The sequence below is a fragment of the Micromonospora sp. NPDC002717 genome (genome assembly GCF_040295705.1).
In the GTDB taxonomy this organism is placed as follows: Bacteria; Actinomycetota; Actinomycetes; order Mycobacteriales; family Micromonosporaceae; genus Micromonospora.
Window position 1 is genome coordinate 1 of record NZ_JBEOVW010000021.1, and the last position, 115,343, is coordinate 115,343.

Sequence of the window (115,343 nt, forward strand, 5' to 3'; positions counted from 1 at the left end):
CTGAACGCCTTCCAGATCGCCTTCGAGGGCCGGCTCACCCCGGCCAACCACTGACCACCTCAACAACCAAGATCAGCCGTTAACTTGACACTCCCTCCGCGAATCGTCTGGGTGTTCACCCGGTGACGTTTCGTCTTTGGGCTGGGTCGGGGAGGGTTCCGGTGTCGTGGTTCGGCCGTGGGCGCCGGTTTTCTGCGATCGGTGTCGAGGTGGTAGGCCGGTGAGCGGGAAGCTGCCGCTGGCCGAAGGTGAGACGTCCCGCACGGCGTGCGCCCCCACCTTTGTGCGTGGGGGTGTGGACGAGAAGACCGGTGAGGTGCTGTCCCAGGTCGCGGTTGCGCAGCGTGTCGGCTGGTGTGCCGATCTGGTGGCGGGAATGGTGGGCGCTCTGATCAGCGAGCACTGGAATGCCGCGGATGTGGGAGTGTTGGCCTGCGGGGTGGACGCGGGTGGCCGGAGGTTGCCGTCGCATGCGTGGATGGCGCTGCGGCGGCTGGGCTGGACGGTCACCGTCCCGGAGGGTGTGATCGTCAACGACCGGGTCGTGCGGATGGCGCAGGAGCAGGCGGGGCGTGTTCTGCGTTCGGTGGGGTGGCGTGCCGGTGTGACCGCGGGGGTGTTGGCGACGTGGCCGGCCGATCCACGTCAGCGCACTCCCGCCGAGTGGGAGCAGGTTCGGGCGTCGATCCCTGGCGGGGAACATCTGCCGTCCAGCATCATCAAGTCCCGCACCCGGCAGGCCGCCACGTTCCTCAGGGCCACCGGTCACTTGCCGGTGGATGTGTTCGAGCTTGAAGGCGTCCCGAAGGTCCAGCGGATGCTGCTGCTGGCCGCGTGTGACCGGCAGCAGGCCACCATCGAACGCGGCGAGACCGACCCGGGCCGGGTGCTGCTGCGGTTGCAGTTACCCACCCGCCCGGATCCGCGCGTATCGGGACTGGACGTGGGTCGCCTGCCCGATCATCCTGCCGCCCACGGTTCCCGCCTCGGCGGTGCTGCACCTGCCCACCCTCCGCGTCACCGGCCGACAGGTGTGCGCCGATATGGCATACACCCATGCCGTGCCGAAGGCCCAGCCCGCTGGTCACACGGTGGCGCTCGGCGTGGACTGGGGCCTCAACACACTCCTCAGCGCGGGAGCCCTACGGCTACAGAAGGATGGGCGGATCACGGCGTTGGGGGCTGGTGGCCAGTTTCGGGCCGCCGGAGTCCTCGCCAAGCAGCACCGCCTCCGACGCCTGTCGGAGCGGCTGCACGCCAAGGACGACCAGTACCTGCGACTGATCGGCGGCCGCCCCGACGAGCACCTGGAAGCGAAACACGAGGCGCTGCGCGCCGAGATCCGGCACGTGTCCGACCGCCGCTCACACCTCAACAGCGCCCTCGCGTGGGCCGCCGCCCGCTGGACCGTCGACCAGGCGATCGCCGCCAAGGCGAGCGTCATCTATGTGGAAGACCTGCGGTCGATGGAAGCCAAGGGCATGGGCCGCACCCGCAACACGCGCCTGTCCCAACAGGTACGCGGAAAGATCACCGACCGCATCCGGCACCTTGCCGCCGAGACCGGTATCGCCGTGGTCACCGTCCCCGCCCGCAACACCTCCAAACACTGCCCGCAATGCCTGACCCCGCTGCAACACCGCAAAGCCCCCGACAAGCCCACCACGGTGGGATGGAAGTGGGCCATCTGCCCCAACACGGGCGGCTGCGGCTGGCAGGGCGACCGCGACAACGGCGCCTGGCGCCGCATCGCCGCCCGCGGCCTCACCCACCAAGCCACGACCGTCACCGACAAGGCCAGCGGGCAGATGGTGATCCGCGCGGTCGTGGACAAACTCGAAACCACAGCCGTCGTCACCCCCACCAAGACCAGCCGCCGGGACCGGTCGAAGACCGGCCCCACCCGGCACAAGCCACCACGCCCCGCGCCCAGGCGACGCAGGGCACCCTCCCCCACCCGGCCCCACAGCCAGGCGGGCAAGCGTCCGGAGGGACACGCACCAACGGACCGGAGGCTGCCCCGCGCAGCCCACCGACACCAGGGCGTGAACACGACCAGCACACCCACCACCGGCCACCGGCCACGAGGAGCCGCCCTGGGCGCAGGATTCCACCTCCACGCCCACGCCTCCCCACCACAGTGGGAAACGATCCCGGAAACCCAATCCGACACAGGATCGCTAAGCTGACCAGAGACGCTGCACATCGAGAAGCGCGAGCACTCCGCCCGCGGGATGATCGAACACCTCGCCGCCGGTAGACCCCGGATGACGCCCGGAGACCTCAGTCCCCGGTAGAACCGGCAGCCTCGACGATCGAGACGGGAGTGCCAAGTTCGACGGTACGGGAGACGGTGCAGAGCCGGTCGTGCGACTGCTGCAGCGACCGAGGCAGCGCCTCGCGCGCCCTGTCGCCGTCCGCGCCCACCGGGAACGTCACGGTGAACGCGACCGTGAGGTTCTCCATCCGGTTTCCCCCGGTCTCGTCCCGGATCTTGTCGCCAGTGACTTCGACGCAGAACTGAGTCGGTTCGGCGCGGCGGCTGGTGATGTGGTCCACATCTATCGCGGTGCAGCCGCCGATAGCCGCCAAGAGCAGTTCCACCGGCGTGAAGCTGCCGTCCTCGCCCGTGCCCATCGACATCGATCCGCCGCGGACATTCCGCACGACGTACTGCCCCACGCTGGTGCGCTCGATCTCCACCGAGCGGACGGTGTCCTCACCCATGGCAGGCACTCTATCCAGGCATCCTGGTCCCCGAGCCGCCGGGCCTGACCGGCGATGGTTCGCCGCGCGGGAAGGCGACTGGCCAGGTGCCGTCCGGCATCATCTCGGGGTGCACGTCCAAGGCGACCGCGCCCGCACCGCCAGGGAGACGGTCCGCGATTTCACCCCCGAGTGGTCCACCGCCCCCCGCTCCAAGCCCATCACGTAGTGCTCTGGCCCCGGGTGGTCAGTCGTGCTCGGGGATGCCGGCCACCCGGTGCGACGCGGCGTGCATAACCTCGGTTACGAGTCGACGCACATGACCTCCCCGGGCGCGGTACAACGCACGCCGGCCGTTGCGCCGCACCGTGACCAGTCCTGCCAGCCGCAACTTGCCCAGGTGCTGCGACACCGCCGGCCGCGCCACTCCCAGCGCCGTCACCAGCGCGGTCACGTCGTGCTCCCCGTCGACGAGCAGCCACATCAACCGCAGCCGTGTGCCGTCCGCGAGCATCCGCAACATCTCCGTTGCTGCCTCGACGTGGCTATCGGCAGGGAGGCGTTGTTGCAGGTCACTGGCACCTGCATCATTGTCGCGTGCGTACATGAGCACATATTATCGCCGCCGTCAGGGGTACCAACTCCCCTGCCGTAAGGGACGTTGGGAGACGCGGTGAACGACCACGATCACGGCCAGGGCCACGACCATCCGGGCGGTCACGAGCGCGGTCACGGCCAGGGCCACGACCACCCGCACGATCACGGCCATCACCACGGTGGCCGGTTCGCCGCCTGGTGGCACCGGCTGACCCACGCGGTCGTCCCCCACTCGCACGACTCCCGCGCGAAGACCGACCCGGCGTTGGAGTCCTCCCGCGAGGGACTACGCGCCCTGTGGATCTCGCTCGTCGGCCTTGGGATCACCGCCGTCGCTCAAGCGGTCATCGTCGTGCTCTCCGGCTCGGTCGCTCTGCTCGGCGACACCCTGCACAACGTCGCCGACGCCCTCACCGCCGTACCCCTCGCGGTCGCCTTCCTACTCGGCAGGCGCGCCGCCACCCGCGCCTACACCTACGGCTACGGCCGGGCCGAAGACATCGCCGGCATCATCATCGTCGCGGTCATCGCTGCCTCCGCCGTCGCCGCCGCCTGGACCGCCATCACCCGACTGCTGCACCCGGCCGAGGTGACCCACCTGCCCTGGGTGGCCGCCGCCGGCCTCGTCGGCTTCATCGGCAACGAGGTGGTCGCCCGCTACCGCATCCGCGTCGGCCGCCGGATCGGCTCCGCCGCCCTGGTTGCCGACGGCCTGCACGCCCGCACCGACGGCTACACCTCCCTCGCCGTACTCGCCGCCGCCGGCGGGGCCGCCCTCGGCTGGCGCTGGGCCGACCCGGTCGTCGGTCTCGCCATCGCTGTCGCCATCACCTTCGTCCTCAAGGACGCCGCCCGCGAGGTCTACCGACGCCTCATGGACGCCGTCGACCCTGAGCTGGTCGACCAGGCCGAAACCACACTGCGCGGCGTCGACGGCGTCCGTGACGTCACCACCGTCCGGCTCCGCTGGATCGGCCACCGCCTCCACGCCGAAGCCGAACTCGTCGTGGACACCCACCTCAGCCTCGTCGCTGCCCACGAGATCGCCGCCGACGCCGAACACCAACTCACCCACGCCGTACCCCGACTCACCAGCGCCACCGTCCACACCGATCCCCACTGCCACCCCGGCGCCCACCACCACACCGACCTGTCACACAAACGCCGGCAGATGCTCCGCTGACGACCCGAGCGGGTGACGGCGACCGCACCGCCTGCGACGAACGTGAGGTCAAGCGGCCGTGACCGCGGTCAGTACCTCGAACAGAACCGACCCCGCATCCTCCTGCGCGTGACGCCGCGGCTTGGCCACCTGGAACGCGACCCGCTGCCGCTGGCAGCGGCGGCGTGTCGTGGGTGCAGGTTGGCGGCGTCCGGCTCGAATGGCTCCCCCCGTGACCGCTCGAGCCGGGCCCGGCCCTTGCCCTGCCAGGTCCCGGCCATCGCTGTAGATCAGAGGCGCCGCTTCTATGGTGCGTCGACAACCTCGCGGCCAAGGGGCCAGAACGCGGCCGGGACGAGCTTGAAGTTGGCGACACCGAACGGGATGCCGATGATCGTGAGGCAGAGCGCAATGCCAGCGATGATGTGGGACAGGGCCAGCCACCATCCGGCGAGCACCACCCACAAGACGTTGGCCAGCCCGGAAGCAATCCCGGCGCCGGGCTTGGGCACCACGGTGCGGCCGAAGGGCCACAGGGAATAGACGGCCAGACGCAGAGAAGCGACGCCGAACGGGATCGTGATGACCAGCACGAAGCAGATCAGCGCGGCGATACCGTAGCCGACGGCGAGCACGAGGCCACCGCCGAAGACAAGCCACAGCACGTTGAGCACGAACCGGATCATGTCTCTCAGCATGACCACCGCCCGCCACTCCGGGTGGCACCTGGCGGCAGCGGCCGTCGCACCGCGATCCGAGCCGCAGTCTTTCGGTGAGTCGTGCGGGCTCGGGAGGATGCTCAGTCACGCCACCTCCCGCGCCTCGGCGCTCCCGCCGCCTCCGGTGCCGACGGGCTGGTTGGGGCGGGGACATGTCCACGGACCCCGGCGGCGCGTCCGGGACGTCGGCGTCGGGCGGGCTGTGGGCACGAGGTGACCTGGTCGAGCGGGACCCGCTGGCGGTACGGGAAGAACTGCCCGCGCAGCGGGTGTCCGTCGGCGTTGGCCCGCCGCCACCATCGTCGTACGCGTTGTGGCAATCTGTCCCGACGGCGGAGCTCCTGGTTTCGGGGCGTTTCGGAGTGACAACCCTCTCTACCGGGCCTCCGCTGCCTCACGCTCCTCGACACGCCTTGACAAGCCACCAACCGACTCAACTGAACGGCGTTGGTGCTAGGGCGTTTATCGGATGTGCTGGTCGCCGGCGCGACACCGCCGACGGACGGCTCAAAGTCGCAGGCGATCTTCGCCCAGTCATGCTGAGATCAATTGTATGGATGATCATTTCCTCAATGAAGTCGACTTGCTGGACAGGATGGAACGGAACCTGGCAGAACATGCCTGTCACCTGCACCGGAGCATGACTGGTGCGACCGTCACAGAGGCTGATGACCTCCTGGTCGCCGACAGCGGCCTGGACGACGACACTTTCAATATCGTTGCCTTGGCCCGCTTCACCGTCACCGACGCTGCTGCACGTATCACCGAGACCGCTCGGACGCTGGCCCGCACCGGCCGCCGCTTCTCCTGGTGGGTGGGGCCTGCCTCGACACCACCGGACCTCACCACCCGCCTGACAGCGGCCGGCCTGCCGGCGTCCGAACGCGAGACGGCGATGTGGGCCGAGCTGGACAACACCCTGCCACCTCCCGCCGTCCAAGGACTGGACATCCAGAGGGTGGCCACGCCCGAACAGCTTGCCGATTACGCCACGGTTCTCGCCGCGAACTGGGACCCGCCTGCTGACACCGTCCGCCGCTTCTTCGACCAGGCTGCCCCGCAGGCACTGGCCACGCACTGCCCGGCCCGGTATCTGGTCGGCTACGTGGAGAGCCGTCCGGTCTGCTCCGCTGAAGTGTTTCATCACGCGGGAGTCGCCGGTGTCTACAACATCTCCACCCTGGCCGCCCACCGCCGACGGGGCTACGGCGGTGCCATCACGCTCGCGGCACTCCGCGCGGTCCGCGACCGAGATCACCGCATCGCGGTCTTGCAGGCGTCAGCCGACGGCGAGCCCGTCTACCGCCGCCTGGGGTTCCGCTCCTGTGGCCAGTTCACCGAACACACCATCAACCCTGAACCACCTCAACTCCACTGGCCCTCCGCCCGCCTTTCCTGACGGTGCTGGTCACCGCCACTCGTTGATGGCCGCTACGAGGACACTGGCCTCGTAGCGGACCGCGAGCTTGTCGTATCGCGTGGCGACAGCGCGGTGCCTCTTGAGGCGGTTGATCCCGCACTCGACCGTGTGGCGCTCGCGGTAGTCGGCCGGGTCGAAGTGCGGCGGCCGGCCGCCGCGGGAGCCGAGCTTCTGGCGGTTGCGTGCCTGGTCGGCCTTGTCGGGGATAGTGCAGCGGATCCCGCGGCGGCGCAGGTAGGCGCGGTTCTTGCGGGAGGCGTATGCCTTGTCGGCCCGCACCCGATCGGGGCGGACGCGTGGCCGGCCCCGCCCGATGCGGGGGGACACGGACCTTCTCCAGCACGGGTTCGAACTGCGGCGAGTCTTCACGCTGCCCGGCCGTCACCACGATCGACATGGGCTTCTGCCCCTGCTCGACGGCCAGGTGCAGCTTGGTGGTGAAGCCGCCGCGCGACCTACCCAGCCCATGATCATGGGGCTCGGCGACGATGCCGCCCGGTGGGTCCTTCTGCAGGTCGCCCTGCTTGCGGGCCCCGGCAGCATGTTGGTGCGCGCGGCAGACCGTGGAGTCGACGCTCAGGTCCCACGTGTTCGCACCCTTCGCATCGGCCAGGGAATGGAGTCGGGTGAGGATCAGGTGCCAGGTGCCGTTCCGCTGCCATCGGCGGAGCAGGTCGTAGGCCCGCCACGGCCCGTACTCGACAGGTACATCCCGCCACCGAACACCGGTACGAACCCGGAACCGTATGCCGTCGATCAACTGCCGCCGAGGCCAGACAGGCGGCCGCCCCGCCCTTGCACCCTTCGGCAACAACGGCTCCAACACCGCCCACTGTTCGCCCGTGAGATCTCCCCGACCCATGAACCGTGATCGTTCACAGTCCAAGATCCACTTTCGATACACGGCCTAGACCTGGCGCTGCGGTTGAACACCTTAAAGCTCATTTAGTCGCACCGATGACTGGCATGTGCTTGTTTCTGATGTGACAGTGGCTTCCTGCGCTTTGTCCCCGGGAGGCTGCGATGGATTCGGCGGTGCACGGCACGGTGGCGGGGGTGGTGCGCGACGTGGTCGCTGTCCACGCGCCGGAGGAGCTGGTGGTGGTGGAGGGTCTGGCGACGCTGGGCGGCCGGGCGGTCGCGCGCCGGTTGCGGGGTTCCGGAGCGCGTCGCGAGGCGCTGGGGTTCGGCCTGGCCGACGTCGCGGTGCTGGTGACCCCGGTGGTCTGGCTGGTGCTGAACGAGGTGGCGCAGCGTGCGGCCGGCGCGGCCGTCAACCGGGCGGAGCGGGGGTTCGGTGCGCTCTGGCGGCGAGTGTTCCAGCGGGGCACCGGCCAGGTCGTGGTGCCTCCGTTGTCCAAGGAGCAGCTGGGTGAGGTTCGGCGGCGGGTGTTGGAGGTTGCCGCCGAGCGGGGCCTGACCGAGGCGAAGGCGGTCGCGGTGGCCGACGCCGTGGTGGCCCGGCTGGCCCTCGATCAGAGCGCTGCGGAGGGGTAGGTCGTGCCTGGTGCCGGACGGCAGCTCGCCGCCACGACGCTGCGTTTCGTGTTGTTGTTGACGCTGCTGCTGGTCGCCAGCGTGTGGATGACTCAGTTCACGCTGGCGAATCTCGGGTTGCTCCGGCCGGCCGCCGTCACCTGCGCCGGCATGGTCCCGACAGATGACCGGCGGGTCACCTGGGACCCGACGGACTGCGTTGAGTTGCAGGCCGTCACACCGCCGTGGTGGGTGATCCCGGCGGCCTCCCTGCTGTTGCTCGGTGCCGCCGCGGTGTTGTTCGCGGTTCTGCCCCGGTGGAAGGCCCGGCGCGGGCGGGTGCTGCCGCTGGCCGCCGTCGACCGGGAAGGGCAGGTCGGCCGGATGGTCGCGGAACTGGTGGTGCAGACCGGGCTGCGGCGGGTGCCGACGGTGCTGGTCGACCCCACCGCGTTGTCGTCCAGCGCGGTGGTGTTCGGCCGGACCGGACGCCCCAGACTCTGTCTGCACGGTGGGCTACTGGCCCGGATGCGCACCGACCCGCATGCCGTCCGCGCGGTGCTACTGCACGAGCTGGGGCACATCGACAACCGGGACGTGACGCTGACCTACGCGACGGTCGCGCTGTGGCGGTCCTTCGTCGTGGTGGCGCTCGTGCCGTTCGTGGCCACGCACCTGCACCTGATCGTCAGGTTTCCCTTCACCCCCGGTGCGGTGCCTACGCATCGCAACCTGCTGGCGGCGGCCCTGCTGGTGGCGCTGGTCTACCTGTCGCGTTCGGACCTGCTCCGGACCCGGGAGTTCCACGCCGATCTGGCGGCGGCGCGGTGGGGCGCGGATCTGCGCGGCTGGCCGGCCCCGTCGCCGGCGCGGGCCGGCCGGGGCCGGCGCCTGCTGGCCGGTTTCGGTGAGCTGTGGCGGATCCATCCCGACTGGGAGTCCCGCCGGCGGGTGCTGGCCGACCCCGGCGTGTTGTCCCGCATCCCGGCACTGGCGATGTTCCTCACCGGTGCCGCCCTGATCCTGGTCGATGCTCAACTGTTCTGGATTGACCCGTCGGCGGTCGCCTCGGCGGCCGGCTCGACGGTCGCTCCGGCGGTCGCCTCGGTGGCCGCGGTGGCGCTGCTGGCCACCGGCGTGATCTCCAGTCTGGTCTGGCAGGCGGTGGTGCCGGCTTGGCGGGCGGGTCGCGGTGGCCCCCGGGGCCTGCGGGCCGGGTTGTGGCTGGGGCTGGGCATGCTGCTGACCGAGTTCGTGTCCGGCCGGGTCGCGATCTGGGAGTGGCTGCCCCAGCAGCCCTTGCTGCTGGTCCTGCTGGTCGTCGCCGGCGTCGCGGTGACCTGGTGGATCACACAGTGCTGTTACCTGTGGGTGTCGGCATGGCCGGGACGTTCCCTCCGCCCGGTGCGGTGGATCGTGTTCGTCACCGGCTTCGTCGCGATCGTGGGCTGGATGACGTGGTGGCGCGGCCCGGGTATCTGGTTGGCGCACGGCGTGCCCATACCGCGGAGCAACATCGCGCTGCTCCTCGCGCCGGGTGGTCTCGAACCCGGGCAGTTGCTGCCGTACGAGGCGGTGCTGCCGGCCTATGTCGTGCTCTTCTGGTTGACGTCCATGATGGTGCTGGAGGCCGTGCCGCTCAGCCAGATCGCGGTCGCTGTTTCATGGGCCATTCCGCTCGCCGCCTGGCTGGTCCGGCCCCGCCCGGCGCCGGGTCCAGGTCTGGCTCCGGTGCCGGGGCCGGGTGCGGAGGTCCTCGTCGCGCCGGCTCCGGCCATGCCGCCGCGGCCGGTGCCGCTGCCCCGATTCCGGCGGCTGGTGCTGCCCGCCCTCGCCGGTACTGTGCTGTGCTGGGCCGCGGTCGCGACGACGATGGCGGTCATGCACCTCGCCCTGCCGGTGATCGGGACCCGGGCCCAGATCTTCGTCACCGTCTATCAGGGCTGGGTCACGTTCGCCCTGCTGGGCGCGGCGGCGCTGAGCGCCTTCGTCGCCAGCATGCTCGCCGGCCGCTACCAACTCGTCGCGGCGGTCATCGCAGGCCAGCTGACCGTGCTCGGTGGTTCGGTGGGCGTGCTCGCGCTCGTCGCCGTCGACGGCTGCGTGGGGCCGTTGACGCTGTTCCACACCTCCTGCGGCTGGCAGCCAGGGCAGGCGTGGACGGCGTGGCGTGGGCTGCTCGACGAGATTCTGGTGTTGGCGCTGATCGCGGCCATCCCGGCCGCCGGGCTCGTCGCCGGCGCGCGGGCCGTCACCGCCCGGTGGCGGCGGGACCGGCCGGCGGCCGTCGGCGTGCCGGGGCGGCCGCGAATGGTGGTGCGGCGTGCGTTCGTCACGGTGGTCGTCTCGATGGCAATGACGCTGATGATCGCGCTCGAGGCGGCCGCACCGGCCGGGGAGGGCACCGCTGCCCGACCCGGACCGAGCAGCAGCACCCCGCCGACCGGCGGTGCCGCGCCCACGGCCGGTCCGACCGGTTCCCCGGGTTCGCCGCGGTTGAAGGCCGTCGAGGTGGCGGCCTGGATCAGCCGGGGTGGCGGCAGTCTGACGACCCGGTTCTTCGACGTGTACGGCAAGTTCGCCGTCGCCATCAGCGACCTGAAAGCGCGGAAGCCGGGCGCGAACGGCAAAGTCGAGGTGGACGAGGCCCGGATCCGGCCGCTGTGCGCGAGCATCGAGACGATCGCCCAGGAGGCCGCTCGCTACGCAGCCGTGCCCGACGCGCAGGCGCAGACGAGCTGGCAGTCCTTCGTCGAGCACGCCGCGCGGGCGGGCCGCGACTGCTCGCGCTCCTTCGAAACCGGGGACAGTCAGCCCTTCGTCACCTCGATCGCCGACCTGCAGCTCGCGTACACGCACCTGGCAGCGGTCGGCCAGCGGTTCACGGACATCCGCAAGGCCGGCGGGGGCTGACGGGCGCTGTGGCCTTCCTCGGTGTCACGTCGTTCGGTGTCGGGGTCGTCACGGCACCCTCCTCACCATGCACAACGCGCGGTGCGTCTGGCCGGAAACACCGTTAGATCCACAGACCGGCGCCGATGACGGCGACCCGTGCGGGATCACGCATGGTCGGTTCCTCGCTCGCGTACGTGATCCTGCAAGAGCGTTCTTGCGGTTTGGAAGGTGTCGGCGCGTGTGGCGCCGACGAGGCCGATGCAGCCGCGTTTGGCCCAGCCCGTGACGTAGAGTCCCGGCTCGCCGAGCACCGCCCCGGCGCGATGCGGAACAGTGCGGGTACCGGGGTCGAAGGGCACACCTGCCAGGGGTGAAACGGCGTAGCCGATGGCGCGGTAGACGGCCTGGACCTTGTGGTCCTCGTAGTCACCGGAACCGGTGATGTGCCCGTAGCCGTCGGGCACGGCGCGTTCGGTGCGCAGCCCTTGCACCCGGTCGACGCCGAGAACGGCTGCGGGGATCCGGTAGAAGTGCAGGTGGACGCGCCGTGACGCGGTCCGTGCGGCAGCGGGGATCCGCGACCAGGCTCGCAGGATGTCGACGACCTTCCGGGTGGGCGCGAATTGCCGGGTCATGCGCTCCATGTGCAGATCGGGGGCCAGGTCGGCAGGGTCAACGATGACATCGACGTCGTCCTGGTCACCGAGCTCGCCCAGCTCCGTAGGGCTGAAGCGGGTGTCGGCCGGGCCGCGGCGCGCGAACAGATGGATGTCGCGGACCGGGCTGGCGGCGAACTCGTTCAACACGTGCAACGGGATGCCGGTGCCGGCGAGGGCGTACGCGGGCTTGCTCAGCATCCGGATCACGTCGAGGGCGACGTTGCCGGCGCCGATCACGGCGACGGACTCCGCGCGCAGCGTCCACGCCGGCGACGCGTCGGGGTGGCCGCTGTACCAGGCGACGAAGTCTGCCGCCCCGAAGGAGCCGGGCAGATTGAGGCCGGGCAACTCGACGGGGACGTCGCGCCGGGCGCCGGTGGCGATGACGACCGCGTCGTAGCGGTTGCGCAGGTCGCGCACCGTGACGTCGGTGCCGATCTCGACACCGCAGAAGAGCCGGGCGCCGCTGCCGGCGAGCACGGCACGAAGCTCGCCGGTGAGCTTCGTGACCCGGGCGGGATGGTCCGGGGCGATGCCGTGCCGGACCAGGCCATACGGGGCGGGCAGCCGCTCGAATATGTCGATCCGCGTCCCGGGTGCGAGTTCGCTCAAGGCACCGGCGGCGTGGACACCGGCCGGGCCGGCGCCGACGATCGCCACGGACAACTCGATCGTCACTCCGTCTCCTGCGGTGGCAGCGCGGCCATCCGATCGCCCTCGTAGATGCAGTCGACGGGGCATTCGTCGACGCACGCCTTGTCCTTCAGATCCACGCAGGGCAACGCGATCACGTAAGTCACGGGTGAACGCTAAAACCTCAACCGCACTTCACCTCAACCGCTTGAACTCAACCAGGGTTCACGTTTTACGGTCTCCGGGTGCCACCAGAGCAGCCTGCGGGCCCGGATGATCTGCTCACCGTCGGCGAGGTCACTGCTCGTACCGGGCTGCCCGCCTCCGCACTACGGTTCTACGAGGACAAAGGGCTGATCGCCGCCGAGCGCAGCCCTGGCAATCAGCGCCTCTACCGGCGCCATATGCTGCGCCGCATCTCTCTTGTCCTCGCCGCCAAGCGGCTCGGCGTCTCGCTCGCCGACGTCGCTGCGATCCTCGCCACGCTGCCGGCCGGCCAACCGCCAAGCCAGCACGACTGGCACCGCGTGTCGCGTATGTGGAAAGGCGAGCTGGAAGCCCGGCGGCGCTACATCGGGAACCTCGAGCGCCAGCTCACGGGCTGCATCGGATGCGGCTGCCTCTCCATGCGGTCGTGTGGGACGCGCAATCCCGGGGATCGGCTTCGCTATCAGGGCCAGGGACCGGTACGCCTCGACGAGAGGTGTGAGCAGGACAGCTCGGGCTTGACCTGAAGTCGGGTTGAATGTCTAGCGTCGTTGTTGTGGATCAACGAATCGGCGTCGCGGAGCTGATGCAGGGTGCCTTCCGCCGCTGTCCGACGGGGGTGACGGTCATCAGCGCGGCCGGACCGGACGGTCCGGCGCCGCGACGCTCGTCACGGCTGCTGTGCTCGAGGTGTTCCTCGGGCCATGACGGTCCGCTCGTCCATCACGCCAGGGATTTCGTCACTACACCGTTGTTGCCGAGAGGAATTCGATGAGGCTGTCATCTCTGCTGCGCCCGCGGACCATCGCGAGCGCCCACTGCGACCTGCCCTGTGGGGTCTACGACCCGGCCCAGGCCCGCATCGAGGCCGAGTCGATCCTCGCGATCAGCAAGAAGTACCAGGACAACACCGACCCGGAGTTCCGCGCCCGTTCGCTGATCATCAAGGAGCAGCGCGCCGAACTGGTCAAGCACCACCTCTGGGTGCTGTGGACCGACTACTTCAAGGCGTCACACTTCGAGAAGTACCCGCAGTTGCACGGCCTGTTCAACGAGGCCACCAAGCTGGCCGGTGCCAGCGGCACGAAGGGCTCCGCCGACCCGGCCGTCGCCGAGCAACTCCTCGCCAAGATCGAGGAGATCGCGAACATCTTCTGGGAGACCAAGCAGAGCTGACACGTGGGTGATCGGGTGGCGCCCTGCCACCCGGTCCCGCGAAACCCGTTGAGGAGGGTGTATGCCGTCTCGCACTGATCTCGTCGAGAATGTGATGAGCCGTTTCCCACAGGTACCGCACGAGGCGGTCATCAAGGAGGACCTGCTGCGCGGCGGGCTCGCCTTCGACGACTCGGCGCTGACGGACAACGAAACCGGCGACGTCAAACCAAAGTCGTACTTCATCTTCTCCTTCGACCACCGGACCCTGCCGGAGCTGGGCACGGCGGCGCTGCGCCGGCCACCGGAGGAAATCGTGCTGACCGGCGGGCCGTACGGGCTGCGGCGGACGATCGTGTCGGTCCGCACCAATCCTGCCTCGCCGTACCGCGTCAGGACCGGCGACGACGGACGGACGCGACTGTTCCTGGACGGCAAGCCGATCGCCGACGTCGGGCTGCCGCCAATGCCGGCGTACTACCAGCAACCGCTGGCCAACGGGAAATCGGTGATGGAGGTGGCCCCGACGATCCAGTGGGGCTACCTCATCTACCTGACCGTCTTCCGGGTCTGCCAGTACTTTGGCGCCAAGGAGGAGTGCCAGTACTGCGACATCAACCACAACTGGCGGCAGCACAAGGCGGCCGGCCGCCCGTACACCGGGGTCAAACCCGTCGACGAGGTCCTCGAGGCCCTGGAGATCATCGACAAGTACGACACCGAGCGTGCGTCCCAGGCGTACACGCTTACCGGCGGCAGTATCACTTCCAAGGTCGACGGGCGCACGGAGGCCGACTTCTACGGCCGGTACGCCCAGGCGATCGAGGAACGGTTCCCGGGGCGCTGGCTCGGCAAGGTGGTCGCGCAGGCCCTGCCCCGCACCGACGTGCAGCGGTTCAAGAACTATGGCATTCAGATCTACCACCCCAACTACGAGGTGTGGGACAAGCGCCTATTCGAGCTCTACTGCCCCGGCAAGGAGCGCTACGTCGGCCGCGAGGAGTGGCACCGCCGCATCCTCGACTCGGCCGAGATCTTCGGGCCGCGCAACGTGATTCCGAACTTCGTGGCCGGCGTCGAGATGGCCGCCCCGCACGGCTTCACGACCGTGGACGAGGCCATCGCGTCCACCGCCGTGGGCCTCCAGTACTTCATGTCGCGCGGCATCACCCCGCGCTTCACCACCTGGTGCCCCGAGCCGACCACGCCGCTCGGCCGCATCAACCCCGAGGGGGCGCCGCTGGAGTACCACGTCCGGCTGCTGGAGGTCTACCGCGCGACCATGGAAGGCAACGGCCTCTCCAGCCCGCCCGGATACGGGCCGGCCGGACCCGGCCACGCCGTGTTCTCCGTCAGCTCCTTCATGGACAGCCTCCCAACTGGGCGTTCGTGATGACAGAATCCCTGTCGCCTTGAACGGCCAGGAGCCGGCACTCTTGCAGGCCTTTGTCGCGCGCCGGAGTCCGCGTTGTCCCGTGTTGAGCCTGCCGCACCCGCCTCCGATGCCGGGCCTCCACCCTGCGCGTCCGGGCCCGGTACTGGCGCCACCGTCGTAACCGCGCTGGCCCGGCTTCGGCGCGCGGCGGGCGACGGCACGGCGGCGGGCCTTGGTGTCGGCCAGGTGCATGCGATGCTCGGCGCGGATCGCCCGCCCCGACACCAACAGCCCCTCCCGCCGGGCCCGGCCACGGCGTACGGGTGGATGATGCCCACGTCCACACCCACCGCAGAGTTCGCCAAATGCACCACCTTCGGATCAAGCCCGGCATCTCGAACGATCCGCAGTGCCTCCCGGAACGTTGGCAGCTGCCGCGCGATGCTCGGGCATCCAGGCACGACTCAGGCAGTGCCGTCCCTGTCCGCGAAGGCGATGCCGGCCAGCTTGCCACGGGGTCGCTCGGCGTCGGGGAGGTCCAGTTCGTCGAAGATCGCCGCCGCGTCGCGCCACGCGGTGCGGGCCGCGGCCAGGTCACCGGCCGCCTGATGGGTGTCGCCGAGCTTGTCCAGCACATCGGCTTCGTCGTACCGGTCGCCGAGTTCCCGGTGCAGGCGCAGCGCGCGGTGGTAACAGTCGAGCGCCCGCAGGTGCTCGCCCCGCCCGTGCTGGGCGAAACCCAGGCTGTCCCAGATCATGGCAGCGCCGCGTCGGTCGTCGGTTCGCTCATTGAGCCGCAGGGCCTCCCGGAGGTGCGGCAGCGCCGCCTCGTGGTCACCCCGCTGGGCGTACGACCAGCCGAGATTGTTCAACGCCTTCGCCTGGCCGGGCAGATGCCCGGCACTGCGGTACAGGTCGAGTGCCTGCCGGGTCGGGTCGAGCGCGGCGTCGTGCCGGCCCTGGCGGGCCAGCACCCAACTGATGCCCAGGTGAGCGTGCGCCTGACCCGCGTCGTCGCCCAGCCGCCGGTACAACGCCAACGTGTCCCGGTAGTGACGGTGGGCGTCGGAGTGCCGCTCCAACCAGGTGTAGGCGATGGCGAGGCCGTGATGTGCCTGGGCCTGCCCGAACAGGTCGGCCGCGCGCCGTGCCGCCGCCAGCGCCGTCTGCTGGACCGCGCTCAGGTCGTCCCAGTGCCCACGCCGGTCGAGATACGTGGTGAGTACCGTCGCCAGGGACCAGACGTGGGTGTCGAAGCCCTCGGCGGCGGCCTGCGCCACGGTGGCCAGCAGCACCTGGTGCTCTCCGGTGAACCAGTCGACCGCCCAGATGTGGTCCGACCCGGTCGACACGGTCACCCCGGCCCGCGCCGGCGGCAGGGTCACCGGGCAGGCCAGGCGGTAGGGATAGAACAGCTCGTCGGCGGCGTGGGTGGTGTGCAGATAGTGGTCGAACAGGCGGTGCCGGGCGGCCTCCCGGTCCGCCGTCGAGTCGACCTCGTCGCACAGTTGTGCGGCGTAGGCGCGCAGCAGGTCGTGCATGGCGTACCGGCCCGGGGAACGCTCGGTGAGCAGGTTCGCCCGGGTCAGCCCTGCCAGCAGCGGACGGACCTGGGACAACGACACCCCCGCCAGGCTCGCCGCCGCAGGCTGCCCGACGTCGGGCCCGGGGTGCAGGCCCAGCCGCCGGAACAGCCGCGCGGACCCGGCGTCCAACGCCTGATACGACCAGGAGAAAACGACCCGTACGTCGGTGGCCGGATCACCGGCGTCGAACGCCGACAGGTCACCCGCGCGGGTCGCGGCGAGTTCGGCGGCGAGCGTGCCCAGCGGAAGGTCGGGGGCGGTGGCGGCCCGGGCCGCCACGATCGCCAACGCCAGCGGCAGTCGGGCGCACCGCCCGACGATCGCCTCGACCGCCGCCGGCTCCGCCTGACAGCGGCCCCGGCCGAGTCGGCGTTCCAGCAGCGCCCGCGCCTCGTCCGGGGCGAGCAGGTCCAGCGACACCGGGTGGGCGCCGTCGGTGACGGTCAGCCCCGTCAACTGGTTACGGCTGGTCACCACCACCAGGCAGCCCGACGTACCGGGTAGCAGGGGTCGTACCTGGTCGGCGTCCCGGGCGTTGTCCAGCAGCACCAGCATCCGTCTGCCGGCTACCGTCGTCCGGAACAGGGCCGCCTGCTGGGTGGGGTCGCTGGGCATGCGCTGCGGGGACACGTGCAGCGCCTCCAGGAAACCCCGGAGCGCCTCGCCTGGCGACACGGCTCGTCCGGCGAGGTCGAAACCACGCAGGTTGACGTACAACTGCCCGTCCGGGAAGCGGTGCGCGACCCGGTGCGCCCAGTGCACGGCCGTCGTGGTCTTCCCGACCCCGGCGGTACCGCTGATGGTGCAGATGATCACCGTCCGGTTCGTACCGGCGTCGGTCGGGGTGTCGGCGTCTTCCGGCAGCAGGGCGTCCAGTTCCCGCAGGGCCCCCGCCCGGCCGGTGAACCCGGCCAGGTCCGCCGGGAGTTGAGCCGGGGCGGGTGTGGACCCGGCGGGCGGGCCGGCCGAGCGGCCCCCGGGCTCAGCCGGCTCCCCAGCCGGCACGCCGCCTCCGCGCGCCGGCTCCGGCCCGGTCACCTCCTGGCGCAGCACCCGCAGGTACGTCTCCGCCAGTTCGGCGGCCGGTTCCACGCCCAGGTCCTCCACCAGCCGACGCCGCGTGTCGGCGTACACCCGCAGTGCATCCGCCTGGCACCCGGATCCGGCGAGCGCGACGAGGTAGTGCGCGACCAGCCGCTCCCGCAACGGATGGGCGTCGACGAGCGGACGCAGGGTGCGTGCGACGGTCTCGTGCCCGCCGAGCGCCAACTCCACCGCGGCCAGCTGCTCCTGGGCGAGCAGCCGCTGCTCGTCCAGGCCCGCGGCGGCGGCCTCGACGAACGCTCCCGCCGCCCCGGCCAACGCCGGCCCGCGCCACAGGGCCAGCCCGGCGCGCAGCAGCCGCGCTGCCTCCGCCAGTTGTCCGGCCGCCTCCGCAGCCCGGGCCTGTCGCAGCAGGACGGTGAACTCGGCCAGATCCAGTGCGCCGTCGTCGACGAGCAACCGGTAGCCGCCGCTGTGTGTGACGAGTGCCCCGGAAAGGTCGGCGGCACGCAACGCGGCCCGGATCCGGGACACGCACACCTGGACCTGGGTCCGCGCGCTCACCGGCGGGTCGGCGGCCCACAGCGCCTCGATCAGCTGCCCTGGCGAGACCAGCCGGCCGGCGTTGAGCATCAGCAGCGCCAGGAGCGCGCGGTGCTGCGGCCGGTCGATGGGCAGGGCCCGCCCCGCGACGGAGACCTCCACCGGGCCGAGGACGCACCACCTCATTGTCATCCCTGCTCCTGTGACCGGACGATCACCATCCTATGTGGTCGATGTGGTGGCAAGCCGTCGGCTAGCCGACGGCAAGCGTGGTCTCCGACGCTCATGTCAGCCGCCGACAAACGTCCGGCGGAGCTGACCGGCGTGCCGTGCACACCGGTCGGCGCTTCGAAACGACAGGAGGTCATCAGATGCGAATCCGCACCAGTACCGGTCCCGTTACCGCAGCCGTCGTGCTGGCCGCGTCGCTGGCGGGTGCCGGCTGGGCGGCCCCGGCCCTCGCCGAGTTCGATCCGATCCCGGCGAAACCCGTCGTGACCGGGGTCGAGAAGGTTGCCGTGACGACGACCTTCGGCAGCTCGGACCGAACCCGTACGGTGCCCTGCCCGGCCGGCAAGGTCGCCCTCGGTGGGGGTGGCTACCTGACCAGCCCCTCGGACGCGGCCGGACGGGTGGCGATGGACAGGTCCGCGCCGTCCACCGACGGTACGAGCTGGACGGTGTCGATGCGTGAGGTCGGCGCGGTCAAGTACACCGGAGACTGGCGCTTCACCTACTTCGCCTTCTGCGCCGACCGGCCGTCCGGCTATCAGGTGGTGTCGGAGGTCAAGGCCGGATGGAACGACCACCACCGGTTGTCCAAGACCGCGGCCTGCCCGGGCACCACGAAGGTCCTCGGCTCGGGCGCAGAGGTGTACAACTCGAACAGCGCCTTCGTCCTCGACCGGGTTTCCCTCGGCGACGCCCTGTGGCCGAACGGGGGAACCAACTACACCTGGGCCGTCGCCCGGACGGTGGACCAGGGCACGGTGGCGCACGGCACGGAAGCCCTCCGGACGTTCGCCATCTGCGCCAACGAGCCCGCCGGCTACGAGGTGGTACGTGCGGCGTCGGAGATCACGAGCGGTTCGCTCAGGAACGTCGCCGGCTCCTGCACCCTCGGCAAGCTGCTCAGCGTGGGCGCCGGCATCGAGGTCTCCAGCATCCACGAGGACGACCGGACGCAGACCCTGCTCACCGGGCTGAACGGCACGGCTGGCACGGCGAACGCCTGGGCCCACGAGGACGCCGACGGATACGCCGAGACGTGGGGGCTCTCGCTGGCCCTGGTCTGCGCGAGCTGACCCGCCGCGGTGGGTGTCGCCGGGATCACCGCGACACCCACCGCGGGTTCCGGTCACCGACCGGAGGCGGGGCTACGGCGAAGACCCTGGACGCTGCCGCGTTGTCGGATCGGTGGACACGCCGAGCCTTGTCAGAGCACACCAGCGGCAGGGGCTTTGGCCGTAGACCGTGGACGGCCCCGGTCGGAGCCTGGAGACAGTCCGACCGGGGGCCACCGATCATGGCAGCGGATCGCCCGAGCGTGAGCCTGCCCGTCCGGTTACGGCTCCGGTCACGGACTCGTCCGTCCATGACCGGCCCGGTGCGGGGCGGAGGACCGCATGCCGTAGCACCCGGCGCATCATCGCGGGCCGCATGAGCGCCTGAGGGGGATCGATCAGACCCGCCACACGCATGAACCCCTTCGTCACTTCCGGGTCCTGGGTGGCGGCGTACTGAAGGCGGGCCATGTAGGCGTTGCCGATCCGCACCTTGAGGGTGCGCTTGCCCTCCACGCCCGGGAAGTCGAGGTCGCCGCCCGCGGCGATGTCCCACGGGGTGTCGATGACCCGGGACAGGTCAGCGAAGAAGCGCTGCGGTGTGGGCGCACGCCCCTCACGCAGATGCTGCCGCAGCGTCATCGCCTCGATCGCGGCGACGCTCATGCCTTGGCCGTAGACGGGGTTGAAGCTGCAGAAGGCGTCGCCGATGACCAGGTACCGGTCAGGGAGGCGCAGCAGTCGCTCGTACCGCCGGCGGACGCTGGCGGGGAAGCGGAAGGAGACGGGGTCATCGAGCGCCTCGGCGTCGCGAACCGCGTGGTAGACGTCGGGCACCGGCAGGGAACGAACGAATTCGAGGAACGCCCCGGGATCGGTGGGCGGGTAGTCCCCGAGCAGTCCGGTCAGCGAGAGAATGCAGACGTCCCGGCCGACCTGGCCGAAGAAGGCCCCTCGCGGGTGGCCCGGGGAAGCGACCGGGTTGATCGACTGCACGCCGTCGAACATCTCAGGACGGGTGCGGTAGTGCCGGGTCGTGTACGCGAGCCCGACCTTGACCCGTTCCTCCTCCGGCCGCTGGTATCCCAGACTCTCGAGCCAGGCAGGCGTACGGGAGCCTCGGCCGGTTGCGTCGACAACCAGATCGGCATCCAGCACCTCGACGTCGGCGTTTCCGGTCCGCCGCTGCACCCGTACCCCGACGATCTGCTCCCGATCGTCGGTGGCGACAAGGCCGAGCACGTCACACTCCTGTATGAAGGTGACGTTCGGCAGGGCCGCGACCCGGTTGCGGACGTGGTTCTCGAGGACTGGGCGGGGGGCGGTCACCGAGATGAGCCCGGTGTGGGCGGGCTGTATCTTCCGGCCGTTGAAGAACCACCGCATCTCCCCCAGATCGCCGGTGGGCACCCCGCTGGCGCGCAGTTCGTCGGTGATCCCGGGGAACAGTTCCTCGAGGATGAGGTGTCCCCGTGCGTGCAGGCCGTGCGCGTGGACGGTGTGCGGCGCACCCTTGCGAGGCGTGCTGACGCCCAGCACCTTGTCACGCTCCACGACGACGACGTCCGCGTAGGATTCGGCCAGGACCCTGGCCGCGAGGATGCCGCCCATGCTTCCGCCGAGCACGACGGCGCGGGCTCCGATATGACTCATCGACGTTTACCTTCCTGATGGAAACCGGTCGGCCTGCCGCGGTGCGACGTCAGCATGGAGGCGCCTTTCGATGGCGGTCGGTCGGCCGAGGACCGGCCGGGGTTCTCGAAGGGTCGAACCGGCCTGAGCGTCGTTTACGGGGCTACCGCCAGGGTTGTCACCGGCGGCTCCCGTGGCATCTCCCCGCGTGCGATGCCGGCGACGTGCACCAACACGGGTCCGCACCGGTGCGGCAGGCCCGGCCAACGGAGAGTGCGACGCGGTGGGAAGTCTTTGCCGTCAACCGCGAGCGGTCCGGGAACGTGGACGGCCTGGGCGGGCCGTCACGACGGCCGTCACCGGTCCGGACTTGAGCGGAGCCATACCCAGTGCGCGACGACGACCGCCATGTGCAGGGGTGAGCGCCGTGCGGTGGAACCGCCCGTCGAGTGGTGCACGGGAGCCGGGAGCGGTCTTGTCCACGGCTGCCACGAGTCCTCCCACCGCGGCACCGAAAGGTGTCGAGGCGCGCCAAGGCAACCGTGACGAGCGGTAACTCGCAGGACGGGTGCGACGGCTCGTCAGCCCAGATCGTTCAGGCGGACGCTGAGACCCTTTCCTTCGAATTCCTCGCACACGAACGCTGGCTGGCGAGGCTTGCTCAGCGCGGGGTCGTACCGGTAGCCGATCTCGGCGAAATCGAGGAGGTCATCCGGATTCTCGACGCGGGCTGTCAGCAGCCATCGAGCGAAGGCGCCGCGCGCGATCTTGGCGTGCACCACCACGAAACGCGGCTCTCCCGTCTTCGGGTGCACCGTCATGAAGCGGGGACTGATGAACCGGTCCCGGTCGAGGAACGCCGTGACGGTCTTGTTGTACTCCACTGCGGCGAGATTGACGATGACGCCCGCGGACGGCAGACACCGGGCGATGGAGTCGCCCCAGAATTCGTACAGGTTGGAGTAGGGCGGATCGGGCAGCCGGTAGCCCATCTCGAGTCGGTACGGCTGAACCGCGTCGTGAGGACGCAGGATCCCGTACAGACCCGAAAGGATCCGCAGTCGGTCGTCTGCATACGTGCGGTCGGCCGCCGAGAAGTCACACGCGCGCAGCCCGCTGTAGATGTCGCCCGCGAAGCTGTCGATTGCCGGAGACTGCCGCTCGCGCTCGACGCCCCAGCTCGCGAGGAGCGCATGGGTCTTCTCGGCCAGCGCCGGCGAGATCTCCATGACGGTCGCCAACTGCTCCACCGACAGGGTCTGAAGGTAGGCCGCCAACTCCTCGGCCCTGCCGCGCAGTGCCGGCTCGGTCAGTGTCGCGTCGCCGCGGGGCGCCGACCGCATGACCTTGGAGGTGTGGATGAGGACGATCATCACTTGTCGATCGACTTGATGAGTTCCTTGATGACGCGCTTCAGCTCGGTCTTCTTGGCTCGCGCGTCCTTCATGTCCTGGAAGTAGGCCATCCGGCGACCGTCCGTGTAGTTGCCCTCCAGCAGCTTGCTGTCGATGTCCACTACCAGCGGGTTGTGGAACACCAGGTGGACGTGCTCCTTGGCCCACAGGTTGAACGTCGCCAGGTACTCCCCCTTGTAGGAGAACGACGGCGCCTTCCACTTGATCTGCTCGGTGATCTTCGGATTGATGGCCTTGATGCTCTCGCGGAGCATCTCGACCTCCGCCTTGAAGGGGTGGTCGAGTTTGTCCATGAACGCGTCAACCTCGTCAGTCTTGTTGACGGTGTTGTCGACCTTGCCCATTTCGCCTCCGCACCGAGATCGATACCCCTGGCGAGCATACCGAAGTCAGGCGTCGGTTCACGGTGGCAAAACGTGGCCGAGACCTCCGAGCGGGTGGTGGTGCGACCGCCGGCGTCGCACCACCACCCCGTGGGCGAACGGCTATCCCGCCGACCGCAGGACGAAACCCTCCAGCGTGGTGACGATCTCGGACCTGTTCTCGCGGTGGCGCAGGCAGTACGTGGTCGGGTACCAGCCGGCCGTCTGCCACGCCTGCGGCTGCTTGATCGGGAAGCAGCCGTCCGACACGGCGCCCGAGGCGAGCTTCCGGTACCAGTCCTGGGTGACCATGGGCTCGTAGAACGTCAGGCGTCCCGCGTAGGAGCCGTAGATGAAGGTGTGCGTGAAGGGCTGGCCGTTCAGCTCAGGCCCGTTCAGGTCGATCAGGTGGTTGCCCATACCCGGCTCGACGGCCCCGAAGTCGCTGTAGTCGGCAGGCATGTACTTCGCGGGGACGGGCTGGCGACCCACCTCCCAGTCGTCGCAGTTGACGAGCATCCCGCACGGCCCCGGGCGGATGGCCAGCCGCTCCTCGTTGGAGTTCATGTAGAAGTGCACGTCGAAGTGCGGGCGGTCGTAGATGTGTTCGGGCAGATGGCCGGCCGGGTTCCAGTTCATCAGGACGTACTGGAACGGTGTGTTCACCCGCGAGCGGAACTCGTCGCTGAGTCGCAGCGGATGCTCGTACCCGCCCGTGCACTCCGTGTGCTGGTCGGTCACGCCGTCGCCGTTGACGTCGTAGCACCACAGGCCCGCTGTCGGCGGGTGGCTCGGCAGACCGTCGAGCGCGTTCACGCCCATGACCAGGCCGATGGTGTGCGGCACCCCGTTGCGGGACTGCGAGAACGCACGGATCGTGCCGTTCCCCATCCTCGACGACTGCCCGTAGGAGGCGCAGACCCCGAGGTACGAGGCGGTGCGGCGGACGAGGACGTCGGCGGCCTTCTTCGGCACCGTGGCGTTGAACTCGACGCCACTCTTCACGGTCGGTGCGACACAGACCGCCACCCGCGGACCGCGGGCCGAGACGGGATTCGGGGTGAGGGCGACGACGAGCGCGAGCGCAGCCAGCGCGGCCGCCGCCGCCACGGCGACGGTGCGGATTCTTCGACGGGGCATGACGCCTTCCTTCTTGGGAGATGAGGGACCAGGGACGCCCGGTTGCGGTCGGGCGCTGGGCGGACCACCGACGGTCCGCACGACGGGATCACTGAACGGTCTGTCCGGCCTCCGGGGGCATGCCGGGATGCCCCGCGCCGGTGGGCGGCACGGCCCGGAGCCGGACGACGAGGAGCGCCGCGACCGCGAGGAAGAGGACGAGGTTGATCAGGCTGGCGCCGTGCAGCGCCTGCGTGAACGCCTCCCGGGCGGAGTCGAGCAGCTCCGCCGCGACAGGTTGCGGCAGGGTGTCCGCGACGGCCGCGGCGCCGACGATGCTCTCCCCCGCGGCCATGGCGGCCTCGGGCGGCACGGCCGACGGCACCTCGACCGCGGAACCGTAGACAGCCCCGGCGACGCTGCCGAGGATCGCGACGCCGAGCGCCACCCCGAGTTCCCCGCCCGTGGAGGACAACGAGCCGGCGGCTCCCGCCTTCTCCGGTGGCGTCGCGCCCATCAGCACGGCGTTGGCCAGCGTGGCGCTCGGGCTGCCACCCACGTACATGATGACCAGGCCGACGATCAGGGTCGCCAGGCCGCCGGAAACGCTGACCTGGGTGATGACCAGGGCACCGACCGCCGCGAGGACCATCCCGGCCGCGAGGACGTAGGCCGGCCGCACGGTACGGGCGACGGCCGGTCCGATGTTGCCGCCGACGATCATCGCGCCGGCCGGAATCAGCATCCAGAGCGCGACCTTGAGTGGAGACATTCCCTCCACCAGCTGCATGTAGAGGGTCGACACGAGGCCGGCCCCCGCGGTGATGAAGCCGAACGCGAGGCCGAGCAGCACGATCGTGCTCACGACCGGGTTGCGGAAAAGCCCGAGGTCCAGCATCGGGTGGGTGAGATGCCGCTGGCGGGCGACGAACATCAGCGCGAAGGCAAGCCCGACGATGACGGCGCCAATGGGCGTCGGCTGCCAACCGGCCCGTGCGATCTCCTTGAGCCCGTAGACGACCGGCAGGAGCGCGGCGAGCGAGAGCACCGCGCTGAGCGGATCGAGTCGCCCGGGGTGCGGGTTGCGGGCGCCCGGCAGCAGCCCTGGTCCGACCACCAGCAGCAGCGCCATGACGGGAACGCCCATCAGGAAGATCGAGCCCCACCAGAACGAGTCGAGCAGGAGGCCACCGACCACCGGGCCGAGGATCACGCCGAGCATGATGGAGGTCCCCCAGATGCCCATCGCGGCGCCCATCTGCATCGGATTCGGAAAGAGCTGACTGATCAGGGCGAGCACGGAGGGCATCACCGTCGCCGCCGCGATCCCGAGCAGGGCGCGGGAGACCAGGAGCATCTCGATCGAGGTCGAATAGGCCGCGAGCAGTGATGCGACCATGAAGCCGGCGGCGCCACCGAGCAGCACGTTGCGGTGGCCGGTCCGGTCGCCGAGGGTCCCCATGAGGACCAGGAATCCGGCGATCATGAATCCGTAGATGTCGGTCACCCACAACTGCTGGGTGCTGTTGGCCCCGAGATCGGTGGCGAGCCGGGGCAGGGCGAGGATCAGGACGCTGATGTCCACCGTGGTGAGCAGGGTGGGCAGGCACAGCACGGCGAGCGCGAGCCATTCGCGGCGGCCCGCCCGGGGTCCCATGTCAACTGTCGTCACCTTGCTGTCCCTCCATCGATCGGTATCGCCTTTCAGACATGGACGTGTACGTGCGGTCGGACGGATGACGTCGCTCCGCGCGGGGCGGCCGGTAGCAGCACACCGCCGGTCAGGCTGCGGTCCGCAGCGACCGGAAGAAGGTCCGGACATCGCCGACCAGCAGCTCCGGCACCTCCATCGCCGGGAAGTGCCCGCCCCGGTCGAACTCGGTCCAGTGCGTGATGGTGGAGAAGTCCCGGTCGGCGAAGCGACGGATCGGGACGATGCAGTCCTCCGGGAAGACGGCCACGCCGAGCGGCACCGTCAGCGGCTGCTCGCGGTAGCCGGCCAGCATGTCCCCGTTCGGGTCCTCGGTCGCCTTGCGCTGCTGCTCGGTGATCTCGCAGTACAGCTGGGCCGACGATCCCGCCGTGTTGGTCAGCCAGTAGATCATCACGTTGGTCAGCAGCAGGTCACGGTCGATCACGTCGTCGGGCAGCTCGGCGTCGGTCCACTCCTTGAACCGCTCGACGATCCAGGCCAGTTGGCCGGCCGGCGAGTCGTTCAGGGCGTAGGAGACCGTCTGCGGACGGGTCGAGAGCAGCTTTCGGTATCCGGAGCCGTCGGCGTCGAAGCGCGCCAGCCGGCCCAACCGGGCCATGTCCTGCTCGCTGAGGCCGTCCAGTTCTGCCGGATCACCGGAGGGGAACACGGTGAGCATGTTGCTGTGCACGCCGACGACGTGCTCGGGGTCGAGTCGACCCACCGCGAGGGAGATCGGTGAACCGAAGTCCCCGCCCTGGGCGCCGTAGCGCTCGTAGCCGAGGCGACGCATGAGCTCAACCCACGCCGCCGCGATGCGGTCGACGGTCCACCCGGCCGCGGGCAGCGGGCCGGAGAAGCCGAAGCCGGGAATCGACGGAATGACCAGGTGGAACGCGTCGGACCGGTCGCCGCCGTACGCGGCGGGATTGGTCAGCGGGCCCACCACGTCGAGGAACTCCGCCACCGAACCGGGCCACCCGTGAGTCATGATCAACGGCAGTGCGTCCGGCTCGGGCGAACGTACGTGCATGAAGTGCACGGTGGTGCCGTCGATGGACGTGGTGAACTGCGGCAGGCGGTTGAGCCGCGACTCGGCCTGGCGCCAGTCGTAACTGGTCAGCCAGTGGGCGACCAGTTCCTTGAGGTACGCCAACGGCACGCCGCGCGCCCAGCCCGTCTCCGGAAGGTCCGGCGACCATCGGGTCTGTGCCAGGCGACGGCGCAGGTCGTCGAGTTCGGTCTGCCGGATGTTGATCTGGAATGGCTGCACTTGTCCCTCTCCTCGTCAGTGGCGCCGATCAGCTCACCCGGAGCACGGCCCGGCGGTCACTCGTCACACGCCCCGGAACGACGCTCCGACAGCAACGAACCCGTCGATGCCGACCATGACCGTGGCACCAGGCCGACGGCCCGCGCATCTCCTGGAATGCGGCGCAGGCCGGTCACCTGGGACTTCAGCGGGGCGCGGGAACGATCGCGGTCCGCCGGCGTCGGACCCCGACACGTCCGGACCGCCGACACGTCACCGCGACAGCCAGCGACGACGAGCGCACGCACAGAGATGCCGGCGTACGGCGGCAGTTGGAATCGTGAGCCGCGGCGTCATCGGCCCAGCCGATGGGCGCCCTCCCCCTGCCGAACACGAGGAGTGTGATTACCGGTGACCACGCCGAACATCCCTGCGCGGACCGCGAGAAGCCCCCTCTCGAGCCGGACGAGCCATTTCGTCCTGCCGAAGCAATGGGCGTCGATGCGCCGGGCCGAGCAACTCGAACGGGAAACCGGGAACCGGGTCATCCACCTGGAAAAGGGCGACTTCCAGGGCGAGGAGTTCCGCCCGGCACCACACATCCTCGAGGCCTGCGCCAAGGCGGTGCACGACGGGCACGTGCGCTACGTGCCCGGTCCGGGCCTACCGGAACTGCGGGACGCGATCGCGGAGGAGGCGACGCGTCGGGGACGCCCGACCGCCCGCGAGGAGGTCCTGGTCACCATGGGTGCCAAGCACGCGCTGACGCAGAGCCTGCTCACGCTGGTCGACAACGGCGACGAGGTCATCTTCCCCAACCCCGGCTATCCGCCGGACGAGTTCTGGATCACCTATGCCGGCGGGCGGGTGGTCTACGCCCCGCTGGTCGAACCGGACTTCCACTTCGACATCGATCAACTGGCCCGCCTGATGAACGGCCGCACCAAGGTTCTGATCATCAACACCCCGCAGCGACCCAACGGGATGACCGTCGACCGGTTGGCGGAGATCAGCGCGCTGTGTCAGCGGCACGACGTCATGGTGATCTCGGACGAGATCTTCAGCCACATGGTCTACCCGCCCGCCGAACATCGCACCATCGCCGCCGTCGACGGCATGGCGGAGCGGACGCTCCTGGTGGACACGTTCAGCAAGAGCTACATCATGACCGGCTTCCGGATCGGCTGGTGCGTGGCGAACCGGGACCTGATCACCGCCATGGACATCTTCCAGCAGAACTCGGTGACCAACGTACCCGCGTTCGTCCAGATCGCCGCCCTCGCGGCACTCACCGGGCCGCAGGACCACGTCATCGCCACCCGCGACCGCCTGCGGGCCAAGCGCGACCGGACGGTCGCGGCGCTCGACGCGATGCCCGGCATCAACTGCACGGCCCCCGACGGCTCCTTCTACGTCTTCCCGGACATCCGTGGCACCGGAATGACCGCCCAACAGTTCACCGACCACCTGATCGACCGGCACTCGGTGGGAGTGGTCGCGGGCACGGCGTTCGGCGACCGGGGCGAGGGGCACGTACGCATCACGTACGCCGTCCCGGACGACGTCCTCGAGGAGGGCCTGAGCCGGATCCGCCAGGCCGTCGAGAATCTCGGGTGACCGCATGGACATCGGTCGGATGTTGGCGTGGGGCGCGGCACGCCACCCCGAACAGCGGGCGGTGGGTGGACGGCGGCCGCTGACGTTCCGCCAGTGGGACGCGTACACCAACCAGCTCGCCCGCACGCTGGCGGACCTCGGCGTCCGGCGCGCCGACCGCGTCGTGCTCCACCTGGCCAACGGCACGGAACTGGCCAGTCTCTACCTGGCGGTGCAGAAGCTGGGGGCGGTGGCGGTGCCCCTGTCGACGCGGTTCGGCCCCGCGGAGATCGGGCACTGCCTGCAGGACTGCGCTCCCGTGCTGATCGTCACCGACGCCACCACCTCCGGTCAGTCCCGGGCCGCCCCGGTCGCCCTGCCCGACGCGCCGAGGCGGGTGTACGTCGGTGACCCGCGGGACGCCCCCGCCGGCGAGACCGCGTTGGCTCCGCTCGTCGGGGCGCAGCCGGACGGCCCGATACCCGTCACCGTCGACTCCGGTGACCTGAGCGTGCTGCTCTACACCTCGGGCACGACGGGACGTCCCAAGGGAGTTCCCCGTACGCACGCCGCCGAGCACGCGGCCACCGTGGCGCACGTGCTGCAGTCGGGGCACCGCAGCGGCGACGTCACGCTCGGAGTGATGCCGCTGTTCCACACGATGGGTGTCCGCACCCTCCTCGCCAGCCTCCTGGTCGGCGGCACCTGGGTACCGCAACGCCGGTTCGACGCCGACGAGTCGTCGGAACTCGTCGTGCGTGAGGGCGTCACCTCGCTGTACCTGGTGCCCACCATCTACTGGTCGCTGCTCAACACCGGTCGGATGCACGAGCTGACGTCACTGCGGCGGCTCGGGTACGCGGGGGCGCCCATGGCCCCTGACCTCGCGCGCCGCCTGGCCGGCACGGTCCGTCCGCACACGTTCGTCAACCACTACGGCAGCACCGAGATCTACACGTTCACGGTCGAGCCCGATGTGGCGGCGCGGCCGGGCAGCGCGGGCCGCGCCGGGATGTTCTCCCGCGTGCGTGTCATCGCCAACCGGGCCGGTGCCGACGCCGAGGACGTGGTGGCTCCGGGCGAGCCGGGGCAGGTCATCGCGTCCATGGACTCCCCGGAAGCCTTCTCGGGCTACTGGGCACGGGGCGACGCCGACGAGGCGGCGATCCGCAACGGGTGGTACCACACCGGCGACCTGGCGATCCGCGACGAGCAGGGAAACCTGTGGTACCAGGGCCGCGTCGACGACATGATCATCTCGGGTGGCGAGAACATCTACCCCGCCGACATCGAGGCCGCGCTGGCCGCCTCCCCTGCCATCGGCGACAACGTCGTGGTGGGGCTGCCCGACGAGCGGTGGGGACAGGCGGTGACGGCATTCGTCGTACCCCGGGATGGGCTCGACCCCGAGAAAGCCGTCCGGGAGGTCCAGCACTTCATCCGGACCTCATCAGGCTTGCCGTCGCTGAAGCGCCCCAAGCGAGTTGTCGCCGTGGACCGGATTCCGCGCTCCCCGGTCGGCAAGATCCTGCGTCGGCAGCTCACCGACGGCGGGTACGACGCCCTCGCCGACACCGCGTCGGGCCCGCACCCATCCAAAGGACCGGAGGTGCCAGCACGATGAGTGTCCTCCCGATGCGCGCGGCGTCCCTCGCCGGCCTCGCCGGCCGCACGGTGATCGTGACCGGCGCGGCCGCCGAGATCGGCAGCGCGTACGTGCGGGCGTTCACCGCGACCGGCGCGAACGTCGTGGCCGTCGACCTGCTGCGGTCCGCCCGGCAGGCGCTCGCCATGACCCGGGCCGCGACGCGAGACGGTCCCGGCCGCGCGGTCTTCGCCCCCGCCGACGTCGCCTCCGAGTCCGACTGGCGGCTCGTGGTGGAACGGACCGTCGCCGAATTCGGCGCCCTGGACGTGCTCGTCAACAACGCGGCCGTCTATCGGAAGATCGGCGAGAAGCGCCCTCTGACCGACCTCGTCGTCGAGGATTGGGACGACGTCTTCGCGGTCAACGTCCGGGGCACCTGGTTGGGAATCCGAGCCGTGGCGCCGACCATGACGGATTTCGGCGGCGGCAGCATCGTCAACGTGTCCTCCGTGGTCGGGCGGATCGGGGCGGTCGGATTCGCCCACTACGTCGCCTCCAAGGCAGCGGTGGAGGGGCTGACCCGTGCCGCGGCCCGGGAACTCGGCGGACAGCACATCAGGGTCAACGCCATCGCCCCCGGCCTGGTCGACAACGACGCCAGCAGGTCACTGAACACCGAGTCGTACCTCACCGCGTCGGCCCGGGCGCGCTCCCTGCCCAGACCCATGCAGGCCAACGACCTCGTCGGCCCGCTGCTCTGGCTGGCCTCGCCGGCCTCGGCGTTCGTGACCGGACAAACCGTCATCGTCGACGGCGGGCAGGTCTTCTCATGAACCCCGACATCCCGTCGCCCGCCGAGCCGGACGCGTACGTGCGACCGGTGGATCCGACGACCCTCGCGCCGCTGACGCCGGTTGCGGTCACGACCCGCGCCGAACTGGACGAGGCGGCGGCGCAGGCACACGGGGCGCTACGCAGTCCGTGGGCGCTCGACGCACGACGCCGGGCCGCCACACTCCATCAGTGGGGCGAGGCGCTCGCCGCGCACGCGACCGAACTGGCCGACGCGCTGGTGACCGAGACAGGCAAGACCAGATCCGAGGCCCATCAGGAGATCCGTGCCTGCGTCGACGCGTTGACCTACAACGCGGGACTCGCCCGACACCTCGGCGGCATCGCCGGCACGCTGCCCGACGGCACGGTCGCGCACGTCGTCCGGGAACCGGTCGGGGTGACCACGTTCATCGTGCCGTGGAACTGGCCGATGCTGCTGCTCATCCGGGACCTGGCACCGGCGCTGGCCGCCGGCGTCACCGCGCTGGTCAAGCCGGCGCCGCAGACCAGCCTCGTCACCGGCCGGGTGCTGGCGCTCGGCCGCGAGGCCGGGCTCCCCGCCGACGTCGCGCACCTCGTCGTCGGCGGTCCCGCCGTCGGTCGGGCCAGCGTCGCACACCCCCTGGTGCGGGCGGTCGCGTTCACCGGCTCGACCCGGGTCGGTACGGAGATCCTGCGCTCCGCAGGCGACGGAATGAAGCGCCACCTGCTCGAACTCGGCGGGAAGGCGGCCACCGTCATCTGCGCCGACGCCGATCTGGAGGCGGCGATCGCCGCAGTCGTCAAAGCGGTCGTGGTGACCTGCGGGCAGATGTGCATGGCCTGCACCCGCGTCCTGGTGGCCCGCCCGATCCACCAGGACGTGCTGCAGGCCGTCACCGCCGGTCTCGACGGCGTCCGCGTCGGTCACCCGGGCGACCCTGCGACGGAGATGGGTCCGCTGGTGTCCCCGGCCGCCGGAGACCGAATGGCGGCGACACTGGCCGACGCCGCCGCACGGCACGGTGTGCACGGCGGCCAGCGCGTCCACCTCGACGCTCTGGCGGGGCACTTCGTCCGGCCGGCCGTCGTCACGGGGGCGACACCGGACTCGCCGGTCGTCCAGCGGGAACTGTTCGCCCCGGTGGTGACCGTCGAGCCGTTCGACGACGAGACGGAGGCGGTGCGGCGGGCCAACGCCACACCGTACGGCCTCGCGATGAGCGTGTGGACCAGGGACCTCGACCGCGCGTGGCGCATCGCCCGTCGCCTCGAGGCCGGCACCGTCTGGGTCAACGGGTACAACCACTCGTACCCGGAGACACCCAGCGGAGGCTTCAAGTCCTCGGGAATCGGCCGCACCCGCGGAACCGTCGGGCTGGAACAGTTCACCGAGCTCAAGCACATCCACTTCACCGTCCACGCTCCTGGTGGCCGACCGTGACCATCCCCGCCCCGTCGACCGGTACGCCACCGGGCTGGCCCGCGGCGCAGAACCTACGGTCATGGCTGACGAAGCTCGATGCGAACGGCCGCCTCGGCCGGGTACGGTCACTGGTGGACCCGGACCAGGAGGTCTCGGCCGTGTTGGAGCGCCTCGACGGGCGGCGGTCGGTGCTCTTCCTCGACGTGGCCGGTGCCTCGTTCCCCCTCGCCGGAAACCTCGTCCGCAGCCGTGCCGACCTCGCCGAGGCGATGGACTGCCTCCCCCACGAGACGACCACCCGCTACCTCGACGCACTGACCGCACCACGGCCCTGCGCGCCGGTGCCCGACACCGCCGCGGCAGTGCTCACCCACCGCTTCGACGGCGACGCGCTGCTGTCCCGGCTTCCCCTCACCGTGCAGCACGAACACGACGGTGGCCGCTACCTGACCTCGGCGATCCTCGTCGTCAGAGATCCGGCGACCGGAAAGACGAACCTGTCGATCAACCGCATGCTGGCCGTCGGCGAACGGACCCTCCGGACACTCGTCCTGCCGGGACGCCTGCGCCGGATCCTGACCGCGACGGAACGCCGCGGGCTCGACCTCGACGTGGCGATCGTGGTGGGCGTCGATCCCCTGCTGGCCCTCGCCAGCCAGGCCCCGGCGGCGGACCGCGCCTTGGACGACCTCGAGGTGGCCAGCGCGCTACGCACGACACCGCTTCCGGTCGTCGCCTGCCCGACCAGCGGTCTGCCGGTGCCGGCCGACGCTGAATTCGTCCTCGCGGGACGCTTCCGTGCCGGCGTGCGCGCGCCGGAGGGGCCGTTCGGCGAGTTCCCCCGCACGTACGGGCCCACCGCTCCGGCGCCCGTGATCGAGCTGACCGCCGGCTGGCACAGCGGCGCGGCCGTTTTCCAGACGATCCTCTCCGGTGGCCGCGAGCACTTCCTCCTCGGCGGGATACCGCGCGAGGCGGCGTTGCTGCGGATGCTGCGCCAGGCGCACCCCGACGTGGTGGCCGTCCGGCTGCCGGAGGCCGGCTCCTGCCGACTGCACGCCGTGGTGTCCGTACGCGGCGGCGCTGCCGCGTCCGCCGTGAACGTCCTGCTCGCCACCCTCGGCGGGGCCAGCGCGGTCAAGTACGCGGTGGTGGTCGACGACGACGTGGACATCCACGACGACGAACAGGTGGGATGGGCCCTGGCGACGCGGGTGCAGGCGGACCGGGACGTCGTCGTCATTCCCCGCGCCGCCGGCAGCAGCCTCGACCCGTCCGCCGTCGGCGGGGTGACCGCGAAACTGGGCATCGACGCCACCGTTCCGGCGGGCGGGCACGACCGCCATGCCCGGATGCGAACCCGGCCAGGTCGGCCGGAGCGGATCGCGCGGTACCTCGCCGAGGCCGCCTCCTCATGATCAACAGCCGGCCCGGCACTCCGCGCCCACGCGACCCGCTGGCGCGGTCCGCCGCCCGCGGCCGGGCGCAGCAGCATACGGCTCGGCCGCCCGGCCCAGAGACGGAAGGTCACCATCTGTGGCATCAGACGATCTCAGCCGAATCCTCGCCGCCCTGGCCGATCCGACCCGGCGGGCGATCCTCGCCCGGCTCGTGTCCGGCGAGGCGAGCGTCACGGAGCTGGCCGCCCCGTTCGCCATGAGCATGCCCGCAGTCAGTCGCCACCTGCGCGTGCTCGAACGGGCGGGTCTGGTCGGGCGGCGGCAGGACGCGCAGCGGCGCCCCTGCCGACTGGACACCAGGCCCCTCGAGGTGGCGGCGGCATGGCTGGGGGGCATCATCGCCGACGCGGACGCGACGCCTGCCGCCGCGCGCGCGAAACGGGACGCCCCGGTTTCCGACCCGCGGCAGCGCACCGCCAAATAGCGCGCAATTCCGTCGGCCCGGCACCCTTCTCCGTGCCGCGTCCACCATTTTCGACCCTGGCCGCTCGCCCCGCAACGAGCAGCAGGTCACCGGGTGTCTAGGGCAGTCAGGAAGATGCTCGCCGAACGCCCTGACTGAAACGATCCCACACAGAGCCGGCCCGGATGGCGATTCGACGCCGCTCGGACGCCGAAACGGTTTCCCGTCGACGTGTCGCAATCGTTCATTACCCAAGGGAGACGAATGTCAATGAGCAAATTCGTCGGAGAACGTGCCGTGGTGCTCGGGGGCAGCATCACGTCGCTCTTCGCCACCAGCGCCCTGTCGGAAAGCTACCGCGAGGTGGTCGTCGTCGACCGGGACGAACTCCTCGGCGTGCGCGAGGCGCGTCGGGGCGCGCCTCAGGCACGGCACATCAACGGCCTGCTGGCCCGCGGCGCCCGCGCCATGGAGGAGCTCTTCCCCGAAATCACCGCGCAGATGATCACCGCCGGGTGCCCGCAGACCGACCTGTCCGGCACGGTGCGGTGGTACTTCAACGGCAAGCCCCTCAAGCAGGTCCGCGCTGGCCTCACCAATGTGGGCGCGCGACGGCCGATCATGGAGGCGCACGTCCGGGAGCGGGTGCAGGCCCTCGGGAACGTGACCTTCATGGAGCGCTACGACATCACCGGCCTCTCCACCAGCCCCGACCGGTCCCGGGTGACCGGGGCCCGGGTCCAGCGGCGTGACGGCGGCGCGGAGGAGACGCTGGAGGCGGATCTGGTCGTCGACGCCACCGGCCGCGGCTCCCGCACGCCGGTGTGGCTGGAAGCCCTGGGCTACCCGCGCGTCGAGGAGGAGGGCACGAAGATCGGTCTGGGCTACGTGACCCGGCACTACCGGCTGCGTACCGACCCGTTCGGCACCGACCACTCGATCATCGCGGTGGCGAACCCGACCCTGCCCCGCGGCGCCATCTTCACCAAGACCGACAGCGGCCTGGTGGAGTTGACCGCCTACGGCCTCCTGGGCGACCACCCACCGACCGACCCGGACGGCTTCAACGCGTTCGTCAAGACGCTGGCGGCGAAGGAGATCCACGAGGCGATCATCGAAGCCGAGCCCCTCGACGACCCGGTGCTGTTCCGATTCCCGACCACGCTGCGGCGCCGCTACGACCGGATGTCCCGGTTCCCGGAGCGACTGATCGTGCTCGGCGACGCGGTGTGCACGCCGAATCCGGTCTTCGCCCAGGCGCAGAGCCTCGCCGCCCTGCAGGCTCTGGCGTTGCGGGACCGGCTGCGCCTCGGGGCCCCACCCAGCTCGCTGGACTTCATGCGCGAGGTCGGCCGGATCATCGACCCCGCCTGGGACATGACCGAAGGGATCAACCTGAGCTTCCCCGGCGTCGAGGGCAACCGGACTCCGATGCTCAAGCTGATGCAGGCGTACATGTACCGCGTCCAGATCGCCGCCACCCGCGACGCCGCCGTCACCGAGCAGTTCATGCGCTCCGCCGGCCTGGTCGATCCGCTCGAGGCGCTGATGCGCCCCAGCATGATCCTCCGTGTGCTGCGCGGCTCCCGGCCGCAACCGCAAGCCGCCGCCTGAGGCACCTCGCCCCCACGCCCGCCCCGCCCGGCACCGGTGCCGGTGGGCGCCGACCAGCCCGGTCGGCGCCCACCGCCGCTCGCATCCTCATCCCCTGTCGCCTCGCCCGATCCTGTCGGCACCGCCGACGGGCAACCCGCACCCGGAGGTGCATCCATGACGATCACACAGCCCGGAGCGGGGCCGGAAACCCCCGCGGGGACCGGCACCCGCTCCCGCCTGCCGTCGCTGACCGGTCTGCGGGCAGTCGCCGGCCTGTCGGTGTTCATCACGCACGGGCTCGCCCTGGGCCTGTTCACCGACCCTGCCGTAATGGTCGAGTACGTCCGCTACGGCGCCAACGCCGGCATGTTCGGCCTGAGCTTCTTCTTCGTCCTCACCGGCTTCGTGGTGACCTGGACGGCGTCATCGAAGGACAGCGCGCGGCAGTTCTGGCGTCGCCGGTTCTTCAAACTCTTCCCCAACCACGTCGTCGTGTACGCCATCATCATCGCGCTGTGGATCCCCACCGGGGTGCCGATCAAGGCGGTGGAGGCCCTGGCCGGGCTGCTGCTCGTCAGCGCCTGGTTCCCGTCCGAGTCCTTCCTGTTCAACAACCTCAACGGTCCGATGTGGTCGGCCAACATCGACGTGCTGGCCTACGCGGCGTTCCCCCTGCTGTACGTCCTGGTCAAGAAGATCCGACCGAACCGCCTGTGGGGCTGGGCCGTGGGCGTGACCGCCCTGTCAGCGCTGGTTCCGGTAGTCGCCAACGCCTTCCTGCCCGACCAGCCGCCATCCCTCGTGGCGCCCGAGGTCTCCTGGTCCCAGCACTGGTTCGGCTTCTACTTCCCGCTGACTCGGGCACTGGAATTCGTGGTCGGTATCATCATGGCCCGCATCGTCCTGACCGGCCGGTGGATCGGTCTGGGGGCGCTGCCGGCCTCGCTGCTGACCATCGGCTTCTACCTGGCAACCCTCGACGTGCCGGTCTTCTACGGCTACACCTTCGTGCCGCTCATCCCGATGGCCCTGCTGATCCCCGCCTTCGCGGTCGCGGACGTGCGGGGCCACCGGACGCTGGCCAACGGCAAGCTGATGGTCTGGCTGGGCGACCGGATGTACGCCTTCTTCGTCATCCACGTCACCGTGATGTTCATGGTCCACGCGGCGTACAGCGGAGAGAACGGCGTGGTCGGCATGTACACCCGCAAGACGTTCGACCTCGGCACCGGAATACTCGTCCTGATCTCCACGTACCTGGTCTGCCTGGTCCTCGCGTCCATCCTCTACGCGCTCGTCGAACAGCCGGTCATGCGCCGGTGGTCCCGGCCACGGCGGCGGGGCCACCGGCAGGAGGGTCTGACGGGACCGCTGCCCGGCGCCGCCGGCGAACGGACCTCCTGACCAGCGCGACACGCGCGCATGCCCACGGGTACGACGACGGGGCCACCCGGCACATGCCGGGTGGCCCCGTCCTCGTAACTACGACTCAGGTCCAGCCGTCGGTCAGCACCGCCAGGACCACCGGCTGCGCACGGGGCCCAGGCACGACGTGCGTGGCCACGCGCAGCGTGCCCGACACAAAGACCAACCAACCCGGCCGCGACGCCGGAGCGAGTGTCAGGGGAACGTACGTCGGCAGGTGCAGCCGCCGCAGACACCGTAGGACGGCACCCGTACGGCACGCGGCCTGGTCGTGGCTCTCCCCCGCCAGCTCCGCCGCCTCTCGCGCCAGCGCGGCATGCTCGGCCAGCGACCGGTCCCACTCCGCCGGGGAGGACGTCCGCACCGCCGCGACGTCACAAACCAACCGGCCGGCGCCAGTCACCTCGAGGGACACGCCGTCTGCCGTCGCCGTGACGGTGGTCGTGGCGCCCCGGTGCAGCGAACCGCCGGTGGACACGAACGCGCTCGCCGCCGCGGGTGCGACCCCGGCCGTGGGGTCCGCGGCTGGTCGCACCGCGACGGCCAACTCGACGCCGAGCAGGTCGCGGAGGGCCGTCTCGACGCACGTTGACAGCGCGGCCATGTTCGTCGGGACATCAGCCGCACCGTCGACCGGCACGGCACGGCGGGACGCGACCGCCCGGAACGGTGACACGGCCGGCAGTCGCGACACAACTGCCGGACGGCTCACCACGGCACGTCGATGCGCGCGTGGTCACCGCTGACGATACGGTGGCCGGCGTGTCGATCACCGCGGCCGATCTCGGCTCCGCGACCGATGATCGAGTCCGTCAGCCGGGTCACCTGCGAGATCTGCGCACCGTCCATGACGACGGACCCGGACAGCTCGCTGCCCCGGATGAGGCAGTCACGGCCGACCGAGGTGTAGGGGCCCACGTGGCTATCCTCGATCACCGAGCCGGGGCCGATGATCGCCGGACCTTCGACATGGCTGCGGATGATCCGCGCACCCGCCGCGACGGACACCCGGGGACCCACGGCGCTGAACGGATCGACGTCGCCACCGCGCTGCGCGTCGACGCCCTCCAGCAGACGTCGGTTGCCCGCCAGGACGTCGTCGCTGTCGGCCACGTCCTGCCAGTAGCCGGTGTACTCGCTGGCCCGTACGGCGACACCCTGGTCCACGAGCCACTGCACCGCGTCCGTGAGCTCGAGCTCGCCGCGGCGGCTGGGCCGGATGGCGTCGACGGCCACGTGGACCGCCGGGGTGAAGAAGCAGGCCCCGATGAGTGCGAGGTTGCTGCGGGGCCGCTGGGGCTTCTCCACGAGACGGACCACCCGGCCGTCCCGATCGAGTTCGACCACTCCGAAGGGCCGTGGGTCGGGGACCTTCTGCACGAGGAGGTGCGCGCCGGCGCCGCCCCGTCGGAACTCCGCGGCACCGCCGCCGAGGCCGTCGGGAAGCAGGTTGTCGCCGAGGTGGAGCAGGAAGTCGTCGTCACCGAGATACCCCCGCGCGACCCGCACGGCGTGTGCGAGTCCCCGCGGCGACTCCTGGGTCAGGTAGGTGATCTCGACGTCGTTCCAGGATCCACCCCCGAGCGCCTGCCTGATCTGCGATCCGTGGTCGCCGACCACCATGCCCACCTCGGTGATCCCGATGTCGCGGATCCCCTGTAGGACGTGCTCGAGCAACGGCCGGTTCGCCAGTGGAACCAGTTGTTTGGGCAGCGAGTGGCTGATCGGCCGCAGCCGGGTACCCGAGCCGCCGGACAACACCAGAGCCTTCACGATTTCTCCCGTCGGTTCGGGCGACGTCGTCCGGCGGGGGCCGTGGTGCACGAGAACCGTGCCCCCGGCGCCACGGAACGACGCACGCCGGGCCGGGTCAGGGCAGGCCGGCGAACCGGCCTGCCCGTACGCCGAGGTCAAGGCAGAAGCAGGATCTTGCCGCGCGTACGACGCGACGCCAGCTCGTCGTGGGCCGCGGCCGCGGCGTCGAGCGGGAAGGTGGCGTGCACCCGTACGCGCAGCCGTCCGGCGACCACGTCGTCGAACACCGCCGAGGCGCGGCGGCGCGTCTGCTCAGGGGTGCGGTCGTAGTGACTGAGCGACACCTTGGTGAGGAACAGCGATCCGTACGAGTTGAGCAGCTGCGGGTCGACCGGATCGACCGCTCCGCTGACCTGGCCGTAGAGCACGAACGTGCCACCCGGCCGAAGGCAGGCGAGCCCGTCGGTGAAGGTGTCCCGTCCGACGGCGTCGTACACCACGTCGACGCCCCGTCCTGCGGTGAGCTCGCGGACCTGGGCGGGAAACGACGTGCGACTGTAGTTGATCACGTGGTGGGCGCCGGCGGCGAGCGCCGCCGGCGCCTTGTCGTCGCGGGAGACCGTGCCGATGACGGTCGCGCCGCGCCGTGCGGCGAACTGGCACAGCATCCCGCCGACGCCGCCGGCGGCCGAGTGCACCAGACAGACGGCGCCCTCGGACGGCGCATACACCTCCGTGGTCAGTAGATGCGCCGTCATGCCGTGGACAAGGGCTGCCACCGCGTCGGTGAGGCTCAACCCGTCGGGCACGGGCACCAGCCGTGCCGCCGGTAGCAGGCAGTGGGTCGCGTACGAACCCGGCTGCCCCATCCACGCGACCCTGTCCCCGACCGCGACACCGGTGGCGCCCGCGCCGACCGCGACCACCGTTCCGCTCCCCTCGAATCCAGGGGTGAAGGGCAGGGACACCGGGTAGACGCCACTGCGCTGGTACAGGTCCACGACGTTGACACCCGCGGCCGCGACGCGGACGAGGACGTCACCCGCCGACACCTGGGGAAGGTCGGTATCGCGGACGGTCAGGACCGCCGGGTCGCCGTACGCCTGCATGACCACCCGGCGCGGGACCGTGCCCGCGCCCGTCCGCGGCGGCCCAGGTGTTTCCGCGGACGACGTCATCAGCCACCCGCCATCGGCGCGATGATGGTCACGACAGCGTCGGGCCCGACCGTGGCGGCGGCCCGCTGGTGCCGGGGGATCATCTCGTCGTCGACGCACATGTTGAGATAGCGCAGCGGCTCGCCGTCCGCGTCGAGCAGCCGCCGACCGAACTCCGGGTGACGCGCGGCGAACTCCCGGACGACGTCGTCCAGCGGGCCGGATGTGCCCTCGAAGTCGGTCCGGCCCTGCGGGGTCCAGACGGCGGGCACCACGATTCTGACCATGTGTCTCCTCGAATCTAGACGTCGGAGGCGCAGCGGAAGCCGTGCGCGAAGCTGGACCATCCATCGGGGTCCCCGTGCATGCGCTCGCTGCACCTGACCTGGTAGCGGAAGTTCATCCACGAGCCGCCACGGATGACGCGGTACCTGCCCATCGCCATCCGCACCGTCGGGTCGCACCGGGTGCTGTCGTCGTAGAGGCGCGACAGCGTCGAGGTCCACTCGTAGACGTTGCCGGCCATGTCCGCACAGCCGAAAGGGCTGTCGCCACGACCACGGAAGGACCCGACCGGGGACGTACGGGGAACCGGCCCGATCCGTTCGCACTCGGCCCGCCACCACTCCTGCCACGCCGACAACGAGTGCAGCGGACCGGCGTGCAACTCCGCGGTGTTGGCGGCTTCGACGTCCCACTCGTCGCCCCAGGGCCAGATTCGGAAGTCGGGTCCCCGGGCGGCGAACTCCCACTCGGCCTCCGTGGGCAGCCGCCGACCGGACCAGCGGGCGAACTCGTTCGCGTCACGCCACGAGACGTGGACGACGGGATGGTCGTCGAAGTCGGGGTCTCCGGTGCCCGGGCCGCCCGGAGCACACCAGGTGACCCCTTCGCGCTCGATCCAGCCCTGCTCCGTGTAGACCAGGCCGAAGCCCCGCCGCTCCGCCTCGGTCCGGTAGCCGGTGTCCCGCACGAACCGGGCGTATTCGCCGACGGTGACCGGGAACCGGTCGATGCGGAACGGCTTGACGACGGTGGTCACCTGCGGTGTCTCGTCGGCGAACCACAGCCGGGGCAGCGGTTGGTCGGCCGCCTCGAGCCAGTCGATCACCCAGTCCGGACTCCCCTGCCGGAACGCACCGCCCGGTATCCGGCACATCTCGCCCATCGCGTCCCCAGCCTTCTACCGCCGGACGGTGCCTGCACCAAATCCGGATCCGCATCGTGGATCAATCATCACGACGGCCTCGGGCTGCCGGCACCTCTCGCTGTGCGGGGCCCGGCGGCACCGCCGGCGGGCCCGGTGGGGTCAGCGACCGCTGCCCATGCCCAGCAGGACGGCCGCCAGGAAGTCGATCTCGGCGCGGGTGTTGTAGAGATGAACCGACACACGGACCGTGCCCGACAGGCCGTACCGCCGACAGACCGGGGCCGCGCAGTGCCGGCCGACGCGCACCTGGATGCCATGCAGGTCCAGGTACCGGCCCACCTCGGCGGGCTCGAAGCCGTCGAGAACGAAGGAGATGACTCCCCCACGGTCCGCCGGATTCCCTGGCCCGAGAATCCGCAGGCCCGTCACCCCGTCGAGAACACCCAAGGCGTACGCGGTGAGGTCCCGCTCGTGACGACGTACGGCTGCCATGCCGACCGCGCCGAGGTAGTCCACCGCCGCGCCGAGCCCGATCGCCTGCACGATGGGCGGCGTGCCCGCCTCGAACCTCGCCGGGACCGGCAGGAAGGTCGACTCCGTCAGCTCGACGGCCGCCACCATGCCGCCGCCGGCGAGCAGCGGTGGTACGGCGTCGAGCAGCTCTCCCCGCCCCCACAACGCGCCGATTCCGGTCGGCCCGCACATCTTGTGCCCGGTGAAGGCGAGGAAGTCCACGTCGAGCGCCCCGACGTCGACGGGGCGGTGCGGGACCGACTGGGACCCGTCCAGCAGCGTCAGCGCGCCGACCGCACGAGCCCGGTCCACGATCTCGCGGGTCGGGTTGACGGTGCCGAGGATGTTCGACACGTGCACCCAGGAGACCAGCCTCGTCCGCGCGTTGACCACCGTCTCGAGACAGGACAGGTCCAGGTGCCCGTCCCCGGTCAGGGGGATCCACCGCAGGGTGGCTCCGGTGCGCCGGCACAGCAGCTGCCACGGCACGAGGTTCGAGTGGTGCTCCATCTCGGTGACGACGACCTCGTCACCGGGTCCCAGCCGGAACCGGGGGTCTCCCGGCTGTCGGGAGTCGCGGGGGACGAAGGCGTGTGCCACGAGGTTGATCGCCTCGGTCGCGTTCCGGGTGAAGACGAGCTCCTCGGTCCGGGCGCCCACGAACGCGGCCACCTTCGCCCGGGCGGCCTCGTAGGCGGCGCCGGCCTGCGCCGCCAGGGTGTGCGAGGCGCGTCCGACGTTGGCGTGGTGCCCGCGGTGGTGCCGATGCAGCGCGTCGAGCACCTGCCTGGGCGCCTGGGAGCTGCTGGCCGAGTCCAGATAGACGAGGTCGCGCCCGTTGACCTGGCGGCCCAGTATCGGGAAATCGGCTCGCACCCGCTCGACGTCGTACGTCGCCGAGGTCACCGCCGGCCCTCCTGGAGCCCACGTCCGGTCCGCCCGGCCGGGCGCACGGTGATTGCCTGCGCGCGGCGCCGGCTGGGGCCGGTCACGCCGGACCGGTCAGCGTCCCGCCAGGCGGCGGAGCCAGCTCTGCGTGACGTGGCGTCCATCGTTCCTCCGAGGTCTCCTCGCGGCGCTTGTGGGACGGCTCGGGCTGGTCCACCGCGCGGCCCGTCGCACCGTCAGCGCGCCTGAGGCGACCCTGCCATCACGACGCGGCGCCGACACCTCCCCCCGTGCCCGGAGGTCTCGGCGCTCGGTCGAGGTCGACGCCGCGGCCGCGGCGCACGTCCGCCCGGCACGGGCTCGGGGGTCCCGCACTGTGGAAGGTGAACCGGCCTAATTGATCCACTTCAATAGAGATAGCCCTGACGGCAGTAGATGACTGGTGTCGGCAGGTGCACGAGGGGGCGGGCGGCAGCCGCCCCCTCTTCGCGTGTCGGGACGGCGGTCCGGGAGCCCGGCGCGGTGGCCCGCGCCGACGTGGAACGCCGCTGCGCTCCACCGCGATGTCGAACGCCGATGCGCAGCGGACAGCCACCACGCGGATCCCGGCCTGGACCGAGAAGCGCGCGGTGGCTGTGGCTGGAGCGCCGTCAGGCGCCTTCGCTGGGGCTGTTCTGATAGGCGGCCAGGAGCCAGGCGCCGTCGCGCTTCACCATCAGCCAGGACGCGCGGACGGCGTGTTCCTTCGCGACGGTCGTCTCGCCGGGCGCGAGCACACCACCCTCGGTGAGCACGATGGCGACCTCGCCGTCGAGGAAGCGGACGTTGATGGGCTGGCCCGTGACTCGCGTGCCCTGGTACGGGCCCGCGAACGCCTCCCGCATGAAGGCGACGATGGCGTCGCGGCCCGTCAGGAACAGGCCCGGCAGGATCATGGTGCCGTCTTCGACGAAGACCGCCCCGAAGGCCTCGGCGTCGTGCTCGGCCCACGCCGCCACGATCCTGCTCGGTAGCGCCGCGATCGCGGCGTGGTCGGCCGGGCTGGCACGGAAACTCTGGCTGGTTGCGGACACGGTGGTCTCCTCCTGCTGTTGTGGACAGTGTTGGTCAGACGTAGAGGGTGTTCGGCCCCAGCCCGCTGAGCAGGCGGCCGTACAGTTCCGCGTTGGTGTCCGGGTGCATGAGCGCGTGCAGGCTCAGCGCCTGGATGTCCCGGCGGATACGCTGCATCGGGTTGTCGAGGTGGATGGAGGAGCCGCCGCTGGCGTTGGCCAGGACCTCGACCGCCTCCTGGGAGCGTCGGACGGCCGCGCCCATGTCGGCCCGCGCCAGCACCCGCTCCGGCATCGTCCACTCCGCCCGCTCGGTCGCCTTCCGGTCCACGGTTCCGGCGAGCCGGTGCGCGTGGAACTCCGCCTCGTCGATCAGCATGGCCGCCTCGGCGAGCTGGAGGTGCGTGATGGGCGCCTCGCGCTGGCTGGCGTAGTCGGTGTAGGTGATCTTGCGGTCGTCGAGCCGCTGGGTGAACACGTCCATGGCGGCCCTGGCGAGGCCGAGCGCGACACCCACCGACGACGCGGAGGCCACCGGAAGCAGCGGCACCTGGTAGATCCCGCTGGCGGCGTTGGCCTGCGACGCGCCCTGTCCCTGCAGCACCGCGCCCAGCGGCAGGAAGCGGTCCTGCGGCACGAAGAGGTCCTGGGCGACCGTGCTGACGCTGCCGGTGCCCTTCAGCCCCGACGTGTGCCAGTCGTCGATGATGTGCAGGTCCGCGGTGGGGACCAGCGCGATGACGGGCATGGGCTCGGCCTCCGGCGCGATCAGCACCGCGATGATCACCTGCCACCGACTGTGCAGGGCGCCGGTGATGAAGCCCCACTTGCCGTTGACGACGATCCCACCCTCCGCCGGAGCGGCCATCGCACTGGGGCTGAGCGTTCCGCAGATGCGCGCGTCGGGGCTGGCGAAAACCTGATCCTGGACGTGGTCCGGGAAGTGAGACGCCATCCAGGTCGGAATCCAGTAGACCGAGGCCGTCCAGGCGGTCGATCCGTCTCCCCGGGCGAGCGTCGCGGCGACGTCGACGAGCGTACGGGTGTCGCACTCGTAGCCGCCGTACCGCGTCGGCGTGCGCAGCCGGAAGATGCCGGCGTCGGTCAGGGCGGCGACGGCCTCGTCGTGCACCCGCCGGTTCTCCTCATTCCACGCCGAGAACTTCCGCAGGGTCGGGACGAGTTCGGATGCTCGACGGAGCACCTCGACACGTCCGGGTTGGTCGTTGGTCAACTCATGCCTCCTTGTGGACTTTCGGCTCGCAGAGCCGGACAGGGGGTGCGCTCCGCAGCGGCTCATCCGCAGCGGCAGAGGAAGTCATCGACAAGTCTCGATCATGGTCACGCCACCATCGCACGGCCGGCCGGAGGGCCTCATCTCCCGTGTTGCGGCGGGCGGCGACGCCCCGGGACCGTCACCGGGCGCGCCACCGACGGCGCGGCCTCCCGCGGGGTGCCCGTGCCGTCAGGCCGCACGACCGAGGGCCGCCCCCCATCCCGATCGGCGGACCGGTGCGATGGTGCGGGGGTCGGGAAGTGCGAGCAGCATCGGTGGGTCGCAGAGGCGGGCGGGACCGAGCCGTACGACGACATCCAGGCTCTTCTGCTCCGGTCCGATCCGGAAGGGGCCGTGGCTGCCGAACTGGGAGACGTCGTCATCGTCGCCGCCAGTGCCCCGCCCCGGCCCCACACCGTGGCAGAGCAGGTACCACGTGCCCTCGGGAACCCTGTCGAGCACGAACCGCCCCGGCCCCGACAGCATGGCGCAACTCGTCGGCTGCCCCTCGGGTATCCGACTCTTGAAGAGGCCCAGAAAGATCGCGTCGAGCGCCACCGGCGAGCAGGCCGAGATCACTCCGGACACCACGCCGTCGGCGGAATCGGCGCCGAGTTCGGGCTTTGTCGCCCTGAGGCGAGGCACTGCTCCTCCGCAACGGCGGTACTCGATCGGCGAGACGCCGACGCTGCGGGTGAAGCGGGAACTGAACGTGCCCACGCTGTTGTATCCGACGTGCACGCTGATGTCGGCCACGTTCATGGACGTCGACAGCAGCAACGTCTTCGCACGCTGGAGCCGCAGGGCCGACAGGAATCGCCCCGGAGAAACGCCGGTGATCCTCTGAAAGACCCGAGTGTAGTGGAATTTGCTGAACATGGCGGCACGCGCCATGTCGTCCACCGTCAACTGCTCACCGAGGTTCTCGTGCATCAGGACTATGGAACGCTCGACAGCATCAACGAAATGATTGTTCATCACGTCTCCCAGGCCGACGACGCCACGATGTCGCCATCATGAAAAGGGCGCGAAACACGCCCGGACGCATTCCGATAAATGGCCCGGGATGCACTGATCCCGGTTTCCGAGGGCTACGTGCCGCACCTCGTCGGCGGTCAACCACAGGTGCACCGGGAACGGGACCTCCGGCCCGCCCGGCCAAGCCCGCGGATGACTACCCTTCGGACAGTCTCACCTGCCGACCCGACCGCCCAGAACGAGGCGGAGCAGGCCGGGAGACGGTGTCGAATGTCGACATGTGACCACCATCTGGCACGTTCACTCCCTCTTCGAACTCCGCACGTCCTCGACCTGCGATTGCGGTAATCCTCTCGGGACGGGAAGAGCGCGGCATCTTGAAAAGTGCTGTCAATCCCGCACGCTTGAAGAAAGGCTCCGTGCGCAGAATCACGCCTGTTGCGCATTCCTTGAGTAATTGCATCCCGACTGCGGGGCCGCGCATGCGCCATGGGCGGGGCCAACACGACCGAGAATCGTCACCGACAGTGGCCGCGCCTCGTGGACGCTCCGTAAAGTCGAATCGACGGCGAAGCATGCGGCAGCCTGTTAACTGGTGACGGATAGTGTTAACGCGACGTGTACGGGCCACTGACTCGCCACTCAGCGCAACTGACGTTCAGCCACAGCTCGGTGACAGATCGTTATGAGGGCCGAACGTCCTATTAGACAGCACGCCGGCGGCAAATGCCATAGCCCGCCTTGCCGTAGCGAGGAGGCCGGCACGCCACGGCCACGCCCGATCGCCCGCGCCGAGGCGACCGGGCGTGGCCACCAGGCGGCCCGCAGGCCGACTGGCAGCTCGCAGGCCGACAACCCACGAGCGGCCGGCGTCAGGTGCCGGCCGCTCGCGAGCCGCCAAGGCGATGGGGCCGGTCGGGCCCCGCCGCCGGCCGTCACGTCACGCCCTCTCAGGTGCACCCACCGGTACGCTCCCGGCCGCACTCGCCCGACTGCCCGCGGAACGACGCAGCCAGATGATCCACCACATCACGCCCCGGACGAGACAGACGATGGTGACAGCGAAGAACAGCGTGTAGACGACGTTGAAGGCGATCAGGATCCCGTAGACCGCGGCGACGCCGGAACCGAAGGCGAACTGGTTCCAGCCCTTGGTCGGCGTGGTGCCGGGATCGGTGATCATGTAGTTGGTGAACAGGACGAAGGCCACCCCGGTCATCGGCACCAGCGCGCCCCACAGCGCCACGTCGAGCGTCCAGTGCCGGACCAGCGCTTGGATGACGAACCCGCCCACCCACCCGAGGATGAGCGGCACCTTCTTGGTCAGCAGGGCGTTGAGGACCGTGCCGGAGGTGATGATGACGAGCGGGATGACGATGCTGATCGCATCGGGGACGTGCTCCGTGAAGTGGTACGGCGGGGCGACGTTCACCCACGGGAACACCAGCAGTGCCGCCGAGATGCCGAGGTTGGACGGATTCATGAAGTGCCGCATCCGCCCGTTGATGGGCGCACGGAGCAGCGCCTTCTGACCGATCGCGACGAGGACCGCGAATGCGATGGGCCAGAAGCGGTCGTTGGCGTACAAGAGCATGTTGGCGGCGAGGGCGGTGATGTGTGTCGGCAGCAGGAACGTGTACATCCCCCGCAGCCCGCCACCGGCGAACTCCGGTCGACGCCGGTGCGCGGCAGCGGTGACCCACTCGATCAGGATCTCCGCCGAGTAGCCGACCAGGAGCGCGAAGATGGGCCAGGTCCACGGCTGTTCGAAACCGAGGACGGTGTAGCCGAGGATGTTGAAGACGGTCATCGAGATCGCGAAGTTGCGTAGTGCGATGTAGCGCGGATCCCGGGCCATCGCCGCGGTCGGAGGGTTCGGCGGCGGCGGGTCACCGCCGGTGCGTCGCGGGCCCGCCGAGCCGACGGGCCTGTCGATGGACTGCGTGCTCATCGCCCACTCACCTCCCGCACCTGATCCGTGAGCATCAGGCTGTGCCAGCCGCGGGTCATCTCCTGCGTCTGGGCGTGGACGACGCCGTCGAGGTCTCGCCACGTCACCTCGACCGAGACCGGCTGGTCGCCGATCTCGCCGAGTCCGACCACGATCTCGAAGCTACGTTTCCCGGAGTGCCCGCCACCCCCGTCGAGCTGGGCCACGCGGATCCGGCCGTCCGCGGTCCGGACGCGGACCTGGGCGCCGTAGGCGGGAGTGCCGAGCGCGTCGTCGGCGGCGGCGGGCCGGTACAGCCGCAGGCCGATGAAGTCGCCGAGATCGCCGGTGGTGTTGCGGTAGAAGGTGGGAGGTCCCCACTGCCGTGCGACGGCGAAGTCCTGGCTGCCGTTGCCGTCGACATCCGCGACGGCGACGCCGCGGCTCGGGGTGTCGTCCGTCATGCCGAGCTCGCTGCCGACGTTGACGTACCGGCCGTTGCCCTCGGGCACCCAGAACGCGACGGGCTGGGAGCCGGCGATGTCGTCGCCCGGTCCGGCCTTGGGCCACATCGCGGGATCCCGCAGCATCAGGTCGTTGGCCATCGCCAACTCCTGCAGCCAGGCCCAGCGGTTCAGGCTGCCCTTGACGAAGCCGTTGGTCTGCACGACCTCGACGGCGCCGTTGTTGTCGAAGTCCGCCATCTTCGCGTCCCAGCCCCAGCCCGACCACGCGAGGTTGCGTTCGGCTGCCACGTTCTCGTACGGGGCTTTGCCGTCGCGCATCATCGACCCGGCCGCCTGCGGACTGGCGGCCGTGTTGCGCCAGACGAACGTGCTCTCCTCAAGCCCCCAGGACGTCGTGATGTTGCTGACGAACGCATCGAAGCGCCCACTGCCGTCCAGGTCACCGAACTCGATGGACATGCCCTTGAACGAGTCGTGGCCGAGGACCAGCGACTTCGGCGTGAAGGGATCACGCTCACCCTCGACGAGCTCGAACCGGATCCGCCCGGGGACCGACCGATTGTGGAAGAAGCGGTCGTTACCGAAGTCATTGGCCAGGTACAGCTCGGGCAGGAGATCGCCGTCAAGGTCGGCCGAGGCCGCCCCCAGCGTCCAGCCGGTGGCCACCGCCGGGTCCAGGGCCTTCTGTTCCTCGTACGTGACCGACGGTCGCTGCCCCCCGCTGGCGGCGGTCCACCGCAGGATGTGGGCGCCGCCAGCATTGCGGGCGTGTGACATCGAGTGGTTCATCTGGACGCCCGCCAGCCCCTCCGGGTCAAGCACCGGGGAGTCGGGGAAGTAGTTGAAGATCCCGAGGTCGACGTGTCCGTCCCCGTCGAAGTCCGCGACGGAGACGGCATTGGTGTTCCAGAGCTGCCCGTCGTACTCCCCGTTGCCGTTGCCGTTGCCACGCTGGCCGACGAGTTCGGTCGGCAGGAAGCTGCCCGGGCTCAAGGCGACCCGTCCGCCGCGGTGCATGAACAGGACCGGGGTCCGGCCCCAGTAGTAGACGAGAAGGTCGGCCCAGCCGTCCTCGTTGAAGTCACCGGGTACGCACCCCATCGGCGCCATCGCCGAGTGCACCGGCAGCGGCGCGGGGTCGAGAACGAAGGGCTGGTAGACGTTCCCGCTACCGGGCGCGGGCGTGACGATCACGCTGTCGCTGCGGGTGTCGACCAGGCACATGTCGTTGGCCACGCCGCCACCGTCCAGGTCGTTGATCGCGATGGCGGCGCCGACGGAGGAGACCCATGACCGGATGTGGTCATACTGCGGGTTGACGGCGCGGACAGTACGCACGGGCAGCCCGGGCGGCAGGATGATGGGCAGCTCCGTGAACTCGAACTGCGACGCCAGCCTCGCCCGGTCCGCCTCCGACGCTGAAGGCAGGCGGGCGACGGCATACGAGCCGGCTAACAGAACGAGCACCATGAGCGCGGGTATTAGTCGGCGCAGAACGCCAACCGGTTGCGGTGCCAACGGCTCCCCCTCGGAATAGGCAGCGCCGGTACGACGACATCGCGCGCTGCGCCGAATTGCGACGGTTCGAGACCACCGCCGCCCGCCCCGTTCGACGCACGAGGACCTTCGCCACGGCCACCCGAATCAGTTCCGCGTGTCGCGTTGTCGGCGGTGATCGTCGGCGAGCCGTCCACCTATTCCACTGGGGACGGTTGTCCTTCCGGGGAGAAACAAGAGGCGGGGTGCCCGACAATCGGCGAACCGCATTATCGGAGTGGGCCCGAACCAACAACATCATGGCCGAGGAAACCGACCAGAGTCTTCTCGCACGATGCCGTCGTGGCTCGCGGCGCCCCATTGCCGGCCGGCGGCGCCGCCGGCGGGTCCCCGACCGCCGCCAGCACCGGTGGCGGCCCGGGCATGACCGTCCGGCTCAACACCGCGCTCAGGCGCCGAGCCGTCCCGCCACCCCGACCAGATGCTCGCGCGCCATTCGGCGCAGCGCCGCCATCGCCGCCTCCAACAGGACCGCCCGCGCGACCAGGGTTGCCGCTTCACGCTCCGAGTCCAGGCTCCGCGGCATGGACGCGGCCTCCAGTGCTGCCAGACGCATCGCGGCCTCGGCGTACGGAACGAAGATGTCCACCTCGACGTCACCGCTCAACCGTTCGAGAGCGGTGAGCACCCGCGTCAGCGTCTGCCGGCCGGGAGACGTGTCGGCCACCCGCCAGCCCAGTCCGTCCACGAAGGAGTCGACACGGTCCGCGGCGCCGCGCCGCTCGGGCACCAGGTTCAGACTGGCGTCCTCGGCGAACAGTGCCTCGGTGACCACCGCGCAGAGCCCGGCGAGGGGCAGCCCCCGATTGTCGACCGCCTGGAGGACCTCCCGGACCGAGGCCAGACTCATCCGGCCGACGACGGTCAGCATGCGGATCAGACTCAGCCGCGACAGATGGTGCTCGCCGTAGTACAGCTGCCGGCCGACCGCGCTCGCCTGGCCCGGCGGAAGAAGCCCCTCCCGCAGATAGAATTTGATGGTCGGCACCGACAGGCCGGACCGACTACTCAACTCCCGAATCCTCATCGTCATCACCACCATGCGTCCGTTTCGCGTAACTCGATAGGAACAGCGTGTATTCGCTGTTTCGCCCGCTACGTCCGCATGGTGGGGCACACCCCCTCACCTGAGCAGTCTCCCCCGCCGCCACGGCCATTCTCACCGCCGGTATCGGCCCCTCGACCCCGTCGGGCCACTGCTGGCATCCGACGCCGCAGCCTGGGCCACACAGCCGCACCACTTCCGTCACTTTTGGCAGCGACTAACCGGAAACAGTCTCGTGGGGCAGATAGCGTAACTATCCATCACCGTCAGTGACGATTCGTCGACGCTCCGCCGACCGAAAACCGGACACATGGTTGCCTGGACGATTTCCGGGCGATAACATCTAGCGGCAAGATCTTGATCAAGAACGACAACCCTAAATTAAATAGTCACTTTTAATATACAAATACTCTGTCGGGCGGCGTTGTCGACGCAGTCGGACAACGCCGCGCCCCGACACTGGGAAGGGGGCGCAATGCTGATAGGCGAGATTGCCGTAAGACGTGCGTTGTGGACCATGCGAGAACGGCTCGCCGAGCCCCTGACGATCGACGACCTGGCGACCGCGGCCATGTTCAGCCGATATCACTTCTCGCGGCTCTTCCGGCGACTCACCGGCATATCACCGGGCCGGTTCCTCGCGGCCATCCGTATCCAGGAGGCCAAACGGCTACTCATCAGCACCTCGCTGACGGTGGCGGCAATCAGCACGTCGGTCGGCTACACCAGCCTCGGCACCTTCAGCTCGCGGTTCCACCGCAGTGTCGGCATATCTCCTGCGGCGTACCGGCGCCACCGCTATCCACAGGCGCTGCCGACGGAGCAGACCACCCCGGCGAGGACGGGCGGCGCCACCATCACCGGCGAGGTACGGACGTTCTGCCCGCGCTTCGCCGCGCCGATCTTCATCGGGCTGTTCCCCGACGCCATCGCCGAGGGACGGCCGGCCAGCTGGGCCGTCATGGATCGTCCCGGCCCGTACCAGCTCTCTGGGGTCACCCCCGGGTCGTGGTACCTCATCGCGCACTCCCTGAGGGGCCGCAACGTTGCGGCGAGCGACCCGGACCAAATCGATCAGGTCACCGCGGTGGCCCGATACGGCCCGGTCCGGATCGCCGGGGGCGGCAGCATCCAGGCGACGGAGATGACCGTGCGCCCGCCGCGGGACTTCGACCCGCCGGCCCTGCTCTCGCTCCTCGACCTGCCGCCGCAGGCGGTGCTGAGGCTGCGCCAGGAACAGGAGCGTCGTCACGCCATCGCGCCCACCCCGCTCACCAGCATCGGCAGCCCGGCCCGGATCCTCAGCGAGAGCATCGGCTCCGGGACGACCTGGTGACGGGGCAGCGTCGAGAGCCGAAACTCCCGGGCGATCATGGCCAGCACGAACACGGCCTCCATCATGCCGAGGTTGCTGCCGACGCAGACGCGTGGTCCCGCACCGAAGGGGATGTAGGCGTACCGAGGCCGCTCACGCACCCGGGCCGGATCGAACCGCTCCGGGTCGAACCGATCCGGCCGCGTCCAGAACTCCGGGTGCCGGTGGAGGGTGTACGGCAGGATCACGACGTCGGACCCGGCGGGGACGTGGTAGCCGCCGACCACGTCGGCCGCCACGGACATGCGCGGCAGCAGCCACACCGGTGGGTACAGCCGCATCGCCTCCTCGACCACCATCGTGCTGTACCGGAGATGGTGCAGGTCCTCGTACGTCGGCAGGCGGCCGCCGAGGACCCGGTCCGCCTCCTCACGGAGCCGCTCCCGCACCTCCGGCTCGTTGTCGATGAGGTACAGAGTCCAGCCCAGGGTGCTCGCCGTGGTCTCGTGCCCGGCGAGGAGCAGCGTCACCAGCTCGTCCCGGAGCCGGCGCCGTGCCACACGCGGATCCGCCTCCGTCCGGGTGGAGGCGACCAGCCGGGACAGCACGTCGTCATGTCCGTCCCCCCAGCCCTTCCGTTGTTCGACCAACTGATCGACCACCCGTTGCAGCTCGCGGCGGGCACGGCGGAACCGCAACTGGCGTCGCAGCGGTAGCCAGGTCGGTACCGATCCGAGCGAGGCGAGCTCGAACATGGCCTGATCCTGCACGGCGGCGAACTCGTCCCCGATGGAGCCGAACGCGCTCAGGTCCGCATCGAGCAGGGTCCGGCCCAGCACGCCCAGGGTCAGCCCGGTGAACTCGGACACCACGTCGACCGGGTCGTCGCCGCGCCACTGCCGGAGTCGGTCCATCAACTGCTCGGCCTCGACGGCGATGAGGTCGGCGTGCCGCGCCATCCGCCGCGGATGGAAGGCCGGCTGGATCACCTTGCGCTGCTTGCGCCACAGCTCGCCCTCGCTGGTCAGCAGGCCGTCGCCCAGCGCCCGCCGCGCGTGGACCAGGCCGATCCCCTTGCGGTAGTTGTCGCTGCTGTCGGCCAGGACGTGCTTCGCGTGGTCGGGCCGGTTGAAGATGTGCAGGCTCTTGTGCCCCACGGGCAGCCGGACCGCGTCCCCGTACAGCGCGATCGCGTCACTGATCATGCCCAGCCGGTCCCGAGCCATGACGGCCAGCATGCGCAGGGCGGCGCGTCGGGGCGGACCGGGCGGGGACAGCAGCCGGTCGTGCAGCAGCGTCATGACGGGACCTCCAGATCGGGGCCGACAGGTCGGAGCCGTCCCCGGTGGAACAGCAGGGCCTCGTCCTCTCCGGGCAGGGCCGTCGACAGCAGCCGGCCCACCACGATCGTGTGATCTCCTCCGTCGTAGCGCCGCCACTGCTCACACTCGAACCAGGCGAGGGCGTCCGGGATCAACGGCACCCCGGTCCGCTCTCCCGCGATCGCGGCGACCTGCGCGAACTCCGCCGGTCCCACCGGACGGCGCGAGTCGGCGAAGTAGCGCGCGAGCCCCGCATGGCCGGCGGCGAGGACCGAGATGCCGAAGTACGCCGCCGTATCGAGGAAGCGGTGCATGATCGTGGTCCGGTCGACACAGACGAGCACCAGCGGCGGGTCGAGCGAGACCGACGTGAACGAGTTGGCGGTCATCCCGTGCGGCTCGTCCCCGCCGACGGTCATCACCGTCACGCCGGTGGCGAAGGTGCCGAAGACGCGTCGCAGCGCGCGCCGGGTGTCCGTCCCGTCCCTCGTCGGCAGGCCACCCCGGTCACCGTCCGGCGCGGCCATCACGCGTCCCCCCGGGCCGTGAAGGGCGTCAGCGCCCGGACGAGCGGATCCGGCACCCGCGTCGGCACGGTCCGCGTGTTCGGTCCGCGCATACAGGCGACCCGCTGCATGCCCCGGGCCACCAGTGTCTCGGCGCCCGTGGCGTCCAGGCGCACGTAGTCGAATCCGAACTCCACCTGGGTCTGCGCGAGGTCGACCAGCCGCATCCTGATGGACAGCTCGTCGAAGAGGGCCAGCTCCGCGAAGAACTCGCAGTCGACCCGCAGGGTGAACAGCTTCAGATCGGCCTGCAGGTCGTCCAGCACCTGGGGCGCCCGTTCCCGGAGGAACAACTCCCGGCACCTGCCCTGCCAGCGCAGGTAGTTGACGTAGTAGACGTTGCCGACAAGGTTGGTCTCCTCGAATCCGACCACGTGCCGGTACTCGAAATAGCGCGACATGCTATCGGTCCTCCCTGCTCAACAGGCCGAACACCACCGGTTCCGGTCGGTCGCGCAGCGTCGTGACGAAGGTCGCGACGGTGAACCGCCCGGCACTGAGGGCGACCCAGCCGGGCTGCTCGACCGGCAGGACGGTCAGGGCAGCGACCGGCGGTTCGCCCGCCTTCTGCAGGCACTCCATCGCCACCCACACACGGGTCGCCGCCACGTCCCGGTCCTCACCCGTCTCCGGTTCGGTCAGCAACGGCAGCAGCTCGGCGTGCGCACCGAGCAGGCCACGCCACTCGACCGGCGACCGAAACGCCACCGGCTCCACGTCGCACGCGACCACCGAGGGCGCCAACGCGCAGACGGTCACCCCCGCCCCGTGAGCGAAGGACACGTCCTGGCCGCCGTCGATCTCCGGCCGGCCGTCGCTCCGGTACCGCACCGGGATCACCCGTCCGGCGGCGTGCGCCAACGCCCGGGCCGAACGCGACCGGCGCAGCGCCCGGAGGTCACCGCCGGCCGACTCGTCGTCGGGCACCACGGCGACAGCCATCCCGGCACCGGTCACGTCGGCGACAGCGCGCTGCAGGTACGGGCCCAGCAGCGCGGGCACCCAGGGCCCCTGTCCGTCCGTCTTGCGGACGGCGCGCAGGCGCAGCCCCTCCCAGCGTTCGACGACGGTCCCGCCCGCGGACCGCAACGCCACGTCGTAGACGTACGTGTCGCCGTCACGCCAGCGTTCGATGGCGCAGTACCTGAACTCGCCCGGCTCGACCGGCCCGCCGGCGGGGTGGATCCGGTCGACGCCGATCGGCAGCAACGTGGCGTGCGGCACGCAGACCTGGTTGCCGTGCATGAGCGCGTCCCGGATCCCGGGGTCACCGAGCACCAGCGTGCTCGGATGGAAGGGCGCGAACCAGTCCACCGACGCCATCGCGAGGTCGGCGTCGACCTCGAGGGCCGCCGCCCGGTGGTACCGCAGGACCCGTTGGAATCGCTCGCCCTGGAACAGGAGGTCGCCGTAGAGGTCCTCCGCCGGACGCAGCGACACGGCCGGTAGCCCGACCGGGCCAGGAGCGGGCGGGCCGTCGGGCGCAGGTCGGTCGTCGTAGCGCAGACGTGCCCGGAAGTGTTCGGCGGAGAACCGGGTCTCGCTGCTGTGGATCACCACGTCCACCACCTCGGTGTCCGTGACGACCGCGGCGACGCGGATCTGGGTCGTGCCGTCGAGCGGTACGACGATCGGCCGGAGGAACTCCGCGTTCTCGATGACGGGCACCGACGACCGGCCGGTGAGCGCCGACGCCACCTGGGCCATCGCCTCCATGCCGAGGACCGCGGGGAAGAGCAGGTTGCCGTCGAGACGGTGATCCGGCAGGTACAGGTCGCTGCCCGGGCTCAGCTCCACCTCCGTCACGAGCTCCACGCCGGGGTAGTGGACCAGTGACCGCTCCAGGAACCGCAGCAGCGGTAGCTGCACCTGCTCGTAGCCGAGCGTGTCGATCCCGGAGGTGCGTCCGCTGATCACCACGACGGGGGGCACGGCAGGATCCGTGAGCAGGCGACGCAGCAGCTCGACCCCCTGTGTGGGGGTGATCGGCGTGACACCCTCGCGGGCCAGGCTCTCCACGACCGACAGCCGCTCGCCCATCCCCACGCCCGACCAGACGGACCATTCGAGACACACGCTGCGGCACCCGGGATGCTCCGCGCCGACGGCACGGGTCAGCTCGGCCAGCCACTCGTTCGCCGTCGCGTAGTGCGCCTCGCCCCGTAGGCCGGCGCGGCCGATGATGCTGCCGAGGGTGACCAACAGTCGCAGGTTCCGCGTCTCGACGGCGTCCAGCACGGCCTGCAGCCCGTCGACCTTCGGGGCGAAGGCGCGCTGTAGCGCGGCGACGTCGAGGTTCCCCAGCGCCGCCGGCTCGTTGATCCCCGCCCCGTGCAGGACGGCGGTCACCGGACCGAGCACCCGGCGGACCTCGTCGACCGCGTCACGGACCTGGGCGGGGTCGGTGACGTCCGCCCGGACGTAGTGCGCCGTCACGCCGTGGTGCGCCAACCGCTCCAGGTTCGCCGCCAACTCGGCGTCCTCCGCCGGATCCGACCGGCCGAGGAGTGCGACCCGGGCCCCGGTGTCCACGGCCACCGCCAGCGCGCACTCGGCGGTGATCCCCTTGCCGCCGCCGGTGACGAGCAGCACGTCCGACTCGTCGACGGGCGGGTCGGAACTGTCGGGCCGCACGGGCATGGCGCGCAGCGTCGGCAGCCGCCGGACCCCGTCGTGGTCGTAGTACGCCTCGACGTACCCGTCGGTGCCACGGACCTCCTCGACGACGTGGTCCACCCCGTCGGCGGCGGGCGGCAGGTGCACGATCGTCACCCGCAGGTGGGGCGCCTCCAGCCGCAGGGTCTTGGCCAGGCCCGCCGCCCCGCGGCCGTGCTGCACGAGCACGAACCTCGTGCCCGCGTCGCCGGTCAGCGCCTCCTGCGCACCGTGGAGAGCGAGTTCGAGGTCGGCCGGCGTGCACTGCGCTGGCAGGCAGACCAGCACCCCGGGGCCCACCTCGGCGCTCTCCAGCCGCTCGGCGAGGGCCGCGGCGAACGGGTGGTCCGCTCGGGCGTACCGGCGCCAGGGGCCGGCACCGACAGGTTCCACCGGGTCGGGCGCCGGCGCCGGCTCGAGGTCGACGCTCCAGGCCCGGGCCCAGCTGGCCGCTCCGGCCACCGGCGGGGCCTCCTCCGCAGCGCCCTCCCCCGCGCTCGCCCGCAACTCGTCGAGCGTCTCGGCGAGTTCACGGACCGACGCGGTCGCGAAGTTCATCGGGGTACGCGCCGCCGGCACGCCCAGCCGCTCGGCCGCCTCGTTGACGACGTGCCCGACGGTGATGGAGCTAAGGTGCAGGTCGTCCAGGAGGCGACTGTCCGGACGCACCATCTCCAGCGGAAGCTCGGCCCGGGCGGCGGCCATCCGACGCAGCAGGTCCAGCGTCGCCTCCGCCGGAGCGGCTGCGGGGTCCGTCGGCACCGGGTCCACCGCCCACGCCGCGGCGGCGGGGGCAGCCGAAGGCTCCACGACGGTGGCGCCCTGGCCCCCGGTGGCGTCGGTGAGCGGGGCGGCCTCGCAGGGGCTGCTCAGGACCGCGGCAGGCGCACCAATGTCGATCGGCCGAGCCAGACGGTCCTCGAACAACCGCTCGGGGATCTCGGCGGCCCCATGGACGTACGCCGCGGCGACCACTCTCAGCAGGCTCGCCAGCGACTCGTCGTCGGTGTCGAGCGACACCGCCGGGACGTCGGTGACGCCGGCGGCGAGACCGGCGAGCACCCGGCCGGGTCCGACCTCCACGAAGAGGTCGACCTCCTCGGCCGCGGCGGCGACTGCCTGGCTGAACCTGACCGGTTCGGTGATCTGCCGGTGCAGATGTGACACCACGTCCGTCGACGCGGGCAGCAGCTCGCCCGTGACGGTCGAGACGACGCGCCGGTCGACGGTGCCGAGCTCGACACCGATCAGCTCGGCGGCGAACGCGTCGGCGGCCGGCGCGACCAACGGCGAGTGGAACGCGTGGGAGACCGCGAGCGGCACCGCCGCGACGCCGCTGGCCACGGCTCGGCGACAGACGTCCTCGACGGCGGCCGCCACGCCGGAGACGACCGTCTGGCCGGGGCCGTTGTATCCGCTGACGACGACCGGGAGGTCGCCGACGAGCCGGGCGACGACCTCCGGTGGGGCGGCGATCCCCGCCATCGTGCCCGACGCACTGTGCCGCGCCATGGCACGGCCCCGCGCTCCGGCCAGCCGCAGCAGGGTGGACTCGTCCATGACGCCGGCCCAGTGCAGCGCGGTCAGCTCACCGAGGCTGTGGCCGAGCGCCACGGTGGCGTCGATGCCGAACGTCGACAGCGCGGACAGGCCGGCGACGGAGCCGGTGACGATGCGTGGCTGTGCGACCTCGGTTGCGATCGTGTCCCCGTCGGACGGCAGCGCCGCGAGCCGGTACACGGCATCCAGGGCCGGGAGCCGGCGCCGCAGCGCTCCACCGCTGACGCCGGTGCCTGATCCCTGGCCGGGGAAGAGGTAGCCGATCCGGCCACGACCACCGACGCGACCGAGGAACGCGCGGTCCAATCCCGACGTCAGGGAGGTCTCCCCCGCGTCGATGGCGTCGAGGATGCGGCGGAGCTGGTGTTCGGCGTCCTCGGGGGCGGTGACGACAACGGCCGCCCGGTACGGCAGGTCACGCAGGTCGTTCCGCAATGCCACGGCCAGATCGGTGAGCTGGGCGTACGACGCGGCTCCGGCGAACCCGGCGACCTGCTCCACGCGCTCCCGCAGTGCCGTCCAGGACATGCCGTCCAGCACGAGCAGCTCGGCGTCCTGTGCCCCTGCGGCGAGTGCGACCGTCCGCGTGTCCAGGTGCCGCGGCCGCCGGGCACCCGGCTTGTCCAGCACCACGTGGGTGTTGATGCCGCCGAAGCCCATGGCGGTGATGCCGGCGCGCACCGGGGCGTCGGCCGGCCACGGCTCGGCCTCGGAGAGCACCCGCAGGGCCCGGTCGGGCGCGGTGAGCAGCTCGTGCGGTTGCGGGCAGCTGAGCGCCGGAGGCAGCACCTCATGGTGTACCGCCATGGTGGCCTTGATCAGGCCGGCCAGCCCGGCTGCCGCCTTGGTGTGGCCGATCATCGCCTTGATCGAGCTGATCACGGCCGGAGCCGCGTCCGGGGCGGCCTTCCGCCGTGCCTGGGACAGGGCGGACAGCTCGGTCGTGTCACCCACCTTCGTCCCGGTGCCGTGCCCCTCGAACAACGCGACGGTGTCCAGCCCGAACCCCGCCCTCGCGTACGCCCGCTGCAACGCGAGTCGGTAGCCGTCGGCCTCCGGTCGGGTGATGCCGCCCCTGCCGTCCGAGGAGATCCCCCAGCCGGCCACGGTGGCGTAGATGCGGTGCCCGGCCCGCCGTGCCTCCTCCTCCCGCATCAGCACGACCATCCCGCAGCCCTCACCCGGCCAGAACCCGCTCGAGTCGCGGTCGTACACCCGCATCTCGCCGGTGGCGAGTGCTCCGGTCTTGGCGAAGCCGATGATCTCGAAGGGGTCGATCGAGAGGTCGACCCCGCCCGCGAGTGCCACGTCGATGTCGCCGTCGACCAGGGAACGGCAGGCGGTGATGACCGACAGCAGTGAGGAGGAGCAGGCGCCGTCCACGGTGTAGCCGCCACCCTGGAGGTCGAAGTGGTTGCAGATGCGGCCGGCGATGGTGTTGGAGAGGGCTCCGGCGAGGGTGTCCTCGTCGATGGGCGGAAAGGGCCGCTTGTAGTCGGCCTCGACACGGTCGAGGAAGTCCGCCAGGCGCTGCTCGTTCCAGTCCGCGTCGGTCAACGCGGAGGCGAGCACCCGGCGGACATAGGGCCATCGCAGCCGGAGCTGGTTGGCGCGGGAGAACTCACCGGTGAGGCTGTTCCCGACAACCACGCCGGTCCGTTCGTGCGGTAGGCCCGCGCCCATGGGGAATCCGGCGTCGGCCAACGCCGCGGCGGCGACGTCGAGCGCCAGCCAGTGCGTCAGGTCGGTGGAGCGGAACGTACTGCCCGCGACCTTGAACGCGATCCGGTCGAATTCCCAGCCTTCCAGTAGGGCGGCGTTGCGGGCGTAGAAGCGGTCGGGCGCGGCGGGATCGGCCGACCAGTAGTCGGCGAGCCTCATCCGGCTGTCGGGCAGTCGGCGGAAGGCCCGCCGGCCGGCGACGGAGTTCTCCCACAGCTCCTTCGGGGAGGTCGCATCCGGATACCTGCATGCCATGCCGACGATGGCGATCCTCGTCATGTTGAGCGAATCTCCGATCTGGTCGCGGTCGCGACCGCAGTGCTAGCGGGTGTCCGACGCACGGTCGTACCGGCCGATGGCGAGCGTCTTCCGGATGCGGCTCCGCCAGATCTCGTACGCCGGTGGTTCGCCGGGCAGGGAATGACCAGGCCGTGCGCGGTCGGTGACCGCCGCCGCCTCGACCGGCGGGAGCCCGCAGAACAGGCGGGTGGCGGTCTCCACGTGCGGGACCACGAGCCCGGCGCGCACCCGGGCCGCCGCTGCGAACGCGGAGCCCTGGATCAGGTGGGCGCGGTATGCCCCGGCGCGGCGCCAGAGTTCGCGCAGCTCCGTCTCGTCCGCGCCGCCGGCGTAGGTGGCGGCCAGGCCGACGCCGCTGTACAGGTCGGCCCGGCGGGACTCGGCGAACCCGTCGACGAGTCGGGTGACCTGCAGCACGTCGGTTCCGCCGACGAACCACAGCGCCCGGCCGATCCCCTGGTCGATGGCGCGGTTGGCGTAGCCCGTGTCGTCGTCGACCGGCCACGGGAACCGCTCCGGCTGGAAGTGCTCGAAGACGTACCGCCGGGTACGGAAGTACGCCTGGTGGAATCCGTACCCGTCGAGGGCGAGCCAGCGCAGCAGCGGGTCCGGGGTGTGCAGCATGGGCCACCGGAATCGGGGCAGTCGTGCCATCGCCCACCCGATGCCGACGTACGCCATGTAGACGTGCCGGTCGCCGGGGCCGGCGAGGAACTCCTCCAGTTTCCCGCCGCCGAACGGTAGGGCGTCGCGGATGGCCAGTGCCATCGCCGCGCCCTCGTAGCCGAATCCGCGGAACCGCTCGGGAATCCGCTCGAGGGCCGGCTCGATCTCGGCCACCCGCCCGGCCGCGGCCGCGTCGCCGTAGCCCTCGAGGAACGTCCGACCGATCGTCTCCAGGAGTCCCTGCGCCTGTGGTGACTTCACATGGAAGCCCCGCACGCTCACGTACGTGTTGTGCACCTCCGGCGTCAGGACGATGCGACGCAGCGAACCGATGAAACCCACTGGTACCCCTTACGTGGTCAGCGCCGATCGAGCGGGCCGGGTACCCACGCGGCTCGCTTGCGGCAACGTCTTCCTGCGGCGGGAGATCCCCGCCGCGTCACAGTCAGTGCGCCGTCGTGCCCGACGGCTCCGCGTCGAAGTGGGCTCGCACCCGCTGGCGCCACACCTCGTACGCCGGCTCCCCGCGGGACGGGAATCCGTTGCCGGCGACGTCGTCGGCGAGCGCCGACGCGGCGGCGACGGAGAGCCCGGTCAGCACGGCGACGGTGTCCTCGGTGTGCGGCGGCACGGCGGCCGAGAACGTTCGGGCGCGGGCTGCGAAAACCGCTCCCTGTGCCAGGTGCGGCCGGTACGCGCCCGCGTGCCGGCGCAACGTTCCCAGCCCGGCGCGGTCGCAGCCGCCGGCGAAGGTGGCCGCCAGTCCGACGCCGCTCCACAGATCGGCCCGCCGGCCGGCGGCGAACCGCCCCACCGCGGCGGCGACGCCGTCGACCTGGCCGCCGTGGATGAACCAGAGCGCGCGGCCGATCCCCTGGTCCACGGCGCGCAGGAAGTAGTCGGGTGAGCCCTCCCACGGGTACGGGGCGGGCCGCTCGAGCCTCCCCACCCACCGGTCGGTGTCGAAGTAGGCGCGGTCGAAGCCGTATCCGTCGACCGCGAGCCAGCTCATCGTCGGGTAGTACGGCGTTCCGGCCAGGTCCGGCACCACCCTGCGCCAGAGCGGCCGGGGCAACCGCGCCATCGCGAAGCCGATGCCGATGTAGTTGAGAAAGGTGTGGGGACGACCTGGGCCGGCGAGCAGGTCCCGCGCCCGACGGGTGCGGTTCATCGCCATCGCATCCCGGATGGTGAACGCCATGGTCGCGCCTTCATAGGCGAATCCGCGCTGGTACGGGTCGATCAGCGCGAGGCGGCGCTCCACCTCCCACAGGTCGCGGGACTCCATACCCCACTCGAAGCCGCACACCACCGTCTGGGGAATCGCCTCGAGTTGGCGCGTCGCCTCCGACAAGATGCCCGGGAACCCGCGGGCGGCAAAGCCGACCTCCCGCAATGACGGGGCCAACGCGTACCGACGTAGCGAACCGACGATGGTGGGCATCGTTCCCACTTTCCTGCCGTGATTTGCAGAGCAACCGTCACCGCTGGACGGCCGTTCCATCGTCAGCCAACAGGACGCGCGATTCTTCTCCCGCTGTGCGTAGTCGACCCGCGCGACCAGGCGACGCGCCGATGGCGTCGGCGCTCGTGGATCCGGGAAGCGTGCCACCGGGAGGAGCGCACAGCGGAAGAGGACTCGGCCCGCGCTCCTCGGCACGCTGAAATTCGCGACCTCCCCCACTCGCGCCCGTCCCCGTGTCGTCCGAATGACGCCATGGCCGGCGGAAAAGGGGCCACCTCAAGCTCGTAGAGGAATTCGGAATGGACAAGGCGAACGTATTCGCTGATCTGGCGGACGACTGCGCGGATCTCGATCAGATCCTGGCCGACCTGGGTCCTGAGGACTGGACCCGCTCGACACCGGCGCCCGGCTGGCAGGTGCGGCACCAGGTCGCCCACCTGTGCGCGGTCTTCCGGATGGCCGCCGTCGCGGCATCCGACGCCCCGGCGTTCCAGGCGCTGATGGCGCAACTCGGCGACGACTTCGACGTCAACGTGACCGCCGCGCTGTCCCGGTACCTCGACACCGGCTCGGCGGCGCTGCGCGGACGGTGGCGCGAGGAGTGGACCGACGCGGTCGAGGCGCTCGCCGCCGTACCGGCGGGGCAGACGGTGCCCTGGCTCGTCCGCCCGTTGCCGGCGCCGGTGCTCGCCGCCGCCGGGATGATGGAGCTGTTCGGCCACGGTCAGGACATCGCCGACGCCCTGGGGATACGGCGCGACCACAACGACCGGATCCGGCACGTCGTCGGCTTCGCCGTGCAGACGTGGGACTTCGGCTACCTGAGCCGCAACCTGACCCCACCCCAGCGGGGTTTCCGGTACGAGCTGACCGCCCCTTCGGGCGCGCTGTGGGTGTACGGACCGGAGGACGCCGAACTGATCACCGGCCCCGCCGTCGACCTCTGCCTTCTCGCCACCCGTCGACGGCACCGGGACGACCTCGCGCTGACCGCCGTCGGCGCGGACGCCGACCGCTGGCTCGACATCGCGCAGGCCTACCGCGGCCCGGCTGGTCCGGGACGCCGGCCGGGTCAGTTCGACCCGCCCGCGGCCACCGCGGGCGGGCTGTCGCACACCCTGGACGGGCAACCGTGACGGCCGGGCAGCCGACGCCCGACCCGGTACGGACGGCGACGCTCGAAGCGTTCGCCGACACGATCATCCCTGGGACGAAACGCTTCCCCGGCGATCGGGCCATTGCGGGCGTCGTGGACGACGCCGGCGCCGTGGAAGCCGGCGCCCTCGACCTGCTCGCTCACCCCGCCCTCGGGCTGGCCGAGGCGCTCGACGGCATGGCCGGGCTGCTCAACATGCACGCGCAGGCCTACGCTCGGGCTCGACAACTCACCCTGGACCCGGCGGTGCCCGCGTTCGTCGCCCTCGAATTCGACGACCGCACGGCCCTCGTGCAGGACCTCACCGACCCGTCCCACCCCGAACGCGAGGTGTGGTTCGGCGCTGCCCTTTTCTGCACGATGGCGTTCGACAGCGCGCCGCACCTGTCCACCGCGGCTGCCCTCGACCAGGGGCACCCCGGCCTGTCCATCCTCGGCTTCAGCAAACCGAACGAGGACGACCTCTGGCGGTTCCCGCACTTCTCCTACCAGCGGCAACTCGCCGACATCCATCCGCAGACCACGGCGACGGGAAGCCCCGCATGACCAGCATCGAGCAGACCGACGTCATCGTCGTGGGCAGCGGCTTCGGCGGCGCGATCCCGGCGTACCACCTCGCGGCCGGTGGCGCCCGGGTCGTGGTGCTGGAGCGAGGTCCATGGCTCGACAGCAGCGAGTTCGACCACGACTTCCTCCTCGGCTCGTCCTACACCCGGATCTTCGACTTCACGGTCGGCGACGGCATGAGCGTTCTCGCGGGCAACTGCGTCGGCGGCGGCAGCGTCGTCTACTTCGCCACCATGCCGCGGGCGCCCCGCTTCGTCTTCGAACGCACCGGCGGCCGCGGGCGGCGGATGTGGCCGGCCTCGATCAACCGCGACACCCTGGACCCGTGGTACGACATCGTCAGCGAGGCGCTGCCCGTCACCGAGCAGTCCTGGAACGACGTGCCGTTCGCCGGCGGCCTGTTCGCCGCCGCCTGCGCCCACGCCGGTCGTACCGCGAACCCGGTTCCGTCGGCGATCGACAAGCCCAGGTGCACCAACTGCAACTGGATGATGGCCGGCTGCCGCTTCGACGCCAAGCGCTCCCTGTTGCTGAACTACCTGCCCGCCGCGCTCGCGCACGGCGCGCAGATCCGGCCGCTGCACGAGGTGCAGCGGCTGTCCCGGACCCCGGAGGGCGGCTACCGGGTCCACTACGACGTCATCGACGACGAGGACTACCGCGTCACCCGGGGCGGCGGGGTGATCGAGGCGAAGATGGTGGTGCTCGCGGCCGGAGCCGGCGCCACCCCGGTCATCCTCCAGCGCTCCGAGTCGGAACTCGGCACGATGCCACCGGCGGTCGGCCGCTACTTCTCCGGCAACGGGGAACGCCTGAACACCGCCGTCGTGAACGACGAACGGGCCCGCGAGCTCCTCGGTCTGGACCGCGGTGACGGCACGGCGTACGAGGCGCACCAGATCGGGAAGGGCCCGTGCGTGGCCACCTGGGACAAGCTCGACGGGTCGCTGCCCGAGTACAGCCGCTACTCGCTGGAGCAGCTGTACTTCCCACCGGGTCTGGGCACCATCCTCGCCCAGGCGCCCGGCGCCGCCGGGCCGACCTGGTTCGGCCGGGAGAAGAAGGAGATGCTGCGCCAGTGGCGCTCCTGGCTGACGGTGTTCGCCATGACGGAGGACGACAACGAGGGCGTCTTCGGGGCGCCTCCGGCGCGCGGCAACGCGGAGCGGATCGCGCAGCAGATGCTCGGACGTGGTTCGCTGCGCTACGACCCGACGGAGAACACGCTCCGGGGCTGGGCCGAGTCCGACGCCGACGTCCGGGACATCCTGGAACGCGACGGTCTGGCCCGGGTGCGGCCGTGGACGAACGACCAGGTCGGCGCGTATACCGTGCACCCGTTGTCCTCCTGCCGCATCGGTGACGACCCGGCGACGTCGGCCCTCGACGACCGGCACGAGCTCCGCGACCATCCCGGCATCTTCGTCACCGACGGGTCGGCGGTGCCGGCGGCGCTGACCGTCAATCCGGCGCTGACGATCGCGGCCCTGGCCGAACGCGCGGTGCCGGGTCTGGTGCGGGCCGCGCAGCAGCGCGGCATCGCGGTAACGTACGGCGCGCCGTCGCCGGACGGCACCCGGGCAGGGGACCCGAGCCTGCGACGGTTCAGGTGAACGGCGGCCCGACTCAGGGCGGCGGGGTGCCCATGGGCGCCCTGCTCGCCCGGCTGACCCGTGGGATCACCCAGAGCCACATCGAGCACCTGAGCCCCGTGCCGGTGCGGGGTGCGCCCGCCGCGGTCCGGCACGTCTACCGGCGGCTCGAACGGGAGTTCGGCCTGCTCGCGCCACCGGTGACCTTGCACGCCGCCTCTCCCCCCGTGCTCGCCGCCTGTTGGCTGATGCTGCGAGAGGCACTGCTGGTCGACGGTCTGGTCCGGCGTGACACGAAGGAGGCGGTGGCCGCGGCGGTGTCCCTGGCCAACCGTTGCCCGTACTGCGTGGACGTTCACGGCAGCGCCCTGCGAGGGCTGCTGCGCGGGCCGGACGCCCGCGCCCTGATCGACGACCGGCTCGCCGAGGTCACCGAGCCGCGGCTGCGGGCGATCGTCGAGTGGTTCCGCCACGACGGCACCCCCGCCGGGGCGGTGCTCCCGCCACGGGTGGATCCCGCCGAGATCCCGGAACTCATCGGTGTCGCGGTGCTGTTCCACTACCTCAATCGCATGGTGAACGTCTTCCTGGCCCCGTCCCCGCTGCCCGTCGCGATGACTCCGCGCGCGGCCCGGGTCGCGCGCTGGCTCGCCGCCGTGACGATGGCCCGGCTCGCTCGCCGGGGTGTCGCCCCCGGAGCGGACCTCGACCTGCTTCCGCCGGCGCCGCTGCCGCCCGATCTCGGTTGGGCCCGCCCGAACGCCACCCTGACCACCGCCTTCGCCCGGGCCAGTGCCGCCGTCGACGATGCCGCGGAACGTGTCGTGCCCGCATCCGTTCGGGGGCTTCTGCTGGACCTCCTGGCCGGCCCGGCGGGCCTGCGCGCGGTCACGGACCGGGCCGGGTTGGAGGCGTCGCTCGAGACCCTGCCGAAGTCGGACCGGGCGGGTGGGCGCCTGGCCCTGACCGCCGCCTTCTTCTCCTACCGGGTCACCGACGCCATGGTGGCGGGCAACCGGCTGGGCGGCTGCGACGACCGCCGCCTGCTGGAGCTGGTCTCCTGGGCCAGCCTGACGGCGGCCCGGGCGGCCGGGCGGCAGCTACAGGCCGCGTGGCAGGGCGCTCCGGGCGCGGTGCCGCCCAGAGAGCGGAGGGGATGACGTTGGAGGTCATCCCGCCGCTGGCACCGGAGACCCTGCTCGTCTTCCTGATCGCCGTCACCGTCCTGCTACTGACGGCCCGGGTCCTCGGGCGGCTGGCCGCCCGGGTCGGCATGCCCGCCATCGTCGGCGAGCTGCTCGCCGGGGTGCTTCTCGGCCCCTCCCTGCTCGGGCACCTGTTCCCGCAGGCGGCCCGGCTCCTGTTGCCCACCGAAGCCGGTGACATGCACCTGATCGACGCGGTCGGGCAGTTCGGCGTGCTGCTCCTCGTCGGCATCACCGGCACCCACCTCGACCTGGGTATGCTGCGCAGCAAGCGGCGTACCGCGGTCGTGGTGAGCCTGTGCGGACTGCTGCTGCCGCTGCTCGGTGGGGCCGGCCTCGGGCTGCTGATGACCGCGCCGGCGGGTGACGGGACGGCGGACCGGGTGCTGTTCGCGCTCTTCCTCGCCGTGGCGATGGGAGTGACCGCGCTGCCTGTCATCGCCAAGACCCTGACCGACATGGGCCTGCTGCACCGCACCGTGGGCCAGCTCATCCTCATGGCGGGCACCGTCGACGACGCGGTGTGCTGGTTCCTGCTCTCACTTCTGGTCGCGGCCGCCACGGTCGGCCTGAGCGCCGGCTCGGTGGCCGTGTCGGTCGCGGCACTGGTCGGCTTCGTCATCTTCGTGTCGACCGTCGGCCGGGTCCTGGTGCGAGCGGTGATGCGGCGCGTGGCCCGGTCGGACGAGGCGGGACCCACGGTCGCCGCCACAGTGGTCGTCGTGCTGATCGGTGCGGGGCTGACCCACGGGCTGGGCATGGAGGCCGCGCTCGGGGCGTTCGTCGCGGGCCTGCTCATCCGCGTCCCGGATCCGGCGAAGCTCGCGCCGCTACGGACGGTCGTGCTCACCGTGCTCGCGCCGATCTTCCTCGCCAGCGCCGGTCTGCGAATGGACCTGACGGCACTGCGCGACCCCGGCCTCGCGCTGACGGCGGCGGCGGTGGTCACCGTGGCCATTGCCGGCAAGTTCGCGGGCGCCTACCTGGGTGCCCGGCTCAGTGGGCTGACGAGCTGGGAGGGACTGGCCGTCGGGGCGGGCATGAACGCCCGCGGCGTGGTGGAGGTGATCGTGGCGATGGTGGGTCTGCGGCTGGGCGTCTTCGACGTGGACATGTACACCATCGTCATCCTCGTCGCGATCGTGACCTCGGTGATGGCGCCACCGATGCTGCGGATGACGCTCCGCCGGGTGCGGGTCGAACCGGAAGAGCGGCGCCGGCTGCTGCGTATCGAGGGCAGGGAGCCCGCGCCGGCGTCGCAGGCGTCTCGATAGCCACGTCCGGTCACGGCCGCGGACCACGGTCCGCGGCCGTCGCCGTCTGCCGGCCGCGACCGACGAGGCCGACGACCTCCACGCCTGGGACGACGACGGCGTACGCACGGGCGCGGCGGTCCGGAATCCGGGCCGCCGCACGGCGTGGCTGACTCCCCTCCGACGCGGCCCTCCGTTCGCGGTGCCCCCGCGAGTCGGCGCCGAGGCGGGGCTGTGGGACCGGTTCGGGATGGCAACCTGGCTCAGACGATGCGGACGTGGGGGACGTAGAGGATCCACCGGCCGCCCTGCTCGACGAACTGGCGCTCCTTGGCCATGATCTCCTCCGCGTGGTTCCAGGCGAGCAGCAGGGCGTAGTCGGGATAGGGGTCCGAGAACGCCGCGTAGGGACGTACCGGTATGTGTGCGCCCGGCGACAGACGGCCCTGCTTCTCCGGTGTGGTGTCACAGATGAACGGCACCAGGTCGGGTCCGATTCCGCAGTAGTTGGTGACGGTCGCGCTCTTGGACGTGGCGCCGTAGCCGACCACCCGCCGGCCCGCGTCACGCAGGTCGGTCAGGAGTGCGACCAGATCCGTACGGATGCGCTCGATCTGTCGGCCGAAGCGGAGGTACGTCTCGTGCTCTCCGATGCCGTAGCGGGCCTCCTCCTCGACCATCCGCGCCACACTCGGCCGGCGCTCTCGGGAGCCGGGGCGGGCGACGGTGTAGCGCACCGACCCGCCGTGGATCGGGATACGCTCCACGTCGACCAGTTCGAAGCCGAGCCGGGCCACCATCGCGTCCACCGACCGTACGGCGAACAGGTAGAAGTGCTCGTCGTAGATCTGGTCGAAGTACGCGTACTCGACGATGTCGCTGACGTACCGGTCCTCGAACACGAAGATCCCGTCGGGCGTGAGCAGCCGGTCGACCCCCCGGAAGACCGTGTCGATGTCGGCGACGTGGCTGACCGTGTTCGCGGAGAAGATGACCTTCGCGGGGCCGTCGGTGGCGAGGATCTCGGTGGCGGAGCGCTCGTCGAAGAAGTCGACCCTGACCCTGACCCCTCTGGCGACGGCGGCCGCGGCGGCGCCGGCGGACGGGTCGACCCCGAGATGCCGTACGCCTGCGGCGCTGAGCGTATGGAGCATGATGCCGTCGTTGCTGCCGATCTCCACGACCAGGTCGTCGACGCCGGTGAGCTCGGTGTCCCGCAGCTGGCGGGCCACCTCCTCGAAGTGGCTGCGCAGGCCGGCGGAGGTGGAGGACCGGTAGGGGTAGTCGGCCCGGAACATGTTGTCCGTCGGCATCGGCTCCAGCTGCTGCACCATGGTGCAGTCGGCGCAGATGCCCACCGCCAGCCGGAAGAAGGTCTCGGAGTCGACTTCCTCGGGCTTGAGGAAGGCGTTGGAGACCGGCTGCCTTCCGAGATCCACCCACTCCCGCACGGGCCCCGCACACAGTCGGCATGCCGGGGCGGCTGACACCAGCTCGCGGCCATTCACGTCGTCATGCTCCTTCACGGTGTCGCACACCGTCGGTCGCCCGCGCCTGCCGCCGCCTCGCCGCACCGGCGGATGACCAGATACGGCAACGGCACACGTCGACGCCGGTCCGAGAGGCGGTGGCGTCGCGGCGTCGGCAGCGGCCCTGAGCAGGTGCCGACGATGGTGCGGGAGGCGGCCCTTCCGCCGTCGCACCGCCATCGTCGCGGCACCGCGGACCTCCCGGCATTTCTCAGGGTGCTCGACCTGGGCGTGTGCGGCACGCAGGTCCGAAGCCGCGCGACGGTGACCGGCGGCGACGGACCCGGTCCTGGGCCGCCCGTGGTCGCCGACCGGTCGGCACCGCAACGGGGAAGATGCCGGCGGCTCGGCCCGGGAACGAGGATCGGTTGGCATCGGGCGGGACGCAGCGTATCCCCAGTTCACCGTCTGCAGAGACTGCGGCCGATGGCTGCCGATTCCCCCGGCGTTTCTCCCGGTCCGACGCTGCGGCAACAGCGTCGGCCCGGGAGTTGGTCTTGTGTACCGAGGATGAGGAGACGCGCATGGCCAGGGCCACATCACCGGGCGGCGTGCCGGGTCCGCCGAACCGCCCGACGGCAGGGGCCTCCGCGCCCCGGGCCGAGAGGACCTGACGTGGGTACGCAAACCACCGTGGCCGTCGTCGGCATGGGCTACGTCGGGTCGTGCGTCGCCGCGACGATCGCCGACCGCGGTCTCCACGTCATCGGAATCGACACCCACGCCGACCTCGTGGAGCGGCTGAACAGCGGCACCACGCCGCTGCGGGAGCCAGGGCTCGCCGACCGCATCCAGGCCGGGGTCGGAAGCGGCCGTCTCCGGTCGACGACCGACCACCGCGCGTCGGCGGAGGCCGACGTCGTCCTCCTCACGGTCGCCACGCCCGTACGGTCCGACGGGTCGCTGGCCGACGACCACCTCCGCGCCGCCTGCACGGCATTGGCCCAGCACCTGCGCGCGGGACAACTGGTGATTCTCAAGAGCACCGTCCCTCCGGGAACGACCCGGGACCTCGTCCGTCCCCTGCTGGAGGCAGGCGGGCTGCGGGCCGGGGCAGACTTCGCCCTGGCCTTCGCGCCCGAACGCCTGGCCGAGGGGACCGCGATGACCGAGTTGCAGACCCTGCCGGTCGTCGTCGGTGGCCTCGACCCGGACAGCACCCGGGCGGCAGCGGACTTTCTGGGACGTGCGCTCGGGACCAAGGTCCTCACGCAGGACTCCCTGGAGGCGGCCGAGGTCGTCAAGCTCGCCGACAACTGGTGGATCGACCTCAACATCGCCCTCGCCAACGAGCTGGCCATGTTCTGCGACCTGTTCGGGGTGGACGTGCTGGACGTCATCAGCGCCGCCAACTCCATCCCGAAGGGGAACGGACACGTGAACATCCTGCGACCGAGCGTCGGCGTCGGCGGTTCCTGCTTGACGAAGGATCCCTGGATGGTGTGGCGGTCCGCCCGCCGGCACGGGCTGGACATCGCTACCGCGCGGGTGGGTCGCGAGGTCAACCAGCAGATGCCCGGCTACGCCGCCCGGCTGGTCCTGGACGACCTCGCGGCCCGCGGGGTGGCCCCGTCGGCGGCGACGGTGGCGATCCTGGGGCTGGCCTTCAAGAACGACACAGGGGACCTGCGCGCGACGCCGACCCGCGGCGTGGTCGACGCTCTGTCGGCCGCGGGCGTGCGGGTGCGAATCCACGATCCGTTGGTCGACCCGGTCCACGCACGCGAGACCTTCGGGCTACCCGTCACGGCGACGGTCGAGGAGGCGGTGCGCGACGCGCACTGCGTCGCCCTGCTGGCCATGCATCGGGAGTTCAGGTCCCTCGACTTCGCCGGGTTGCCCGTCGCCGAAGGCTGCCTCGTCCTCGACGGTCGTGCCTACCTGCCCAAGGAGGAGATCGCCATGTTGGAACGACTGGGCTACACCTACCGCGGGGTGGGCCGATGAGCACGCCCCGGGTCGTCGTCACGGGGGGATACGGCTTCATCGGCAGTCACCTCGCGGAGCGGCTCGTCACCGCCGGGGCGGACGTGACCGTCCTGGACGGCGGTGACCCGGCGCCGCACCTCGACCTGCTGCGCCGGCACACCCGGCACGTCCGAGGGGACATCCGCGACCCGGACCGGCTGGCGGAGGCGATCACCCCCGGGGTGGACCTGGTCTACCACCTCGCCGCGGCGGTCGGCGTGGACACCTACCTGAGCGACCCGCTGGAGGTGATCGACACCAACTTCGTCGGGACGATGCGGGTGCTGGAGCGGGCCACGGAGGTCGGGGCGCGGGTCGTCGTCGCCAGCACCAGCGAGGTCTTCGGCAAGAATCCTGCCGTGCCCTGGAGCGAGGACGCCGACCGGGTCCTCGGCCCGACCACCGCCCAGCGGTGGTGCTACTCCTCCAGCAAGGGGCTCGCCGAGCACCTCACCTTCGGCTTCGTGCAGCAACACGGCCTCGCGGCGTCCGTGGTCCGCTACTTCAACGTCTACGGTCCCCGCCAGCGGCCCGCCTACGTGATCAGCCGCAGCGTCCACCGGGCACTGAACGGCCGGCCGCCGATCGTCTACGACCAGGGACGGCAGACCCGCAGCTTCACGTACGTCGCCGACGCCGTCGAGGGCACCATCCTCGTCGGGGCCTGCGACCGGGGCATCGGCGAGGCGTTCAACATCGGCAGCATGCGGGAGACCACCATCGCCGAGGCCGTCGCTCTCGTGGGCGCCGTGAGCGGGGCCGCGCAGAGCGCCGTCGCCGCCGACACGGCGAAGCAGCTCGGCGCCGCGTACCAGGATCTGCCACGGCGCATCCCCGACGCCACCCGAGCGAGGACGCTCCTGGGCTGGAGCGCGGAGACGCGGCTGCGGGAGGGCCTGACGCGGACCGTGGAGTGGGCGCGCGCCAACCCGTGGTGGCTGGCCCTGCCCGACAGCGGTGCCGGCCGGTGAGCGCCGGGACACGCCCGCTCACCGGGGACGAGTACGTCGAGTCGCTGCGCGACGGTCGGGCGGTCTATCTCCACGGTGAGCGGATCCGTGACGTGACGGTCCATCCCGGCTTCCGCAACCCGGTCCGGATGACGGCGCGGCTGTACGACGCACTGCACGCCGAGGAGCACCGCCCGGTGCTCACCGCGGCCTGCGACGCTCCGGGGAGCGACGGCTACACGCACCGGTTCTTCACGACCCCACGCAGCGCGGAGGACCTGGTCGCCGACGCGGGTGCCATCGCCACCTGGGCCCGGATGAGTTACGGCTGGCTGGGGCGCAGCCCCGACTACAAGGCGTCGTTCCTCGGCACCCTGGGCGCCAACGCCGCCTTCTACGAGCCTTTCGGCGACAACGCGCGACGGTGGTACCGGCAGTCGCAGGAGAAGGTGCTCTACTGGAGCCACGCCATCGTCCACCCACCGGTGGACCGATCGCGTCGGCCGGACGAGGTGGCGGACGTGTTCGTGCACGTCGAGCGGGAGACCGACGCGGGTGTGGTGGTCAGCGGCGCCAAGGTGGTCGCCACCGGTTCGGCCCTGACCGACCACATCTTCGTCGCCCACTACGGCCTTCCCGTGGCCAAGCGGGAATTCGCGCTGGTGGCTGCCGTGCCCACCAACGCGCCGGGGGTCAAGCTGATCTGCCGCCCGTCCTACACGGCCACCGCGAACGTGACGGGAAGCCCGTTCGACTACCCGTTGTCGTCCCGGCTGGACGAGAACGACACGATCCTCGTCCTCGATCAGGTCCTGATCCCGTGGGAGAACGTCTTCATCTACGGTGACCTGGCCAAGGTGCAGACGTTCGCGGGACGGTCGGGCTTCACCGAGCGGTTCACCTTCCACGGATCTGTCCGGCTCTCGGTGAAGCTGGAGTTCCTGGCCGGTCTGCTGGCCAAGGCGCTCGAGACGACCGGCACCGCGGACTTCAGGGGCGTGCAGAGCCGGCTGGGCGAGGTGCTGGCGTGGCGCAACCTGTTCCGCGGGCTGGCCGAGGCGGCCGCACGCGAGCCGGTGCCCTGGCACGACGGCGCCGTCCTACCGAATCCCCGGTACGGCATGGCATACCGATGGTTCATGCAGGTCGGCTACCCCCGGGTCCGGGAGATCATCCTGCAGGACGTGGCCAGCGGCCTGATCTACGTCAACTCCGGCACGGAGGACTTCCGTAACCCGGAGCTGCGACCGTACCTCGACCGGTACCTGCGCGGTTCGCAGGGCGTCGAGGCGGTCGACCGGGTCAAGGTGATGAAGCTGCTGTGGGACGCCGTCGGCTCCGAGTTCGGCGGCCGGCACGAGCTGTACGAGCGCAACTACGCCGGCAACCACGAGAACACCCGGATCGAGCTGCTGGCCGGCGCGATGGCCGGCGGGGATCTGGACCGGTACAAGGCGCTCGCCGACGCGTGCCTCGACGAGTACGACCTCGACGGCTGGCGGGTCCCGGACCTGACGTCGTACGACGGGCCGTGGCCGGTGCACGACGGGCCCTGACCCGCACGCCCCCGACCGCCACACCGCGCGTGCCGCGCCCGTCCGCGGGCGCGGCACGCGCCGTTCGTCCCGGGTCAGCTGCCCGCCATGATCTCGGCGACCGTCTCCGCGTCCCCGGCGCCGTGAGCCGCGATCAGGGCCGCGAACCGGGCCGCCGGCATGACCCGTACGCCCAGCGCTGCCGCCTTGTCCGCCTTGGAGCCGGCGCCCTCCCCGACCACGACCAGGTCGGTCCGGGCGGAGACCGACGACGAGGCGGTCCCGCCCAGCCGCTCGACCGCCTCGTTGCCCTCGTTGCGGTTGAGCCCGGGCACGGCACCGGTCACGACGACCCGCATCGGGGCTCCGTCGGGCCGGCGTAGCGGCGCCGCGACCGGCCCGGAGGTGGCGGGGCCCGCCTCGGCCGGGGACGCCGCTCCCGGCTCGACCATGTTGACGCCACGCGCGACGAGCTTGTCGATCACGGGGGTGAGCTCGACGAGGTCGGCGGCGATCGTGGCGGCCCGGTCCGGGCCGACGCCCTCCACCCGCTGCAGGTCCTCGACGCCCGCGTCGAGCAGTGCCCGCATCGAGCCGAAGTGCCGGGCTATCCGGCGGGAGAGGGCCCGGCCGGTCATGCGCACACCGAGACCGATCAGCACGCGGGACAGGGGGCGTTGCCTGGACGCCTGGATGCTCGCGACGAGTTTCGCCGCCGAGACGCTCCCCATCCTGTCGAGGGTGACCAGGGCGGCCGGTTCGAGATCGTAGAGGTCGGCCGGATCGGTGACCAGACCGGCGGCGACCATCATCTGGATGATCTTGTCGCCGAGGCCCTCGATGTCCATCGCGTCCCGGGTGGCGAAGTAGGCCAACGCCTCGTGGGCGCCGCAGGCCCGTCCACGCACGCATCGCCAGCGCTTCTGCGTCCGGTCGAGCTCCCCGCCGCAGCGTGGACAGCTTCCCGGCGGCTCGTACGGCGCCGAGGCCGGGTTACGTTCGTCGAGCTTGGCGCCGGTGATCTCCGGGATGACGTCGCCCGCCCGGCGGACGAAGACGACGTCCCCCACCCGCACGTTGCGCCGGGTCAGGTCGTCGAAGTTGTGCAGGGTCGCCGACGTGACGGTGACACCGCTGATCTGCACGGGCTCGAGCACCGCCACGGGGGTGACCACGCCGGTACGACCGATCTGCACCTCGATGCCCAGCAGCCTCGTGGTCCGGGTGTCCGCGGGGAACTTGTACGCCACGCCCCAGCGGGGGGCACGGCTCGACGAGCCGGCCAGCTCCCGGTCCCGCGTGCCGTCGACCTTGACGACCGCGCCGTCGACACCGAACCCGATCGCGCTGCGGGCGGCACGCAGCGCCTCCACGGCGGCAAGCACCTCGTCGAGGGTGGGGCAGACCGCCAGCGGCACGGATGCGGAAAGGGTGGTCCGCACGCCCAGGTCGGCCAGCGCCGTCATCTCGGTCGAGTGCGACGCCTCCCCGGTCGGTTCGGTCACCGCGCCGCGCACCCCGTAGGCGATGAAGGACAGCGGTGCGTCGTAGGCCCGTCCTTCGGCCCGCAGGGTGCCGGCCGCGGCGCTGCGGGGGTGGGCGAAGGGAGGCTCGCCGTGCCCGGTGCGCATCTCGTTGGCGATCACGAAGTCCGCGTCGGTCATGAAGACCTCGCCGCGGACCTCGATCGTGACCGGTCGGGCGAGCTGTTCCGGCAGCCCGACCGCGCGCCGGGCCTGGCCGGTCACGTCCTCCCCCGCCCGTCCGTCGCCACGGGTCGCGACCCGTACCAGCCGGCCGTCGACGTACCAGGCCGCGATCGCGAGACCGTCGATCTTCGGTTCGACCACGAAGGCGGCCACCGGGTGACCGAGCAGTTTCTCCAGGCGGTTGGCCCACCGGCGCAGCTGCTCCTCGCCGAAGACGTTGTCCAGGCCGAGCATCGGTTCGCTGTGCTCCACGTCGCCGTGCGCCGCCACGCCGGCGGCCACCGTCCCGGACGGCGAGTCCGCCGCCGTCCAGTCCGGCCGCGTCGCCTCGGTCGCCTCGACCCGCGCCAGCAACGCGTCATAGGCCGCGTCGTCCATCAACAGGTCACTGCCGTTGTGGTACGCCATGGCGGCGGCGCGAACCGCGGCGACGGCGTCGGCGTAGGCGGGCCGGTCCGGGAAGGGTACGGCCAACTCGGCGTCCACGACCGGTGCCGGGGCCTCGGGCGACGGATCGGTCTGTGTGTCGGTCATGGCGGGCGGGTGCCTCCTCAACTCGGCCGTCAGCCCGCCCGCGAGGGCGGGCCTCGGATCCGGGCGGGCTGAGACGACTGCCCGGTCAGCTGTCATCGGCGATTTCGGGCGTCCAACGCGAGGCTCTCCAGGACCGGCACGACATCGTTGGGGCTCGGCATGGCGCGCCAGACATCATAGATCGCCTCGGCGCCCTGCCGGTAGGACGGCTCGGTGAGCACGGCCAGGATCGCCTCCCGCAGCTCCGCCACCGACTGGGTCTGGTGGTCCAGCCGCACGCCGGCGCCCCGGGAGACCACATAGTTCGCCACCGGGGTGGCTTCGAGCTTCTTCGCCGGCATCACCCAACGGACCGTGGGCTCCTCGCGCGCCTCCGCCTCCCGGACGCCGTACTCCACGCCAGAACGGTAGACCCCGACGTCGTCCGGCTCCGCCTCCGGCGCGTCCTCCTCCACCCGCAGCATGATGGACTCCAGGGTGTCGCAGACGAGCTGCGGCACCTTGCTGGCCACGGCGGCCTGGAAGGTGCCGAGGCCGCCGTGGTGGATGACGGCCGAGCAGGTCGGCAGGAGCTGGTTCAGCGGCAGGTACTCGACCGTCCGCACGTTCGCCGGCGGGGTGTACCCGTCGAGCTGGACGTCGTTGAGCGTGGCGACGACCTCGACGTCCAGGTCGGCGAGGGCGTCGAGCAGCATCGGCGTCCGGTTCCAGTCGCCGCGGATGAAGCGCCGGTAGGACTCCCCGAGGGTGAGACAGATCCGCGGTCGCCGCGGCGGCTCCCGCAACCAGTCCGGCACCGGCTCCGCGCCGTTGTAGGGCACGTACCGCAGCGGAACCTTCCGGGTGCGGGTCGGCAGGCCGAGCCCGGGCGGCGCCGTGTCGATCGTCCACTGCCCGACCAGCAACTCCTCGTCGAGCTCCACGCCGTAGTTCTCCGCGAGCGGGCGAACCAGGGTGGCGAGCGGATTCTCGTCGAGGCCCGCGGCGACGAGGGCGTCCCGGCCGGCGGCCAGGCGGTCGAGGCTCCAGCCCGACGGGTCGTACGCGAACACGAGCCGGGCGTGAGCCGCGCCGCACACCCGGGCCGCGACCGCGCCGGCGGCCTGGGTCAGGTCCCAGATGATCAGGTCGGGACGCCACGCCCGGGCGAACTCGATGAGGGCGTGGGGCTCGGGCCGGTCGGGGCGCAGGTAGTCCCCGGTCGGGGTCAGGAGGTACTGGTAGAAGAGGTACCAGTACTCGCGCTCCTCCGGGTTGAGGCCGAGAGCCTCCGCGTACCGCTGGGCCTCCTCCGGGCCGTGCGGCTCCAGCGGATCGTCCGAGATTCGGGCGGCCCAGGACGCGTCACCGAGCGGCACCGGGGTCAGGCCGGTGGCGGCGATGCGGTCGGCGAAGCCGCCGAAGGACGCGAGGCGCACCTCGTGGCCGGCGTTCTGCAGTGCCCACGCAGTGGGCACCATGGGGTACAGGTGGGCGATCGACGGGTCGATGGCGAACAGGACGCGCATGTCTCTCCCTCGCGGGCGTTCGGATCAGGGTCTGGGGGCGTTGCCGGGTGCGGGGACGATCCCGCCGCTCAGCGCCGCACACCGATGAGGAGCCTCCGCCCGGCCAGGCCGACGGAGAGGAAGTCGCCGCCGCAGCCGGCTGCGGCGAGCGCACTGAGGTGCTCACGGCGGCCGAACGCCCGCAGCACCCGGGTGTCCTCGACGTGCCGGACGCTGTCCCCGTCGGCGACGAGGAAGTGCCGCTCGAGGCGATGGGCGCCGTCGCGGGGTATCCCCCGCGCCATGTGTGCGACCGTACGGCCGTCCTCGGCGCGCGTCAGCGCCTCGCGGGCGGTCCTCCGGGTCGCCTGGTCCGGCATCCAGATCGGAGCGAGGATCATCAGCCCGCCAGGCGCCAGGTGCCGGGCCAGTGCCCGCAGGACGGCCCGGTAGCCCGACAACGGGAACCGCGCCAGGGCGTCGTGCAGGCATGTGACGACGTCGAACGTGCGGCCCACGTCGAGGTGCGGCAGCTCCGCCTCGTGGATCGTGGTGCCCGGCAGCGCCTGGCGGGCCGCGGCCGCCATCGGAGCGTCGACGGCGACGCCCTCGGCGACGGCGACGTGCGGAATCAGGTGTCGCAGGTGCTCACCCGCGCCGCACGCCACGTCGAGCACCGACGAGGACTCCGGGTGACGGGCCCGGACGATACGCAGCAGAGCCTGTGCCTCCACCGCGTGGTCCCGGCTGCTGTCGACATGGACAAGGTCGTAGAACGTGGATCGTGCTGCCTCGACAGGCATCATCACCTCCGGTTTCTCGTCCCGGTACGACGACGCCAGGACGTCGCGTCGCACCGGTACTGATCGCCGTGTCGGCCCGGCTGCGCGGGCATCTTCCGGTTTGCCCGCTGCCGGCCTAGGTCCGCAGCGCACGGGCGAGGGTGTCCCGGTAGCCCGCCACCAGCTCGGCCACCGTCTCCGCCCGGAACTGGCCGCGGCAGTACCCGACACTGCCCACGATGCCGCCTCCGACGTCGAACTCCACCGCCCACAGCGCCCCGTCCGGGATCTGTGAGCCCACCGGCTGCGAGCGCAACCGGCGCCGCATCGCCTGGTAGGTGAGGTCGCCGACACGCTCGCCGACGGCCATGAACGGTGACTGCACCAGCTGGAACACGCAAGCCGCGTGCTCCTCACCGGCGGCGGCGCCCATCAGCTCCGGCGCCACGCCCAGCAGGTCCACGAAGGGGATCTCGTTGCGGTACGCCTCGAGGCAGGCCGTCCGAACCCGGTCGAGCAGGTCGTCGAAGCCGACGCAGCCGTCGGTCCGTACCCGCAGCGGCAACAGGTTGAAGAAGGAACCGACCATGTCGAGCGTCCAGGCCGGCCGCCGGCCGGGAGTGAAGGTCGGCATGACCACGTCGGCGCGGCCGGTGGTGTCGGCGAGGTACCGCACGTAGGCCGCGGCCATGACCATGAACGGGGTGCAGCGCCGGGCGGTGGCGTACGCCTGCACCCGGCGGCGCAGATCGTCCTCGTAGAGGAATCGGTACCACGACGTGACGTCCGGGCGCTGGGCCCCACGGGGTCGGTCCATCCGGACCGGCGTCACCGCCGCCCCGCGCAGCCGCTGCCCCCAGTACCGGCGGGCGGCGGCGAACGCCGGCGAGGCGGCGACGTGCCGCTGCCACTGCACGTACTCGCGGTACTGACGCACCGGGGGAAGGTCCGGTCGCCGTCCGGCGCGACGCGCGGCGTAGCAGAGCGCAAGGTCCCGCAGCACCACCTGGATCGACCAGCCGTCGACGCCCGTGTGGTGGGCGGCGAGCACGAGGACCGCGTCACGGTCGTCGAAGCGACCGAGCCGGGCGTGCAGCGTGGGGCACTGGTCCATCCGTACCGGGCGGGACTCCACGTCGTTGAGCAGAAGCTCCGCCCGTTCGTCGCGGGCCGCCGGCTCGGTGGGGAGGACCTCGACCTCGAGGCGGGGTGCCCGGGCGGGCCGCACGCGCTGGTGGACGTTGCCCGGCTCCCGGACGATCGACGTGCGGAGGGACTCGTGCCGCTCGACCACGTCCGCGAGCGCTGCCCGGAGTGTCGCGACGTCGAGCGGTCCGGTGATCCGCCAGCCACCGACGATGGTGTACCGGGGCCCGAACGGGCCGCCGTCGTCACCTCCGTCGACCATGCGGAGGAACTCCTGCTGCCGGGAGAGCGCGAACGGCTCGTCCGGTCCGGATGCCGGCTCCGGGACGTGTTCCGGCGCGGCGGGCGCGACGCCGTCCGGCAGTGTCCACAGGGACGCTGCCGGACGGCGGTCATCCGCCGGCATGGGCCGAGCCCCCGGCCGCCGACTCGTCGCCGGCCGGCCGGCGCCACCGCATGCCGTCGGCGGACGGGATCAGGCCGCCCGGCCGGAGCGGGTGCAGATCGTCGACGTTGCCGCCCATGGCTGCCTGGGTCTGCACGCGAACCCCTTCCTTGAGGACCTCCCTGAGCATCGACGCGCCGAGCAGGTTGCGGTCCTCGCCCGCCTCGGAGACCGGCCCCTGGACGACCTCGGCGAGCTGCCGGAACGCCGGTTCCCGGCGCTGGATGTACGACTCGGCGTCGACCAACGCCCGCTCCTGCGACCCGGCGCCTCCGACGAGCTGCACGAATGCCTCGACGGCGCCGGCGACGTTGTCGTCGGTGATCTGCTTCGCCGTCCAGAAGTACGATTCCTCGTCCTGGTGCATGTCGTAGAAGGCGACCAGGAAGTCGTGGAAGAGGCTGTACTCGCGACGGTAGCGCGCCTCGAACTCCTCGAAGACGCTCTCCTCGTCCAACTCCCCGGCCAGGCAGCTGTTGATGGAGCGGGCGGCGAGCAACGCGCTGAAGGTCGCCAGGTGCACCCCGGAGGAGAAGACCGGGTCGATGAAGCAGGCCGCGTCGCCGACCAGGAGCATCCCGGGCCGCGAGAAGGTGTCGTTGATGTAGGAGTAGTCCTTGCGGACGCGGACCTCGCCGTACGGGCCGCTCTCGACCCGGGTCGCGTCGGCGAGGTAGTCGGCGATCATCGGGCACTCGGCGATCAACTGGCGCAGCACCGTCTCCCGGTCGCCGCCCCGGATCCGGTCCAGGGCCTGCGGTCGCAGCACGGCGCCGACGCTGGTGAGGGTGTCGTTCAGCGGGATGTACCAGAACCAGCCGCTGGGGAAGGCGACGGCGAGGATGTTGCCGCTGTTCGGCTCCGGAAGCCGCTTGCCGCCCTCGAAGTACCCGAAGAGCGCGAGGTTGCGGAAGAACTCCGGGTAGTGCCGGTCACCGCCGATCCGCTGGTGAATGCGGCTGCGGTGGCCGGAGGCGTCCACCACGTAGCGGCTGCGGACCTCCCGTCGGGTGCCGTCCTCGTCGTCGAAGCGGACGCCGCAGACCCGGTCCCCGTCCTCCAGGACGTCCACCACGGCGCACCGCTCACGGACGGTGACCCCCTTGCGGCGGGCGTTGTCGAGCAGGATCTGGTCGAACTTCATGCGTTCGACCTGGTAGGCGGTGGCACCCTCGCTGGCGAACTTGGGCGAGATCGCGAACGCGAACGTCCACGGCTCGGGGTTGCGTCCCCAGCGGAACGTCCCGCCGCGCTTGACCGGGAACCCGGCGCGGGCGAGTTCGTCGGTGACGCCGGTCAGTCGGCAGATGCCATGGATCGTGGCGGGCAGCAGCGACTCCCCGATCTGGTACCGGGGGAACGTCTCCTTCTCCAGCAGCAGGACCCGGTGCCCCTGCATCGCCACCAGCGTGGCAGCCGTGGAGCCGGCCGGCCCGCCACCGACGACGATCAGGTCGTAGTCGAAACCGTCGTTGTTCACGTCATGTCCTCCAGGAGTCACGGACAGGGGTTCGTCGGTCAGCGCAGGACCACGTCGGCGCGCAGGACGGCGTCGAGGAGGTCCGCGCGGCTCAGCGCCGCCGCCACCGCCGCGATGTCGTCGGCCATGTGGCGGTCGCGGTGCAGAGTGGGTGCGATGGATCGGGTGAGCTCGTAGGCGGCCCGCCCGGCCCGGCTCAGCTGCGCGTACCGCCCGGAGACGTCGACCGCCTGCGCGGCGGCGAGCAGTTCCACGGCCAGGATCGTGTCGTTGTTCGTCAGGACCCGGCGCGCGTTGCGGGCGGCGATCAGGCCCATGCTGACGATGTCCTGGTTGTCGCCGTTGGAGGGGATGCTGTGGATGCTGGCCGGGCCGATCGTGCGGTTTTCCGCGACAAGTGCGGTGGCCGGGTACTGGGCGCCGGCGAAGCCGCTGTTGAGGCCCGGGTCGCCCATGACGAGGAATTCCGGGAGACCGTAACTCAGGTGGCGGTTCAGCAGGCGGTTGGTGCGGCGCTCGGACAGCACGCCGAGCTGCGTCAGGGCGATGGTGACGTAGTCCATCGCGAAGGCGACCGGCTGGCCGTGGAAGTTCGCGCCGTGGAAGACCTCGCCGCTGCCGAAGAAGAGCGGGTTGTCGTTGGCGGAGTTCAGCTCGACCTCGACCGTCGACCGGGCGTGGGTGAGGGTGTCCCGCACCGCGCCCAGCACCTGCGGCACCGCCCGCAGGGAGTACGCCTTCTGCATGTAGATGTTCGTCCGCTGCACCGCCTTGTCCGGCTGCCACTCGTCGGCGAGCTGCTGCCGCAGGCTGGTATGCGAGACGGTCAGCCCGCTGTCGCTCATCAACGCACGCATGTTGGCGGCGGAGTCGATCTGGCCGGGGTGCGGCCTGGCAAGGTCGTGACCCTCCGCGAGGAACGGGCCGGTGGATCCCTGCAGGGTCTCGATGACCAACGCGGCGACGATCTCGGCCTGGCGGACCTGTTCGGTCGCCCGACCGATCACCAGGGCACCGAGCCCGGTCATCGCGGAGGTGCCGTTGATGAGCGCGAGGCCTTCCTTGAACCGCAGCTCCATCGGCGTGATGTCGTGCTCGCGGAGCACCTCCCCGGCCGGCACCGGCCGGCCGTCGCGCAGCACGTAACCCTCGCCCAGCACCGTGCTCGCGATGTGCGACAGAGGGGCCAGATCCCCGCTGGCGCCCAGCGAGCCCATCTCGGGGATGGCCGGAGTGATGCCGAGGTTCAGGTACAGCTCCAGGCGGGTGATCAGCTCGGGACGCACGGCGGAATAGCCCTTGGCCAGGGCGTTGAGTCGGGTGGCAACGATCGCCCGGGCCTCCACCTCCGAGAAGTGCGGGCCGACGCCGGCGCTGTGACTGCGGACCAGGTTGGTCTGGAGCTCAACCTCCTTGGACTGGTCCACCAGCATGTAGATCATCTCGCCGTACCCGGTCGTCACGCCGTAGACCGGGATGCCCTGCCGCACGATGTCCTCGAACCGCTGCCGGCTGCCGGCCGCGCGGGCCAGCGACTCCGCCGGCACCACGCAGGGTGCGCCCTGTTCGGCCACCTGTCGCACGCCGTCGATCGTGAGTCCGGCGCCGTCGAGAACCACCGGTCTGGCAGCGCTGTCGAACTGAGCCATGCTCTTTCATCCCATCGTCGTGGTTGGCCCGGCAGCAGCGAACGCTCCACCGGCTGTCGAGTCGCCGCACCCGGCGGCCGCCGCCTGCACCAGCGCCGCCATGCCAGCCACCGTCGGGGCCGTCATCAGCTCCGCCACGGACACGTCCACACCGAAGCGCTCGGTGAGCCGGTGGGCGAGCCGAGCCAACAGCAGCGAGTGGCCGCCCGCGGCGAAGAAGCTGAGGTGCACGTCCGCCGGCCCGGCCGGCAGCAGTTCCGCCCAGAGCCGCCCGATCTCCTGCTCGGTCGCGGTCGGATCCCGCCCGGCGGCGGACCCGGCGGCCAGCACAGGGTCCGGGAGCCGGGTCCGGTCGACCTTGCCGCCGACGTTGCGTGGCACCCCGTCGATGGCGACGAAGGAGGCGCGGTGGATCACGGGACCGTACCGACGACGCAGGTGCGTCCGCAGCGACGTCACCAGCGTCTGCCAGTCGCCGCGGTGACGGGCCACCACGAAGACGACCAGCCGGCTCACCAGTCCGTCCGGGTCGGCCACGGCGGCCACGGCGCAGTCGGCCACGAGCGGATGCTCGGCGAGGACGGCCTCCACCGCCGCGAGTTCGAGCCGGTGTCCGGCTAGCTTGACCTGGTGGTCCAGCCGGCCGACATGTTCCAGCGTGCCGTCGAAGCGGCGTCGTCCGAGATCGCCGGTCCGATAGCAACCCGCCGTCGGAGAGGCGGCCGCATCGGCGCCGCGCAGGGGCCGGAAGGCGCCGTCGCCTCGCCCCTTCCCGTCCGCGCCGGGCAGGTAGCCCGGCACGGCGTACGGACTACGGACGACGATCTCCCCGGTCACCCCCGTGGGGCAGGGACGGTCCCGCTCGTCGACGACGAGCACCTGCCGGCCGGGAATCGGCCGGCCGATCGGCACCCGCTCGCCGCGGACCAGGGCATCGATCCGGTACGCGCTGGCCGCCACCGTCTCAGTCGGCCCGTAGACGTTCCACAGCCGGGTGTGCGGGAGCAGCCGGCGCAGCTGGTTCGCCAGGCTGGCCGCGAGCGCCTCCCCCATCAGGATCAGGTGGGTCAGGCGATTCGGCACGGCGCCGTCCCGCTCCATCGCGACCGCCAGCTCGCGGGCGAAGCTCGGCACGGTCTGCAACAGCGTGACGCCCTCCCGGTCGAGCCAGCGCACGAACCGCTCGGGGTGGGCCCGGACACGGCCCGGTACGGGCACCAGCGTCGCACCGGAGATCAGAGCCGCGAACACCTCGCAGAGGCTCGGGTCGTGCTCGACGGCGGCCCATTGCGCCACCCGTGCACCGGGTCCGAGTCCGCCGATGTGCGCGAGCCAGGTGGCGAACTGGGCGAGCGCCGCGTGGGTCTGGACGACCCCCTTCGGTCGCCCGGTCGAGCCTGAGGTGAACGCGGCGTACGCCGCCGATGCCAGGTCGATGTCGCACGGTGTCGCCACCGCCCCCGCGGTCGGTTCCGTCGGCAGCGCGAGGACCTGTCCGCCCCGCTCAGCCCGGTACCAAGCGGCCAGCGGGTCGTCGGCCGGGTCTCCGCCGAGCAGCACGACGGCCGGCCTCAGGTCGGTCAGGACCATCGCGGCCCGTTCCCCGGTGTCGTCCGGGCTCATCCACACCACGTGCCCGCCGGCCTGCAACACGGCCAGGGAGGCCGTCACCAACGCCGGTCCCATGTTCAGCCGGACGGCGACGGCGCGGTCCGTGACCGGGACCCGGGCCCGCAGCCAGGCCGCCAGGTCCGTCGCCCGGGTGACGAGTTCGGCGTAGGTCAGGCCCTCCTCCTCGCACCGCACGGCGACCGCCTCCGGGAACCGCTCGGCGCATTCGCGGATCAGATCCGGCACCGGCCGCGCCGGTGTCGGCGGATCGGCCGTGGCATCCAGGTCGCGTACCGCCGTCGCGAGTTGCCGGGACGTCTCCAGCGGGAGATCGGCGATGGCCACGTCGGGGTTGCGGGCGGCCGCCGTGAGCAGGGTGCGCAGGTGCGCGAGCAACCCCTCCGCGGTCGAGCGCCCCATCCGGTCGGCGCGGTAGGCGAGCGTTCCGGCGAGGGACGGACCGGTCGGCGAGACGGTGAGCATCAGATCGGCGAGGAGCGTGTGGGCGGGGGTCCTCAGCTCGTGGACGGCGGCGCCGGCCAGCCGCAGCGACGTGCCCTGGTGCCGGCCTTCGGCGAGCACCGCGTCGCAGAGCGGGATCCCGTCGACGGGGCGGGGCGGATTGACGCCACGGACCAGGCGCGGGAAGGGCAGCCGTCCGTGCGTCTCGGCGCTTCGCCGCCGCCGCGCCGTACGGCGCAGGTGCTCCCTGAACGTGGTGGTGGCGGTCAGTCTGCCGACGACGGGAACGAGGGTCGACAGTGGACCGACCGTGCCCTCCTCGCCCGGCCCGCGTAGGCAGACGGGCATCGCCACCGTCAGCGTGTCGTCGCCGCCGTACCGCCCAAGGGCAACCTGGAGCGCGGCCAACACGATCGTCAGGGGCGCGGTGCCCTCCGCCCGGGCCAGGGCCCGGACCGAGGTGTAGAGGTCCCGCTCCCAGTCGAAGGTCACCTCGTCGGCCACCGTCGGTGTCCCGCTGGCGGGCCGGTACACCGGAAGGGACGCGGCCGGCGGAGGTGGGTCCAGCTCGGCGAGCCACCGGTCGGCAGCCTCGCGGCAGATGGTTGCTTCCGTCCGGTGCGGGGGGCGCTCGCGGTGGTGCCGGGTCGGTGCGGACGCCGGGCGGGGAGCGCGGACGGCGTCGGCGTACCCGGTCGACAGTTCTCCGGCGACCAGCGACATCGACACGTCGTCCGCTACCGCCTGGTGGGCGGCGAGCACGATGCGGTGGTGCCGCGGGGTGACTCGGAGGACGGTCATCCGGGCGGACGGCCCGACACCGAGGTCGCCCGGCAGCACAGCCGGTGCCCCGTCGCGCACGTCCCGCACCTCGACGGCGTCCCGGTGCACGGGGTTGACACGCCGGACGGGCCTGCCGTCCACCGTCGCCACCGTCGTCCGCAGCGCCTCGTGCCGGTCGAGCACCGCCCGCCAGGCCGAGCACAGGGCCTCGACGTCGATGTCGCCGGTGACCCAGTACGCGCGGCGGACCGTCGAGGCGGGGGCGTCCGCGTGCAGCCGCGTGACGTACCAGATGCCGTCCTGCACGTCGGCGGCGGCCGCGGCCAGGCGCGACGGGGTGGTTGGAGCGTCGGTTGTCACGCAGCAAGTCTCGGCGGGTACCGCGGGGCCGGCATCTCATGAAATGCGCCGTGGAAGTGGGACCGGCGAACGGCCGGCCGTACGTCGGGAGCCGATCTCCCGGAATGCGCATTCGCAGAGATGCGCGCCACTGTCGACACCGCCCAGGATGACCGCAGAGCCGAGCGCGCAACCTGGAAGAGGTGACGAATGAACGACGTCCCCGGAACTGCTCCGAACCCCCGGGACCCCGCTGAGCTGGAGGGTCGCATCAGCGCCATCTGGCGTGACGTCCTCAACGCCCGCGAGGCGTCCCCGGGCGCCACCTTTCTCGAACTGCAGGGGCAGTCGATCTCCGCTGTGCGCATCGTCGGCCGGATCGAGGAGGAGCTCGGCATCGAGGTCGACGCCGCCGTCCTCTTCGACGACCCGGATCTGCGGACCTTCACCGACGTGGTGATCCGGCAGGCAGAAGCCGCCGGCTAGCCGGGCTCGGGTCCGGGCCGGCCCGCCCCACGCCGCCCGGTCCAGGGCACGCCCCGTCGCCGCGAGAAGGGAGCACGCGATGCTGGCCATCAGGCTGTACGACATCGAGACCGGCCACGTCCAGACACTTGCCGAGGTGACCGATCCCGCGACGGCGGACTCGTGGCTGGAGCGGTTCGGAGCTGGCGGCATCGGCACCAACGACGTCGTGTACGTCGTGGAGTTGGTGTCGACACCACCCCCGGCTCCGCCACGTCCGACGCAGCCGAGACGCGACACCGTGTTGCGGATGGCGGGTCCGGCCACACCGGGGGCAGCCGCCTGAGTGGACCGATCCCCCGTCGGCTGCCGGCCTGTCGCGGACGGACGCGCGGAGCGGCCGCGCCACCGACGTGCCCGCCGGCCGCCAGTCATCGGTCGGGGCGCTTTTTCGTCCGTGCGATCGCGACATGGACCCGGTGAGCCAGAGGCGGCAGTCCACACGGACAATTGACGACTATCTTCGCCAAACATAAGATCGTCGCCAACGACGGATCTTGTCAGGCTAAGACCTACATCTATGCATATCGTTAGCCTGCGGTCCTGCGCCGGAAAGCGCGTCTCGTCGTGGCTCGGGCGCGCCCGACGCTCGGCAAACACCGAAAGGGGCACAATGACATTGTCCGCACTTCGCCGTGGGCGAAAGCAGCACGACGCTGGCTCCCCCGCCCGGACGAGGTCGCTGTGGCGGAGGAGCATCGCGTCCCTCGCGGTCGCGGCGACGGTGCTCGTCGTCGGCGCGTCGTCCTCCTCCGCCGCAGGCACCTACGCTGAGCCGACCATCGGCAAGGCGAGTTTCAGCGCGTCCTTCCAGCACGGCATGGTGCCGGTCGACGGCGGTCAGCTGCACTACGTCAAGGGTGGATCCGGACCGGCGCTGGTGCTCCTGCACGGCTGGCCGCAGACCTGGTGGGCGTGGCACGACGTCATGCCGGCCCTCGCCCGGAACCACACGGTCATCGCGTTCGACCTGCCGGGCCTCGGCGACTCCAGCTCCTTCGCCGGCGGATACGACAAGGTGACCACCGCACAGCGCATCCGTCAGGCGGTGCACGCCCTCGGGCACCGTCAGGTCTCGATCCTCGCGCACGACGTCGGCGTGCTGGTCGCGTACCCGTACGCCCGTGAGTTCCCCACCGAGGTCACGCGACTGGCGGTGCTCGACTCGACGCTGTCCGGATTCGGCCTGGAGGACGCCTACACCCTCAGCTTCCACTTCCTGTTCAACGCGGCGCCCTCGCCGATCCCCGAGCGGATCCTCGACAACGAGGACGTGTCGACCTACCTGGGCATGATCTTCGACTTCAGCGTCAACCGCGACGCCATCGACAGGGAGGTCTACTACCAGTACTACCGGGACCCGGCCGACCGGACGGCGGGCTTCAACTACTACCGCGCGTACGCCGGGGACGCGGAGAACAACCGGGCCAACGCGGCGCGGCGGCTGGCCATGCCGGTCCTGGCGATGGGCTCGGCGGCGACGTTCGGGCCTGGGGTCGCGGCCTCGTTCCGGCAGGTCGCCGACGACGTACGCGAGGTCGTCGCCCCCAACTCGGGGCACTTCATCCCCGAGGAGAACCCGCAGTTCCTCATCTCCTGCGTCAACCTCTTCACCGGCGTGACGGCCACCCCGCCGTCGCCGGAACTGGCCAACTGCGTCGCCTGATCGTCCGGCCCGCGCCGGGGTCCGCCCCGACGAGGTCAGCAGCCGGCCGTCACGTGCCCACCGGCGCGTGGCGGCCGGCCGCGTCGTCCGAACCGCCGTTCGCCCACAGCCGATCCGGACGTGTTCCAGAGGAACACGAGGTGCTGTCACGCCGCCTCGCTGCCCGGAGCCATCCGCGTCGCCGAGCACGGCCACGGCACCACGAGGTCCAGACGGGCCGACACCAGCGCCAGGTGGATCCGCGTCGGCCACGCGTCGACGGACGGATCACGGCACAGGTCGATCGACCAGTCCATCGGCACGCAGCCGACGACCACCATGCCGGCCTCCGCCCGGATCCGGCCGCCGAACTCGACGGTCCGGTCCCACCAGCCGGGGACGCCGAAGTCCGGCAACAACAGGACACCGTCGACGCCGCGCCCGCGGAGCGCGGCGACGGCGACCAGTCCGTCGCCGTCGACCGGCGCGGACGCCGTCGGGTCCGGCGGTGCCAGTGCCACGATCCTCAACGCGTGCCTGCCCCGGACCAGCAGCCGCCCCTCGGTGCCCACCGTCCAGCCGTCGGCCGCCGGAACTGATCCGGGCGGGAGCGGGTGCAGCTCCGCAACCGGCCGCGGACGCGGGTCGATCCCGTCCCCCGCGCCGAGTGTCGGACCGGTGGTGCCGCCGGACGCCGGTCCACCGAGACTGACGAGCCGGTGCGGCAGACGCAGCGCACCGCGTGTCAGCGGTTCGGCGACGGCGTTGCGAGCAGGGCCGTCCGGGTCGACGCCGGCGGCACGGCGGTACGCCGCCTCCGCCTCGTCGACGCGGGCGGGACAACGACGGCGCAGGCCGAGATAACTGATCGCCGTGCTCCGCGTGATGAAGTGCATGCCGAACTGCGCCGGCGGCAGGTGCAGGCGCCGCCCGTAGTTCTCCCACCACCGCATGCTGGGTCCCGCCAGGCGCTGCACGCGGGTCACCCGCCCCCGTCGCGCCCGCTCGTACGCGGCGAACGCGTCGGCGATGTCCTGCTCGCGCAGCGCGGCGGCAAGCGCAGCCGCATCGGCGAGCGCCATCGTGGTGCCGGACGCGACGCTGAAATGCGCGGTGTGGGCGGCGTCGCCGACCAGCACCAGGTTGCCGTCGGACCACCGCTGGTTCGTCACGACGTCGAAACGCGACCACCGGCTCCTGTTGCTGACCAGCGGGGCGCCGAGGTGGTCGGCGAAGACGTCGTCGAGCAGTGCCAGCCCGTCGCCGCTGATTTCGCCCGGTACGCCGCCGGGACGACACCGGACGTCAAGACCCGCCCGACGCCAGGTCACCTCGTCGAGCTCCACCACGACGGTGCTCAACCCGTCACCGCACGAATAGGCGTGCGCGGCCATCGGTCCGTACTCGGTGGGCACGAAGAACATCGTGGCGGCGTCGCCGATGTCAGCGGCCGAGCCCAACCAGATGTAGCGGGCGGCGCCGGTGCGCACGGTGGTGCCGAAGTCCGCGGCACGGGCCGTCCGCTGCGCCGAGCGGGCACCGTTGGCGAGGACGGTCACGTCCGCGTCGAACTGGTCGGCGCGGGCATCATGCCCGTAGTGGAGCCGGGCGCCGACCCGTCGTGCCGCCTCCGACAGAAGCGCCAGCATCGTGTCGCGGGAGACCGTGGCGATCGGGAAGCCGTCGTAGCGGAGGCGTTCGCCGGGCAGCCGCAGCTCGATGCCGGACAACGGCCGCACGACGCGCCCGAGGCGCTCGGCGACCTCGGGATCCCAGGTCGCGAGCTCCCGCATGGTCCGGTCGGACAACGCGACGCCGAAGCCGGCCACGTCCTCGCGCCGGTTGCGCTCGTAGACGTCGACGGTCACCCCGGGCAGCGTGCGGCCGATCAGCCGTGCCAGGAAGAGACCGGCGGGACCGGCCCCGATGATCGCCAGCCGCGTCACGCCACCCATGTCCGCCCTCACCGCTTCCTCGTCGCCGTACGCGGTCGCGCCGACGATTCCGAGCAGAAGTACGGCCCGGACCGCGCCACCTTCCGCCGCGGCACGGTCCGGCCCGGTTCGGATCGTCGCAGCCGATCGCACGGGGCGGCATCTTCCCCGGTGCGGCGGAGGCGTCCGCGTTCCCCGGATCCGGGTCCACGTCTGATCGCCACGGGCGGCGCACCGACGACGCGGCACCCAGGGAGGTGCCGGAGGCGACACGCCGCCACCACGATCGGATCGTCCCCCCGAACCCCTGCGCAGGGCAGGAAGGAGCACCATGGGCACCGATCGGCACGTGGCGTTGACGGAAGCCGACTACCTCCGACTGCTGATCCACGGCACGACCGCGTTCGAGTTGGTGCGCACCAGCCTGGAACTCGAGATCTTCGAGCACCTGGAGAGCAGCGGAGGAATGGACGCGGCACGCCTGGCCGCGACGATCGGTATCCAGGCGCAGCCTGCCCGCGTCATGCTGCTGGGACTCTGTGCGCTGCGGCTGGTCGAGAAGCGCGGTGACGCGTACGTCAACACCGCCATGACGCGCGGGAAGCTGCTGCGGTCGAGCCCCCGCTTCCTGGGAGCGCTCGTCGACGTCCAGGCGAAGGTGATCAACCAAGCCCTGCCCGACCTGGCGGAATCGGTACGTCGCGGCACCAACGTGGGACTCCGTCATCTGCCGGGCCCGGGGACCACCCTCTACGAGCGGCTCACCGCGCACCCCGAGCTGCAGCAGGTGTTCTACGCCAACATGGGCGACGCGTCGCGCAAGGCGTTCGCGCAGCTGTTGGAGCGCTACGACTTCAGCACCGTGCGGCACGCGGTCGACGTGGGTGGTGGCGACGGGACGAACGCGATCGAACTCGCCCGACGCTACCGGCACCTCACGGTCACCGTCTTCGACCAGGAGAGCGTCACCCGCCTCGCCGCGGACCGGATCGAGGATCCGGATCTGCGGCGACGGGTACGTTTCCACGCCGGTGACATCCTCGCCGACCCGCTGCCCGACGGCGCCGACGCGGTGTTCGTGTTCCACATCTTCGAGATCTGGTCCCGGGAACGTAACACCGAACTGCTGCGCAAGTGCCGGGCGGCGCTGCCGGAGGGCGGCATCTGCCTCATCTACAACTTCGTCTCCGACGACGCGGGCACCGGCTCGATGAGCGCCGGGCTGGTTTCCCCGTACTTCCTCACCCTGGCCTCCGGCGAAGGCATGGCCTATTCCGCCGCCGACATGGAGCAAGCGGCCCTCGATGCGGGCTTCTCGCACGTCGAGCGGTACGAGGACATGGGGTTCAGCCATGCCCTCGTCGTGGGCCGTCGATAGGGCTCGTCCGCCGGCTCCACACCGACTCCGACAACCGTGCGCGCGCGCGTCAAGGAGACCTCTTCTTGACATCCTCCCGGCCCTGAAGGGCCGGGATTCCCCCGGTCGCCCGTGGGGGTTTCCTGCTTCACCGCCGACTGCCCGCCCGGAGGGACTCCGTTGAGGTCTTACACCAGCTCCACAGGCGTTTTACCTGTCCGCCAGCCCGGCGGCCAGAAGGTTCCTCGCTGCGTTGATGTCCCGGTCATGGGTCACACCACACGGGCATTGCCACGATCGAACGTTCAACGGCAGGGATTCAGTCAGTCTCCCGCAATCCGAGCACAGCTTGGACGACGGGAACCAGCGGTCCACCGTCACCAGGGTGCGTCCGTACCAGGCGGCCTTGTACTCCAACATGGCTCGCAGATCCGACCAGGCCGCGTCGGAGATGGCGCGGGCGAGCCGGTGGTTGCGCAGCATGTTCCGCACCGTCAGGTCTTCGATCACGACCGTTTGGTTCTCGCGGACGAGTCGAGTCGACAGTTTGTGCAGGTGGTCCCGGCGCCGGTCGGCGATCCGGGCGTGAACCTTGGCGACCTTGAGTCGGGCTTTGGCCCGGTTGGCCGAGCCTTTCTCCTTGCGGGCCAGTTCCCGCTGGGCCCTGGCGAGTTTCCGCCGGTCGGCCCGCTCGTGACGGGGGTTGATGACCTTCTCCCCGGTGGACAGGGTCACCAGGCTGGTCAGGCCTACGTCGACGCCGACCGCCGTGTCGAGAGGTGGGAGGGCCTCGACGGTCGGATCTTCGACGAGCAGGGACACGAACCAGCGGCCGGCCGCGTCTCGAGACACGGTGACGGTGGACGGTACGGCGCCGTCGGGCAACGGACGCGACCACACAATGTCCAGCGGGGCGACCATCTTCGCGAGAGTCAGTTTCCCGTCCCGCCAGCGGAACGCCGACCGGGTGTACTCGGCGCTGGCCCGCGACTTCCTCTTCGACTTGAAATGGGGGTATCGGGCGCGTTTGGCGAAGAACGCCGTGTAGGCGGCGTGCAGATGCCGCAACGCTTGCTGCAGCGGAACACTGGACACCTCATTGAGGAACGCCAGATCCTCAACGCGTTTCCATTCGGTCAGGGCCGCCGACGATTCCACGTAACTGATCGAGCGGCGTTCCGTAGCGTATGCGCGGGTCCGCATCTCGAGGGCTTTGTTGTAGACCAGGCGCACGCACCCGAAGGTGCGGCGGAGTTGTTCAGCCTGCTCACCGGTGGGATAGAAGCGGTACTTGTACGCCCGCCTCACCACCCCGCCCACATTTCACATTCTAACGGTCCATTGTGGTGCACGATCGCTGAGGGGAGGGAGCGGCGTTTCCTCCTGGCCCTGAACGGCCGGGCTTCCACGCCGCGACTCTGATGACCTCAACCGAACCCATCGCCATCGTCGGCATGGCCTGCAGGTTCGCCGGAGACGTCAGTTCGCCCGACGAGTTCTGGGCGTTGTTGCGTGACGGCAGGGACACCGTCGGGGAACTCCCCGACGACCGCTGGAGCTGGTACGCCAGCCAGGGCCCGGAGCACGCCGCAGCGTTGGCGACGGCGACCACGCGGGGATCCTTCCTGGCCGACGTCTCCGGCTTCGACGCCGACTTCTTCGAGATCACACCGCGGGAAGCGGCGCTGATGGATCCGCAGCAACGCATCGTGCTGGAACTGGCGTGGGAGGCCCTGGAGCACGCGGGCATCCCGCCGAAGGGGCTCGCCGGCACCGACGCCGGCGTGTTCATGGGCGTCGGCACGGACGACTACGGGCGGCGGCTGCTGGAGGACCTCCCCCGCATCGAGGCGTGGACCGGGATCGGAGGGGCCTACTGCGCCGTCGCCAACCGGGTGTCGTACGCGCTGGACCTGCACGGTCCCAGCATGACCGTGGACACCGCGTGCTCCTCGTCCCTGGTCGCCATCCACCTGGCGGCACAGGCCCTGCGGGCAGGGGAATGCGACGTCGCCCTGGCCGGCGGGGTGCTGGTGATGGCGGCGCCCGGCCTGACCCTGGTCCTGGACGCCGCCGGCGCCACCGCCCCGGACGGGCGCTGCAAGTCCTTCGACGCGGACGCGGACGGTTACGGCCGTGGCGAGGGCGGTGGCGTCGTGGTGCTCAAGCGGCTCGCCGACGCCCGCCGGGACAACGACCGGATCCTGGCCGTCGTCCGGGGCAGCGCGGTCCAGCAGGACGGCCGGACCAACGGCATCATGGCGCCGAACGGGCACGCACAGGAGCAGTTGATGCGTCGCGCCTGCCGGGACGCCGGCATAGATCCGCGGACGGTCCAGTACGTCGAGGCGCACGGCACAGGAACACCGGTGGGCGACCCCCTGGAGGCGGGTGCGCTGGCGTCGGTGTTCGGGGCCGGCAGGCCGCCGGACCGCCCGCTGCTGATCGGCTCGGTCAAGCCGAACATCGGTCACCTGGAGGCGGGTGCCGGCGTCGCCGGCGTCATCAAGACGGTACTCGCCCTCCGGCACGGCGAGCTGCCACCGAGTCTTCACCTCCACCGCCCCAACCCCGCCGTCGCCTGGGAGACCTCGGGACTCCGGGTGGTGACGGAGCCGACGCCGTGGCCGCAGGCGGACACGCCGCGGCGCGCAGCGGTCTCCGGGTACGGCTACGGCGGCACCATCGCCCACCTCATCATCGACGGAGCCGATACGTCGGTCCGCCGCGACGGCGACGGCGACGGCGACGGCGAGTCACCCCGTCCCCTCCTCCACCCGTTGTCGGGGGCCAGCCCTGCTGCCCTCCGGCAGAACGCCGACCGGCTCGCCAGGCGACTCACGGATGACCCGGCCCTGACCGCCACGGACGTCGGCCACACCCTCGCGCTCGGACGCAGCCATCTCACCCATCGCGCCGCCGTGGTCGCCACCGACCGGACCGGCCTGGTCGAGGCACTGCGGGAGTACGCGTCCACCGGCCGGGGCTGCGTGACCGGCGCGGCACCGGCCGGCGGTGACCGTGGCGTCGTCTGGGTGTTCTCGGGACACGGCTCACAGTGGACCGGCATGGCCCGCGACCTGATCGACGACGCCCCGTTCGCCGACGTGCTCGACCAACTCGACCCGGTGTTCAGGGCGGAGCTGGGTCTCTCGCCACGGTCCGTTCTCCTCGACGACCGTCCGCAACCGGTGGACGTGATCCAGCCAATGATCTTCGCCGTCCAGGTCGCGCTGGCGGCGACGTGGCGGGCGATGGGACTGCGTCCCGCCGCCGTCATAGGTCACTCCGTGGGGGAGATCGCCGCCGCGGTCACCGCCGGCATGCTCACCCTGGAGCAGGGCGCGCGCCTGGTCTGCCGCCGCTCGCTGCTCCTGCGGGAGGTCGCCGGGGCCGGCGCCATGGTCATGGTGAACGTCGGATTCGACGAGGCGGTACGCCGGCTGGGCGAACGGGACGACGTGGTCGTCGCGATCGCCGCGTCCCCCGAATGGTCGGTGCTGTCCGGTGACGTCGCGGGCATCGCCGACGTCGCCCAGCGGTGGCTCGCAGACGGGGTGACGGTCCGGCCGATCCAGTCGGATGTGGCGTTCCACAGTCCGCACATGGATCCGCTCCTGGACCCGCTGGAGGCCGCCGCCACCGACCTTCCACCTGCGGCGCCACTGATCCCGACCTACACGACGGCCCTCTCCGACCCCCGCTCGACCGCCGCGCGGGACGGCGCCTACTGGGCGGCGAACCTGCGCGGCTCGGTGCGCTTCGCGCAGGCCGTCGCCGCCGCAGCCGAGGACGGTCACCGGCTCTTCCTGGAGATCTCCGCGCACCCCGTCGTCGCACACTCGATCAGCGAAGCCCTGGACAGCCTCGGGATCGACGACGGCCGGGTGGCGTACTCGCTGCGCCGGGGCCGGCCGGCACGTGAGGCCCTGCTGACGAGCCTGGGCGAGCTGTACTGCCACGGCGCGGCCGTTGACTGGTCAGCCCTGTGGTCCGTTGGTGACCTCGCCGACCTGCCGACCCAGGCGTGGCAGCGCAGGCGGCACTGGGCACCGGAGCCGGCACCGACGCCCGGGGTGACGAGGCGGCACGACCCGCGCAGCCACACGCTGCTCGGTGGGCGCACGGTGGTGCGTGGGGCCGAGAGGACCGAGTTCTGGTCAACCCGCCTCGACCACGGCTCCCGTCCGTACCCGGGGGACCATCCCGTGCGGGAGGTGGAGATCGTCCCCGCCGCGGTGCTGCTCAACACCTTCTTCTCCGCCGCAACGGATCGGGGCTGGGTCGACCTGGCAGACCTCGCCCTCCGGGTACCGGTCAGCGTGACCCGGCCGCGGGAGGTCCAGGTGGTCCGTCAGGGCGAAACGCTCCGCCTCAGCTCGCGGATCCTCGCTGACGGCGCCGACGACGAGGACGAGGGCTGGGTTACGCACACCGCAGCCACCATCGACACACACCTGGACCTACCCGCCGGTGACAGCCACCCCACCACGGTGGTCGAGGCGTTGCCGGACGACTTCGTCGTCGACCGGCTGGCTTCGCTCGGTGTCGCCGCCATGGGTTTCCGCTGGGTCGTCCGTCGCATCGGCCGAACCGTGGACGGCATGGTCGCGGACGTCGATGTCGAGAACGGTGAGGGGGCGCCGCGCGGGTGGGCGCCGATGCTCGACGCTGCGCTGTCGATCGCGTCGGTGGTCTTTCCCGGGCCGGCCATCCTCCGGATGCCCGCGCACATCCACCGGGTCACGCTCTCGCCGGCGGCGGTCGCCCAGGCGCGGATCGTCGTGCGCACAGCGGCCGACGACGTCGTCGAGGTGGAGATCGTCAACTCGTACGGCGAGACGGTCGGCCGGCTGACCGGCCTGCGGTACGGGGTGCTCGACCTCGATGTGCACCAGGGCGACACCCCGAAGGGTCTGGTGCACCAGACCATCTGGCGGTCCGCACCCCGGCTGGTCGGGCACCGCCCGGGGGCGGTGGTCCTGGTCGGCCCGGGCACATCGCTGAGCGACGGACTGGCCGCACGCCTGAAGGACACGGGCATACCGTGGCGGCACATCTCCGACCCGGACCACCTCGCCGGCACGGACCTGACCGACGGTACGGCGGTCCTCGTCGTGCCCGCCCGCACGCGCCCCGACGACGTGGCCGGGTCGGTCGACGAGAACACCTGGCTGCTCACCCGGACCGCACAGCGGCTGGCGGGGGCCGGGTCGGCACGGCCCGCACGCCTCTGGTGCCTGACCCAGGGCGTGGTCGGCTGCACGGACAGCGGGGCTCTCGGCCACGCTGCTCTCTGGGGTCTGGGCAGGATCGTCGGTGGCGAGCATCCGGAGCTCTGGGGCGGCGTCGTCGACGTCGGCGCGTCGCCAGGGGACCTGTCGACGCTCGTGGAGATCATCGGGGACAGCCACGGCGAAGACGTCATCGTCATCCGGGACGGGATCGTCTCGGTGCCACGCCTGCGTGCCGGTGAGGGCGCCGCCGACGCCTCACCGGCGATCTGCCGGCCGGACGGCACGTACCTGGTCACCGGCGGGCTGGGGACCCTCGGCCTGCAGGTGGCGTCCTGGCTGGCGACGCGTGGCGCGCGCCGCATCGTGCTGGCCGGTCGCCGTGTTCTGCCCGAGCGTGACGCGTGGGACGACCTGACCGACCCCGGGCAGCGGGCAGCGGTCGAGACCATCCGGGCACTCGAGCGTTCCGGTGTCACGGTCGCCGTGGTGCCGGTCGACATCGCCGACCGGCACGCCGCCGCGCGACTGCTGCGGCCGGCCGCGCTCGGGCTGCCTCCCGTCCGCGGCGTCGTGCACGCCGCAGGGGTGATCGACAACCGCACGGTCGGCGCACTCGACGAGGCGTCACTGCGTCACGTGCTACGGCCGAAGGTCGCGGGGGCGCTGGCCCTGCATGACATCTTCCCGCCCGGCAGCGTGGACTTCTTCGTGCTCTTCTCCTCGGCGGGTCAACTCCTCGGCCTGCCCGGGCAGGCCAGCTACGCCGCGGGCAACGCCTTCCTCGACGGTCTCGCGCGACACCGGCGCGCAGCGGGCGACAGCGGAACGCGAAGCATCGCCTGGACGTCCTGGCGCGGGCTCGGCATGTCCACCTCCTCGGAGGTGATCGACGCCGAACTGGCCGCCCGGGGCACCGCGGACATCAGTGCGGCCGAGGCGTTCGCCTCCTGGGAACTCGTGGAGCGGTACGGCCTCGGCGAGGCGGCCGTGTTCCGCGTTCTGCCGGGCTCCCCGGCCGGGCGGCGCCCACCCCTGCTCGACGAGCTGACGACCGCCTCCTCCGCCGGAGAGGCGGCCGATCCGACGGCTCCATCGTGGACCGGCCTGGACGACGCCGCGCTGCACGCGCACCTGTCCCTGCGGATCAGCGAACAGGTCGCCGACGAGACCCGGCTGCCGGTCCTCGACGTCGACCCTCACCGCCCCCTGTCGGAGATGGGCCTGGACTCGGTGATGACCACACGGATCCGGTACGCGCTGGAACGGGAGTTCCGGCTCGCGCTGCCCGCGACCCTGCTCTGGGACCAACCCACCGTGGACGCCATCGCCACGTACCTGGCCGCCCGGCTGGGGCCGACGGCCGCCCCTACGGAAGGAGTCAAGCCGTGATCGACGAGGGCACCGTACCCTGGCCGGAGGATCTCGCCTACGCGTACCGGACGGCCGACTGCTGGCGGGGCCGCCCACTCGGGGCGTATCTGTGGGACTGGGCGGACGCGTGGGGCGACCACGTGGCCGTGGTCGACGGCGACCGGCGGCTGACGTACCGGGAACTCGCTGTGCTGAGCGACGGCCTGGCCGAGCAGCTGATCGAGCACGGGCTCCGCCGCGGCGACAGCGTCCTGGTGCAGCTGCCGAACTGCTGGGAGTTCGTCGTCGTCACCCTCGCCTGCTTCCGAGCGGGGGTGGTGCCCGTGATGATGCTCCCGCAGCACCGAGCGCACGAGCTCACCGCGATCGCCGAACACGTCGAGGCTCGGGCACTGGTCGTACCGGACACCTGGCGCGGCTACGACCACCAGGCCCTGGCACACCAGGTGGCAGCCGGCCTGCCGGACGGCGCGGCCGTCCTCGTGGTCGGCGCCGACGTCCGACCGCACAGCGTCGACGTACGGTCCCTCATGCGCTGCGGCGGTGACGTCGAGGCGCGGCGCCGGCGGCTGGACGGCCTGGCCCCGTCCGCGGCCGACGTGGCGCTCTTCCTGCTCTCCGGTGGCACCACCGCAGTACCGAAAGTCATCGCCCGCACGCACGACGACTACGAGTACAACATCCGGCGGTGCGCCGATGTCTGCCGGTTCAGCCGCCAGACGGTGTACCTGGCGGTGCTGCCGGTCGGGCACAACTTCCCGTTGGCGAACCCCGGAGTGCTGGGGACCCTGCACCGCGGCGGGCGGGTCGTCATGCTGCCGTCGCCCCGCCCCGAGCAGGCGTTCGCCGCCATCGAGGCGGAAGGGGTCACCGCGACGTCGGTGGTGCCGGCGGTGGCGATCAGATGGATGGAGGCCGTGGACGGCAGCGGTCGTGACCTGTCCAGCCTGCGGCACATCCACGTCGGCGGGTCGATGCTCTCGCCGGAGGTCGCCGGCGCCATCGGCCCGGCCCTCGGCTGCGAGCTGCAACAGGTCTACGGGATGGCGGAGGGTCTGGTCTGCTACACCCCGGTCGACGCGCCCCGCTCCGTCGCGAACACGACGCAGGGGCGCCCGCTCAGCCCGTTCGACGAGTTGCTCGTGGTCCACCCCATGACGGGCCGGCCCGTGCCGCCCGGTGCGGTTGGGGAGCTGCTCGTCCGAGGCCCGTACACCCCGCGCGGCTACTACCGGGCGCCCGAGCAGAACGCCGTCTCCTACACGCCCGACGGCTGGTACCGCACCGGTGACCTCGTGCGCATCACCCCGCGAGGCAACCTTGTGGTCTGCGGCCGGGTGAAGGACGTGATCAACCGGGCAGGTGAGAAGATCTCCGCCGCCGAGATCGAGACGCTGGCGCAGGACATCCCGGATGTCGCCGAGGCTGCGGCCGTGTCGGTGCCCGACGCCGTCGTCGGGGAACGGGTCTGCCTCGTCGTCCGCCTGCATCCGGGACGTGAGCTGACCCTGGACCGGGTGGCCGCGGCGCTGACGGAGCGGGGGCTCGCGACGTTCAAGGTGCCGGAGCGTCTGGTCGTCCTGGACGACCTGCCGCACACCCCGCTCGGGAAACCGGACAAGAAGGCGCTGCGGCTGCTCCTGACGCGGGCTGCGTAGGGCCGGAGCCTCGCGCGGCCTGCCGTGGGCCCGCCGGTCGCACCCTGGTCCCGCCGCCCCCGGCCTCGGCGGCGAGACGGCCGCACAAATTTCTGGCCGCAGACCGATCAATCGCCGGCCGGCCCGTCGTCATAACTGTTAGAGCGCTCATGATGCGGCTCGGCGGTCGTCAATACGCCATGACACGGGTGCACTGTTCGTCCCGTCGCGTCGCATCACCTACCCGTTCCCTCGGGTGCAAAACGACCGGTCCTGCCAGAAGTGTGCCCGACATCCACGAATTGGAGTTTCGCGTGACCGTCAGGAACTGGAACCGTACCGCCCTGTCCGCCCTCGGCCTCAGCGCCGTGGCGGCCCTCGGTCTCACCGTTGCCGCCTCGGCGCCGGCGGCTGCCGCCCCGAAGGACGGCGTCTCCGCCGCCACCGCCAGGGTCACCATCACGCCGTCGAGCAACCTGGTCGACGGGACGGCGGTGACCATTGCCGCCACCGGCCTCCGGCCGAGCACCGTGTACCACATCGGCCAGTGCGCGATCATCGGCGAAACCCTTCCGTGCAACGGCGCCGAGACCATTCACGTCAGCTCGTCCAGCTCGGGCAACCTGAGCACCAAGCTGACGGTCCGGCAGGTCTACCAGGGCACGCTGGGCCCGGAGAACATCCCGTGGGGCACCGTTGACTGCAAGGCCGTGCCGTGCGGCATCGGCATGTTCAACGACCTCGGCGAGGGCGCCGGCGCGGCAATTTCGTTCAAGTAATCGCAAGCCGCACCAACGCTGTTCCGGGTCACGTTCCGCGTGACCCGGAACAGCTTTTTTAGGCGCCTCGGAACCGTTCCACGCCGCTTCCGGGCGCTGGCGCAAAGCATGACGCCATTCGACCGGAAACTGCGAAACGCTGTCGATGTGCGCGGCACCTGGACATTGTCGCATCGGCGGTGTCCCGATCCTGAGCCCGTTGGCCGCGGTGGGCAGCGGACGCTGGCGCGCCACGACCTCCACGCATTCATGAAGATGTCCAGCCGCACTGCCGGACCTACCGTCGACTGGCGGCCGACGGCCGGACCGACGCCGTCGGCGGGCCCGCTCCGCCGAGCCCGCAGCCACTGCCGAGCAGCGGCCGGGCCGACCAGGTGTCGACGCTTCGGCACGCTCCGGTCGGCCTGGGGAGGCATGCGACCGCCCGGCGCCAGCCAGGGCCACGAGCTGCGTCGGCGTCCCAGCACTCCTCCCAGGAGGTTCACATGCGCCCACCACGACGGGGCACCATCGACGTTCCCGGCGCCACCCTCTATTTCGAGCTCCGTGGCGACGGACCACCGCTGCTGTGCATTCCCACCGGGAACGGGGACGCCACCCCGTTCGGGCCACTGGCCGACTCCCTCGCCGCTCACCGCACGGTCATCACCTACGACCGGCGCGGCTTCTCCCGAAGCCCGGTCTTCGACGCGGTGGCGGATGATCGACGGGTTCTCGTCGACGCGCAGGATGCGGTTGCGCTGCTCGACCACGTGTCCGACGAGCCCGCCGACGTGTTTGGTACCTGCTCAGGCGGCATCGTGGCACTGGCCCTGCTGCAGACGCGCCCAAACCGCCTGCGCACCCTGGTCGCCCACGAGCCACCCCTGGCGTCGGTTCTGCCGGATGCCGCGCGCTGGTTGAGTTTTTACGAGAGCCTGTACGTCACCTACCGGGAGTCCGGCGTCGCCGCCGCCAAGGCGGTTTTCCGGGACCACGTCGGCCTGGAAGGTGAGACCCGGCCACCCGAGGACGCCCGGCTTCCGCCGCAGCAACTCGAGGAACTGCTCACCAGGCTCCGCCGCAACGAGGTGTTCTGGTTCGAGCACGAGACCCGCAGCTTCCCCGCCTTCCAGCCCGACCTGGGGGCGCTGCGCCGACACCGCGACAAGCTGGTGCTGGCCGGCGGCACCACCTCCCGGGAGCAGTACGCCTACCGCCCCAACAAGGAGCTGGCGCGGCTGCTGGAGGTCGGGATGGTCGACCTTCCCGGCGGCCACCTCGGGCATGTCACCCACCCGTACGAGTTCGCCGAGGCGCTCCACGACCTTCTCCTGTCACGCCCCCCTGCGACAGGCACGCCGCCGGCGTGGTGACGGCCCCGAGACCGGTTCGCCGCGAGGGAATGCCACCCCTTGTGCCCCGCCTTGATTACGCTCCTGAATCAATAACTAATCCGACACGAATCGCGAACTCCACACCCCCTAACCGGTGAGCAATACGGGAGGGGAAAACGGTCCGGACGAACCACATACTGGTGGAGAGGCGAGAGAATCGGGAGGGCGGCCGAACGCCTCGGGTGAATTCCGCTGTTCAGCGGTCACCGGTCAACGTAACCCGAAAAAATGGAGAAGACATGCGCAAGAAGCGTACCGTCGTCGCACTCGCCGCAGTGGCGATGGCGGCCCTCACCACGCTGTTCCTGGCGGGGAACGGGGCGGCCAGCGCCGAGTCCGGCGACACCGCGGCGGCCCCGATGCACTTCGAATCGTCGGAGCTCCGGCAGCTCCTGGCACCCGCCGACGGTCTGGACGCGAAGTCGGCGTCCATCCAGCCCACCATCACCATCAAGGAGGCAGTGGCGACCGGTCAGTTCGAGTCCGGTCCTGGTCTCACGTCCGAGCCCAAGGGCTGCCTGAACATGACCGATGCCCTTGGCGACCTCAGCGGGGTCGAGGGCTACATGCAGTCGGGCGAGCGATCGACGGAGGCCGCGCCGGACAGCCTCCAGCGGTACTACATGACCGCCGTGTTCCAGATCCCCGGCGGCGCCGAGGCCGCGATCGACAAGGTGACCGAGGTGCTGCGCACCTGCAGCGCCGGCACCATCCTGCTGGAGACCGGCAAGGGTGAGCCGCTGAAGGGCAGCATCTCCTACGCCGAGCACAAGGCCCTGCCGCTGGACGGCGCCCGCACCTTCGCCTCCACCCTCACGACGATCCTGCCGTCGTTCACCGGACTCAACGACGAGACCCTCCCGACCACCGAGTGCGAGGCCCAGCTCACCCTGGCCGCTGACGGTGACCTGCTGATCTGGTCCGTCGAGCCGACGGAGCAGCTGGCCACCGAGTCGGTCTCCACCGTCTACGAGCGGGCCCTGGCCCTGAGCTGATCAACCGCCGCCCTCCCAGGTCGTGCCTGCGCCACCGGCGCAGGCACGACCGTCTCGCGTTCATGACCGTCGACTGTGGGAGGCGTTCCATCCGACGACTGCGGCCCCGGCCGTAGCCCGCTTCCCCAGCGGCCACGGCTGGCCACCCAGCCCGACCGCCGCCAAGGCGTCAGCGTCGGGCGCTGCGGACCATCGCCGCGATGAGAACAGCACCGACGGCGACGTGCATCAACGCGAGGGCGACCATGGCGCCGCCGCTGTCCGCGGCGGTCGGCCCGGCCAGGGAGAGCAGAGTGAAGACCGCCGCCACGATCACCCAGATGCGCAGGCCGTGCCGGGTGACCCGCTCCAGGAGCGCGAGGAGCCCCCAGCCGATCAGGGAGGTGAGCAGCGACGACACGATCACCGCCCCCAAACCGATCTTCATGGGCGGCTCACCCTCGGCCAGCGTGGCCTCCAGGTCGACGCCGGCGACAGGAGCCGCCACGACCCAGATGAGCACGGCGGCCAGAACGGCCAGCAGCACACCGAGCGCACGATCACGCCACCGTACGCTGCGACTTCCGGCCGGAGTTACGGCGGCTTGCGAGACAGCAGAATCCATGACAACCCATCCTTCAGTTTCCTGAACAGTTCCGCGACACGGGTGCTGTGCACATATACCGCCATATGCACAATGCATGGAGCCTACAGGAGGCAGCCAACCGTGGCGATGGACGATCACCTCTTTTTGCCAACCAGAACGGTCGATCGACGCCACCCGGATAAACCCCACGGACTTCGAATTCCGGCACGTGGCGGTGTGGACGCCCCACCGCTTCCGATCGACGGGAAACTCCGGGCGCCGGATCGCGCGGAGCGAGTGGCGCACCACGGCAGGGCGGCAGCCTCGGCGGGCCGGCACCGCGCGGCGCCGTCCATGCTGCCCGGTCCTTCCCGCAGCCGCACAGCGCCGCACGTGACGAGAAGACACCCGCCGGTCCTGCGGGCAGGCTGGACACGACATCGGCGCACGTGACCATGCGCGTGTGGTGACGTCGGCGGGTCGCCCGTGGCACATCGTCGACTGGCGTCACCGCCGCCGTGCCGGAGCGGACAACGCCGGCGCCCATCCGGGTCCAGCCGGCCGCGCCGGCCCCGGTCACGCGGGCAGGCCGGGCCCGGCCGCGGCATGGGAGCGGGGGCCTCTCCCGCGCCCCGTGCCGCAGCGGGCCCGGTCCAGCGCCCTCACACCGGCAGAACGGACACCACGTGGTCGCGGCCCGATCGAGTTCCGACCACGAGGAGGACGCATGTCGATCCCAGCAGAAGCACCCGCCTTTCCCATCGGACGGCAGTGCCCCTACCGACCGTCGCAGGGCTACGCCGACCTCCGCAGCAAGGGACCGCTGTCGCGGGTACGGCTCTACGACGGACGCGAGGCATGGCTGATCACCGGCTACCCGGAGGCACGGGCGCTGCTCGCGGACCGGCGCGTCTCGATCAACCCCCGCCTCGACGGCTTTCCCGCCCTGAGCGCGGAGATGGCCGAGCTGGAGAACACCGGCTACACGGACGTCCTGATCGGCGTCGACCCGCCGCTGCACACCCGGCAGCGCACCATGCTGATTCCGAGCTTCTCGGTACGTCGAATGAACGCTCTCCGCCCCGCCATCCAGGACATCGTCGATCAGCGCATCGATGCGATGCTGGCCGCCGGCCCGCCGGCGGACCTGGTCGCCACGTTCGCGCTGCCGGTGCCGTCCATGGCGGTCTGCGTGCTGCTCGGCGTCCCCTACGAGGATCGCGATGCCTTCGAGGGGCCCGCCCGGAGCCTCTTCGACACCGACCCCGAGCAGGCCGCGGACGCGATGACCGCGCTCAGCGACTACTTCGGGCAACTCATCCGCAAAAAGGAGACCAACCCGGGCACAGGTCTGCTCGACGACCTGATCGCCGGCGCGGTACGTGAGGGCTCGCTCTCTCGAGAGGAACTGGTCCGCTACGCGATGCTCATGCTCATCGCGGGGCAGGACACCACCGCAAACGTCATCTCGCTCGGGACGCTGGCGCTGCTCGAACACCCGGACCAGTTCGCCAAGCTGCGCGACGATCCGGATCTCGCTCCCGGGGCGGTGGAGGAGATCATGCGCTACGTCTCCCTCATCGAGGCGATATCCCGGGTGGCACTCGAGGACATCGAGATCTCCGGCTACCACATCAAGGCCGGTGAGGGCCTCCTGATCGGTGCGGCGGCGGCGAACTTCTCGACCGCGTTGGTGTCGACTCCGGAGCAACTCGACGTGACCCGGTCGCCGCGGCACCACCTCGGTTTCGGCTTCGGCGCCCACCAGTGCATCGGGCAGAACCTCGCTCGCATCGAGCTGGAGCTCGCATTCCGTACGCTGACGCGGCGAGTTCCCCATCTGCGGCTCGCGGTGCCGGCAAGCGAGATCCGCACCAGCGTCACCGGCCCCATGGAGCGGCTCACGACCCTGCCGGTGACCTGGTAGGGCCCGTCACGTCGCACGCCGTGTTCCGAGCGGCACCGACGACGCCGGTTCGTGACAGCCACCTGTCACGAACCGGCGTCTCGTGCGTCCCGGATCCTCTCCCGGGCAGCGGTCCGCCACCCGACGCGCTGCGCCGGGTGGCGGAGGTGCCCGCCGGGGAACTATCGGGGGAGGTGATCGGGCTCGTCCCGCCGGAGCAGCGCGTAGTGCGCCGCGAGTTGGCGGAAGGATTCCTTGGGCTCCCACCGGTAGGGCGACGCCGGATCGTGGTAATCGTCCCGGATGGTCTTGACCAACGCCATGCTGGCCGCATCGAGGTCCAGCCGGTGGTCCGCGGAGTGCGGGTGCGTCGGGTGGATGAACTCGCTCACCGCGACGCCGTCCATGCCAGCCCGTCGGAACACCTCGAGCATCCGGTGATGGAACGCCGCCTGGGCGTGCTCGTCGCGCAGCACACCCTCGTCGACCGTGTGCACGGGTCCGCGGCGGTCGACGACGTCGAACGAGAGGAAAGCCATCTCGCCGGCGCGGGGATGGGTGGCGGTACCGAACTCCGCGATCATCACCGGCTTGCCCCACCGGTGATAGCGCTCGAGCTCACGGACGTGATCGTCGTCGCTGGTCGGGTACGCGAGGGTGTAGAAGTGCATCAGCCTGACCGTGTCGAACAGTCGCCAGTCGACGTCCTCGAACGGCGCCGCCGCGTAGCTCACCTCGCCAGCGAAGACGGGCCGCACTGACCGGACAGCCCGGTCGAGAAACTGGTTGAGGCGCGTGTTGGCGCTGTCCAGGTCGACCGTGCCGGTAGGAGCGAGGACCTGGTGGTCGGCCTCGGCGAAGATGTTGGCCATTCGCTCGTGGTACCGGTCGCCGGGGACGAGGCCCGGGGTGAAGACCAGGTGTACGCATCCGATGGAGAAGCTGATCCGCACCCCGTCCCGTCTCAACTGCTCGGCCAGGCGTGCCGCCTCGACCAGGTGGTCGATGATCTCCTGCTGGGGCCGGTCGACGAGGCGGGGCTGGAACCACACGTGGAGTCCGACGTCGGCGGCGGCCCGGGCCGTGGCGGTCAGCCGCCCCAGGTCGCTGCCGTAGACGGTCACCGAATTGCAGCTCAACTGCCGGCGGATCGCGCCGATCTCCTGCTCCATCCGGTCCCGGCTCCACACGAGCCGGGACAGCTCTCCCTGTCCGGTGGCGAAGTTCGTACCCGTGTCGTAGGTGACACCGACCGATCGCAGCGTGCCGCGCCCGGCGGCGCGTGGGGTGGCGGGTCGCGGACCAGATGTCATGGGGTCTCCTTGATGGCGTCGTGTCCCGGTGCGCCTCGGCGCAGCCACGTCGGAGCCGTACGAGCTGACTGCGGCCTTGCGACGGTGGGCCGGTCGATGCGACGCACGGCGCGGACCGACGTGTCCGGAACCGACCCTCGCAACACCTGCCTCGGGCCCGCATCTCCGGCCGTGCGGGCACGCCCGGCCCGTCTCCCCCGGCGGCCTCGACCCGACGGTGGCGGCGCACGGACGAAGGTGCCCGGGGCAGGCGGGCGCTGCCACGCTGTGCTCATGGCGGATTTCGACGGCAGGACGGTACTGGTCACCGGGGGAGGCAGCGGCATCGGCCTGGCCACGGCACGCAGGCTGCTGGAGGTCGGCGCACAGGTGGTGATCTCAGGTCGGAGCAGCGCCCGTCTACAGGGTGCCGTCGAGGCGCTCGGCGCGTCCGACCGGGTGCTGGCCGTTCCGGCCGACGTCGCCAAGGGGCGGGATCTCGACCGGCTGATGACCGTGGTGGAGCATCGGTTCGGCCGTCTCCACGGGGTGTTCTGCAACGCCGGCGTCGCGCGGTTCAATCCGAGCGCGGCGGTGACCGACGAGGAGTACGACGACCTCATGGGCACCAACGTCCGGGGCGTCTTCTACACCGTCCAGAAGGCACTTCCGCTGTTGGTCGACGGTGGGGCGGTGGTGGTGAACGGGAGCTGGCTGGTGCACCGGGGGCTGGCGACGACGCCGTTGTACGCGGCGGGCAAGGCGGCCGTGGTGAACCTCGCGCGGTCGCTCGCCGCCGACCTGGGGGCCCGGGGTGTCCGGATCAACGCGGTGAGCCCCGGCTACATCGTGACCGACATGTTCCTCGGCATCGCGGTGACGGAGGAGGCCAGGGAGTCCGCCCGGAGCCAGGTGCCCCTGGGCCGGTTGGGACGGCCTGACGACGTCGCGGAAGCCGTGGTGTTTCTGCTGTCCGACCGGTCTGCGTACATCACCGGTCAGGAACTGCTCGTCGACGGCGGACTGATCACATCGGTGCCGCGGTGATGCCTGGCGGCCGATCCGCACGGATCGGTCGCCCCCGCCGGCCGGGCCGGCGTAACCCTGGCGTGGTGGGCCCGGCGCCCCACGCCCGGCGGGCACCGCGCGATCGCTCTGGGGTGTGGCTGATCGCGCGGTGCCCGCCACGTCGGTCCGTGTTCAGGACACCTTGGTCAGGGTGGCGTGCATGAACGGAACCCAGTTACCGTCGGGCAGCGGGAAGTCGCAGTCGTAGCTGATGGTGCCGTCCTCGTTGAGCTTGCGAATGTACTTCGCCGGGCCGACCAGGACGAGCTTGTCGTCCTCGAAGTCGCCGATGTAGTGGCTCTGCTCGGCGTTGTACGGTCCGAAGCTGCTGAAGTAGTGCGTCCGGAACTTCTGGGTCTCCGGGTCGTAGTCGAAGAACTCGTACCCGACGTCGGGCACCTTGCCCGCCGGTCCCAGGTCCATCGCGCAGTTCCAGCGGTGGACGAGGAAGAATCCACCCTCCAGCCACTCGAAGGTCTCCGTGCCGGACAGCTCCGCAGGCGGGCCCATCGGGCCGGCCTCGGTCTTGCCGCTGAGCTTCCACGTGCCCACGAGGTAGTCGAGGCGCCGGAGGGCCGGGTCGGGCTGCGGCGGCGGGGGCATCTGCTGCGCGTTGTCAGACATGATCGCTCCTTGGCATGTTTCGATGCGGATGAAGGCGTGGCACGACACGCACGTCGAACACGTGGTCCGAGTCGCGTGTCAAGCGCGCCAGCCGACGAGGGCACCGCTGCGGCACCTTCCGGGGATGAGCGGAGCCACGACACGTTCGTGCCGTCGATCGTCTGGCGCGCCAGCCACATCCCTTATGACGCAGCGGCGCCGGACAACTCATCGGTTTCGCAAGCGAGCATTCACACAAGGGCAATTGCTGTCCTTACGGCTGATAGCGGCTCCACCAAAAGGACAGCCGCCATCGGCCAGGAGGAAGGGCTCGGCGGTCCACCCGGACCGGGCCGAACAGCGAACCGGGCGCGCGGCGCAGAACGCCACACGCCCGGGACGGCACCCAGCGGGTCAGAGATACGGCCTCCGCGCGGCGATGATCGCGTAGCCGATGTCGGCGCCGTAGGCGAAGTAGTCCCGGTACGACTGCTTCAGCTCACCCACCATCTCCTCGCCGAACCGCGAGGCGAGCTCATCGTGCAGCTCGTTCGCACGGTCCAGGTAGCGCAGCCCCATGCCGTACACCCGCGGGCCGCACTGGGTGTATTCCTGGACGTCGAACCCCGACGTCCGCAGGCGCGAGATCCATTCCGGCACCGACAGCAGCTGACCGACCTGGAAGGCCGCCGTGAACCGGGCGGCGCGCTCCGACCCGGCTGGCGCCTCGCGGGTGCAGTCGGCGATGGCCAACCGGCCACCGGGCCGCAGGACACGGCGGAACTCCGCGAGCGGGGCCGCCAGGTCGTCGGCGTGCATGAGCGACTCCACGGCGATGACCGCGTCGAACGTGCCGTCCGGGTAGTCCAGGTGGTTGTAGTCCCCGTGGGCGAACACGATCCGGGTGGCCGCGGCGCTGCGCTCGGCGCGCCGCCGGGCCTCGGCGGCCTGCACGGAGCTGATGGTGATGCCGGTGACCCGTACGCCGTGCTCCTCGGCCAGCTGCACCGCCGGGGCGCCGACGCCACAACCGGCGTCGAGGACGTGCTCTCCCGGGCGCAGTCCGATCGCCGCCCCCACCTTCCGGGTGATCCGCCTGGCGGCCTCGACCACCGGCGTGTCGTCGTGGTCGTCATACCAGTACGGCAGGTGTTCCTGGCCGTCGATGAAGATCTGCGACAGCGCCGCGGTCTCGTCGTACATCCGGCCGATGTCGTCGGTGTTGGGTGTCGTCGAGCCCATCGCTCCTCGCTTCTGTGTCGTCGTCTCCGCCCGGTCGCCACCACCCTCGCATCGAAGATCCCGGGGGCACACCTTCGGTGTTGCGGGGGGACGACGATTCGGAGCAGCCCGGTCGCGCCCCGTGTCGCCGGCCTGGTAGGACAGTCCGCGATCGGTATAGTGGGAGATGCATATTTGCGCTACCAGTGGATGAAAGAGGGATAGATGGCGACCGTTGACACGAATGCGTCGCAACCCGACGCCGAGCCCGCGACTGCCATCACCATCGACGACGAGGGCTTTTCGGCGCTCGTCGAGGGGCATCGACGCGAGTTGCAGGTCCACTGCTACCGGATGCTGGGGTCCTTCGAGGATGCGGAAGACCTGGTCCAGGAGACGTACCTGCGGGCGTGGCGCAAGCGTGAGACGTTCGAGGGGCGGTCCACCGCCCGGTCCTGGCTGTACAGGATCGCGACCAACGCCTGCCTCGACTTCCTGCGGCGCAACGCGCGCATGCCGGTGGCGCACCGCCAGCCGGCGCTCGGGGCGGGGCCGTCCACACCGCCACCCCCGACGGACGAGGTGCCCTGGCTCCAGCCCTTCCCGGACCACCTGCTCGAGCCGGTTGCCCCGCCCGACTCCCAGCCGGATTCGCAGATCATGGCGCGGGAGACCATCGAGCTGGCGTTCCTCGTGGCGATCCAGCACCTACCGCCCCAGCAACGGGCGGTGTTGATTCTGCGCGACGTCCTCGGCTGGTCCGCCAACGAAGCCGCCACGATGCTCGACATCAGCGTCGCCTCCGCCAACAGCGCGTTGCAGCGGGCGCGGGCGACGCTGAAGGACCGCCTGCCCCCGAGGCCGATCGACTGGGGCCCCGCCACCGATCCGGCCGAGGCTGAGCGGGCCCTCATGCAGCGATGCATCGAGGCGCTCGAGAAAGCCGACGCGGAGAACTTCGCGAAGCTCGTACGCGAGGACGTGCGGGTGACGATGCCGCCGGACCCGTTCTGGATCGTCGGCCGCGACACCTTCGTCGCCGGTCTCCTCGCCCAGTTCGACCCGGCGTCCCCGGCCTACTTCGGGGAGTGGCGGGCGCTACCGGCCCACGCGAACATGCAACCGGCCGTCGCCGGCTACGTGCGTCGTCCGGGTGATGCGGTCTACCGTCCGCAGGTCCTCAACGTCTTCAGGATCGAGGACGGCATGATCGCCGAGATCACGGCGTTCCCGCCGGAGGTCTTCCCCACGTTCAACCTTCCCGCGACCCTCTGAACGCCCGAGGGGCGCCCGCCATTCGGTGGGTGCCCCTCGCTCGTACCTCTTCAGCGTCTCCGAGCGACGGTGAGCCCGTCGGCCAGCGGCAACATGACCGCCTCCAGCCGGTCATCGGCCGCGACGGCGGCATTAACCTCACGCATCACGGCGGCGCACCTCCGCTGCAAAGGCTCGGCGGCCAAATCAGGCGCCGTCACGAAGCCGTCAAGGAGCACGTTGTCCAGCAGCAGCAAGCCACCCGGACGCAGCAGCGGCACCGCGAGGTCGTAGTAGGTCGGGTAGTTCGCCTTGTCCGCGTCGACGAAGACGATGTCGACGCAGCGCTCCCCCGGCAGCGAACGCAGGGTCCGCGCGGCCGGCCCGAGCCTGAAGTCGATGAGGTCGGCAACCCCCGCCCGCGTCCAGTGGGCACGGGCGAGATCGAGCCAGCGATCACTGTTGTCACAGGTGATCACCCGACCCCCGGGCGGCAGGCCCCGGGCGAACGCCAGAGCGGAAAGTCCGGTGAAGGTGCCGACATCGACCACCGTCCGGGCACCGGATATCCGCGCCAACAGGGTCAACAGGCTGGCCTGTTCCACTGGCACCATCATCCCGGCGGCCTCCCCGAGCGCTTCGGTCGCGGCGACGAGGCTGTTCACGACCGGGTCGGGTGGTGTCATCGACGCGAGCAAGTACTCACGCAGCACCTGGTTGACCGGTACATGCTTGGCCATCCCGCCACCTGCTCCGCCGCCCATACGCCCACCTCCACGTCGTGTGGATCCGCAACCGAGCCGCTCGATGCCGGCTGTGGGCGGTCCAGCCTGATCGTCACCAGCCGCCCGCACCGCCGCACCTTGCTGCGTGCGCAGACGTCACCTGCACCGCACGCAGGAGGAAGAGGCGAGCACACGACGGTGCCACGCTGATCCCAAGGGCACGAGAAGCGATCAACCGGGAGCGCGGATGCGGGCAATGTGGAAAGGCGCGGTCTCCTTCGGCCTCGTCTCGATCACCGTCAGGTTGTACGCCGCGACGGAGGAAAAGTCGGTCCGGTTCCGGCAGGTGCACCGGGACGACGGCGGCCGGATCACGCTCCGTCGGTTCTGTGACGACTGCGAGACCGAGGTCCCCTACCGGGACATCGCCAAGGGGTACGAGTTCGACGACGGGCGCCTGGTCGTCGTCACCGACGACGAGTTGGCCGAACTGCCGCTGCCGACGGTACGCACCATCGAGGTGCTGAAGTTCGTCCACATCGAGGAAATCGACCCCGTCCTCTACAACCGGACCTACTACCTGGAGCCGGAGGACATCGCCGTCACGCCGTACGCCCTCCTGCGCAACGCTCTGAGGAACAGCCGTCGGGTGGCGATCGCGAAGGTCGCGCTACGCCAGGTCGAGAGACTGGCCACCATCCGAGAACGGGACGACATGCTCGTCCTTCAGACCATGCTCTGGCCTGACGAGCTCCGCAAACCGGACTTCCCCTTCCTTCGCGAAACGACTGCGGTGCGGCCCGCGGAGCTGGCCATGACCATCTCGCTCATCGACTCGATGACGGATCACCTCGATCCCGACGGTCTCCGGGACGGGTACCGGACCGCACTGTTGGACCTGCTCGCGGCCAAGGCTGGCGGCGACACGTCCGACGGGGCGGCGCCTGATGGGCCTGCCCTCGAGGACACCACGGAAGGGCTCGACCCCGGCCACGCGCTGCAAAGAGGACGCGTCGCGAGGACGGCCTAGCAAAGGCGGCCCGCTGGCGGCGCACGGCCAGGCTCCGGGCGGCTCTCCGGGCGGGTCGGCCAATGTGGCGAGGCATGTCGAGGCGACCCGTTTCGACCCCTCGTGGAAAGCGCCACCAGCGTCTCTCGGGAGCCAGGGAGTAGAACATGAGGTTTGTCCTGCTAAGTCGGTTCAGCGTCGTGACCACCGACGCCACCGGAGCTGTCGCCTGGCGACCCGAGGATCTCGAAGCACACTTCCGGTACATGCGCGACCTCAACCGGACACTGGGGAGCACCGGCGAGTTGGTCTCCACGCACGAGCTGGCACTCGCCCCGCAGGCACGCGTCGTCCGCGCCGCTGGCGGAGACGTCGCCATCGACGACGCCGGCAGGGCGGACGGTGACGCCGTGACCTGCTACTGGCTGGTCGACTGCGAGACCCTCGAAAGAGCTGTCGAAATCGCCGCCAGTGTGTCAGCCGCTCCCGGCGCCTGCGGCCAGCCGCTCAATCATGTCGTCGAGCTGCGGCCGGTCATCCCCTGAAGACCGATCGCCGCATCTGGAAGATCGCCGCCCTGCGGTTCTCACCGATGACGCCCCGAGCCCCAGGCGTGGTGGGGCTCCCCGATCATCGTGGACCGGGGAGCCCCGCCGGGCGGCTGCATGGTCAAACCTGGCGGCGGTTCCACGGGCCGGTGACGGCGTACGTGATGCCCGGGTTGTAGACGTTGAAGAACATGGTCCGGCCGTCGGCGGAGAACGTCGCGCCGGCAAACTCGCCGTACTCCGGGTCCCCGGCGGTGCCGACGTTGACCCGGTTACGCGCGAAGACGAACACCTCGCCGTCGGCGGTCGTACCAAGGATGTGCTGGTCCCCGATCCCGTCCTCGCACATCATCAGGCCCCCGTACGGCGACATGCAGATGTTGTCCGGGGCGTCGAACTCCGGGTTCTCCGGCGCCGGCGTCGGACGGGTGAAGATGGTCTCCAGGCGCAACGTGTTGGCTCGGGGGTCGTACCGCCAGACCTGGCCGTCGTGGTCGCGGGCCGAGCCCAGCTCGCGCCGGGCGAACGACGAGACGAAATAGGCGCAGCCGTCCTTCTCCCCCCACCAGGCGCCCTCGATCTTGTACCCACCGGTGATCGGCCTGCCGTAGTCCTGGGCACGGACCGATTCCGTCGTCGCCAGCGGGTCCGGCACGTCAAGCCACTCGACGCCGGAGAAGGAGGTGCCCGCCTCGGTCACCACCGACAGGTCGGGCAGGTCCGGGACGTGCAGAGCCTGCAGCAGGCCACCTGCCCGCAGGCTCCCGTGACCGCCGAGCGGCCGGTTCGGCAGGAAGCGATAGAAGCTGCCCAGCGGCGCCACGAACGCGTCCTCGGTCTCATAGACGATGCCGGTGTGCGGGTCGACCGCCACCGCCTCGTGCTGGAACCGGCCCATCGCGGTCAGCGGTGTCGGATCGGTGTTGCGGGCATCGTCGTACGGGTCGACCTCGAAGATGAACCCGTGGTCCTTCGTGTACCCGCGGACACCGGCCTTGTCCTCGGTCTCCTCGCAGGTCAGCCAGGTGTGCCACGGCGTCCGGCCGCCGGAACAGTTGATGGCCGTGCCGCCCAGGCTGACGTGCTCGGAGACGGCGCGGTTCGACGCGTCGACGGCGAGCGTGCTGGTCCCGCCCCCGGCGGCCGGGTCGTACGTACGCTCCGGCGGAGCCACCACCTTGATCTTCGCGGTCGGGGAGCACTCATGGTTGCGCACCAGGCGAGTGCCACGCGCCTCGTCGGCGAAGGAACCCATACCGTCGAACCGGCTCGGCACAATACCACCGTCCGGCCGGGCAGTGCCTTCGCGCGACAGCACCGTATAGCGGAAGCCCACCGGCAGGTCGAGCATGCCGGCCGGGTCAGGCACGAGCGGACCGTACCCGACCTCCGGGCCGGACACCCCCAGCGCGGGTGCCGCGGTGAACAGGGCATCGACCGAACCGGCCACGGCCACGGCGAGACCGGCTCCGGCCGATCGGGACAGGAACTGGCGGCGGGACAAAGACACGGGGAATCCTCCTAGACGTCACAGA

General features: G+C 70.9%; 86 protein-coding genes and 1 pseudogene. 40 read left to right on the forward strand and 47 right to left on the reverse strand.

Translation table 11 applies throughout. The features are described 5' to 3' along the window. Positions 1-992: 992 nt before the first annotated feature. Positions 993-2,189 carry a zinc ribbon domain-containing protein gene (locus ABT006_RS25750; RefSeq protein WP_350710393.1) on the forward strand — a complete coding sequence of 399 codons (1,197 nt, stop codon included), beginning with the start codon at positions 993-995 and terminating at the stop codon, positions 2,187-2,189. A 94-nt stretch (positions 2,190-2,283) separates the two neighbouring features. Here ABT006_RS25750 and ABT006_RS25755 read toward each other — a convergent pair whose 3' ends face one another. Further along, complete coding sequence (locus ABT006_RS25755) at positions 2,284-2,727, reverse strand: OsmC family protein (protein WP_350710395.1); 444 nt, start codon at positions 2,725-2,727, stop codon at positions 2,284-2,286. A gap of 226 nt (positions 2,728-2,953) precedes the next feature. Then, positions 2,954-3,313 carry an ArsR/SmtB family transcription factor gene (locus tag ABT006_RS25760; RefSeq protein ID WP_350710397.1) on the reverse strand — a complete coding sequence of 120 codons (360 nt, stop codon included), beginning with the start codon at positions 3,311-3,313 and terminating at the stop codon, positions 2,954-2,956. A gap of 66 nt (positions 3,314-3,379) precedes the next feature. On the opposite strand from ABT006_RS25760, the gene ABT006_RS25765 reads away from it, so the two are divergent. Continuing rightward, the gene (locus ABT006_RS25765; RefSeq protein ID WP_350710399.1) at positions 3,380-4,486 is read left to right on the forward strand and encodes a cation diffusion facilitator family transporter; all 1,107 of its coding nucleotides are present in this window, start codon (positions 3,380-3,382) and stop codon (positions 4,484-4,486) included. A gap of 284 nt (positions 4,487-4,770) precedes the next feature. On the opposite strand, the gene ABT006_RS25770 is transcribed toward ABT006_RS25765, so the two are convergent. Further along, the gene (locus tag ABT006_RS25770; protein ID WP_350710401.1) at positions 4,771-5,151 is read right to left on the reverse strand and encodes a YccF domain-containing protein; all 381 of its coding nucleotides are present in this window, start codon (positions 5,149-5,151) and stop codon (positions 4,771-4,773) included. A gap of 586 nt (positions 5,152-5,737) precedes the next feature. Here ABT006_RS25770 and ABT006_RS25775 point away from each other — a divergent pair. Then, complete coding sequence (locus ABT006_RS25775) at positions 5,738-6,583, forward strand: GNAT family N-acetyltransferase (RefSeq protein WP_350710402.1); 846 nt, start codon at positions 5,738-5,740, stop codon at positions 6,581-6,583. A 9-nt stretch (positions 6,584-6,592) separates the two neighbouring features. Here the strand turns inward: ABT006_RS25775 and ABT006_RS25780 are convergent. Further along, positions 6,593-7,466 (reverse strand): IS5 family transposase gene (locus ABT006_RS25780; RefSeq protein ID WP_350710540.1). Its coding sequence is split into 2 segments (ribosomal slippage): positions 6,593-6,925 and positions 6,927-7,466, totalling 873 coding nucleotides; the frame shifts between segments, so codons are not numbered across the junction. A gap of 161 nt (positions 7,467-7,627) precedes the next feature. On the opposite strand from ABT006_RS25780, the gene ABT006_RS25785 reads away from it, so the two are divergent. Both ABT006_RS25785 and ABT006_RS25790 read left to right on the forward strand, forming a co-directional pair. Further along, a complete protein-coding gene (locus ABT006_RS25785; protein ID WP_350710404.1) occupies positions 7,628-8,101 on the forward strand; it encodes a hypothetical protein in 474 nt (157 codons plus the stop codon). 3 nt (positions 8,102-8,104) lie between these two features. Next, positions 8,105-10,993, forward strand: a complete 2,889-nt coding sequence (locus tag ABT006_RS25790) for a M48 family metalloprotease (protein ID WP_350710406.1) — start codon at positions 8,105-8,107, stop codon at positions 10,991-10,993. 146 nt (positions 10,994-11,139) lie between these two features. Here the strand turns inward: ABT006_RS25790 and ABT006_RS25795 are convergent, their stop codons facing one another. Together ABT006_RS25795 and ABT006_RS25800 are read right to left on the reverse strand one after the other, a co-directional pair. Next, positions 11,140-12,312: an FAD-dependent oxidoreductase gene (locus ABT006_RS25795; protein WP_502891021.1), complete on the reverse strand. Its 1,173-nt coding sequence runs from the start codon at positions 12,310-12,312 to the stop codon at positions 11,140-11,142. A gap of 5 nt (positions 12,313-12,317) precedes the next feature. Then, a pseudogene (locus ABT006_RS25800) lies at positions 12,318-12,434 on the reverse strand (ferredoxin); the annotation flags it as partial. A gap of 78 nt (positions 12,435-12,512) precedes the next feature. On the opposite strand from ABT006_RS25800, the gene soxR reads away from it, so the two are divergent. The 3 genes from soxR (at position 12,513) to ABT006_RS25815 (ending at position 15,022) form a co-directional block, all read left to right on the forward strand. After that, a complete protein-coding gene (gene soxR, locus ABT006_RS25805; RefSeq protein WP_350710409.1) occupies positions 12,513-13,001 on the forward strand; it encodes a redox-sensitive transcriptional activator SoxR in 489 nt (162 codons plus the stop codon). Positions 13,002-13,245: 244 nt separating this feature from the next. Then, positions 13,246-13,650 (forward strand): superoxide dismutase, Ni, encoded by a 405-nt coding sequence (gene sodN, locus ABT006_RS25810; RefSeq protein WP_350710411.1) that lies wholly within the window; start codon positions 13,246-13,248, stop codon positions 13,648-13,650. Positions 13,651-13,744: 94 nt separating this feature from the next. After that, positions 13,745-15,022: a radical SAM protein gene (locus ABT006_RS25815; RefSeq protein WP_350710412.1), complete on the forward strand. Its 1,278-nt coding sequence runs from the start codon at positions 13,745-13,747 to the stop codon at positions 15,020-15,022. A gap of 446 nt (positions 15,023-15,468) precedes the next feature. Here the strand turns inward: ABT006_RS25815 and ABT006_RS25820 are convergent, their stop codons facing one another. Continuing rightward, entirely contained in the window at positions 15,469-18,369 is a 2,901-nt protein-coding gene (locus ABT006_RS25820; RefSeq protein ID WP_350710414.1) for an AfsR/SARP family transcriptional regulator, read from the reverse strand. A gap of 179 nt (positions 18,370-18,548) precedes the next feature. On the opposite strand from ABT006_RS25820, the gene ABT006_RS25825 reads away from it, so the two are divergent. Beyond that, positions 18,549-19,481 (forward strand): hypothetical protein, encoded by a 933-nt coding sequence (locus tag ABT006_RS25825; protein WP_350710416.1) that lies wholly within the window; start codon positions 18,549-18,551, stop codon positions 19,479-19,481. 219 nt (positions 19,482-19,700) lie between these two features. On the opposite strand, the gene ABT006_RS25830 is transcribed toward ABT006_RS25825, so the two are convergent. The 6 genes from ABT006_RS25830 to ABT006_RS25855 all read right to left on the reverse strand — a co-directional run bounded on the left by ABT006_RS25830 (position 19,701) and on the right by ABT006_RS25855 (position 26,954). Next, a complete protein-coding gene (locus ABT006_RS25830) occupies positions 19,701-21,113 on the reverse strand; it encodes an FAD-dependent oxidoreductase (RefSeq protein WP_350710418.1) in 1,413 nt (470 codons plus the stop codon). 560 nt (positions 21,114-21,673) lie between these two features. Further along, the gene (locus ABT006_RS25835) at positions 21,674-22,465 is read right to left on the reverse strand and encodes a YaaA family protein (protein WP_350710420.1); all 792 of its coding nucleotides are present in this window, start codon (positions 22,463-22,465) and stop codon (positions 21,674-21,676) included. Next, a complete protein-coding gene (locus ABT006_RS25840) occupies positions 22,465-22,800 on the reverse strand; it encodes a DUF1801 domain-containing protein (RefSeq protein ID WP_350710422.1) in 336 nt (111 codons plus the stop codon). Before ABT006_RS25840 ends, ABT006_RS25835 begins: the two co-directional genes overlap by 1 nt. Positions 22,801-22,992: 192 nt before the next feature. Beyond that, positions 22,993-24,009, reverse strand: a complete 1,017-nt coding sequence (locus ABT006_RS25845) for a hypothetical protein (protein WP_350710424.1) — start codon at positions 24,007-24,009, stop codon at positions 22,993-22,995. An 88-nt stretch (positions 24,010-24,097) separates the two neighbouring features. Beyond that, positions 24,098-25,660, reverse strand: coding sequence for an MFS transporter (locus ABT006_RS25850; protein WP_350710426.1), 1,563 nt, complete (start codon positions 25,658-25,660; stop codon positions 24,098-24,100). A 109-nt stretch (positions 25,661-25,769) separates the two neighbouring features. Beyond that, positions 25,770-26,954: an epoxide hydrolase family protein gene (locus ABT006_RS25855; RefSeq protein ID WP_350710428.1), complete on the reverse strand. Its 1,185-nt coding sequence runs from the start codon at positions 26,952-26,954 to the stop codon at positions 25,770-25,772. Positions 26,955-27,434: 480 nt separating this feature from the next. On the opposite strand from ABT006_RS25855, the gene ABT006_RS25860 reads away from it, so the two are divergent. From ABT006_RS25860 to ABT006_RS25895, 8 genes are all read left to right on the forward strand, one after another. Beyond that, on the forward strand, positions 27,435-28,550 hold the full coding sequence (locus tag ABT006_RS25860) for a pyridoxal phosphate-dependent aminotransferase (protein ID WP_350710430.1): 1,116 nt from the start codon (positions 27,435-27,437) through the stop codon (positions 28,548-28,550). A gap of 4 nt (positions 28,551-28,554) precedes the next feature. Then, positions 28,555-30,153 (forward strand): class I adenylate-forming enzyme family protein, encoded by a 1,599-nt coding sequence (locus tag ABT006_RS25865; RefSeq protein WP_350710432.1) that lies wholly within the window; start codon positions 28,555-28,557, stop codon positions 30,151-30,153. Further along, the gene (locus ABT006_RS25870; RefSeq protein WP_350710434.1) at positions 30,150-30,950 is read left to right on the forward strand and encodes an SDR family NAD(P)-dependent oxidoreductase; all 801 of its coding nucleotides are present in this window, start codon (positions 30,150-30,152) and stop codon (positions 30,948-30,950) included. The genes ABT006_RS25865 and ABT006_RS25870 overlap by 4 nt, the downstream gene beginning before the upstream one ends. Next, the gene (locus ABT006_RS25875; RefSeq protein WP_350710436.1) at positions 30,947-32,374 is read left to right on the forward strand and encodes an aldehyde dehydrogenase family protein; all 1,428 of its coding nucleotides are present in this window, start codon (positions 30,947-30,949) and stop codon (positions 32,372-32,374) included. Before ABT006_RS25870 ends, ABT006_RS25875 begins: the two co-directional genes overlap by 4 nt. Then, positions 32,371-33,774, forward strand: a complete 1,404-nt coding sequence (locus ABT006_RS25880) for a UbiD family decarboxylase (protein WP_350710438.1) — start codon at positions 32,371-32,373, stop codon at positions 33,772-33,774. The genes ABT006_RS25875 and ABT006_RS25880 overlap by 4 nt, the downstream gene beginning before the upstream one ends. A gap of 118 nt (positions 33,775-33,892) precedes the next feature. After that, the gene (locus tag ABT006_RS25885; RefSeq protein ID WP_350710440.1) at positions 33,893-34,240 is read left to right on the forward strand and encodes an ArsR/SmtB family transcription factor; all 348 of its coding nucleotides are present in this window, start codon (positions 33,893-33,895) and stop codon (positions 34,238-34,240) included. A gap of 249 nt (positions 34,241-34,489) precedes the next feature. Further along, a complete protein-coding gene (locus tag ABT006_RS25890) occupies positions 34,490-35,833 on the forward strand; it encodes an FAD-dependent oxidoreductase (protein WP_350710442.1) in 1,344 nt (447 codons plus the stop codon). Between the two features lie 156 nt (positions 35,834-35,989). Further along, a complete protein-coding gene (locus tag ABT006_RS25895; protein ID WP_350710444.1) occupies positions 35,990-37,219 on the forward strand; it encodes an acyltransferase family protein in 1,230 nt (409 codons plus the stop codon). An 85-nt stretch (positions 37,220-37,304) separates the two neighbouring features. Here ABT006_RS25895 and ABT006_RS25900 read toward each other — a convergent pair whose 3' ends face one another. The 12 genes from ABT006_RS25900 to ABT006_RS25955 all read right to left on the reverse strand — a co-directional run bounded on the left by ABT006_RS25900 (position 37,305) and on the right by ABT006_RS25955 (position 51,005). Continuing rightward, the gene (locus tag ABT006_RS25900) at positions 37,305-37,844 is read right to left on the reverse strand and encodes a hypothetical protein (RefSeq protein ID WP_350710446.1); all 540 of its coding nucleotides are present in this window, start codon (positions 37,842-37,844) and stop codon (positions 37,305-37,307) included. A gap of 104 nt (positions 37,845-37,948) precedes the next feature. Next, positions 37,949-39,013, reverse strand: coding sequence for a glucose-1-phosphate thymidylyltransferase (locus tag ABT006_RS25905; protein WP_350710448.1), 1,065 nt, complete (start codon positions 39,011-39,013; stop codon positions 37,949-37,951). A gap of 137 nt (positions 39,014-39,150) precedes the next feature. Then, the gene (locus ABT006_RS25910; protein ID WP_350710542.1) at positions 39,151-40,104 is read right to left on the reverse strand and encodes a quinone oxidoreductase family protein; all 954 of its coding nucleotides are present in this window, start codon (positions 40,102-40,104) and stop codon (positions 39,151-39,153) included. A 68-nt stretch (positions 40,105-40,172) separates the two neighbouring features. Then, positions 40,173-40,439 (reverse strand): MoaD/ThiS family protein, encoded by a 267-nt coding sequence (locus tag ABT006_RS25915; RefSeq protein ID WP_350710450.1) that lies wholly within the window; start codon positions 40,437-40,439, stop codon positions 40,173-40,175. Between the two features lie 14 nt (positions 40,440-40,453). Then, positions 40,454-41,320, reverse strand: a complete 867-nt coding sequence (locus tag ABT006_RS25920; RefSeq protein ID WP_350710452.1) for a formylglycine-generating enzyme family protein — start codon at positions 41,318-41,320, stop codon at positions 40,454-40,456. A gap of 141 nt (positions 41,321-41,461) precedes the next feature. Next, positions 41,462-42,721: an aminotransferase class V-fold PLP-dependent enzyme gene (locus tag ABT006_RS25925; RefSeq protein ID WP_350710454.1), complete on the reverse strand. Its 1,260-nt coding sequence runs from the start codon at positions 42,719-42,721 to the stop codon at positions 41,462-41,464. A gap of 632 nt (positions 42,722-43,353) precedes the next feature. Then, positions 43,354-43,776: an SgcJ/EcaC family oxidoreductase gene (locus ABT006_RS25930; protein ID WP_350710456.1), complete on the reverse strand. Its 423-nt coding sequence runs from the start codon at positions 43,774-43,776 to the stop codon at positions 43,354-43,356. Positions 43,777-43,810: 34 nt separating this feature from the next. Then, positions 43,811-44,989 (reverse strand): acyl-CoA dehydrogenase family protein, encoded by a 1,179-nt coding sequence (locus ABT006_RS25935; protein WP_350710457.1) that lies wholly within the window; start codon positions 44,987-44,989, stop codon positions 43,811-43,813. 231 nt (positions 44,990-45,220) lie between these two features. Further along, positions 45,221-46,009, reverse strand: a complete 789-nt coding sequence (locus ABT006_RS25940; protein ID WP_350710459.1) for a helix-turn-helix domain-containing protein — start codon at positions 46,007-46,009, stop codon at positions 45,221-45,223. Positions 46,010-46,949: 940 nt separating this feature from the next. Further along, positions 46,950-47,960 carry an enediyne biosynthesis protein gene (locus tag ABT006_RS25945; RefSeq protein WP_466024515.1) on the reverse strand — a complete coding sequence of 337 codons (1,011 nt, stop codon included), beginning with the start codon at positions 47,958-47,960 and terminating at the stop codon, positions 46,950-46,952. Further along, positions 47,957-49,876: a CRTAC1 family protein gene (locus ABT006_RS25950; protein ID WP_350710546.1), complete on the reverse strand. Its 1,920-nt coding sequence runs from the start codon at positions 49,874-49,876 to the stop codon at positions 47,957-47,959. The genes ABT006_RS25945 and ABT006_RS25950 overlap by 4 nt, the downstream gene beginning before the upstream one ends. Before the next feature lie 475 nt (positions 49,877-50,351). Then, positions 50,352-51,005, reverse strand: a complete 654-nt coding sequence (locus ABT006_RS25955) for a MerR family transcriptional regulator (protein ID WP_350710461.1) — start codon at positions 51,003-51,005, stop codon at positions 50,352-50,354. A 520-nt stretch (positions 51,006-51,525) separates the two neighbouring features. Between ABT006_RS25955 and ABT006_RS25960 the strand changes: the two genes are divergently transcribed. Beyond that, complete coding sequence (locus ABT006_RS25960; protein ID WP_350710463.1) at positions 51,526-52,344, forward strand: helix-turn-helix domain-containing protein; 819 nt, start codon at positions 51,526-51,528, stop codon at positions 52,342-52,344. Here the strand turns inward: ABT006_RS25960 and ABT006_RS25965 are convergent. The 6 genes from ABT006_RS25965 to ABT006_RS25990 form a co-directional block, all read right to left on the reverse strand. Further along, entirely contained in the window at positions 52,257-53,624 is a 1,368-nt protein-coding gene (locus ABT006_RS25965) for a cytochrome P450 (protein ID WP_350710465.1), read from the reverse strand. The genes ABT006_RS25960 and ABT006_RS25965 overlap by 88 nt on opposite strands. After that, positions 53,621-54,172, reverse strand: a complete 552-nt coding sequence (locus tag ABT006_RS25970) for a flavin reductase family protein (protein ID WP_350710466.1) — start codon at positions 54,170-54,172, stop codon at positions 53,621-53,623. Before ABT006_RS25970 ends, ABT006_RS25965 begins: the two co-directional genes overlap by 4 nt. Next, complete coding sequence (locus ABT006_RS25975) at positions 54,172-54,612, reverse strand: acyl-CoA thioesterase (protein ID WP_350710468.1); 441 nt, start codon at positions 54,610-54,612, stop codon at positions 54,172-54,174. Before ABT006_RS25975 ends, ABT006_RS25970 begins: the two co-directional genes overlap by 1 nt. A gap of 1 nt (position 54,613) precedes the next feature. After that, positions 54,614-60,427, reverse strand: a complete 5,814-nt coding sequence (locus tag ABT006_RS25980; RefSeq protein WP_350710470.1) for a type I polyketide synthase — start codon at positions 60,425-60,427, stop codon at positions 54,614-54,616. A 42-nt stretch (positions 60,428-60,469) separates the two neighbouring features. Next, positions 60,470-61,456: a DUF1702 family protein gene (locus ABT006_RS25985; RefSeq protein ID WP_350710472.1), complete on the reverse strand. Its 987-nt coding sequence runs from the start codon at positions 61,454-61,456 to the stop codon at positions 60,470-60,472. A 103-nt stretch (positions 61,457-61,559) separates the two neighbouring features. Further along, positions 61,560-62,558, reverse strand: a complete 999-nt coding sequence (locus tag ABT006_RS25990; protein WP_350710474.1) for a DUF1702 family protein — start codon at positions 62,556-62,558, stop codon at positions 61,560-61,562. A 320-nt stretch (positions 62,559-62,878) separates the two neighbouring features. Between ABT006_RS25990 and ABT006_RS25995 the strand changes: the two genes are divergently transcribed. Genes ABT006_RS25995 through ABT006_RS26015 form a run of 5 tightly spaced genes read left to right on the forward strand, consistent with a single transcriptional unit; the run spans position 62,879 to position 68,373 of the window. Next, complete coding sequence (locus tag ABT006_RS25995) at positions 62,879-63,715, forward strand: TIGR03084 family metal-binding protein (RefSeq protein WP_350710476.1); 837 nt, start codon at positions 62,879-62,881, stop codon at positions 63,713-63,715. Further along, the gene (locus tag ABT006_RS26000; RefSeq protein WP_350710478.1) at positions 63,712-64,281 is read left to right on the forward strand and encodes a DUF5987 family protein; all 570 of its coding nucleotides are present in this window, start codon (positions 63,712-63,714) and stop codon (positions 64,279-64,281) included. The genes ABT006_RS25995 and ABT006_RS26000 overlap by 4 nt, the downstream gene beginning before the upstream one ends. Beyond that, positions 64,278-65,915 carry a GMC family oxidoreductase N-terminal domain-containing protein gene (locus tag ABT006_RS26005; protein WP_350710480.1) on the forward strand — a complete coding sequence of 546 codons (1,638 nt, stop codon included), beginning with the start codon at positions 64,278-64,280 and terminating at the stop codon, positions 65,913-65,915. Before ABT006_RS26000 ends, ABT006_RS26005 begins: the two co-directional genes overlap by 4 nt. Before the next feature lie 32 nt (positions 65,916-65,947). Continuing rightward, a complete protein-coding gene (locus ABT006_RS26010) occupies positions 65,948-67,054 on the forward strand; it encodes a carboxymuconolactone decarboxylase family protein (protein WP_350710547.1) in 1,107 nt (368 codons plus the stop codon). Continuing rightward, a complete protein-coding gene (locus ABT006_RS26015; protein ID WP_350710482.1) occupies positions 67,051-68,373 on the forward strand; it encodes a cation:proton antiporter in 1,323 nt (440 codons plus the stop codon). Before ABT006_RS26010 ends, ABT006_RS26015 begins: the two co-directional genes overlap by 4 nt. 242 nt (positions 68,374-68,615) lie before the next feature. On the opposite strand, the gene ABT006_RS26020 is transcribed toward ABT006_RS26015, so the two are convergent. Then, positions 68,616-69,818: a methyltransferase domain-containing protein gene (locus tag ABT006_RS26020; RefSeq protein WP_350710549.1), complete on the reverse strand. Its 1,203-nt coding sequence runs from the start codon at positions 69,816-69,818 to the stop codon at positions 68,616-68,618. Positions 69,819-70,496: 678 nt separating this feature from the next. Between ABT006_RS26020 and ABT006_RS26025 the strand changes: the two genes are divergently transcribed. From ABT006_RS26025 to ABT006_RS26035, 3 genes are read left to right on the forward strand one after another with little or no spacing between them, the layout of a single operon-like run. Continuing rightward, on the forward strand, positions 70,497-71,828 hold the full coding sequence (locus ABT006_RS26025) for a nucleotide sugar dehydrogenase (protein ID WP_502891022.1): 1,332 nt from the start codon (positions 70,497-70,499) through the stop codon (positions 71,826-71,828). Further along, positions 71,825-72,820: an NAD-dependent epimerase/dehydratase family protein gene (locus ABT006_RS26030; RefSeq protein WP_350710484.1), complete on the forward strand. Its 996-nt coding sequence runs from the start codon at positions 71,825-71,827 to the stop codon at positions 72,818-72,820. Before ABT006_RS26025 ends, ABT006_RS26030 begins: the two co-directional genes overlap by 4 nt. Then, complete coding sequence (locus tag ABT006_RS26035; RefSeq protein WP_350710486.1) at positions 72,817-74,355, forward strand: 4-hydroxyphenylacetate 3-hydroxylase family protein; 1,539 nt, start codon at positions 72,817-72,819, stop codon at positions 74,353-74,355. Before ABT006_RS26030 ends, ABT006_RS26035 begins: the two co-directional genes overlap by 4 nt. A gap of 74 nt (positions 74,356-74,429) precedes the next feature. Here the strand turns inward: ABT006_RS26035 and ligA are convergent, their stop codons facing one another. The 7 genes from ligA to ABT006_RS26070 form a co-directional block, all read right to left on the reverse strand. Beyond that, positions 74,430-76,577: an NAD-dependent DNA ligase LigA gene (gene ligA / locus ABT006_RS26040; RefSeq protein ID WP_350710488.1), complete on the reverse strand. Its 2,148-nt coding sequence runs from the start codon at positions 76,575-76,577 to the stop codon at positions 74,430-74,432. Between the two features lie 92 nt (positions 76,578-76,669). Then, entirely contained in the window at positions 76,670-78,085 is a 1,416-nt protein-coding gene (locus tag ABT006_RS26045) for a nucleotide disphospho-sugar-binding domain-containing protein (RefSeq protein ID WP_350710490.1), read from the reverse strand. A gap of 68 nt (positions 78,086-78,153) precedes the next feature. Then, the gene (locus tag ABT006_RS26050; protein WP_350710492.1) at positions 78,154-78,921 is read right to left on the reverse strand and encodes a class I SAM-dependent methyltransferase; all 768 of its coding nucleotides are present in this window, start codon (positions 78,919-78,921) and stop codon (positions 78,154-78,156) included. A gap of 61 nt (positions 78,922-78,982) precedes the next feature. After that, on the reverse strand, positions 78,983-80,398 hold the full coding sequence (locus ABT006_RS26055; protein WP_350710494.1) for a condensation domain-containing protein: 1,416 nt from the start codon (positions 80,396-80,398) through the stop codon (positions 78,983-78,985). After that, on the reverse strand, positions 80,385-81,917 hold the full coding sequence (locus ABT006_RS26060) for a tryptophan 7-halogenase (protein WP_350710496.1): 1,533 nt from the start codon (positions 81,915-81,917) through the stop codon (positions 80,385-80,387). The genes ABT006_RS26055 and ABT006_RS26060 overlap by 14 nt, the downstream gene beginning before the upstream one ends. A 38-nt stretch (positions 81,918-81,955) precedes the next feature. Continuing rightward, a complete protein-coding gene (gene cmdF / locus ABT006_RS26065; RefSeq protein WP_350710498.1) occupies positions 81,956-83,566 on the reverse strand; it encodes a tyrosine 2,3-aminomutase in 1,611 nt (536 codons plus the stop codon). A gap of 6 nt (positions 83,567-83,572) precedes the next feature. Continuing rightward, entirely contained in the window at positions 83,573-86,782 is a 3,210-nt protein-coding gene (locus ABT006_RS26070; protein ID WP_350710500.1) for a non-ribosomal peptide synthetase, read from the reverse strand. A 189-nt stretch (positions 86,783-86,971) separates the two neighbouring features. Between ABT006_RS26070 and ABT006_RS26075 the strand changes: the two genes are divergently transcribed. From ABT006_RS26075 to ABT006_RS26085, 3 genes are all read left to right on the forward strand, one after another. Next, positions 86,972-87,247 carry a phosphopantetheine-binding protein gene (locus ABT006_RS26075; protein ID WP_350710502.1) on the forward strand — a complete coding sequence of 92 codons (276 nt, stop codon included), beginning with the start codon at positions 86,972-86,974 and terminating at the stop codon, positions 87,245-87,247. Positions 87,248-87,326: 79 nt separating this feature from the next. Beyond that, complete coding sequence (locus ABT006_RS26080; RefSeq protein ID WP_350710503.1) at positions 87,327-87,572, forward strand: hypothetical protein; 246 nt, start codon at positions 87,327-87,329, stop codon at positions 87,570-87,572. A 327-nt stretch (positions 87,573-87,899) separates the two neighbouring features. Further along, positions 87,900-88,952, forward strand: a complete 1,053-nt coding sequence (locus ABT006_RS26085) for an alpha/beta fold hydrolase (protein ID WP_350710505.1) — start codon at positions 87,900-87,902, stop codon at positions 88,950-88,952. A 146-nt stretch (positions 88,953-89,098) separates the two neighbouring features. On the opposite strand, the gene ABT006_RS26090 is transcribed toward ABT006_RS26085, so the two are convergent. Further along, positions 89,099-91,018 (reverse strand): FAD-dependent monooxygenase, encoded by a 1,920-nt coding sequence (locus ABT006_RS26090; protein ID WP_350710506.1) that lies wholly within the window; start codon positions 91,016-91,018, stop codon positions 89,099-89,101. A 178-nt stretch (positions 91,019-91,196) separates the two neighbouring features. Here ABT006_RS26090 and ABT006_RS26095 point away from each other — a divergent pair, with 178 nt between their 5' ends. After that, positions 91,197-92,243, forward strand: coding sequence for a methyltransferase (locus tag ABT006_RS26095; protein WP_350710508.1), 1,047 nt, complete (start codon positions 91,197-91,199; stop codon positions 92,241-92,243). Positions 92,244-92,432: 189 nt separating this feature from the next. On the opposite strand, the gene ABT006_RS26100 is transcribed toward ABT006_RS26095, so the two are convergent. Continuing rightward, positions 92,433-93,542 carry an RNA-guided endonuclease InsQ/TnpB family protein gene (locus ABT006_RS26100; protein ID WP_350710510.1) on the reverse strand — a complete coding sequence of 370 codons (1,110 nt, stop codon included), beginning with the start codon at positions 93,540-93,542 and terminating at the stop codon, positions 92,433-92,435. Positions 93,543-93,643: 101 nt separating this feature from the next. On the opposite strand from ABT006_RS26100, the gene ABT006_RS26105 reads away from it, so the two are divergent. The 5 genes from ABT006_RS26105 (at position 93,644) to ABT006_RS26125 (ending at position 103,617) form a co-directional block, all read left to right on the forward strand. Further along, positions 93,644-98,848: a type I polyketide synthase gene (locus ABT006_RS26105; RefSeq protein ID WP_350710512.1), complete on the forward strand. Its 5,205-nt coding sequence runs from the start codon at positions 93,644-93,646 to the stop codon at positions 98,846-98,848. Next, positions 98,845-100,488: a (2,3-dihydroxybenzoyl)adenylate synthase gene (locus ABT006_RS26110; RefSeq protein ID WP_350710514.1), complete on the forward strand. Its 1,644-nt coding sequence runs from the start codon at positions 98,845-98,847 to the stop codon at positions 100,486-100,488. Before ABT006_RS26105 ends, ABT006_RS26110 begins: the two co-directional genes overlap by 4 nt. A gap of 293 nt (positions 100,489-100,781) precedes the next feature. Next, positions 100,782-101,246 (forward strand): enediyne antibiotic chromoprotein, encoded by a 465-nt coding sequence (locus ABT006_RS26115; protein WP_350710515.1) that lies wholly within the window; start codon positions 100,782-100,784, stop codon positions 101,244-101,246. 485 nt (positions 101,247-101,731) lie between these two features. Next, complete coding sequence (locus ABT006_RS26120; RefSeq protein ID WP_350710517.1) at positions 101,732-102,601, forward strand: alpha/beta fold hydrolase; 870 nt, start codon at positions 101,732-101,734, stop codon at positions 102,599-102,601. A 260-nt stretch (positions 102,602-102,861) separates the two neighbouring features. Beyond that, positions 102,862-103,617, forward strand: coding sequence for a hypothetical protein (locus ABT006_RS26125; RefSeq protein ID WP_350710519.1), 756 nt, complete (start codon positions 102,862-102,864; stop codon positions 103,615-103,617). Between the two features lie 169 nt (positions 103,618-103,786). Here ABT006_RS26125 and ABT006_RS26130 read toward each other — a convergent pair whose 3' ends face one another. Then, positions 103,787-104,677, reverse strand: coding sequence for a DUF6069 family protein (locus ABT006_RS26130; protein WP_350710521.1), 891 nt, complete (start codon positions 104,675-104,677; stop codon positions 103,787-103,789). A gap of 232 nt (positions 104,678-104,909) precedes the next feature. Here ABT006_RS26130 and ABT006_RS26135 point away from each other — a divergent pair, with 232 nt between their 5' ends. Further along, positions 104,910-106,109, forward strand: coding sequence for a cytochrome P450 (locus ABT006_RS26135; RefSeq protein ID WP_502891023.1), 1,200 nt, complete (start codon positions 104,910-104,912; stop codon positions 106,107-106,109). Positions 106,110-106,270: 161 nt separating this feature from the next. Here the strand turns inward: ABT006_RS26135 and ABT006_RS26140 are convergent, their stop codons facing one another. Next, positions 106,271-107,401: an abortive infection protein gene (locus ABT006_RS26140; protein ID WP_350710523.1), complete on the reverse strand. Its 1,131-nt coding sequence runs from the start codon at positions 107,399-107,401 to the stop codon at positions 106,271-106,273. 273 nt (positions 107,402-107,674) lie between these two features. Between ABT006_RS26140 and ABT006_RS26145 the strand changes: the two genes are divergently transcribed. Further along, on the forward strand, positions 107,675-108,427 hold the full coding sequence (locus ABT006_RS26145; RefSeq protein ID WP_350710525.1) for an SDR family NAD(P)-dependent oxidoreductase: 753 nt from the start codon (positions 107,675-107,677) through the stop codon (positions 108,425-108,427). 153 nt (positions 108,428-108,580) lie between these two features. Here the strand turns inward: ABT006_RS26145 and ABT006_RS26150 are convergent, their stop codons facing one another. Together ABT006_RS26150 and ABT006_RS26155 are read right to left on the reverse strand one after the other, a co-directional pair. After that, complete coding sequence (locus tag ABT006_RS26150; RefSeq protein ID WP_350710526.1) at positions 108,581-109,072, reverse strand: DUF1579 family protein; 492 nt, start codon at positions 109,070-109,072, stop codon at positions 108,581-108,583. A gap of 393 nt (positions 109,073-109,465) precedes the next feature. Beyond that, on the reverse strand, positions 109,466-110,293 hold the full coding sequence (locus ABT006_RS26155) for an SAM-dependent methyltransferase (RefSeq protein WP_350710528.1): 828 nt from the start codon (positions 110,291-110,293) through the stop codon (positions 109,466-109,468). Between the two features lie 204 nt (positions 110,294-110,497). On the opposite strand from ABT006_RS26155, the gene ABT006_RS26160 reads away from it, so the two are divergent. Further along, on the forward strand, positions 110,498-111,547 hold the full coding sequence (locus ABT006_RS26160) for an RNA polymerase subunit sigma-70 (protein WP_350710530.1): 1,050 nt from the start codon (positions 110,498-110,500) through the stop codon (positions 111,545-111,547). Positions 111,548-111,597: 50 nt separating this feature from the next. Here ABT006_RS26160 and ABT006_RS26165 read toward each other — a convergent pair whose 3' ends face one another. Next, positions 111,598-112,266, reverse strand: a complete 669-nt coding sequence (locus tag ABT006_RS26165) for an O-methyltransferase (RefSeq protein WP_350710532.1) — start codon at positions 112,264-112,266, stop codon at positions 111,598-111,600. Positions 112,267-112,498: 232 nt separating this feature from the next. On the opposite strand from ABT006_RS26165, the gene ku reads away from it, so the two are divergent. Next, a complete protein-coding gene (ku, locus tag ABT006_RS26170; protein ID WP_350710534.1) occupies positions 112,499-113,281 on the forward strand; it encodes a non-homologous end joining protein Ku in 783 nt (260 codons plus the stop codon). Between the two features lie 146 nt (positions 113,282-113,427). Beyond that, positions 113,428-113,805 carry a YciI family protein gene (locus ABT006_RS26175; RefSeq protein WP_350710536.1) on the forward strand — a complete coding sequence of 126 codons (378 nt, stop codon included), beginning with the start codon at positions 113,428-113,430 and terminating at the stop codon, positions 113,803-113,805. Between the two features lie 124 nt (positions 113,806-113,929). Here the strand turns inward: ABT006_RS26175 and ABT006_RS26180 are convergent, their stop codons facing one another. Next, on the reverse strand, positions 113,930-115,318 hold the full coding sequence (locus tag ABT006_RS26180) for an alkaline phosphatase PhoX (RefSeq protein WP_350710538.1): 1,389 nt from the start codon (positions 115,316-115,318) through the stop codon (positions 113,930-113,932). Positions 115,319-115,343 lie beyond the last annotated feature (25 nt).

What these genes read in the sequence shown, in the direction of transcription:
- ABT006_RS25770 (WP_350710401.1), bottom strand. Translation starts at nt 5,151, where the DNA reads ATGATCCGGTTCGTGCTCAACGTGCTGTGGCTTGTCTTCGGCGGTGGC.
- ABT006_RS25815 (WP_350710412.1), top strand. Translation starts at nt 13,745, where the DNA reads ATGAGCCGTTTCCCACAGGTACCGCACGAGGCGGTCATCAAGGAGGAC.
- ABT006_RS25890 (WP_350710442.1), top strand. Translation starts at nt 34,490, where the DNA reads ATGAGCAAATTCGTCGGAGAACGTGCCGTGGTGCTCGGGGGCAGCATC.
- ABT006_RS25760 (WP_350710397.1), bottom strand. Translation starts at nt 3,313, where the DNA reads ATGTACGCACGCGACAATGATGCAGGTGCCAGTGACCTGCAACAACGC.
- ABT006_RS26140 (WP_350710523.1), bottom strand. Translation starts at nt 107,401, where the DNA reads ATGACATCTGGTCCGCGACCCGCCACCCCACGCGCCGCCGGGCGCGGC.
- ABT006_RS25995 (WP_350710476.1), top strand. Translation starts at nt 62,879, where the DNA reads ATGGACAAGGCGAACGTATTCGCTGATCTGGCGGACGACTGCGCGGAT.
- ABT006_RS26120 (WP_350710517.1), top strand. Translation starts at nt 101,732, where the DNA reads ATGCGCCCACCACGACGGGGCACCATCGACGTTCCCGGCGCCACCCTC.
- ABT006_RS25875 (WP_350710436.1), top strand. Translation starts at nt 30,947, where the DNA reads ATGAACCCCGACATCCCGTCGCCCGCCGAGCCGGACGCGTACGTGCGA.
- ABT006_RS25900 (WP_350710446.1), bottom strand. Translation starts at nt 37,844, where the DNA reads ATGGCCGCGCTGTCAACGTGCGTCGAGACGGCCCTCCGCGACCTGCTC.
- ABT006_RS25895 (WP_350710444.1), top strand. Translation starts at nt 35,990, where the DNA reads ATGACGATCACACAGCCCGGAGCGGGGCCGGAAACCCCCGCGGGGACC.
- ABT006_RS25960 (WP_350710463.1), top strand. Translation starts at nt 51,526, where the DNA reads ATGCGAGAACGGCTCGCCGAGCCCCTGACGATCGACGACCTGGCGACC.
- ABT006_RS25965 (WP_350710465.1), bottom strand. Translation starts at nt 53,624, where the DNA reads ATGACGCTGCTGCACGACCGGCTGCTGTCCCCGCCCGGTCCGCCCCGA.
- ABT006_RS26005 (WP_350710480.1), top strand. Translation starts at nt 64,278, where the DNA reads ATGACCAGCATCGAGCAGACCGACGTCATCGTCGTGGGCAGCGGCTTC.
- ABT006_RS25920 (WP_350710452.1), bottom strand. Translation starts at nt 41,320, where the DNA reads ATGGGCGAGATGTGCCGGATACCGGGCGGTGCGTTCCGGCAGGGGAGT.
- ABT006_RS26105 (WP_350710512.1), top strand. Translation starts at nt 93,644, where the DNA reads ATGACCTCAACCGAACCCATCGCCATCGTCGGCATGGCCTGCAGGTTC.
- ABT006_RS25775 (WP_350710402.1), top strand. Translation starts at nt 5,738, where the DNA reads ATGGATGATCATTTCCTCAATGAAGTCGACTTGCTGGACAGGATGGAA.
- ABT006_RS26075 (WP_350710502.1), top strand. Translation starts at nt 86,972, where the DNA reads ATGAACGACGTCCCCGGAACTGCTCCGAACCCCCGGGACCCCGCTGAG.
- ABT006_RS26010 (WP_350710547.1), top strand. Translation starts at nt 65,948, where the DNA reads ATGGGCGCCCTGCTCGCCCGGCTGACCCGTGGGATCACCCAGAGCCAC.
- ABT006_RS25820 (WP_350710414.1), bottom strand. Translation starts at nt 18,369, where the DNA reads ATGACAATGAGGTGGTGCGTCCTCGGCCCGGTGGAGGTCTCCGTCGCG.
- ABT006_RS26055 (WP_350710494.1), bottom strand. Translation starts at nt 80,398, where the DNA reads ATGCCGGCGGATGACCGCCGTCCGGCAGCGTCCCTGTGGACACTGCCG.
- ABT006_RS26135 (WP_502891023.1), top strand. Translation starts at nt 104,910, where the DNA reads ATGTCGATCCCAGCAGAAGCACCCGCCTTTCCCATCGGACGGCAGTGC.
- ABT006_RS25980 (WP_350710470.1), bottom strand. Translation starts at nt 60,427, where the DNA reads ATGACGAGGATCGCCATCGTCGGCATGGCATGCAGGTATCCGGATGCG.
- ABT006_RS26045 (WP_350710490.1), bottom strand. Translation starts at nt 78,085, where the DNA reads ATGCGCGTCCTGTTCGCCATCGACCCGTCGATCGCCCACCTGTACCCC.
- ABT006_RS25870 (WP_350710434.1), top strand. Translation starts at nt 30,150, where the DNA reads ATGAGTGTCCTCCCGATGCGCGCGGCGTCCCTCGCCGGCCTCGCCGGC.
- ABT006_RS25970 (WP_350710466.1), bottom strand. Translation starts at nt 54,172, where the DNA reads ATGGCCGCGCCGGACGGTGACCGGGGTGGCCTGCCGACGAGGGACGGG.
- ABT006_RS25755 (WP_350710395.1), bottom strand. Translation starts at nt 2,727, where the DNA reads ATGGGTGAGGACACCGTCCGCTCGGTGGAGATCGAGCGCACCAGCGTG.
- ABT006_RS25975 (WP_350710468.1), bottom strand. Translation starts at nt 54,612, where the DNA reads ATGTCGCGCTATTTCGAGTACCGGCACGTGGTCGGATTCGAGGAGACC.
- ABT006_RS26030 (WP_350710484.1), top strand. Translation starts at nt 71,825, where the DNA reads ATGAGCACGCCCCGGGTCGTCGTCACGGGGGGATACGGCTTCATCGGC.
- ABT006_RS26085 (WP_350710505.1), top strand. Translation starts at nt 87,900, where the DNA reads ATGACATTGTCCGCACTTCGCCGTGGGCGAAAGCAGCACGACGCTGGC.
- ABT006_RS25825 (WP_350710416.1), top strand. Translation starts at nt 18,549, where the DNA reads ATGCGAATCCGCACCAGTACCGGTCCCGTTACCGCAGCCGTCGTGCTG.
- sodN (WP_350710411.1), top strand. Translation starts at nt 13,246, where the DNA reads ATGAGGCTGTCATCTCTGCTGCGCCCGCGGACCATCGCGAGCGCCCAC.
- ABT006_RS26145 (WP_350710525.1), top strand. Translation starts at nt 107,675, where the DNA reads ATGGCGGATTTCGACGGCAGGACGGTACTGGTCACCGGGGGAGGCAGC.
- ABT006_RS25990 (WP_350710474.1), bottom strand. Translation starts at nt 62,558, where the DNA reads ATGCCCACCATCGTCGGTTCGCTACGTCGGTACGCGTTGGCCCCGTCA.
- ABT006_RS25910 (WP_350710542.1), bottom strand. Translation starts at nt 40,104, where the DNA reads ATGCAGGCGTACGGCGACCCGGCGGTCCTGACCGTCCGCGATACCGAC.
- ABT006_RS26095 (WP_350710508.1), top strand. Translation starts at nt 91,197, where the DNA reads ATGGGCACCGATCGGCACGTGGCGTTGACGGAAGCCGACTACCTCCGA.
- ABT006_RS26080 (WP_350710503.1), top strand. Translation starts at nt 87,327, where the DNA reads ATGCTGGCCATCAGGCTGTACGACATCGAGACCGGCCACGTCCAGACA.
- ABT006_RS26155 (WP_350710528.1), bottom strand. Translation starts at nt 110,293, where the DNA reads ATGGGCTCGACGACACCCAACACCGACGACATCGGCCGGATGTACGAC.
- ABT006_RS25860 (WP_350710430.1), top strand. Translation starts at nt 27,435, where the DNA reads ATGCGCCGGGCCGAGCAACTCGAACGGGAAACCGGGAACCGGGTCATC.
- cmdF (WP_350710498.1), bottom strand. Translation starts at nt 83,566, where the DNA reads ATGGCTCAGTTCGACAGCGCTGCCAGACCGGTGGTTCTCGACGGCGCC.
- ABT006_RS26015 (WP_350710482.1), top strand. Translation starts at nt 67,051, where the DNA reads ATGACGTTGGAGGTCATCCCGCCGCTGGCACCGGAGACCCTGCTCGTC.
- ABT006_RS26165 (WP_350710532.1), bottom strand. Translation starts at nt 112,266, where the DNA reads ATGGCCAAGCATGTACCGGTCAACCAGGTGCTGCGTGAGTACTTGCTC.
- ABT006_RS26160 (WP_350710530.1), top strand. Translation starts at nt 110,498, where the DNA reads ATGGCGACCGTTGACACGAATGCGTCGCAACCCGACGCCGAGCCCGCG.
- ABT006_RS25835 (WP_350710420.1), bottom strand. Translation starts at nt 22,465, where the DNA reads ATGATCGTCCTCATCCACACCTCCAAGGTCATGCGGTCGGCGCCCCGC.
- ABT006_RS25955 (WP_350710461.1), bottom strand. Translation starts at nt 51,005, where the DNA reads ATGGTGGTGATGACGATGAGGATTCGGGAGTTGAGTAGTCGGTCCGGC.
- ABT006_RS25940 (WP_350710459.1), bottom strand. Translation starts at nt 46,009, where the DNA reads ATGAACAATCATTTCGTTGATGCTGTCGAGCGTTCCATAGTCCTGATG.
- ABT006_RS26130 (WP_350710521.1), bottom strand. Translation starts at nt 104,677, where the DNA reads ATGTGCCACGGGCGACCCGCCGACGTCACCACACGCGCATGGTCACGT.
- ABT006_RS25840 (WP_350710422.1), bottom strand. Translation starts at nt 22,800, where the DNA reads ATGGACAAACTCGACCACCCCTTCAAGGCGGAGGTCGAGATGCTCCGC.
- ABT006_RS26150 (WP_350710526.1), bottom strand. Translation starts at nt 109,072, where the DNA reads ATGTCTGACAACGCGCAGCAGATGCCCCCGCCGCCGCAGCCCGACCCG.
- ABT006_RS25915 (WP_350710450.1), bottom strand. Translation starts at nt 40,439, where the DNA reads ATGGTCAGAATCGTGGTGCCCGCCGTCTGGACCCCGCAGGGCCGGACC.
- ABT006_RS26125 (WP_350710519.1), top strand. Translation starts at nt 102,862, where the DNA reads ATGCGCAAGAAGCGTACCGTCGTCGCACTCGCCGCAGTGGCGATGGCG.
- ligA (WP_350710488.1), bottom strand. Translation starts at nt 76,577, where the DNA reads ATGACCGACACACAGACCGATCCGTCGCCCGAGGCCCCGGCACCGGTC.
- ABT006_RS25945 (WP_466024515.1), bottom strand. Translation starts at nt 47,960, where the DNA reads ATGAGCACGCAGTCCATCGACAGGCCCGTCGGCTCGGCGGGCCCGCGA.
- ABT006_RS25830 (WP_350710418.1), bottom strand. Translation starts at nt 21,113, where the DNA reads ATGAGTCATATCGGAGCCCGCGCCGTCGTGCTCGGCGGAAGCATGGGC.
- ABT006_RS26175 (WP_350710536.1), top strand. Translation starts at nt 113,428, where the DNA reads ATGAGGTTTGTCCTGCTAAGTCGGTTCAGCGTCGTGACCACCGACGCC.
- ku (WP_350710534.1), top strand. Translation starts at nt 112,499, where the DNA reads ATGCGGGCAATGTGGAAAGGCGCGGTCTCCTTCGGCCTCGTCTCGATC.
- ABT006_RS25785 (WP_350710404.1), top strand. Translation starts at nt 7,628, where the DNA reads ATGGATTCGGCGGTGCACGGCACGGTGGCGGGGGTGGTGCGCGACGTG.
- ABT006_RS25950 (WP_350710546.1), bottom strand. Translation starts at nt 49,876, where the DNA reads ATGGTGCTCGTTCTGTTAGCCGGCTCGTATGCCGTCGCCCGCCTGCCT.
- ABT006_RS25845 (WP_350710424.1), bottom strand. Translation starts at nt 24,009, where the DNA reads ATGCCCCGTCGAAGAATCCGCACCGTCGCCGTGGCGGCGGCGGCCGCG.
- ABT006_RS25865 (WP_350710432.1), top strand. Translation starts at nt 28,555, where the DNA reads ATGGACATCGGTCGGATGTTGGCGTGGGGCGCGGCACGCCACCCCGAA.